This window comes from Nocardia sp. NPDC050406, from assembly GCF_044459025.1.
Lineage (GTDB): Bacteria > Actinomycetota > Actinomycetes > Mycobacteriales > Mycobacteriaceae > Nocardia.
On sequence record NZ_JBITIM010000002.1, the window covers coordinates 1599020 to 1713032 of the forward strand.

Consider the following 114013-nt stretch of genomic DNA (forward strand, 5'->3'; position numbering starts at 1 on the left):
GTACGCGCCTGAGGTTTTCGATTAGCTCCACCAACAGCCACACCAGACGCGGCGGCAGTCTCCGGGTGGGCCGACGGTATCCGAGGTCCTCGGCGACCTGGCCGAGGAACCGCCACACATTGGTCTGTCCGGCATCGGCGATGAAATACGCCTTGCCGCCGACATTCTCGGCGACAGCCGCCTTGACGCAGGCCTCGACGATATTCTCGACATGGCACAGCGAGGCGTACACCTCGCGGCCGCAGGACAGGTCCGGCAGCGAGCCCGCCGCCGCCCGGCTCAACAGCCGCACGATCGGCCCGGACCGATCGCCCGCACCCCAGATCGCCCGCGGCCGCAGCGCGCATGTGGTGAAATCCGCGGTGTCGGCGTTCACTACGAGCCGTTCGGCGGCGGCCTTGGTCTCGCAGTAGTGATTCAGATAGCGCGTCGGATACGGCGCCGATTCGTCGATATCCACCTGGTCGCCGCCATCGCGGTCCATGAGCGCGCTCGGACTGGAGACGAAGACGAACCGCCGCGCGCCCTGGGCCCGTGCCGCCGACAGCAGGCGCGCGGTGGCGGTGACGTTCTCCGCCCAGAACTGTTCGCGGCTACCGCGCTCGTCCACCCGTGCGGCACTGTGGAAGACGATATCCACGCCCGCGACCGCCCGCTCCAGCGACGCGGTATCGCCGAGATCGCCGGTGATCACCTCCACCCGGTCGAGGACCTCCGCGATATCGCGCAGCCGACTGGTGGGCCGCACCAGAATCGCCACCTCGTACTCACCGTCGCGCACCAGGCGACGGACCAGCGCACCACCCAGGAACCCGGAAGCCCCTGTCACCAACGCCTTCACCGGGACTCCTGTTCGTTGTGCCTGCGACTCGCGACCTCGTCCGCCGCCATGGCGACGGTGACCCGCGCGAGGGATGCCAGACCGACCACCATGGGCACGCGGGCGAATATCGTGATCGATTGCGCTACAGCGTTTCTCATCGTCCGCCTCCTACGCGTCGATGTGCTTTGCGGCCCAGACCGCCAACTTCTCCCGGCCGATCTTGGCGTTGTGGCGGATATCCACCGGGAAGCCCGGGTGGACGAGGAAATCGTCGATGGGCGAGGCGATCTCGAATTCGGAGGCGCGCTTGCGCAGCTGGATTTCGACCGCCTGTCCGTCGGCCCCGGCCTCGAGTTCGACGCACAGCACCGGCCGCTGCGCCCCGCGCTCGCCGACCCCGACCAACGCGGTGCGGGCCACACCGTCCACGATATTGAAGATCTGCTCCACCTGCACGGTGAACATGGGCCCGTCGGCGGTCTCCACACGCTGACTCTTGCGCCCGCAGAACCAGATTCGCCCGTCGCTGTCGATGCGCGCCAGATCGCCGGTGCGGTGCCAGATCCGGTCGCCGTCGGTGATCTTGCCGAGCGAATTGGCGGACTCGGGCCACAGATAGCGGGTGCTGACATTCGGCCCCGAGACCACGAGCTCGCCGATCCACCGCGTACCGGCGAGCTCCTCCGCGCGCTCGTCCACATCGAGCCAAGTGGGCAGCGGATCATCGGTGATGGCGATGACACGTGCCCGCACACCCAGCGCGGGTCGGCCCACGCACACACCCTCGCCGCGATGCGCCTGTTCGACGAGATCGCCCAGGAGTTCCCGCGATTCGATGGTGGCCATGGGCAGCGCCTCGGTGGCCCCGTAGCCCGAGTACACCCGCGCCTGGTCGGGCAGCGCCTCCCGCAGCGCCGCGATACACCAATCCGGTACGGGCGCACCGCCGGAGTAGATGCTCCGCAGTGACGGCAGCTCGACCTCGTGCTCCTGAATGTGGCGCAGCAGCGGAATCAGCACGGCCGGTGAGGCGAACATGGTCTCGACGCCGAAGCGCCGCACCGCGTCCACCACATGCGCCGGATCGGTCGCGCCCACCTTGGACGGGATCAAAGGCGGTAGTACACACCGAGATCCGAGCAGCAGTTCCAGAATTCCGGCCACCGGCGCGGTAATGAGCGAGGTGCCGGGTGCGACGTGTTCGCGGGCGTCGTCCACCTGGTCGATCATGGCGCTGAGATTGCCGTGCGTGAGCACCACCGCCTTGGCCGGTCCGGTGCTCCCGGTGGTGTAGCCGATGAGCAGGGGTTCGTCATCGGGCGCGGGCTCTCGATCCGGAAGTGGCGCGGTCGGTTGGCGCCCCCAGCTCTCCAGCGTCGGCCCGCGCCAGAAGCCGCGGCCGACCGTCACCGCCAGCCGGATCTTGCGGAAGTAGGCGCGGAAGACGATCCGCACCGCCTGCGCCTCCGGCACTGCGACGAAGGCCTCGGCATCCGCGGCCGAGAGGCAGCGCAGCATTTTGAACAAACCCATCCCGGGATCGATGACCACCGGCACCGCACCGATTTTGAACAGCCCGTACAGCACCGCGTAGAGCTCGGGCCCGGGCCGCACCAGCACGATGCAGCGCGTACCCGGCGTCAGCCCCGCCGCGAGGAAGTTCTCCGCGAGGGCATCGGACCAGTCGTCGAGTTCGCGATAGGTCAGCTGTCGGTACTCCGGCAGGCCCGTGGCGGCCCTGCCGTCGGCGTGTATCACCGCCTCCCGATCGGGATGGGCGGCGACGATATCGCGGAATCGGTCGAGCGCGCGCCAGTAGGTCGCGGCGGTCATGGCATCACCTCGTTGAATTTCGCGCGCACGACAAATGGACCACGAGCGGTATCGCGAGCGCGGAAACGGCGGATGGAAATGTCTACTGCCCCCTGAATTCGTCGCTGAATACGACGAGCAGTACGGCGAGGCTACCCCACCCATTGCGGGCTCGCCAGCGTCGAAGCGAAGCGCTATCCATTGCGGCACAATAGGTTTGGTGTGAATCGCGGTACCGCAACAAGTTCCTCCGGAACCCCTACTCCAACCCCTAGGGTCGGTTCCGCGCTCGGTTCGCAATACCGCTGCCCACCTTGCTTTTCCGTCGAAGCCATAGTGAAACATCGCTGTTGCCAGTGTGATCGGCGATGCGTATGAGGCAGGTGGCTACCGGTGGGTACTGGTACCGTTCGAATCGGCATCGGGGCTACTGGATAACGACGGCGGCTTCGGATAGTGATCCGAATGCGAATCGCCGCACCAGAATTCGACCGAACTCGCTACACCATTCCAGAGAGTAGGGGGCTATGCGTACCCGTTTCGAATCGCTCGGCGCGTACACACCCAGCACCGTCCGCTCCACCGAGGACGTGATCGCCAGTCTATCCGTGCCCAGGGCATTGGATCTGGAGCGTATTACCGGAATCAAGAACCGGCGTGTGCACAATGCCGATCCGGAGAATTACGAATCCTCGTTCGAGTTGGCGCTGCGGGCGATCGACGACTGCCTCGCGCACTCCGACTACACGGCCGCGGACCTCGATGTGATCATCAATGTCTCCATCACGCGCTTCCGCGGAACCGAATATTTCTGCTATGCACCGGCTTTCGCGCTCATGCTGCGCAATGCCATCGGCGCGGACCGGGCGCTGCACTTCGACCTGTCCAATGCCTGCGCGGGCATGGTCACCGGCGTGCTGCTGCTGGACCGCATGATCAAGGCCGGGGTGGTGCGCAATGGCCTGGTCGTCAGCGGCGAGCAGATCACGCCCATCGCGCAGACCGCGGCCCGGGAGATCAGTCAGCCCTACGATCCGCAGTTCGCGGCGCTCACCGTGGGCGACGCGGCGGTGGCGGTGGTGGTGGACGGGCGCGGCGACGACCACGACGAAATCCACTACATCGAGCTCATGACCACCTCGGCGGGGGCCGAACACTGCCTGGGCATGCCGAGTGAGAAGACCACCGGTATCGCCATGTACACCGACAATCGCGCACTCGCCAGCGAATCCCGCTTCCAGCAGGGCATCAGCCGGATGGACGATTTCCTGAAGGAGACCGGAAGAACCTGGGAGAGCGAGAAATACGACTACTGGATTCACCACCAGTTCAGCGGTCCGGCCATCGAGTACATGAGCCAGCTCACCGAACGGCACTTCGACACCCCGATGCCGCAGGCGCTCAATATCTACGACGAATTCGGCAATACCGCGTCGACCTCGCATTTCCTGGTACTGCACGAACACCTCGCGCGGCAGCGGATTCCCAAGGGTTCCAAGGTGCTGCTGGTGCCGGAGGCGTCCGGGGTGGTCTCCGGACAACTCGCCGCGACCATCACCCGATTGGAGGCGTGAACCCATGAGCACGGCGATTGTCGCGGCGGCGGTGTGCACCGACGCCGATACCGCGAGCTACTTCGAACTGGCCACCCGCGCCGGACGGTCCTGTCTGGAACAGGCGGGGGTCTCGCCCGACCGGATCGGCCTGGTGATCAATGCCGGGGTGTTCCGGGACTTCAATATCTCCGAACCCGCTGTGGCGGCGCTGATTCAGAAGCGGCTCGAGGTGGGGCTGGAGTACGCCACCGGGAGGGTGCCCGCGTTCTCTTTCGACCTCATGAACGGCGGCACGGGGGTGGTGCACGCGCTCATGGCGGCGCGGTGTTTCCTGGCCCCGGGCGAGGTGGAGTACGCGATCGTGGTGGCGGGGGATACGCATCCGTCGCTGGAGCGCGACCGCGAGGACTTTCCGTACGCCGCGACGGGCGCGGCCCTACTGCTGCGATCCGACGGTGCGGCAGGGGGATTCGGCCCGCCGCACACCGTCGAGCGCATGGATTCCGTCCCGCCGTCGGCCTGGGTGAATCTGGAGGCGGCCGGAACCGGTGGGCGCAACGCCATCTCGGTGAGCGGAGGGTTCGGGGATCCGCTCGGCGCGGCCGAACGGGTGGTGCGGGAGTGTCTCGCCGAGGAGGGGATCGACAGCGGCGACTTCGCCACCGGCGCGGCGGTATTGCTCGCGCCCGCACCGATTCCCGGCTTCCGGGAGCGTCTGGCGTACCGGCTCGGCGTGCCGTCGGCGGCCGTAGCCGGGGTCGATCCGGCGGTGGGTGACCCTTACAGCGCCGCGCCGATCCACGCGTACGTGAGCGCGCGATCCTCGGGTCTGCTCGACGAGGCCCGCACGGTCGTCTTCCTGGGGGTCGACGACAGCTCGGCCGCCTGCCTGGCCTACCGCCCCCAACCCCTCACCACCTCGGGTACCGCCGTCGAGATGCATGCCAATCACCTTGGCGGGTAACCTCATTCATGCACCCGGCTGAATTCGGCCGCCATTCGGCGGCCTCCGCTGCAACGATGCCGCTCCAGCACACAGCTCGCCGTGCCATCCCCGGTCGGGCGCATCCGATCGATGAAGGGACCGGAGTATGCAGCGGACGGCCAAGCGAGACCGGAAACATATGTCGGTAGTCGGCGAACCGCGCACGCGAGCGCGTCGACCGGACGACGATTACGACGCCGTGGCGGAACTGCTGGGAACCGACCCCGCGCGGGTGCGCATCGCCCGCGCGGTGGCGGTACTCGGCCCCGCCGCCACGGCGGACCGGGTGCGGGCCATCCTCGGTACCGCCGAGACGACCGGCGCCGACCCTGCCGCCACTGTGGGCCACGCGGGAGCGGTCGGCGGCACCACGAGCACCTCTACGCCACCGGTGTACGCCCAGGTCGGTACAGGGGCACCTGAGACGGCGGACAGCGGTCGCCAAGCGTGCACCCTCGCCGAAATAGCCAGTGCCATAGCGGAGTTCGAGTCCACGGGTCTGTTCGACGACTCTCTCCGCGCCGACCCCGCGGTCGCCGCGCGCCTCCTGGGCGACCTGCCGGATACCGAGCGGCGAGACCTGCACCGACGCGCGGCGCACACCTTGCACGGCGACGGTTTCCCACCCGCCGTCATCGCACCCCATCTCGTCGCGGCCGGAGACGCCAGCCCCTCCTGGGCGACGCGTACCCTCCTCACGGCCGCCGACGACGCGATCGCCGAGGACCAATTGGCTTGGGCGGGAAAATATTTCGAACTCGCCTACCGCGGCACCGCCCGAGCCCGCGACCGCGCGACGATCGCCACCCGCCTCGTCGCCGTCGACTGGCGCGCCAACCCCTCCAGCCGAACCAGAAACTTCGGCCGCTTGAAAGCAGCGGTCAATGCCGGTCTGGTCGCACCATCCGAACTCCCGGCGGCAGCGCTGTACCTGCTGTGGCACGGCTGCGCTCAACACGCGGACCGGGCCCTGAGCCGTCTGGACCGGGAGACGAAGACGGTGAGTCGCGCGGGCGGCCCGAACCCGGGTGTCGGCGGCGGCGCGAGTGCTTCGAACCGGCACGGAGTGAGCACCGCGACTCCGCTCGAAGCGCGCCGAGACGAGCCGAGTGCGCCCGCCGTGCCGCACGGGGCCGCCCACGCCGGTGCGGCCGGTTCGCATCCGCGTGATGTGGAAGAGGGGAGCTCCGCCGCGCGCAACGGTGGCGTGGCGGCCGCCCGCGGCACGCGCGAGAACGGTGCCGCGCCAGTCTCGGACCGGCGCGCAGTTCCGTTCTCTGAGCAATCGCACGAGGACAGGCCGGGTGCGTCTTCCGGCGCGCGTGAGAGCGTCCGCGGTGGTGCGACTGCTCCGCGCTCGCAGGGGAGCGAGATCGTGTTCCGGCCGCACCAGGCCGGGGTCTCGGCGGGCGGGCTGAATTCGCGGAGCGACGATGTCGACGGGCTGGTTGGGTTTCTGTGTGCCTGGTTGCGGTACACGCATCCGACCCACGTGGAGCGGCATCGGGGGCTGTTCACTCGACGGGTGGGGCTCGAAGGGGAGGGGGAGTCGCCGCATTGGCGGGCCGGTGGACTGCTCGGGGCGCTGTTGACGCAGCGGCCGTCGGAGGAGATCGGGGCGGCGGCGCAGCGGTTGTTGGCGGCGCATCGGCTGTCGTTGACGACCGTGGAGCCCCTGGTCGCGGCGGTGGACTGTTTGATTCACACGGACCGTCTGGATTCGGCGGAGGCGTGGTGCACATCGCTGTTGGCGGAGGCGCAGGCGCGGCACGCGCCGACGTGGCGGTCGATCTTCGCGGCCGCGCGGGCGGAGACGCTGTTGCGCAAAGGAAATCTGGGGGAGGCCGCCGAGAACGCCGTACTCGCCTTGAATTCGGTGCCCGCCGACCATCTCGGGGTGTGGGTGGGACGGCCGATCGCGGTACTGGTGCGCGCCCTGACCATGCAGGGCAAACACGCGGAAGCCGCCGCGCAGCTGCGACGGCCAGTGCCCCGCGCCCTGTTCGATTCCCGCTTCGCACTGGGCTATTCGACCGCCTACGGTGAACACTGCCTGGCCACCGGGCGGCCCGACGAGGCGCTGCGCTACTTCCGCCAGTGCGGAAACCTCATGCGACAGTGGGGAATGGACTACGCGTGGCTCGAGCCGTGGCGCAACCATGTGGCGACCGCGTACCTCTCCGGGGGCCGGGCGCGCGAGGCGCGCGCCTTCGCGAGTATGCATCTGGACCTCATCGGCGGCGCGGAAGGCCATCGCAGCGGCGGAGTTTCACTGCGGCTGCTCGCGGCCACCAGCGATCCGCACCGTCGCGTGAGTCTGCTGCGCCGATCGGTCGCGGCGGCCCGCGCCGGGGACAGCGACCTGGAATTGGCTGCCGCACAAGGCGATCTGGGTCGCGCCTACCGCGCCATCGGCGACGCCGATCGCGCCCGGCCACTGCTGCGCGACGCCATCCGCCTCGCCGAGCAGTGCGACGCGCAACTACTGCTGCGGCGACTACGCGGTGACCGCACCCCGCCGGAGACCCTGCCGATTCCCCGGGTTCGCCCGGCCCCCACCGCCTTCGAGACACTCAGCCCGGCCGAACGCCGCGTCGCCGAACTCGCCGCCCTCGGCCAGCGCAATCGCGATATCGCCGCCGCCCTCGCCATCACCACCAGCACGGTGGAACAACACCTCACCAAGGTGTATCGCAAGCTTTCGGTCGCCCGCCGCGGTGAACTGCGGTTCGTCCTGGCCGCATACGTGGAGTCCACTCGATCCGCCGTGAGTTGACAACCGTTCGAAAGGGGTCGGCATGAGCGTGCACACCGTCGGTGAACCGCGAGCGGTCACCGAGATCGAACCGAGCGAACCGCCACTGCCCGAGGACGATCCGTTCTACCGGGCGCCGCGCGGCCTGCGCCGCCGCGCACCGGGAACGCTACTGCGTTCGCGGCCGGTCGAAGTGGCGCTGCTGGGCGTCATACCGCAGCGAATCTCCGCCTGGCAGCTGCTGTTTCGCAGCAGCGATATGCACGGCCACGCGGAGGCGACCGTCACCACCCTCCTGCTGCCGTGGGACGCCGACCCCACCGAACCGCGACCGGTGGTGTCCTACCAATGCGCCATCGACGCCGTCGCCTCGTGCTGCCTGCCCTCCTACGCGTTCCGACGCGGCGCACGAGCCTGGGGCTCGATCCCGCAGTTCGAACTGATCCTCATAGCGCACGCGCTGACCCGAGGCTGGGCGATATCGGTCCCCGACCACGTCGGCACCGCCGGACGTTTCGGCACACCACGCGAACCCGGGTACCGCACCCTCGACGGCCTGCGCGCCACCCTGGACTTCCTCGGCCGCCCACCCGACACCCCGGTGGCGCTGTGGGGCTACTCCGGCGGCGGCCTGGCCACCATCTGGGCGGCCGAGACCGCCGCCGCCTACGCCCCCGAACTGCGCATCCTCGCCGCGGCCGCCGGGTCCCCGGTCGGCGATCTGGAGACCACCTTCTACCGGCTCAACGGCTCCAGCTTCGGCGGGCTGGCGGCGCTGTGCCTGGCCGGATTGCGCCGCGCGTATCCGGACCTGGACCGCAGCCTCGCCGAGCACCTCGATGCCGCGTCCCTGGCACTGTTGGATCGCGCCGGTACCAGCACCACCATTCCGATAGTGCTGCGCGGCAGCAGATCTCGGGTGGACGATCTGGAGGGCGGCGCACTCGCCGCCCTGCGGGAACACCCGGACGTGCGGGCGGTGCTCACCGATATCCAACCCGGCGCGCACCCGCCGAGCTTCCCGGTGCTCACCGTCCAAGCGGTCCACGACCTGATCATCCCGGTACGCAATGTCGATCGACTGGTCGCGCGCTACCGCGCCGCCGGAACCCACGTCCGCTACCTGCGCGACCGGCTCGGCGGCCACGTCACCCTCGGCCTGCTCGCCGCACCGCTGCTGGAGAACTGGCTCGCCGACCGCTTCGCCGATCGACCGCTACCGGCCGGGGAGACGAAAACCGTGCTATCCCTGGCCTTCTCGCCACACGCCGCGCGCGGGTATCTGGGCCTGGTACGAACCCTGCTCCACGCCGTCACGCGGAGCCCGATCACCTCGACATCCGAGCGATCGCGGGAAACCGAGTCCGTGACCGCCGTGCCCGTACTACCGACCAGCGCGGCCGACCGGCGCTGACCGCGGCCGGAAATCGGGAATTCACGGGGCCGCGCTGAGGGAAGCCGCTCTGCCCGAGCCGCAGTCACTATCCGAGGCTCTCGTGCACGAATGCCGTTGCCGCCGGGTACTGTTCGAGCATTTTCCGCGCGGCGGCGGCCTCGTCCTCACACAGGATCCGCCAGGCGGGGTCGTCGCTGTCCCCGGCACGCTCCCGTATCGCCGCCTCGGCCTCCACCGCATCGCGATGATCACCGAGCACCGACTGGAGGCTTTTGGCATGGCGCGACAGTGATTTCGCCGCATCGTGCAGGGTCGGCTCGGCGGCATCCGCGGCGTACCGCAGCCGTTTGGCGGCCTTGCGAATCTCGTGCAGATGCGCCACCCGCTGTGCATCGAGCATGGTCGGCTCGATCCGCACCAGACGACGCACACGGTGGAGGTCCTTGCGCAGCACCTTGTCACAGAGCTTGGCCGCGGGCTGCTCGGCACGGTCCGGGCGCAGCGACGGATCGTCGAGCAGGACGCGCAGTCGATCGACGAGGGCGCGATAGCGGGGGCTGTCGAGGGCTCGCAGAATCTGCGCGTGCGCCCGCGCGTAGGTCTCGCGCTCCGCCGTCACCAGCCGACCCCGCAGGTCGAGGCCCGGGGTGGCGGTGCCGGGAGATTCCCCGGACACCAGCTCGGGATGCTCGTCCAACAGCGCCTCGAACCGCGCGGCCCGGACCTCGGCATCGCGAGCGACCCCGAGTAGCCCTGCCAGCCAACGCAATTCGCCGCGCAGTACATCGATGGGCGGACGCTCGAAGAGACGGCGGTAGGAGCGCAGCACACTGCGCAAGCGCCGCGTCGCCACCCGCATCTGGTGCACGGAGTCCGGAAGGTCTTGGCGTACTTCGGGTTCGGCGGACAGCAGCCGATCCACATCGGCGGCGAAGGCGGCGATGAGGGCGGGACCGGCCGCTGTCGGCGTCATGACCGGAACTTGTCCGTGGCCTCCACCAAATGGTGGGTGATACCGGGCTCGGAGGCGGCATGACCGGCGTCGTGCACCATGTGCAGCTCCGAATTCGCCCATGCCTCATGCAGATCCCACGCGCTCACCGCCGGGCACACCACATCGTGACGCCCCTGCACGATGACGCCGGGGATATGCGCTATGCGGTCGATATCGCGCAACAGCCGTCCCTCGCCGAGGAATCCGCCGTTCATGAAGTAGTGGTTCTCGATCCGCGCGAAGGCCAGCGCGAACCGGGGATCGGCGGACTCCATGACCCGATCGGGCTGCGGCAGTAGCGAACTCGTCGCGCCCTCCCAGGTCGACCAGGCGATGGCCGCCGCCGAGGCGACCTGTTCGTCCTCGGAGTGCAACAGCCGGTGATACACCGCCACCAGATCACTGTCGCGCTCCTCGACGGGTACCGGTGCGAGGAACTTCGCCCATTCATCCGGATAGAGGTATCCGGCCGCGCCGTTGTAGTACCAGTCGATCTCCTTGCGCCGCAGCAGGAATACGCCGCGCAGCACGAGTTCCGTCACCCGCTCGGGGTGGGTCTGCGAATACGCCAGGGCGAGTGTGGAGCCCCACGATCCGCCGAACACCTGCCACCTGTCGATACCGAGATGCTCGCGCAGCGCCTCGATATCGGCGACCAGATGCCAGGTCGTATTCGTCTCCAGCGTCGCGCCATCGGCGATATGCGGGGTGGACCGCCCACACCCGCGCTGATCGAACAGCACGATGCGGTAGGCGAGGGGATCGAAGAACTGTCGGTGGAACGGCGCGGTACCGCCACCGGGTCCACCGTGCAGGAACACCACCGGCTTACCGGCGGGATTCCCGCTCTCCTCCCAGTAGATCCGCTGGCCGTCGCCGACGTCCAACATGCCGCTGCCGTGCGGTTCGATCGCCGGGTACAGGCCGCGCATCAGAAGGCCAATCCCGATGCCAGATCCTGGAGTTCGAGCGCCTGGATGGCCTGGGTGTGCACATCCGGGCACTGCGCGATCATGACGCGGTCCACTACGTTCTTGTCACCGAGCACCTGGACATTGATACCGCCATTGCGCAGCGCCCACTCGTGAACGGTGCCATTCAGTGAAATCTTGCCCAAGGTGGGACCCTGCACCCGCCAATCCGACAGCTGCGGCTGAATCAGTTCGCACAGCTGCTTGGCCGCCTCGTCGGTGACGGTGACCTGCGCGCCCGAGGTGGTCGGCGCGCCCGAGGCCGAGCCGGTGGTCTTGGGCGCGGAGGTGGAGGTCTGCGGTGCGGAGGATCCCGCGGGCTGCCCCGATCCGGTGGTCGTACCGCCGCCGCAGCCCGCGGTCAGCGCGAGGGCCGCCACCCCGGTCACCAGCAGCGCCGCGCGCCGGGTGTGAAGCTTGCTCGTCCAACGGCCTCGCGACATGTGTTCCCTTTGATCGATCCGATTCATCGAAATCGAGTCTGCCATCGTTTTTCGACTCGCGGCCAGGGAAGTCGCGGGCACCACGCTGGGCGATAGCCGTTCGCTATGCCGATGGGGGTGTGGGCGGTCGGAGATGCCGACCGCCCGGTGCGGTCAGAAGCTGTGTTCCGGACCCGGGAACACCCCGCGCCGCACCTCGTCGGCGTAAGTGGCTGCGGCGGTGCGCAGTTCGTCGCCGATACTGCCGAAGCGCTTCACGAACTTGGCGGTCTTGCCACTGGTGTAGCCCGCCATGTCCTGCCAGACCAGCACCTGTGCGTCGCAATCCGCACCGGCGCCGATGCCGACGGTCGGAATGGTCAGCTTGCGGGTGACCTGACCGGCCAGCTCCGCGGGCACCATCTCCATGACCACGGAGAACGCGCCCGCCTCCTGGACGGCGATGGCGTCGGCGATGAGCTGCTCGGCCCCGTCGCCGCGACCCTGCACCCGGAAACCGCCCAGGGTGTTGACGCTCTGCGGGGTGAAGCCGATATGCGCCATGACCGGGATCCCCGCGGCGGTGATCTTGGCGATGTGCTCGGCCACCCGCTCGCCGCCCTCCAGCTTCACCGCGTGCGCGCCGCCTTCCTTCATGAAGCGAACGGCGGTGGCGAGCGCCTGGTCGGGGGAGGACTCGTAGGTGCCGAACGGCAGATCCGCCACCACCAGGGCATGCGGTGCGCCGCGCACCACGCCGCGCACCAGCGGGATGAGCTCGTCGATGGTGATGGGCACGGTGGTGTCGTAGCCGTACACCACATTGGCGGCCGAGTCGCCGACCAACAGCACCGGGATTCCGGCCTCTTCGAACAGTCGAGCCGAGGAGTAGTCGTAGGCGGTGAGCATGGCCCAGCGCTCACCGGACTGCTTCATCTGCTGCAGGTGATGCACTCGCGTCTTCCGCTTGGCGGGAGTCTTCGGTGCTTCGGCAGAACCGTAGGCAGGGGTTTCCGCATCGGATACGGACATCATCGTCCCTCTTTCGTCGTCCTCGAGGCCCATACGGGTCCCCGGGTTGTCGTGACCAATTCAGTCTGCCACCCGAGAACGGCGGCTCGGGAATGTAATTCCTCACATCGGACGGTTGCCGAATCGACGCCGGGGGTGCGCGTTCTCCCCCTGGGGGTGGCAGACCGGGTGTTCGCGGGATGCGAGGATCTCGGGCATGGGGTTCAAGCGATCCGGTCGGGCATTGGTCCTGGCGGCGGCAATGGCATTGGTGGCGACAGCCTGCGGGACCGAACTGGTGGAAGGGAATCCGACGGAACCGTCACCGGCCGGGTTGGACAAGTACTACAGCCAGACCCTGAGTTGGGGCAGCTGCGACGATTTCACCGAGGACGAGATGCCCGCGGGCGCGGAGTGCGCCTACGTCAGCGTGCCCGTCGACTACGAGAAGCCGGACGGCGAGACCGCCAAGATCGCCATCTCGCGCGTGCAGGCCACCGGCGACAAGATCGGCTCGCTGCTGTTCAACCCCGGCGGCCCCGGCGTCTCCGGCCTGTCCATGAACTCCGTCGGCGACGAGACCGAACTCGCCCAGCGCTTCGATCGCATCGGCTTCGACCCGCGTGGCGTGGGCGGCTCCACGCCGAACATCACCTGCCTGACCCCGTCCGAGGCCGATGCCGAGCGCGCCGAACCGCCACTGGACAACGATCCCGCCGGTATCGCCGCGCAGGAGGCCGACAACAAGGACTACGCGGCCAAGTGCGTCGAGCGCACCGGCAAGGACTTCCTCGCCCATGTGGGCACCCGTGAGGTCGTCCAGGACATGGACGTCATTCGCGCCGCCCTCGGTGACCCGAAGCTGAGCTATGTCGGCTACTCCTACGGCACCCGCCTCGGCTACGCCTACGCCGAGAAGTTCCCGGACCGGGTGCGCGCGCTGGTGCTCGACGGCGCGCTGAACCCCTCGCAGGATCCGGTGAAGGAATCGGTGCTGCAGGCCGCCAGCTTCCAGAAGGCCTTCGATTCCTACGCCGCCGACTGCGCCACCAAGACCGACTGCCCGCTCGGCACCGATACCGCACAGTCGGTGCAGCGCTTCCGCGACCTGGTCGCCCCGCTGTGGACCACCCCGGCCAAGACCGAGGACCCGCGCGGCCTGCACTACGGCGACGCCATCACCGGTGTACAGCAGACGCTGTACTCCAACCGCTTCTGGCCCGCGCTGACCAAGGGCCTCAACGAACTGAAGGAGGGCCGCGGCGACACCCTGCTGGCCCTGGCCGATCTCTACGACGGCCGCCGCGAGGACGGCACCTACGACAACACCGCCGACGCCTTCAATGCCATTCGCTGCGTGGACGATCCGCGCGTCGACGACCGCGCCATCGCCGCCAAACAGGACACCGAATACCGCAAGGTCGCTCCCTTCCTCGACGACGGCCGCGGCACCGGAGCCGCGCCGCTGGAGCTGTGCGCCATCTGGCCGGTGCCCAATACCTCGGAGCCGCACGAGATCTCGATCCCGGGCCTGCCCAAGACCGTGGTCATCTCGACCACCGAGGATCCGGCCACGCCGTACCAGGCGGGCGTGGACCTGGCCAAGCAGCTGGGCGCCGCGCTCATCAGCTACAACGGCACCCGCCACACCGTGTCGCTGTCGGGCGTGTCGGAGTGCGTGGACGAGCCCGTCATCAAGTACCTGGTGGACCTGACCCCGCCCACCGACGGCCTCACCTGCTGAAGTCCCGCCCACGGCGTTGCTTTCGGCCGGAATCCGCTGCCAGGGTTCCGGCCGAAAATCTGTCGGTCCGAGTGAGAGGCACGCAACCCGCACCTCTCATGTAACACAGATTTAACTCCGACTGCCTACGCTCGCGAGCATGGATCGCCAGAAGGAATTCGTGCTGCGGACGCTCGAAGAGCGGGATATCCGCTTCGTACGGCTCTGGTTCACCGACGTCCTGGGCTATCTCAAGTCGGTGGCGATCGCTCCCGCCGAGCTCGAGGGCGCATTCGAGGAGGGCATCGGCTTCGACGGCTCGGCCATCGAAGGGTTTGCCCGCGTCTCCGAGGCCGATATGGTGGCCAAGCCCGACCCCTCGACCTTCCAGGTGCTGCCGTGGTCGACCTCCAAGGGCCACCAGCACTCCGCGCGCATGTTCTGCGATATCGCCATGCCCGACGGTTCGCCGTCCTGGGCCGATCCGCGCCACGTGCTGCGGCGGCAGCTGAACAAGGCCGGGGATATGGGCTTCAGCTGCTACGTGCACCCGGAGATCGAGTTCTTCCTGCTCAAGCCCGGCCCGCACGACGGCTCCATGCCGACCCCGGCCGACAATGGCGGCTTCTTCGATCAGGCCGTGCACGATGAGGCCCCGAACTTCCGCCGCCACGCCATCGACGCGCTGGAATCCATGGGCATCTCCGTGGAGTTCTCGCACCACGAGGGCGCGCCCGGCCAGCAGGAGATCGACCTGCGCTACGCCGACGCGCTGTCCATGGCCGACAACGTCATGACCTTCCGCTACCTGATCAAGGAAGTGGCCATCGACGAGGGCGTGCGGGCCACCTTCATGCCCAAGCCCTTCGCCGAGCACCCGGGTTCGGCCATGCACACCCACATGTCGCTGTTCGAGGGTGAGCAGAACGCCTTCGCCGACCCGGACGACCCGGACAACCTGTCGAGCACCGCGCGGGCGTTCATCGCGGGCATTCTCGAGCACGCGCACGAGATCTCGGCGATCACCAACCAGTGGGTGAACTCCTACAAGCGTCTGATCCACGGCGGCGAGGCCCCGACCGCCGCGTCGTGGGGCCGGTCCAATCGCTCGGCGCTGGTGCGCGTGCCGATGTACACCCCGAACAAGTCGGCCTCGCGCCGCGTCGAGATCCGCAGCCCCGACAGCGCCTCCAACCCGTACCTGACCTTCGCGGTGCTGCTGGCCGCCGGTCTGCGCGGTATCGAGAAGGGCTACACGCTGCCGCCCGAGGCCGAGGACGACGTGTGGTCGCTGACCTCGGCCGAGCGGCGCGCCATGGGCTTCCGCGAACTGCCCGCCAGCCTGGACGAGGCGCTCAAGAACATGGAGAAGTCGGAGTTGGTGGCCGAGGCGCTCGGCGAGCACGTGTTCGACTTCTTCCTGCGCAACAAGCGCCGCGAGTGGGCGGGGTACCGCGCGCAGGTGACGCCGTACGAGCTGAAGGAATACCTGGGGCTGTAGGGCCTGAACGATTTTCGCGCTGGCGGAAACCTCGAGGCAGTGACAGGTAAACGAGCGGGGTTCGTTACAACACATACCCCGCCTGACAGGTAATTTGGGAGCATGGTCCGGCCACCGACTGCCCGTTCCGCGGTCCCCAGCGTCGGACGGCTCGGTTTGCTCGAGCCGTCGGCCGCCGCCTCACTTCGAGAGCTGGCGTGGGACAACGTCGAGAGCGTTCCCCTGCTGTGGGCGCTGTCGCGTTCCCCCGATGCCGACCTGGCGCTGCTGACCCTCATCCGGCTGCGTGAGCAACTCGGAAACGACTGGGCCGCACTGGATTCCGCCCTGCGCACCGATACCTCGCTGCGCGGGCGGCTGTTCGCGTTGATCGGCTCGTCGAGCGCGTTCGCCGATCACCTGGTGGCCGATCCGGCGGCCTGGCGGCTGCTGCGCCGTCGCGAGCTGCCCGCCCGCGAGGAAATGCTGGCGGATCTGCTCGACGCCGTGGGGGCCGAGCCGGAGGACGGACCGCACGCCGGGCCCATGATGTTCCGCGCCAAGGTCTCCGGGCCGGAGGCGGTGGCGTTGCTGCGCAAGCGGTATCGCGATCAGCTCATGCTGTTGGCGGCGGTGGACCTGGCCGCCACCGTGGAGAATGAACCGGTACTGCCGTACCAGCAGGTGGGGTGGCATCTCACCGATCTGGCCGACGCCGCCCTGACCGCCGCGCTGTCGGTGGCGGTGGCGCGGGTCTGCGCCGAGCGCCCGGTGCCGGGTCGGCTCGCCGTGATCGCCATGGGCAAATGCGGTGCGCGCGAACTGAATTACGTCTCCGACGTGGACGTGGTGTTCGTCGCCGAACCGGCCGACACCACGGCCACGCGGCTGGCCGCCGAGACCATGAGCGTGGGCGGGGCGGCCTTCTTCGAGGTCGACGCGGCGCTGCGGCCGGAGGGCAAGGCGGGGGCGCTGGTACGCAGCCTGGAATCGCATATCGCCTACTACAAGCGCTGGGCGCGCACCTGGGAATTCCAGGCGCTGCTCAAAATGCGGCCCGCCACAGGCGATCTCGAACTCGGCGAGCAGTACCGCGAGGCGCTCATGCCCATGGTGTGGAGCGCCTCGGAGCGCACCGACTTCGTCGCCGACGTGCAGGCCATGCGGCGGCGCGTCGAGGACCTGGTCCCCGCCGACCTGCGCGAGCGGGAGCTCAAACTCGGGCACGGTTCGCTGCGCGATGTCGAATTCGCCGTCCAGCTCCTGCAATTGGTGCACGGCAAGGCCGACGAGTCGCTGCACACCCAGGGCACGGTGGAGTCGCTGACGGCGCTGGCCGCCGGTGGCTACGTCGGGCGCGACGACGCCGCCAACCTCACCGCCTCCTACGAATTCCTGCGCCTGCTCGAACACCGCCTGCAGTTGCAGCGGCTCAAGCGCACCCACACCCTGCCCGCCCCCGAGGACGAGGAGGGCATGCGCTGGCTGGCGCGCGCCGCGCATATGCGCCCCGACGGCCGCCAGGACGCGGTCGGTGTGCTGATCAGCGAGATCAAGCGCAATGCCATGCGGGTGCGGCGGCTGCACGCCAAACTGTTCTACCGGCCGCTGCTGGAATCGGTTGCGCGCCTTGATGCCGCGGCTCTGCGGCTGAGCCCGGAGGCGGCCGTCCGCCAGCTGGCGGCCCTGGGGTACGCGGCCCCGGAGAACGCGCTCGGCCATCTCAAGGCGCTCACCGGCGAGGTGGGGCGCAAGGGCCGCATTCAGGCGCTGCTGCTGCCGACGCTGCTCGAATGGCTCGGGGACACACCGAATCCCGACGCCGGGCTGCTCGCCTACCGGCGCGTCTCCGAGGGGCTCGACAACGAGATCTGGTTCCTGCGCGAACTGCGCGACGAGGGAGCCATCGCGCAGCGGCTCATGCTGGTGCTGGGGTCCTCGGCATACCTGCCGGATCTGCTCATCAATGCCCCCGAGACCATTCGCATGTACGCCGACGGGCCGGACGGGCCGCTGCTGCTGGCCACCAAGGCCACCGATGTGACGCGCGGAATCCTTTCCGGCGCGGCACGTTACGACGATCCCAAGCGCGCGGTGGCCACGGCGCGCTCACTGCGCCGTCACGAGCTCGCCCGCGTCGCCTCGGCCGATGTGCTCGGCATGCTCGATGTGCCGAAGGTGTGCAAGGCGCTGTCGTCGGTGTGGATCGCCACCCTCGAGGCGTCGCTGCAAGCGGTGATCCGCGCCAGCGAAGCCGAACTCGGCAAACCCGCGCCCGCCGATATCGCCGTGATCGGCATGGGTCGCCTCGGCGGCATGGAGCTGGGCTACGGTTCCGACGCCGATGTGCTGTTCGTCTGCGATCCGCGCCCCGGCGCCGACGAGACGGTCGCGGTGAAGTGGTCGATCAGCATCGCCGAACAGGTGCAGCGGCTGTTGGGCGCGCCCAGTACCGACCCGCCGCTGCAGGTCGATGCCGGGCTGCGACCCGAGGGCCGCAATGGCGCGCTGGTGCGCACGCTGGCCGCCTACGCCGCGTACTACGGGCAGTGGGCGCAGTCGTGGGAGGTGCAGGCGCTGCTGCGCGCGCGTTTCGTCGCGGGCGATCCGGAGCTGGGCAAGCGGTTCCTGCACACCGTCGACCCGATCCGCTACCTCGACGGCGGCATGTCCCCGGAGGGCGTGCGCGAGATCCGCCGCATCAAGGCCCGCGTCGACGCCGAACGCCTGCCCCGCGGCGCGAATCCGGCCACCCACACCAAGCTCGGCCGCGGCGGCCTCGCCGATATCGAGTGGACCGTGCAGCTGCTGCAACTCCAGCACGCCCACGAGGTCCCCGAGCTGCACAACACCTCCACCCTGCAAGCCCTCGACGCCATCGAACGCGCCGAACTCATCGACCCCGCCGACGCCGAACTGCTCCGCGACGCCTGGCTCACCGCCACCAAGGCCCGCAATGCCCTGGTCCTGGTGCGCGGCAAACCCGCCGACCAACTCCCCGGCCCCGGCCGCCTGCTCTCCGCGGTGGCCAAGGTGGCCGGGTGGCCCAACGACGACGGCAGCGAGTTCCTGGACCACTACATGCGCGTGACACGCCGGGCGAAGACGGTGGTCGAACGGGTCTTCGGCGGGGAGTGAACTCCAGCGCCTGGCCGGTGTCGGCTAGGCGGGCGGGTCTCGCGGCGTGACGGGATGACACGGCGTGGAGTGAGCAATATCGGTCAAGCGGCCGGTGGGGGCGGCTTGGCAGACTCTTCCTGTGCCCAAGAACGGACGGGATCGCCTGCGGGAATTGCTCGACGCGGTGCTGCGCGAGGAGAACACGACGCTCGGTGACATGGCGGCGGGGGCTTACGCGTCGCCTTTTCATTTCGCTCGGCAGTTCTCGCGCGGGACGGGAGAGTCGCCGGTCGCGTTGCGGCGGCGGGTGCTGCTGGAGCGCGCGGCGTGGGAGTTGTCGACCGGCGGGTCGGTGACCGATGTGGCGTTCGCGGCGGGGTACGACTCGGTGGAGGGTTTCAGCCGGGCGTTCAGCAAGGCGTTCGGGCATCCGCCGAGCGCCACCACCGGGGAGAAGCGGCGGCGCTGGCTGCCCGCGGCCAATGGGATCCACTTCCATCCGCCCATGTCGCTGTGGGTGCAGCACGAGCCGAAAGGACGCAACGATATGGATCCGACCACCCTGCTGCTGCACCACGATATCGACGACACGCGTGAATTGCTCACCGCCGCAGGAGAACTCACCGAGGAACAGTTCCATCGCCCGCGACTGCCGGGGCACCTGGTCGAGGAGTACCGGGGCCCGGAGGAATCGATCGCCACGATACTGGCCCACCTCGTCGAGTCCAAGGAGGTGTGGCTCGCCGCCATCGACGGCGAGGATATGCCCGACACGACTCGAAACGCCTTGCCGGACTTGGTGAAACGCCACGAGCAGGTAGCGGTGCGCTGGCTCGACACGGTGCGCGAGATCGACCTGCGCGGCGGTTGGGGCGACACGCTCATCGACGCGCTCTGTGACCCGCCGGAGAGTTTCGTCCTCGGCAGCGTGATCGCCCATGTCCTCGGCTACTCGGCACATCGCAGATACCTGGTGCGGCATTGGTTGCGCACCGAAATCTCCGCCACCGCAACCGTTCTCGGTTCTGGTGACCCCATCGAATGGCTACGAAGAAGAGGTTGAGATGACTTTCCGAACCGTGTACTACACCGCCACCAGCCTCGACGGCTTCATCGCCACCGCGGACCACTCCCTGGACTGGCTGCTGACCCGCGAGTCCGACGCCGACGGACCGATGGGCTACAACACGTTCTTCACGAATATCGGCGCGATCGCCATGGGCGCGAGCACCTACCAGTGGGTTCTGGAGCACGACGAGGGGTGGGCGTACCCCATGCCCGCCTGGGTCTTCACCCACCGCGAGTTCCCCGAGTTCCCGGACCGCGACGTCCGCGTGACCTCCGACCCCGCCGACGTGGTGCACAAGCACATGGTGGAAGCCGCTGGCGGCAAGGACATCTGGATAGTCGGCGGCGGCGACCTCGCCGGACAGTTCGCCGACCACGGCCTCCTCGACGAGGTCATCGTCTCCATCGCACCGGTAACCCTCGGCTCCGGCGCGCCTCTGCTCCCACGCCCCCTCGAACTCAAAACCGAAGAGGTAGCCCCCAACGGCGAATTCGCCTGCATCCGGTACACCGTGGTGCGCTGACCACGAGGGGGAACCGGTGGCGGCATCGCCCGAGTAGGCTCCGCCACCAGTTCCCCCTGAACAGGTGTCAGCTCGGTGTGGATGTATCCGGCTGGGCGGCGGGGATTTCCGCGCCGATGACAGGTTGGGTGTGTGGGGGCGGGGAGCCGAGGAGTTCGTGTTCGCGGTTCCAGACGAGCCATTCGGGGGAGGTGCGGTCGGCGTCGGGATCGCCGCCGCGCGCCGCCATGGGCGGGTACATGCCCGGGTAGAAGCTGCCGTTGCGGCGGCTCGTGGGCTCGGAAGTCCCTGGGGCGGTGGAGGTTTTGGTATCCGGTGCGCTGGGGATGCTGCGGCCCGGGTCACCCGGGTTGGGTGTGCCGCCGGGGGAGTGGGGCAGGCCCATCGGTGTTCCGGCTTTGGGTGACGCGGGAGTGGAGGGACCGTCGAGGGTGGCGGGCCTTGTCGATGGATTCGGCTCCGTGGTCGATGTGGAGTTCGGTGAAACATCGGCGGAGGTCGCGGGCACATCCGCTGCGGAGGCGGCAGCATCGTCGACGCCGCGTGAATAACCCTCGGCTACAGGCGATCTCGGCGATTGGGACTCGATCGCGGCAATCGAATCGGCTACTGGTTCGGTCGTGCTGACGGGACCGATCGCGCTCAGCCGCCGCACCGCGTCCATTCCCACGTCGCCGCCCGCACCGACAGGAACCGGGCCGTCGTTCGCCCCCGGAAGCTCGGCGGGCACAAAGGCGGGGACCCCACTCCCGGCGGGCGGATACGTGGGCACATAATTCGCCTCGAGCGCGGCGACGGCCAGCCGGTGCTGCTCCTCCTTGTAGACGTCGAAGCCGTCGTCGCCAGGCCCACCCGTCAGCGCGGACAAGAACGCCGTCGTCGTCGCGCCCATCGTCTCCACGTCCGAAACAGGCGGCGGCGGAACCGATCTCTTGACCGCCTCGGCCCCGTACGCGGCAGTCCTGATCCGATCGCCCGCCCCGCGCAGCACCTCTTCGATATCCGTGGCCCGCCGCACGAAGCGCCGCGCCGCCAGATCGGCCGCCGACCCCATCCGCCCCGACATTCCTTCACTCAAGGTGGCCTGCACCGTCATATGCAGCGCGCTCACCGCCCCGCCCACACTATTGGCGATGCGCACCCACTGATCGGAATACTCGTGCAGCGCGGCGGGATTCATCTCCCGCACGCGCTCGAAGATCTCCTCGTGCGGCAGCGTCGCGAAATCCTCCAGCCGCGAGATGTAATCCGGATCGACGCTGTCGTGCGATATCCGCCGCCGCTCCCGCTCCGCGATCCGCAGCCCGCGCCGCGTCGCCCTGCCGCTCTCCGGCTCCATGCGCCCTGCCTCCGGTCACTGGGTTCACTGAATTCGGACGCACGGCAGCGGAGCCAGGTTCCCATGCCGGTGTGGCGTTCGGTGATTCGCTCCGAGGCGCGGACTGGACCGGAGGTCGGCGTGCGCGAACCCCCGCCGCCCACCCGGGCGGCGTGGGGTTCCGCGAGGTCAGGAGGCTTCGGTCAGATCGACGACGGGGGCACTCGCCGCATTGGACTGCACCGAGGAGATGCCCTTCTTCGCGGCATCCTTACTGCCATATCCCTGACTCTGCGCCACGATCTCGCCATTGCCCGCCTTGAGCCGCCAGCGGAATTTATCGGCGGCATCGGAGTAGATCTCGAATTTCCCGGTCATGACTGCCTCGTTTCTGTTGCTCAGAAATGGCTGTGATATTCGGGAAATGCCCACTCGACGGAAAACAAACCGAGTGGCAGGGCGCCGATTCCGCGCCGTCAACGCTCACATCAGGGCTTGCGGGCCTGCAAGGTGTAGCTGAGCGGAAGACGTTCGCGGTGTTCGGTCAGTCGCCACTCGCCATCGTCGTCGCGCGCCATCCGACCCGGCAGGGCCTCCCAGGGCGCGCTGTCGTGCTCGGTCAAGCCGGTGATAGTCAGACCGGTTTCGATGAGCGCCTGGACGATCTCGCCCAAGCCGTGATTCCACTCCTGGGTGCTCGGGTGATCGATGGTGCCGTCGACGTCCACATAGGTGCCGCCGGTGAACTCCATCGGCTTCTCGGTCTCGAAATACGGGTAGCCGATGACCAGGCGATCGGTCTGCTCCTCGTCGACCGACCACAGCACCGGATGGCCCTCGCGCAGGAACAACTGCCCGCCCGGGCGGAGCAGATCGGCGACGGTCTGCGCCCAGCGCTGAATGCTCGGCAGCCAGCACAGCGCCCCGATACCGGTGAACACCAGATCGAACTGTTGCTTCCCGAGCACCGAAACCGCGTCGTAGACATCGGATTCCACGAAATCGACGGCGGTGCCGACCTGTTCGGCCAGCAGGCGAGCCTGCACCAGCGAGGCGGGCGAGAAGTCGAGGCCGGTCATGGTAGCCCCGAGCCGGGCCAGCGAAATGGTGTCGGTGCCGATATGGCATTGCAGGTGAACGCCGCGCAGGCCGCGAATATCGCCCAGGAGCGGCACATCGAAGCGCACCACATCGCTGATGTAGGACCTGTCCGATCGGAATCGCTCCATCGCGTAGTCGGTCGACGCCGCGTGCAACGGTGCCCGGTCATCCCAGTTCGCGCGATTCAGCTTTCGGTAGTCCACGTCCATCGACTCTGCCACACCGCGTACACCGTCCGCCGCAGGTTTTGTGCGACGGCCGGTGCGACCGGTCAGTCGACCGGGGTGCCGATGCGCAGCCGGTTCCCGTCCGGATCGCGCAATTCGATCTCCCGCGCCCACGGCGCGTCCTCCGGCGTGACACCGAATTCGGCCGCCACCGCGTCGACGTCGCGCACCGACAGGTACACCAGCGTGTCGGGCCGCGCGTCGCCGGTGTGCTCGGAGAGGAACAACCGCATATCCCCCCGCGCCACCTCGACGAAGGCCGGTAGCCCGGGCTCGAACCGGTGCTCCCACCGCTGTTCGAACCCGAGCCGCTCGTACCACCGAACGGCCGCCGCGGCATCGGCGACCCGCAGAATTGGAACGACCTCCTCGCGCATGCGCCCCATCCTCGCACCACCCACCGACAGCGTCCGGATCGCACACCGACGCCGAGGCGGGTGTTCGAGGCGGCCCGGTAGGGTGATCGCCGAGAGGGTGGAGGTAGAGCGTGTCTCGAATATCGACGCGGGGTCGGATGTTCGCCGGTTCAACATCGAGCGGTGGTCGGGGACCGGTGGCTCGGGAAGGACGAGTGTGACTGCGGCACAAGCGCCTTCGGACGAAACCACCGTCATCGAGCGACCGACCGTCGCCGACCCGCGGCCACCGAGCTCGCTGCGCCGCTGGACCCAGCGCACGCTGTGGAGCCTCGGCTGGTTGGCCCTGATCATCGGATGCACCGGTGTAGCACTGCATTACACCGCGTGGGAGCGCCGCGAGATCGTCCTGGCCGCCTCCTTCGCCCCGTACTTCATGGTCGGATCGGTCATCGCCCTGGTGCTGCTGCTCATCGTCCGAGGATGGCGCAGTGCGGTGGTGGCCTGCGGAGCCGTCATCGCCGCCGCGGCCACCCAGCTCACCCTCTTCGTCCCCGACGGATCCGCCACCTTCGACGTGGAGATCCCCGTCATGCAGTCGAACCTGTTGTTCGGCAAGGCGAATGCCGACACGGTGGTACAGGCGGTCCGCGACAATCGGATCGATCTGCTGACCCTCGAGGAGCTCACCCCGGAGGTCATGCGACGGCTCGAGGCGGCCGGGCTCGACGCGGAACTGCCCTACCGGGTCGTCGCACCGGCGGGTGGCGGCGCGGGCGGCGGCATCTACAGCCGCTACCCGCTCGCGGACGGCGTCACGCTCACCGGGTTCAGCATGAGCAATGTGCGCGCCACCATGATGCATCCACGGCGCGGCCCCATCACGGTCTTCCAATTCCACCCCATGCCACCGAATCTCGACTTCACCGCCTGGTCCCAGGAGCTGCGCCGCATTCGCGAGCTGCTCGAAGCCACCTCGGGCCCGGCCATTGTCGGCGCGGACTTCAACGCCACCTTCGACCACTACGCCTACCGGCAACTCCTGACCGGACGATTCAGCGACGCCGCCGAACTGTCCGGGGCGGGCCGCCTGGTGTCCTGGCCCCAGCGACCGGGCGTCCCGATCATCGGCATCGACCGCGTCCTCGTCGCCGACGGACAGGCCGAAGGTATTCGCTCCCTGATCATTCCGGACTCCGACCACCGCGCCGTCATCGCCCGACTGCGCCTGTGAGCGCGCGCTCGCGCCGTTCGTGATCGCGCCTTCGCGCAATATCACCGCGCAATATCACCGCGCGAGCGCCCCGGCCGAGGGATCATTGAATTCTCGCCGTCCCGTTCGGGATTGGCGACCCCGGAGCGTCGGGGAGGCGACATATGAGGACAGCGCGCGTACGGGCGGGCCTGGCCGCCGCCCTGCTCGTATTCGTCACGGCCGTCACCGGATGCGACGCCGTGCGCGATACCGCCGAAGGACTGATGCGCGGCACCGAGAATCCCTTCGATATCAATGGATCCACCTCCTCGACCGGCCCGAACGGACCGCGCCCCGGCGTACCGGACGCACCGCTCACCGCGGCCAACGGCGACGGCGGCCCCCTGGACACCCTGGCGCTCAACGCCATGTCCGATCTCGAGGAGTTCTGGAGTACCGAGTACGGCGCGAACTTCCCGGGCGACTTCGCCCCGGCGAACGGCTATCTCTCCTGGGACGCCTCCGCCCCGCGCGCCGCCTCCCCGGACTTCTGCGGCGAGAGCACCTTCGAGCTGGTCAACGCCGCCTACTGCGGCCGCGACCACTGGATCGGCTGGGACCGCGGTGTCCTGCTGCCGGAACTCGAGCAGAAGTTCGGGCCCATGGCCATCGTCATGGTGCTCGCCCACGAATACGGCCACGCGGTGCAGAGCCAAGCCCAGACCACGGGAGCGCTCACCTCGACGCTGGTCGAGGAACAACAGGCCGACTGCCTGGCGGGTGTGTTCCTTCGCCATGTGGCGGAAGGCAATTCACCACACTTCACGCTCAACACCACCGACGGTCTCAATGGCGTCCTGGGCGCGACCATCGCCGTGCGCGACCAACTGCCCGGTCTGACACCCTATGAGCACGGGTCGGCCTTCGAGCGCGTGACGGCCGTCCAGATCGGCTACACCGATGGCACGCCGGGCTGTAAGAAGATCTCCCGCAGTGAGATTCAGCAGCGGCGCGGCACCCTGCCCACCACCTTCGAATTCGGTGACCTGTTCGCGCAGCTGGCCGTCGACACCGATTCGCTGAACCTCATGACGCAGGTCCTCGCCCGAACGTTCCCGGTGAGTCGGCCGCCGACCTACGACTACGGCGGTGTCACCGTCGGCTGCCCCGAAGTGGCCACCACCCAACCGGTTTCGTACTGTCCGAGCTCCAACACCATCGGCAGCGATGTGCCCGCGCTGGCCGAGCGCGCCCGCGCCGAGGACGACGGGCTGCTCTCCTCGGTGGTGGCCGGTGACTACAACGCCTTCGTGGTCTTCGTCTCCCGCTACATGCTGGCCCTGCAACAGGATCGGCAGCTCTCGCTCACCGGTGCGGAGACCGCGGGCCTGCGCACCGCCTGCCTGTCGGGGGCGTTCACCACGAAGCTCAGCGAACCCGGTGCGACCGTGCGCCTGTCCGCCGACGATCTCGACGAAGCCGTATCCGGTTTGCTGTCGGACGGTATGGCGGCAAGTGACGTCGACGGCAAAACCGTCTCCAGCGGCTATCTGCGCCTGGAGGCCTTCCGTACCGGCGTTCTCGACGGCGAGGCGGCCTGCCTGCGCACCTACGAATGATCCGCCCGGGAATGATTACTGTTGCGGCAGATGCGCTTCCAGCCAGTTCATCATGTCCGTGAGCACCTTGTCCTGCTCGGGCTCGTTGAACACCTCGTGATAGAGCCCTTCGTAGCGATGCACCGTCAAATCCTTTGAGCCGACGCCCTTTTCGAGCACATCGGCGCTACTGGGCGCGACCAGTCCGTCACCGGTGCCCTGGAGCACCAGCAGCGGCGCGGTGAGGTTCTTCAAACGGCTCTTGACGATATGCGTCGCGTTCAGCATCTCCGTACCCGTGCGCGCCACGACCGGGCCGGTGTAGACCAGCGGATCGGTGTTGTAGGCGTCGACGACCTTCGGATCGCGGCTGATGAGCGTCGAATCCAGCTTGATCACACCGAGATTCGGCGCGTACTTGGAGATGAGCGGGGCCGCCAGGCGCTGGACGGCGTTTCCGGCCGCGATATCGATGGCCGCCGCCGACAGCACGATGCCGGTCACGTCGAGAGGCGCGCGGGTGGCGAGGTAGGCGGTGATGAGCCCGCCCATACTGTGCCCGATGAGGAAGTGCGGGAGCCCGGGATGCCGTTCGACGGCGATACCCAGCATGGACTCCACATTGTCGGCGGTGGTCTCCATCCGCTCGATATTGGCCTTGCCGCCCGCCGACTGCCCGTGCCCGATATGGTCCAGCGCGTACGCCGCGAAACCGGCCTCGGCCAGCCGCCGTCCGACATGGTCGTAGCGGCCGGAGTGCTCGGCGATGCCGTGCACGATCACCGCCACCGCGCGCGGTGTGTCCTCCGGCAGCCAAGCCCGCCAGAAGATCCGGCCGCCCTTACCGTCGAATCCGCCGGTCTCGGTCGTGGTCATCGCTCCTCCTCGGCCCGCGCATGGCGACAATACGGGCATTCCGGAGGTCATTCTCCCATCGCGATCGCGATTCCGGCGGAACCGATTCAGCGCTCGCGGGCGAGTCGGTCGAAAAGCCGCCGGTTGAACTCGATGAGCCGGGCGTAATTGGCGCGCGAGATCCGCTCGTCGGTGCCGTGAATGCGGTCCAGATCCGCGCTGTCGAGAATGATGGGCGCGAAGTTGCAGCGGGTGGCGGCCAGATCGTCGTAATGGCGAGAATCGGTCGCCCCCGGGACCAGGCCCGAGGTGACCCCGATACCCGGCGCCACCTCGCGCGCCAGCTCGGCGAGGGTCTCGAACCACGGTCCGGGCGTGCGCGGCGGCGAGGGCTCGGAGGTCATGCCCACCAGTTCGATGGAGACCTCGCGATCCTTGATCACCCGGCGGCAGTGCGCGAGCACGCCGTCGACCGAATCACCCGGCAGGATACGGAAATTGACGAGGGCCTCCGCGCGCTGCGGCAGCACATTCGCCTTCACGCCGCCGTGGAAGACCGTCGGCGCGGTGGTGGTGCGCACCATGGCCTCGGTCTGCGGCCGCAGGGCGAGCACCCGCAGAATCGCCGGGGCCGCCACCTTGGCGAAACCCAGTGCGGTGCGGCGCGGCTCCGACATGAAAACCCTGATGCGCGAGAGCATGTCGGCGGTCACCGGCGTCATGCGCAGCGGGAAGGGATGCTCCTGCACCCGCGACACCGCCCGCGCCAACCGCCCCACGGCGGTGCGCCCGCCCGGCATGGAGGAGTGCCCGCCCACGGCCGAGACCGACAGCCGGACCGTCGCATAGCCCTTCTCGCCCACCATGATCGTGGCCACCGGGATGTGCACGCCGTCGGCGACGCCCTGGGTGATCACGCCGCCCTCGTCGAGCAGCAGCTCCGCGCGCACCCCTCGCTCGCGCAGCCGCCGGGCCATGCGCACGGCCCCGTCGTCGCCGAACACCTCTTCGTCGTGCCCGAAGGCCAGATAGATCGTCCGGCGCGGACGCACCCCCGCGGCAAGGGCCGCCTCGGCCGCCTCCAGGATCGCCATCACCCGGCTCTTGTCGTCGATAGCGCCACGGCCCCAGACGAATTCGCTGTCCACGACCCCCGCGAACGGCGGATGCGTCCACCGTCGCTCGTCGTCGACCGGCACCACGTCCTGGTGGGCCAGCAGGATCGCCGCCACCCCGTCCTCCGCGCCCGCCCACCGGTACAACCGGCTGTGCCCGAACGTCTCCAGCTCCAGGTGCTCGTGCACCAGCGGGAAACACCGCTCGAGATGTGTTGCCAGGCGCAGGAATTGGGTCTCGTCGGTCTCGGCGGGATCCTCGCGGGAGATGGTCACGCAGCGCAGCGCCTCGGCCAACCGCTCGGCGGTGGCCTCGTCGACGGTCGGGTCGGTGGATGCGGTAGCGGTCATCCGGCGGTCCGGGGCGGAAGGGATACGGTCACCGTCGCATTGTTCACCAACTCGGTCGGCAGCGGGATGGTCTTCTCGGCGCGCCACTTGGGAATGCCCTCGGTGAGCCCACCCGGAATATCGGGCTGGCGCACGGTGTCGAGCAGTGGCAGGCGCACCTCACCGGCGGTGACGGTGACCGGGGTGAAGGTCGGGGAGTGCGCCCACACATCGTCGACCACGTCGGTGACCCGCACGCCGATGCGGTGGCCCGCCGGAATCGGCCAGTCCTGGGCCAGGAGTTTCACATTCGCGGTGGGGCTCACCGGCGCGATGCCGCGGGTGATGACGGTCCCATTGCCGTCCGGCGCGATGTCGTAGAGCTCCACGGTCACCGCGGCCTGCGGCGAACCCTCCAGATGCAGTGTGGCCGTGGCGAATCCGGAGAGGTGCTGATCCTGTTCCAAGGGTTGGGAGATGGTCCACACGTCGCGGTCGGTGCCGGGCACGAAGCCTCGGTTCATGTAGACACCCGGCCGCAGGGTCACGGGCACCTGACGGGTGTCCGCGGCCGGGAAGTCCGTCTCACCGCGCCAGCGACCGTCGAACTGTCCCACCGTGACGCGCGGCCCCGGCACGCTCACGTCGCGCTGCGCCACATGCTTGTCGAAGAACGCCAGCAGTTCGGTGTCGAAGAACGGTGTGCCGCACTTCTCGTGGCAGTTGCGATGCCCCCACTGCCCGAACCACGCCTTGTGGTCCCCGGGGCCGAGGCTGTTCCAGACGTCGAAGACCCGGTTCGCGCGGGTGTTGTAGTCGACGAAGCCCTGCCCCAGGAAGGTCGGGATCGTGCTGCCGCGCACCTGTTCCACCAGGTCGCGGTCCTTCCAGAAGTTCGTCGCGGGATCGTGATTGCGCACCTCGGCGGCGTACTGCTGGTAGCAGCCCTGGTCGATGGTGCTCGCATTCGCCCGGTACTCGGCCGAATCCGTGGGATGGCCCGGCGTGGACGCGATCAACAGGTGTTCGAATCCGGCGAAATCGCCTGGCCGCACCCCGGATTCGGTGACCGGCTTGCCGGAGAACTTCCAGGCGATGCCCTGCATGTACAGGTACGAGTACGGGTCCACCACCGGTGCGAACGCGGCCACCGCGGCCAGTCCGGCGGGTTTGGCGGCCAGGGCCATCATTCCGGTCCACGCCTCGTAGGAGATGCCCGTCATGCCCACGCGCCCGGTCGACCACGGCTGGGCCGCCGCCCACTCCACCGCCGTCTTCACATCGGCGCGCTCGTTCGGGCCGCCGAAATCCGGGCAGCCGTTCGAGCCGCCGAAACCTCGTAGGTCCACGATGACGTAGGTGTAACCGGCGGCGATGAACTGGTCGACGGGGAGGTCCTGGGTGGACACCCCACCCCCGAGCCGAGGTTGGCTCAAGTACGCCATGTGCGCGCGGTAGGGGCTCACCGTCATGATCACCGGCGTCTTGACGTCGTCGGCCACGCCGACGGGCCGCAGGATGTCCGCGTGCAGCCGGGTGCCGTCGGGCGCGGTGATGTACTCCTCGCGGTGCTGATACCCCGGCTCGGCCGCCGCCCGCAGGGGCGCGAGCACCCCGACCACGAGGCCGAGGGTGGCTATCGTCGCCCAGAAGATCAATCGCTGTCGCACCATAGGACTATCGAGTGTGCCTGGGCGTTCGTCCAGCCCCCGGAACCGGGGGCGTAACGATTGGCCTCAGCGGTCGGAGATCGACGGGGCGGGGTGAATATCGCCGTGCCGAGGCGATTCTCGACCGCTCAGGCCAACATCACATAGGCCGCAGATCCATCACCTTCCGCAAGCGCGCCCGATCCCGCTCCAACCGCCGCGCCTCGTACGCGATCGGGAAGTAACGCACCCGCTCCGGCAGCAACGGCACCGCCCGCCCCACAACCCAGCCCAGCGCCCGCAACCTGCGCTCATCTTTCTCGGTCCACTCGAGGTCCAGCTTGCGGCGCACCACCTCCGGGGTGGTGCCCACCGTGAAGAAGTACTGCATCTGTCCGACAGGCTTGGTCACCGCGCGCCACACCGGCCGCAGGGGAGTCGGGAGCTGCTTGGGCGGAGCGATCTTGCGAATCACCTTCAGGTAGTCGCGCGCCACCTGGGTGGGCACCAGATGGTTCTCGACCATATCCTCGAACCACGGCTCCCACTCCTGGTAGGAGGCGGGAATCTCCTTCGGCGCCACCATGAAGTTGCGCATCAACTGCACGGTCTCCTGGTAGTACGCCTCCTTGTCGGCCTCGGTGAGCGGGTTGCGCGCGAAGTACTTGTTGCCCTCGGTGAAGGCGAAGATCCCGGTGTGCAGCACCCACGCCCACGGACCGGAAGACAGTGCCGTGTAGCGGATTCCGTCCTTCTCGGTATTGAGCCCGGCATGCAGTTCGCGCAGGCGGTCGGCCTCGGCGATGGCCTCGTCGCCGCCGTAGACCCACATCATGACCGAGGCGATACTGCGCACGGCGCGGCCCATGGGATCGGTGCGGAAGGTGGAGTGCGCGTCCACCACCGCCGCGATGGTCGGTTCCATGGTCTGCAGCAGGAAGGCCGAACCGGCGGTGAAGGAGAAGGTGATCAGCCCGGTGTCTTCCCATAGCTGGGTGCCCGGGGCGAAGGGGCGTCGTTCTCTCTTGGTCGCGGTGTCGATCTGGGCTACGGCGGCGGACATGGTGATCTCCTTTGATCACGGTGCTGCCGGGCGTCGCCCACCCTGACAGCGTGAGAGAGTTGCTAGCGAATCATCTCACCGTCTCGCCGAGATGGCAATGCCCTACCCGGTCGAGACCTGCGCGCCTCGCCGTCTCGAACGCGAAAAGGATTGGCGGACGGCGGGTTCCGTACTGACAACGTTTCGTAAATCCCATGCCGCCGATATTGCCGGGACCGAGGCGGATGGCTGAGATGAATCCATGACCGAGATCCGATACGCCGATGTACAACAACCGCGGTGACCGGCGATTTGTTGGGTATCCGCTGAACACCCCCATCCGAGAGGAGGACCGATCATGACCACTCCGACGCTGTCGCTACTGCGTGACCGCGCCCGACACTGGGTCGACCGCCACCGGTTGACGCCCCAGGAGCGCGCGCACCGTTTGGCCGGATACACCCCGCCCGCCGTCATCAGCGCCTCCCTCGGATATCACCCGCCGCATCGGTGAGGTATCGCGCCCCTCTCGCATTTCCCTGTGGGAGGGGCGCTTCCGTGCATTTCTCGGCCCCTTTGCGACAGTGACCCAGACGATCTGACGGCGTATGATCGGCCACGATGGGCGCATGGGGGCAGAGTGAGCGAGTTGTGACAACAGAATGGGACGGATTCGTCCAAGCGTTGGCCCGATGTCTCGGTCAATTACCGTCCCGCGCAACGTTGATCATCGCCGCTCCCGGAAATCGGTATGTGCAATTCCAACAGTTCGACATCAAACTTTCCGCCGAACTGACGGGGAATTACTATCTGGCAGAGCCGATTTCGGAAGAATCCGCGCAACGGTTGACCGATCTGGGCTGGCATGCGCCCATGTTGGCGCGTGAGGTGGAGAACTGGCGGCGCAGCCTACTCTGGCCGATCCCGCACAGCGCGCTGGTCGATCTGGCCCGCTCGGTGGCGATCGGCCTGCACGATGCCCTCGGGGTCGGCTCCCCGAACGAATTGCGCGCCACCGGATGGACCGAAGCGTCGGGCGATCTGGACCTGAGCGTGCTCGGCCCCATCGCCCGACGCAGCGGCAACTAGCTCACCAGGTTCTTGCGCAGCTTCACGATGGTCATCGGATCGAGTCCGAGGCCGTTGGTGAGGAACTTCCCGAAGTCCCCGTACTTGTCCCGCATCGTCTGCAAGGCGATGTCGAGGTACTGGTCGCGCACCTCCTGCAAGGGGATCAGCAGATCCGGATTCTGCATCAGCCCAGCCTGTTTCAGCTGTTCACGCAGCGCGGCGTCGGCGGCGGCCCGGTATTGGTTGGAGAGCAGGTAGTCCTGCTTGGCGGTCGACTCCGGTACGCCCACGGCCCGCAGCACCACATACGACAGCCATCCGGTGCGGTCCTTGCCCGCCGTGCAGTGGAACAGCGTGGCGGTATCGGTATCGGCCAGATCGCGCACCGTCTGCCCGAACTTGCCCAGTGAGTCCGCGGTGAAGAAGCTGCGGTACACATCGCCCATGATCTGCTCGGCCTTGCCATTGCCGAGCAGCTCCTGCTGCTTCACCGGATCGCGAGACTGGATGGCCTCGAACATCTTCACGAACATGCCGGTGTCGTCGATCGGCCGCGCGACCAGGGGCACGCCGGTCGGCAATCGGTCCGCGCCCATGCCTTGCACCTCGGCCGGGGTGCGCAGATCGATCACCTGCCGCAACTGCAAAGTGCCCAATTTCGCGACATCGGCGTCGGTCAGTTTGCCGAGCGCGTCGGCGCGAATCATCTTGCCGGACTTGGTTCTCGCGCCGTCATAAGTCCGATATCCACCGAGATCTCGAACATTCACGGCGCCTTGTAGCTCGATTCGAGCGGCGGCGGTCAGTTCCGGTTCCGCCACGGCCGCCGGAACGGCGACCCCGATCATCGAGGAAACGGCGGCGGCGAAAACAACAAGTGAAACTTTAACTCGCACAAATGAATTGAATTTCATGGCCGCGACCGTAAGGACCGCGCGCGGCGAACTGTCTGATTCGCCCGTAGCTTCCCACCGACCGGGACAGCTGACCCGATGATCGGGACCCGCACTGGACCACACCGCGAAAACGCGCTTCCCGCAGAGGTTTTCGCCACCACCGACTCGGTATATGCGGACTAGTAATAGTGATACCAGAAATTCGCTACTGGAGACAATACGACAGCGGCGGCTGCCACCGATGATCCGGTGGCAGCCGCCGCTGCGTCGTCTACCTACTACGCGTCCGACTCAGACGTCGTAGTACAGCTCGAACTCGTACGGGTGCGGGCGCAGGTTGACGGGCTCGATCTCGTTCTTGCGCTTGAGGTCGATCCAGGTCTCGATGAGGTCGGTGGTGAACACGCCGCCCTCGGTGAGGTATTCGTGGTCCTGCTCGAGGCGGTCGATGACCGAGGCCAGCGAGGTGGGGGCCTGCGGGATGTTCTTGGCCTCCTCCGGCGGGAGCTCGTAGAGGTCCTTGTCGACCGGGGCGAGCGGCTCGATCTTCTTCTTGATGCCGTCCAGACCGGCCATCATCATGGCGGCGAAGGCCAGGTACGGGTTACCCGAGGAGTCGGGCGCGCGGAACTCGATGCGCTTGGCCTTCGGGTTGGAGCCCGTCACCGGGATACGCACGGCAGCCGAGCGGTTGCGCTGCGAGTACACCAGGTTGATGGGGGCCTCGTAGCCCGGCACCAGACGGTGGTAGGAGTTGATGGTCGGGTTGGTGAACGCCAGCAGCGACGGGGCGTGGTGCAGGATGCCGCCGATGTAGTGACGCGCCAGATCCGACAGGCCCGCGTAACCGGACTCGTCGTGGAACAGCGGCTTGCCGTCCTTCCACAGCGACTGGTGGGCGTGCATGCCCGAGCCGTTGTCACCGAAGAGAGGCTTCGGCATGAAGGTGACGGTCTTGCCCTCCTGCCACGCGGTGTTCTTGACGATGTACTTGAACAGCATCAAGTCGTCGGCCGCGCCGAGCAGGGTGTTGAACTTGTAGTTGATCTCGGCCTGACCGGCGGTGCCGACCTCGTGGTGGCCGCGCTCCAACTCGAAGCCCGCGTTCTGCAGGTTGGTCGAGATCTTGTCGCGCAGGTCGACGTAGTGGTCGTACGGCGCGACGGGGAAGTAGCCGCCCTTGTTGCGAACCTTGTAGCCGCGGTTCGGGGTGCCGTCCGGGTTGAACTCCGCGCCGGTGTTCCAGGAACCGGAGACCGACTCGATCTCGTAGAACGCGCCGTTCATGGCCGAGTCGTAGCGGATGGAGTCGAAGATGTAGAACTCGGCCTCGGCACCGAAGTAGCAGGTGTCGGCGATGCCGGTGCTCTTCAAGTACTCCTCGGCCTTGCGGGCGACATTGCGCGGGTCGCGCGAGTACGCCTCGAAGGTGAAGGGGTCGTGCACGAAGAAGTTCAGGTTCAGCGTCTTCGCGGCACGGAACGGGTCGATCCGAGCGGTGCTGAAGTCGGGGAGCAGGAGCATGTCCGACTCGTCGATCGACTGGAAGCCGCGGACGGACGAGCCGTCGAACGCGAGGCCTTCCTCGGCCAGATCGGCCGTGAAAGCCTTCGCCGGGATCGAGAAGTGCTGCTGCACACCGGGGAGGTCGGTGAACCGAACGTCGACGTACTCGACCTCCTCCTCCTTCATGTACTTGATGACCTCATCGGCCGTGCTGAACGCCACTTAGTACTCCTTACGGATCGGTTCCCAGCCAATTCACGATTGCATGGGTTCGTCGGGACCAGACGGTATGGACGCGGTGTTTCCCTGCCATCAAGGCTGTGTTTCGCCAGTGTTACACGTACAGCTGGCCGGGGGTTCGGCGGTGCCCCCGAGGGTCCGAAGCAGCCGCAGTGGGCGCTGAGCAGCGCACGACCAGCACCGACATACTGCCATCGAGCAGCGCGGATCGCCGAACATGACGCCAAAAAGATAGGGGGATTACCGCGCGCGGGCGGGCGCGCGTGAGAATCCTCACCGCCGCGTCGGGGCATTCAGCACCCGGTTGGTTACTCGGCGGTCTCGTCGGTGTTCCCGCGCGCGTTGCTCGCGACGTTCGGCCCCCGGGCCCGGGTGCCGTCCGGCGGCGGGGAAGCGGCACTTAAGCTGGGGCCATGGCACGCATTACCGGCTCCTGGCTGTCCGGACCGAACGCCGAACCCGGCAACCCCGGTCCCGACGACTACCCGGGCAAGGAGCTCGGCCTGCCGCGCGAGGGTGTCGGATCGCTCGTCTCCATGTTCCGGCGGATCGTCGCCCTCGCCGTGGACTGGTTCATCGCGCTCGGACTGGCGGCGGTCATCTTCCGCCCCAATCCCGACAAGCTCATCGCGAAGATGGATCTGCAGCCGGGGGAGCAGCGGCCGCCGAATCTCGTGGTCATCATCAGCTCGCTCTCCACGCCGACCCTGCTGGTGTGGTTCCTCATCGGCGTGGCGGCGGTGACGCTGTTCGGCTTCACGCCGGGGCAGTACTTCCTCAAGGAGCGCGTCGCCCGCATCGACGCCGCCGCACCGGTCGGTTTCGTGCGCGCCCTGGCCCGGCAGATCCTCATCGTCTTCGTGGTGCCCGCGCTGTTCACCGACGCCGACGGCCGCGGCATGCACGACCGCGCCACCGGCACCGCGCTCGTTCGCGCGCGCTGATTCGCGCGCTCGCCGGAACGCCTTGTCGCCGTTGGGCTCTGGGCCTGTCACTGAACCCGGTCCGCTGTGGGCGGCGGGACTGCCGCGGTGGGCGCTGATCTCCGCGGCTGTCCTCGTCCTCTATCAGGCGCTCGCCTACGACCGGATCGGTTGGCTGCACGGCACGCGGTGACTATCCGACATTGGCGCGCAGGAACTCTCGGATCAGTTCGGCGATCTCGGCCCCGTGCGTCTCCAGCGCGAAGTGCCCGGCGTCGAGCAGATGCAGTTCCGCGTCGGGCAGATCGCGCAGGTAGGCCCGCGCTCCGTCGGCTCCGAAGATCTCGTCATGCTCACCCCAGGTGATCAGCGTCGGCGGCCGGTGCTCGGCGAAGTACTTCTGGAAGGCGGGGTAGCCGTCGAGGTTGAACTGGTAGTCCCAGAACAGCTGGAGCTGGATCTCCTTGTTGCCCGGGCGATCCAGGTATGCCTGATCCAGGATCCAGGTGTCGGGGGCGACGAGGGCCTTGCGGTCTTCCGGAACACCGTGCAGGTACTGCCATTTCGTGGCGTCGAGTTCGAGCAGTGCGCGCACGGCGGCCTCGTTCGCGGCCCGGTCCTTGGCATGGGCGAAAAGCGCGTCCCAGAACGGGGTGAAGCCCTCTAGATAGGCGTTGCCGCTCTGGGAGATCAGCGCGGTGACGCGCTCCGGATGCTTGGCGGCGATGCGCAGGCCGATGGGCGCGCCGTAATCCTGGATGTAGAGCGCGAACCGGTCGATGCCGAGGGCGTCCAGGAGTTCCTCGGTGATCTCGGTGAGTTTGTCGAAGCTGTAGGGGAATTCGTTCACCTGGGGCATGGCGGACTGCCCGAACCCGATGTGGTCGGGCGCGATGAGGTGGTAGCTGTCGCCGAGATCGCGCATCAGGTCGCGGAACATCGCCGACGAGCTCGGGAAGCCGTGCAGCAGTACGAGTGTCGGCTTCGAGGGGTCCCCGGCCTCGCGGTAGAAGACCGAAAGTCCCTGGATTTCGACGGTGTTGTGGCGCACGGCGGTCATGGCTTCGTCCTGTCTGCGATTCGTGCCGGTCAGTGTTCTAACCGACTATCGAGTTATAGAAGGTTAGAAACGTGTGGATCATTCCCGGGCTCGGAAACTTTTTTCGCGAATTCCCGAGAGCGGCAGGCGAATACGCGTCTACCAGTGCCGATAGCGCAAACGCATGTGTTCCGAAACGCTGGTAGGTACGTTTGTGGGGCAGTTGGGCGGGACCGCAGGGAAGGAACGGACTCTTGTTCGCTTGGTGGGGAGAACTGGTCTGCCGCTTGCGGTTCGTCGTCATCGGACTGGTGGCGGCCGCGATGCTGGCACTGGGTGGCTACGGCCTCGGTCTCGGTGATCACCTGAGCGCGGGCGGCTTCTTCGATCCGGGCTCGGAATCCGCCGAGGCCGGACGGCTGGCCGATGCCGCGTTCGGGCGCAATCACGATGTCGACGTGGTGGTGCTGTACACCGCTCCCGCGGGCACCACCGTCGACGATCCGGTCTTCGGCGACTGGATCGTCGAGCACCTCGACCGGCTCACCGTCGACCATCCCGACCAGATCGCCGGAGTCCGGGCCGCGTACTGGCCCACCGAATCCGGGACCGCCCTGAGCGGGTTGGCGACCAAGGACAAGTCCCGCGCCCTCGCCGCCATCGCCCTGCGCGGGGAGAACGACACCGATATTCTGCGCAACTACCGAGAAGTCAAGGACGCCTTCACGATTCCGGGGGTGGACGTGCGGGTCGGCGGTCTGCAGCCGATCGCGGGCACCCTCAGCGACACCATCGCCGACGACCTGCACCGCATGGAGTTGCTCGCCATCCCGCTCGTGGGCCTGCTGCTGTTCCTCATCTTCGGTGGCGTGGTCGCGGCCGCGCTTCCGCTCATGACCGGTCTGCTCACCATCTTCGGCGCGTTCGGCATCGTACGGTTCATCGCCAACTACACCGAGGTGAACTCCTTCGTCTCCGCGGTGGTCTCGATGGTCGGTCTGGGTCTGGCCATCGACTACGGCCTGTTCATCGTCAGCCGGTTCCGCGAGGAGTTGGCCGCCGGGCACGACACCCGCGCGGCGGTGCGGCGCTCGGTGCTGACGGCGGGTCGCACGGTGGTGTTCTCCGCGACGATGATCGTCGCCAGTCTCGGTGGGCTGCTGCTGTTTCCGCAGGGCTTCCTGAAATCCATGGCGTACGGGGCGATCGCGACGGTGTCCATCGCCGCGCTGACGGCGCTCACGATTCTGCCCGCGGTGCTGGCGGTGCTCGGTCCGCGGGTGGATATGTTGGGGCTGAAGACTTTTCGCCGGACCACCTCGGCCCAGGCGGTGGAGAACGGTTTCTGGGGGCGCAGCACGGGGTGGGTCATGAAGCACCCGCGCAAGGTCGCCGTGCCGTTGCTGCTCGCACTGGTGCTGTTGATCATCCCCATGCACAATCTGGTCTTCGGCGGCTTCAGCGAGAAGTATCTGCCGCCGGACAATCCGACCAGACTGGCCCAGGAAGAGATCGACAAGCACTTCCCACTGCGCAAGACGGACCCTCTGGAACTGGTCTTCATCTCCGACAATTCCAGCGCCGTCGGGCCGGTGTGGAGTCAGGCCAACAAGGCGCCGGGGCTGACCGGACGGTTCGAGATCCCGTCTCGCTCACCCTCGAACCCGGATATCTACCGGGCCAAGGCTCCCGTCGCCGATATCAACAATGCCGGAGACACCATCGAATATCTCCGTGCGCTGGAGCTCCCCGAGGGTATGACGCTGCTCGTCGGCGGTGTCCCCGCGCTGCAAAAGGACACCATCGACGCACTGCTGACCCGTATCCCGTGGATGATCGCGCTCGTCCTGCTGGTCACCACCGTGCTCATGTTCCTGACCTTCGGCTCACTCGTCCTGCCGCTCAAGGCGGCACTCATGAGCGGCCTCGGGTTGGGCTCCACGTTGGGCATCCTGACCTGGATATTCGTCGACGGGCACGGCGCTGGACTGTTGAACTTCACACCGCAGCCCGGCCAAGCGGTCATGGTGGTGCTCATCATCGCCATCGTCTACGGCCTGTCCATCGACTACGAGGTGTTCCTGGTCTCGCGCATGGTCGAGGCCCGCGCGAAGGGTGCGTCGACCGAGGACGCCATTCGTATCGGCACCGCGCAAACCGGCGGCATCATCACCGCGGCGGCCTTGATCCTGCTGGTCGTCACCGGCGCGTTCGCCTTCTCCGACCTGGTGATGATGCAGTACATCGCCTACGGCATGATCGCCGCGCTGTTCATCGACGCCACCGTGCTGCGCATGCTGCTGGTCCCCGCGACCATGAAGCTGCTCGGCGACCGGGTGTGGTGGGCTCCCGCTCGACTGAAGCGGCTGCAGCAACGGATCGGCTTGGGGGAGACCGGGCTCGACGAGGCGGATCCGCGCCCGGGCGACCGCGTCGACCTGGTCAAAACCACACCCGGGTGATTCCGACGAGTTCACCGGGGCGTTGCTGGCACTTCACCGGTTCTCAGTTTGGACCGGTATCGTGCGGGCGGCCCGCCGTAATGAATTCGTGATCTGGCGGGGACAGTGGATGTGTTTGGCGGAGGATTCATGGATGAGGGCCACAAGGCCGCGGCGCGCCGATTCAGCCGCCGGTCGCTGTTCGCCGCCACGGGTCTGCTCGGATTGGCGGCCGTCGGGGCCGCCGGTGTGAATGCCGCGCCCGAAGGGGTGCGGCGGGTGCTGCACTCCGCGTCGTTCGAGGAGACCACGCCCAATCAGCTGGGCCCGGTCGTCCAGACCGAACGGATGTACTCGGCGGCGCGGGGGCGCGAGGTCGACGTGGTGACCATTCTGCCGCCGGGGGTGCCCATCGGCGGACTGCCCATGTCGCTCCTGCTGCACGGCCGCAACGGCAATGCCCACACCGCCGCCGTCGGCGGTCTGGCCGAGGTGCTCACCGTGGCCGTCATGTCGCGGCTGGTGCCGCCGTTCGGCTTCATCGCCGTCGACGGCGGCGACAACTACTGGCATCGACAGCCCTCCGGCGACGACCCGATGGCCATGCTCGTGGACGAGGTCCCGGGCTGGTTGGCCGCGCGACGCCTGGGCGGCCCCGGCGGAAAACCCTTCGCCTGCACCGGCGTATCCATGGGCGGCTTCGGGGCCATGCTCTACGCGCGGCGCACCACCGAACTCGGCCGACCGGTCGATGCGATCGCCACCGTCTCCGCCGGACTCATGACGTCCTGGGCGGATATGAGCAAGCGGCACGCCTTCGTCGACGTGGCCAGTTGGGCTGCCATCGACCCGTTGCGCACCATCGACAAACTGGGTCCCGCCCCCATGGGCGTGTGGTGCGGCGACCGGGATCGGTTCATCGAGGGAAACCGCCAGTTCATCGCCCAGGCCCGACCGGAGGTCGGGTTGATCACGCCGGGTGGGCATACCGAGGAGTACTGGCGGACGGTTACTCCGGACGTGGTGCGGTTCTTGGCGGGGCATGTGCGGTGAGATTGGCCTGAGCGGTCGAGAAACGCGGTCTCGTGCGGAATTCGCGGGGGTCCGGCTGAATTTCGACCGTTGAGGACAAGCCACCACACGAAAATGCCCGCGCCATCCAACAGCGCGGGCATCCCCAATTCCTCGACGAACCTCAGCGGCGACGAATGGTCCGCTGCACACCCCGCATCTTCGCCCCGCCCGGAATAGGGCCCTTCGGCAGCGCCGGGCCGCCGCGGGTGGCGAGGGCCGAGAGGCGGCCCTCGATGAGGTCCATGCGCTTGGTGTCGATATTGCGGGGGAGCTTGGTGAGGTAGCGCTGCAGGTCCTTGAGCGGGACCTGGCCGGGGTCGTTGCCGATCACCACGTCGTAGATGGGGGTGTCGCCGATGAGGCGGGCGACCTTCTTCTTCTCCTGCGCGAGCAGGGATTTCAGCCGCTGCGGGGAGCCCTCGGCGACCAGGATGACGCCGGGCAGGCCGATGACGCGGTGCACGGCATCGAGCTGGGTGGTGGCCGCGACGCCCGGGGTGAAGCGCCACTTGCCCTGCATGTTCTCCAGCACCCACGCGGCCGCGCCCGCCTGGCCCTCGGCCCGCGCGTACACGCTCTTCTGCACGCGGCGGCCGAAGATGATGAACGCGGCGAGCGCGCCCAGCAGGATGCCGATCGGCAGCAGGAACCACTGCAGGTCGAAGATCAGGCCGATGATCAGGAAGATCGCGGTGACACCGACCAGCGCCCCGATCATCAGCGGCAACAGGAGCTTGTCTTCCTTGCGCGTCATCTGGAACGCCTGCCAGAGCTGCTGGCGACGCTCCTTCGACGCCTGCTTGCGCGCCGCCTTAGCCGCGGCCTTCGCTTCCTTCGACGGCTTCCCGCCCTTACCTGCTGCCATGGCACACAGGATAGTGGCCGCGCTCGCCCCGATCCGCGCCGGGATCGCGAGGTTCGCCGCGGGTGTCGCGCCACAACGAGATTCGACGGACGATGCCGTTCGCCGACACGTGCGGCCGCATGCGCCTCGGGGACGGCGTGCACCGCCCCGCCGCGGGTTTCGGTCCGTTCGTCTATCGCGGGCCTTGCTGTTCCGAGGCATCCCCCGGGGACCTCGCAGCGGCACCGAATTCGCTCGTCGCCGACGGCCACCGGGCGCCTGCCTCGCCCAGATCGGCATCGAACACCCCGACTACCGCGCCCGCGCACTCGATATCGGCGAATGCCTGAAGGTCCTCGACAGCCGCGGCCACACCAGGGCTTGCGCACCGCCGCCGAGGGATTCGGGGGCCCGCCCTGCCGCATCGGACTTCGGTGGCCCGCCACACCGGCCCCCGCCCGCCGCACCGCGCGACGGTTGGGGCCGCATACGGTGAGCGGGTGGACTACCTGCGCGCGCGGATCAGGGCATTGCCTTCGGCGGTGCTGTATCTGGTGATCGGCGGCGCGACCTCGCTGCTGGCGCTGTTCGCCGTGGTGGGGTTGTTCGTGGCGTTCGCGCTGTGCCTGGTCGGGGTGGGGATTCCGGTGCTGCCCGATGCCGTGCGCGCGGTGCGGCCGCTGCTCGGGTTCGAACGTGCCAGGGCGAGTGCGGAGCTGGGGGAGACGATCGCCGAGGTGTATCGGCCGTTCACCGGATCCGTGCGACAGCGGGTGGCGACGGTGTTCGAGGATCCGGCGAACCGGCGCGACATCACGTGGCTGTGTCTGCACGCGGCGACCGGCCTGACCATCGCGGGGCTCGCCGTCGGGCTGCCATTGAGCGCGGTGAACCAAATGCTGATTCCGCTGTACTGGCAGGCGGTGCCGGAGGGTGCGGTGCAGACCTTCGGCTTCGTCGTGAACTCCTGGGGGACCGCGCTGGCGAGCCTCGCTATCGCGATTCCCGTTGCGGCACTGGCACTTCAGGTTCCCGCGGCGGCCCACTGGCAGGCCCGCGCCGCCCGCTGGCTGCTCGCACCCACCCCGGACGTGGCGCTCGCGCACCGCGTCGCCGAACTGACCGCCACCCGCGCCGCCGCCCTCGATGCGCACGGCGCGGAACTGCGCCGCATCGAACGCGACCTGCACGACGGCGCACAGGCCCGCATGGCCGCGGTGATCATGCAGCTGGGCCTGGCCGAACAACTCCACGACCGTGATCCCGCGGCCGCCCGCGATCTGATGCGCAAGGCACAGGACACCGCTACCGACGCCCTCGCCGAACTCCGCGACGTACTGCGCAGCGTCTACCCGCCCGTCCTGTCGGATCGCGGCCTGTCGAGCGCGGTCGCGGCCCTCGCGGCCCGCAGCCCCATCCCGTGCACGGTGGCGGCGCACACCATCGGCCGCTGGCCTGCCGCGGTGGAGGCGGCCGCGTATTTCGTTGTGGCGGAAGCACTCACCAATGCCACCAAACACTCCGGCGCGGCGAATCTGGCGGTCACCATCGACGGCACCGCGCACCTGTTGACCGTCGAGATCAGCGACGACGGCGTGGGCGGCGCGCACGAGACCGAGGGCGGCGGCCTCGCGGGCATTCGCCGCCGTGCCGAGGCCCTCGACGGCCGCATGTCCCTCACCAGCCCGCCCGGCGGACCGACGGTGCTGCGGGTCGAACTCCCCTCCGGGCTCTGAGCGGGGCCGAGCCCGGCTGCCGGAGGCCCCGTGAACCTCGAGCGCGCGGGCTCACCGCCTACCTCAGTAAGGTGTGCCGCGTGGAGTTTCCGTGCGCGTCATGATCGCCGAGGACGACGCCCTGCTACGCGAAGGGCTCGCCCTCCTGCTGAATACGGCCGGAATCGAGGTCGTCGCCGCGGTCGACAATGCCGACGATTTCCTGAAGGCCGTGGCGGCTGACCGACCCGATGCCGTGGTGGTCGATGTACGCCTGCCTCCGACCTTCACCGACGACGGATTGCGAGCGGCGGTGCGGGCCCGCGAGATTCATCCCGGACTGCCGGTCCTGGTGCTGTCGGCCTACGTCGAGGACAGCTACGCCGCCGAACTCCTCGGCGACGGCGCGGGCGGCGTCGGCTACCTGCTCAAGGAACGCGTCGGCAAGGTGGACCGCTTCCTGGATTCGCTGCGCCGCGTCGCCGAGGGCGGCACCGCCATGGACCCGGAGGTGATCTCGCAGCTGCTGGTGCGCCGCAAGGCCGACGACCCGCTCTCGGCGCTCACCGCCCGGGAGCGAGAAGTGTTGTCGCTCATGGCGGAAGGCCACAACAACACCACCATCGCCGAACGTCTGGTGGTGAGCGAAGGCGCGGTGCTCAAACACATTCGCAGTATTTTCGCCAAGCTCGGGCTGACGGCGGACGAGGTGGGGCACCGTCGCGTACTCGCGGTCTTGGCCTACCTGAACGCGTGAAGGCCCGAACCCCGTGGGGCTCGGGCCATTACGGCATCACTTCGTACAGGTGATATCCGTAGCGGGCAGCGTCCCGTCCCGGAAGTACGCGTTCACCGCGTCGTACACGCAGCTGTTCTGGTAGCGCCCGAAGATCCAGTGGATGGGCACATCCCGCAGCGTCACCATGCGCGACGCCGTCAGCGCGCGATGCAAACCCTCGCCATTGTTGTAGGTGGTCCGGGTGTCGCCGGTCGACTGCACGATGAGCGCCGGAACCGCGTTGCGCACCACCGTGGTCGGCTCGGCGGGCGGATTCCAGAACGCGCACGGCGTGAGATTGTTGGCGAAGGCCCCGAACACCGGCTGCGATGCTCGCGCGGCCTCGATATTGCGCCAGTACCATTCGGGATCGCGGGGCGCCTCGACGTCACCGCACATGATCGCCATTTGCGGCGAACTGTCCTCGGGCCGTGCGGAGATCATGAACTCCAGCGACTTGTTCAGTTCTTCCGAGATATCGACGGGCTTGTCGTCCGCGGCATCGCGCAGCTGCCGCCACTGCTCGGCCACCATGGTGTACTGGTCGGGGCTGTCGAGCCCGGTGAACAGCACCAGCGGCAGATCGTGTTCGTCGACCTCGAAAGCCCCTATGCGAATCGGCTTCTCGGCCGAGCGGCGCACCAGATCCTCTACCCCCGCCCGCACCTCCTCGCGCGTGCTGCCGAAGTGGTACTCGCCGTCGTGGGCCGCCGCCCAGTCCGCCCACAGGTCCAAGGCGGCCTCGTTGGCGGGCCCCATATCCCGCATCATGTGCACCGGCCCATAGCGTTCCGGATCGACCGCGCTGTCCAGCACGATCCGGTCGCTGCGCTCCGGGAACATCTGCGTGAACACCGCACCGAGGTAGGTGCCGTACGAGGTCCCGTAGTAGCTCACCTTCTCCGCGCCGAGCGCCGCGCGCACCACATCCATATCGCGCGCCGTATTGCGGGTCGTGATGTAGGGCAGCCGCTCACCTTCCGCCTCGGCGCACCGCGTCGCCAGATCCGATTGCGTCGCCACGGATTCGTCGAATCCGGCCCGGTCCAGTCCGGCGGAGAGCAGTCCGAATCCGCGCGGCCAGTGGCAGTTCACCGGCGTCGACCGCCCGACGCCACGCGGATCCATGCCGATGAGGTCGTAGCTGGCCTTCACATCCGGGGTCATGGCCGCGCCGACATCCACCATGAAGTCCAGACCCGGGCCGCCCGGCCCACCCGGATTCGACAGGATCACGCCCTGCTTGTGCGCCGGATCGGCGGCAATGCGAGAGATGGCGACGGTGATCGTCTTCCCTTGCGGCTGGCTGTAATCCAGCGGCACGGTCACATCGGTGCACTGCGCTCCGGCCTCGTCCAGCTTGGCCACGTCGCAGGATTTCCACTCCAGGGCCTGGCCGTAGAAGCGATCCAGCCCGGTGTCGGGGGAGTCGCCCGCGGCACAGCCGATTCCGAACGGCAATGCCAAGCCGACCACCGCGAGCCACTGTCCGATCCTCATGCCGCACACACCGTTTCGTCGAAGGCCCGCGCTTCCGCATCGGCCTGTTCCTGTGTTTCCGGTAGCTGATTGATGATCACCGTCACCGCGGTCCCGTCGGCCCGCACACCATTGCGGGTGCCGAACCCGGGGATGCTGCCGCCGTGCCCCCACACCTCCTTGCCACAGGACACCGACTGGTGAATGAGCCCCAGCCCGTAGCCGTCGCCCGGATCCCGGTCGAAGGGGACCGTGCGGCGCATCTCCCGCAGCTGGTCGGCGGGGAGCAGCTCACCGTTCAGCAGCGCCGTGAAGAACTTGTTGATATCGGCTCCGGTGGAGATCATGGCACCGGCCGATCCGGCCCAGGACGGGTCGTAGGTGGTGAGATCGACGGGCTTGCCGTCGATCAGCTGATAGCCCACCGGATGCGGGTCGCGCACCTCACCGTCGGTGGGGAAATAGGTATCGCGCAGCCCCAGGCGCTGCACGATCCGGCGATCGATCTCACTCTGATACGACTGCCCGGTCACGCGGTCGATGAGCATGCCCAGCAGGATGTAGTTGGTATTGGTGTAGACCGCCCGCGTCCCCGGTTCGAAGCGCGGCGGCATATCCATGGCGATGCCCACCAACTCCTCGGGCGTGAAATGCCGCCACCGCAGCGACTGGTCGGTCGGCATGAGTTGCGTGGGACCGTTCGTCACCGCCGGATCGGTCGTCCCCAGATAGTCGGGCAGCCCGCTGGTGTGCTGCAAGAGCTGGCGCACCGTCACCCGGTTGCCGTCGTTGCCCTTGCCCCCGACCACGCCCGGCAGATACCGCTCCACCGGTGCGTCCAACTCCACCTTGCCCTCGGCCACCAGTTGCAGCACCACCGTGGCCACGAAGGTCTTGGTGTTGCTGCCGATACGCACCCGCGAGTGGTCGGGAATGGCCGCGCCGCTGCCGAGATCGCCGACGCCCGCCGAGATCACCCGCTCCCCGTCCGGGCCGCTGATCACGGCCTGCGCACCCGGAAACCCCTTGCTCACCAGCTGCTCCAACGCTGCCCGCACGGTCGCGTCGGAATCGTTCGACGTGGCCTCCGAACCGCCGCACGCCGTCACCGCCAACACCGCCCCCGCGACGACTCCGGCCATCGCGGCTCGAGCCGTATGACGCCGAAATGCCCTCGTGTGCACAAGAATCCTCCTGCTTCGGATCGGGAAGTCCGTGCTCCCGATGACCCTGTCGATGCTAGGAATTCGCGGCGTCGCTGCCCATGGCGCGCACACCCGAATCGCGGGTGGTGCGCACGCCAGAGCGCGAGGTAGTGCCAGCACTACCTCGCGCCGTGATCGTGTATGTCAGAACGAATTCATCAGGCGAATTCAGTTGTGGTTCTTGGCCTTTTCCCGAATGCTCTCCGCCAACTGCGCGGGCATGGCCTCGTGTCGCACATAGCGGCGGGTGAAATCGGCCGCCCCGCGCGCCAGCGAACGCAGGTCGATAGCGTAGCGGCTGAGCTCCAGTTCGGGGACCTCGGCGCGGATGGCGGTGCGCCCGCCGCGCCCGAGCGGTTCGGTGCCGAGCACCCGCCCGCGTCGGCTGGACAGATCGCCCAGCACCGGCCCCACGTACTCGTCCGACACCACCACCAGCACTTCGGCGATCGGCTCGAGCACATTGATCCGCGCCGCGGCGGCGGCCTCGCGCAGGGCCAGCGCACCGGCGGTCTGGAAGGCGGCATCGGAGGAGTCGACCGAATGCGCCTTGCCCTCGAACAGCGTCACCCGCACATCCACGAGCGGATATCCGGCGATCACCCCGCGCGCCGCCTGTGCGCGCACCCCCTTCTCCACCGACGGAATGAACTGTCGCGGAACGACTCCGCCCACCACCTTGTCCACGAATTCGATACCCGAACCCTCCGGCAGCGGCTGCACCTCGATCTCGCAGATGGCGTACTGGCCGTGCCCGCCGGACTGTTTCACATGCCGTCCACGCCCGGTGGCGGCGGTCGCGAAGGTCTCGCGCAGCGCCACCTTGTGGTCGATCACATCGACCTGCACCCCGAACCGGGTGCGCAGGCGCTCCAGGGCCACCTCGCGATGCGCCTCGCCCAGGCACCACAGCACCAGCTGTTTGGTATCCGGATTCTGCTCCAGCCGCACCGTCGGATCCTCGGCCACCAATCGGCTCAAACCCTGGGAGAGCTTGTCCTCGTCGGCTTTGGAGTGCGCCTGCACCGCCACCGGCAGCAGCGGGTCGGGCATGGTCCACGGCTCGATGAGCAGCGGGGCGTCCTTGGCCGAGAGCGTATCGCCGGTCTCGGCGTGCGCGAGTTTGGTGACACAGGCGATATCACCGGCGATGGCCTGGCCGAGGGGGCGCTGCTGTTTGCCGAACGGCGCGGAGACGGCCCCGACCCGCTCGTCGGAGTCGTGGTTCGTCGTCTCCGACGGTCCGTGTCCGCAGACGTGCACGGTGTCGTCGGCGTGCAGGGTGCCGGAGAAGACGCGAACCAGGGACAGTCGGCCGACATACGGGTCCGAGGCGGTGCGGATGACCTCGGCGGCCAAGGGCCCCTTCGGATCACAGAGCAACGGTTCCGGTGTGCCGCCGGAGATGCCGCTCGCCGCGACCGGATGTTCCGCGGGCGTCGGGAAGCCGCGCGTGATCAGCTCCAGGATCTCCACCGTGCCCAAACCCTGCCGTGCCCCCTCCGGGGGAGGCGCGGCGATCAGCACCGGATGGAAACTGCCTCGGGCGACGGCCTTTTCGAGATCCTCCTCGAGGGTGGCCAGTTCGATCTCCTCACCGCCGATGTAGCGGTCCATGAGGCTCTCGTCCTCGCTCTCGGCGATGATGCCCTCGATGAGCCGATTGCGCGCCTCCTCCAACTGCGCCAATTGATCCTCGGAGGCCGGTGTTTCGATGCGCTCGCCGGTCACGTAGTCGTACACGTGCTGCGCCAGCAGGTCGATGAGCCCGATCACCGGCCGATGCCCGTCGGCGCTCTTCTCGCCGTATACCGGAAGATGAAGCGGCAGAATGGATTCCGATACCCCACCGCCGAGAATTTCCCGGCAGGTCTCGGTCATCTCCTCGAAATCCGCACGGGCGGTGTCCAAATGGGTGAGCACAATGGCGCGCGGCATCCCGACTTTCGCGCATTCCTCCCACAACGCCAGCGTCGGGCCGCTCACGCCCTCGACTCCGGCGGCCGCCGAGACAATGAAAAGGGCCGCGTCCGCTGCTCGCAGACCGGCCCGCAATTCCCCGACGAAATCCGCGTATCCGGGGGTATCCAATACATTGATCTTGTATCGCTCCCACCCCATCGGCACCACCGACAATTGCACCGAGCGATGTTGTCGCTGCTCGATATCGTCGTAATCGGAGACGGAGGTGCCGTCCTCCACCCTCCCACATCGGGGCACCACCCCCGTGGCCACCGCCAAGGCCTCCACCAGCGTGGTCTTTCCCGACCCGCTGTGGCCCACCAGCACCACATTGCGTATGTCCTCCGGCCGTTCGGCCGTCACTGCCCTGCCATTCGCGCCTGCCGACGCACTCGTCTTTTCGACCATCTGGCTCGCTCCCCTGGTCGCCACGTGCGGTACTTCGAGCTTCCCACCGCCGGGGCGATCACGTCCACGAAACCAGGAGAACGACGCGGAAGGGACATGACGCGAACATTCTCGGAACTCCCGGAAACGAATACCGACCCGGTCGAATACGCGTGTTGTCGCCAGACGAGAAACCGCCCCGCACATGTCGTGCGGGGCGGTTTGCGTCGAATTCGTCGCGGCTAGGAGCCGAAGCGCGCCAGCACGGAGGTGGCCTCCTGCGAGGCGGTGCCCTCCTCGGCGAGATGCGCCATCTCCGGCGCGATTTCGCGGCCGTGGAACTTCATCGCCTGGGCGTAGAGCCGACCCGCGCGGTAGGACGAGCGCACCAGCGGTCCGGCCATCACACCGGCGAAGCCGAGGTTCTCGGCGAAGCGGGAGTGCTCCACGAACTCCTCCGGCTTCACCCAGCGGTCCACCGGATGGTGGCGCGGCGAGGGCCGCAGGTACTGGGTGATGGTGAGGATGTCGCAGCCCGCCTCGTGCAGGTCGCGCATGGCCTGGGTGACCTCTTCCGGGGTCTCGCCCATGCCCAGGATGAGGTTCGACTTGGTGACCAGACCGGCCTCGCGGGCGGCGGTGAGCACCGCCAGGGAGCGCTCGTAGCGGAAGGCCGGGCGAATGCGCTTGAAGATGCGCGGCACCGTCTCCACATTGTGGGCGAGCACCTCGGGGCGGGAGGCGAAGACCTCGGCCAGCTGTTCGGGCACGGCATTGAAGTCGGGAATGAGCAGCTCCACGCCGGTGTGCGGGTTCAGCTGCTTGATGGCGCGCACGGTCTCGGCGTAGAGCCACGCGCCGCCGTCCTCGAGATCGTCGCGGGCCACACCGGTGATGGTGGAGTAGCGCAGCCCCATGGCCTGCACGCTCTCGGCCACGCGCCGCGGCTCGTCGCGGTCCAGCGCGGCGGGCTTGCCGGTGTCGATCTGGCAGAAGTCGCAGCGCCGCGTGCACTGCTCGCCGCCGATCAGGAAGGTGGCCTCACGGTCTTCCCAACACTCGAAGATGTTGGGACACCCCGCCTCCTCGCAGACCGTGTGCAGCCCTTCGCGTTTCACGAGGCCCTTGAGTTCGGAGTACTCCGGACCCATGGTGGCGCGGGTGCGAATCCACTTGGGTTTGCGCTCGATCGGGGTCTCGGCGTTGCGAGCCTCGATGCGAAGGAGCTTGCGGCCGTTGGGTGCGGCCGAATTGTTCGGTGTCGGGGTGTCGACGGAGGTCACTGAAACGACTCTACGCTCGTGATCGGATGGAGATCATTCGGCCTTGACGGGGGCCGTGGTCACGACCTTGGGCGGGGCCGTGGTCTCGGCTTTCGCGGTGCGAGCCAGGGTGTGGTCGGAGACCGGGAGATCACCGTCGAGCGCGCGGGCGATGGCCTCGGCCACCAGCGGCCGCACCTCCGCCACGGTCACCTCACGACCCAGTTCCCGGGTCAGCGTCGTGACACCGGCATCGCGAATCCCACACGGCACTATCGCCTGGAAACCGTCCAGTGCGGAATTGCAGTTGAACGAGACGCCGTGCAGCGTCACGCCCCGCTGCACCCGCACGCCGATCGCGGAGATCTTGCGCTCGGGCAGGAAATCGTTCGCGGGCACCCACACGCCCGAACGCCCTTCCACGCGACCGACATTCAGCCCGAGCTGCCCGCACACGTGAATGATCGCCTCCTCGATGCGCCGCACATAGGCGACCACATCGACCGGCTCGGCCAGCCGCACGATCGGATACCCGACCAGCTGCCCCGGCCCGTGCCAGGTGATCTTGCCGCCGCGATCCACCTGCACCACGGGGCTGCCGTCGATCGGCATGTCCTCCGGTTCGGTGCGGCGGCCCGCGGTGAAGACCGACGGATGTTCCAGCAGCAGCAGTCGATCCTGGCCGATGCCCTCGGCGCGTTCGGCGGCAATGGCGCGCTGCCGATCCCAGGCCAGGTGGTAGTCGATGAGACCCAGATCCTCGATCAGCAGCGGGGTCCGGTCGTATCGGGCCGAGGCGCGGGCCGGGATGGCGGCCGGGGTGCTCGGAACGCTGGTAGTGCTCTCGCTCACGACTGGGACGTTACGCCATCGTCGAAGAGCAGTTGCATGAGTGTCAGGTCCATCCAGCGATCGAATTTGCGGCCCACCTCCGGTAGCTGCCCGACCACGCGGAATCCGAATTTCTCGTGCAGCGCGATGGAGACGGTATTGGAGGATTCGATAGCCGCGATCATGGCGTGCACCCCGCCTTGGCGCGCGCGGACCAACAGTTCGGCCATGAGCGCGCGGGCCACGCCGCGGCGGTGGAAGCGCTCGGCCACATACACCGAATTCTCCACGGAGAAGCGGTAACCCGACTTCGGGCGGAACTGCCCATAGCTCGCGTATCCGGCGACCGCGCCGTCGATCTCGGCCACCAGGATCGGGCATCCGGCTCGGGTGCGGGCCTGGAACCACGCGGTGCGCTCGTCGAGATCGGCCAGCTCGGTATCCCAGATGGCGGTGGTCTCGGCGATGGCGTTGTTGTGGATCGCCAGGATCTCCGGCAGATCACTCGCACGGGCATCACGCACCAGCAGGTCGGCCGGTGCGAGCATGGCGGGGGAGGATGCGTCGCTCACCCGTCCACGGTAGCCAGCGCCGCCGTGTGACCCGGACCTCGCCTCAGCCGCCGAGGCAGTCGAGGAACTCGGAGGTCGACGACATATGCGGCACACAGGCAAAAGGGTTGTCGAAACTCGGAATCGAATACCCGGCGGTAAGGATGGCGAGTGCGGCGACCAATTCTGCGGCGAATGCTCTGAAGTAGATGGATTTGAACATGGCGGTCACGCCTGTCTCGCTCGGCGGCCCGCTTGCGCAACGGGTCTGACTTGGGCAATCCAGTCTAGCTACCGGTGGGTTACCCAGGGGTGCGTTGGCGAAACCGAGACCATGCTGGTGGTGGCCCTGGCCAGGGCGTGGTGGAGCGGGGCGAAAGTTCGCTCGACTGGGGCTCAGCGGCCGAGTGCGGCGGTGAGTGCGGCGCCGATGGTGGGGTGCTGGAAGGTGTAGCCCGCCTCTTCGAGCACCGCCGGAATGGCGCGCTGGCCGTGCAGGATCGCCTCGTCGGCGAATTCGCCGACCGCCGCGCGCAGGGCGAAGGCGGGCACCACGAACGGGGTGGGGCGATGCAGCGCCCGGCCCAGGGCCCGATTGAATTCGGCATTGGTGACCGGTGCGGGGCCGACCAGGTTGACCGGTCCGGAGATCGCGGCGGTGGTGAGCGCGAACAGGATCGCGCCGATCTCGTCGTCGAGGGAGATCCACGGCAGGTACTGGCGGCCATTGCCGAGCCGACCGCCCAGTCCGAGTGAGTAGAGCGGCCGGAGCATGCCCAGCATGCCGCCGTGCGGGGCCATGACCACCGCGCTGCGCAACAGCACGGTCCGGACGCCCGCGGTCGCGGCGGGCTCGGTCGCGGCCTCCCAGTCCTGGCACAGCGCGGCCAGGAAACCCGTTCCGGCAGGGGAACTTTCGGTCAGCACCCGGTCGCCGGTGTGGTCGCCGTAGTAGCCGACCGCGCTCGCGTTGACCAGGGTAGGCACACTCGATTCGGCGGCCGCCGAGGCGAGCACGTCGGTCGGGGTGATGCGGCTGTCGCGCAGTTCCTGTTTGAAACTGCCGGTCCAGCGCCGCCGCCCGACGCTCACACCGCAGAGGTTCACCACGGCGTCGGCGTCGCGCAGCGCGCGCTGGTCGAGGTCGGCGCGGGCCGGATCCCACGTGAACTCGTCACGCGCGGCCGCGGGACGGCGCACGAGGCGGGTGACCTCGTGCCCGTCGCGGCGCAGGGCCGCGACGAGTGCCGTCCCGATCAGACCGGAGGACCCGGCCACCACGACCTTCATCGCTACAGGCCGAGATCGCCTTCGAACGCCGCCTCTTCCAGCCGATGCCGGATGGTGCTGAGGAAGCGACCGGCGTCCGCGCCGTCGATGAGCCGGTGATCGTAGGTCAGCGGCAGGAACGCCATCGAGCGAATGCCGATGGCCTCGCTGCCGTTGTCGCTGATCACCATGGGGCGCTTGACGATCGCGCCGGTGCCCAGCATCGCGGCCTGCGGCGGCAGCAGGATCGGGGTGTCGAACAGCGCGCCCTGCGAGCCGATATTGGTGACCGTGAAGGTGCCGCCCGACAGCTCGTCCGGCTTGAGGCCGCCATTGCGGGCGCGGTTGGCGATATCGGCGATGGCCCGGGCCAATCCGGCCAGCGACAGGTCGTTGGCATTGTGGATGACCGGGGACAGCAGACCCTGCTCGGTGTCGACGGCAATGCCCAGGTTGACCACCGAGTGGTAGGTGATCTGCTTGGAATCCATGTCGTAGGAGGCGTTCACGTTCGGGTGCACGCCCAGGGCCTCGATGGCGGCCTTGGCGAAGAACGGCAGGAACGTGAGCTTGACGCCCTCGCGCGCCTGGAACGCGTCCTTGGCCTTGTTGCGCAGCGCCGCGATCTTGGTCATATCGACCTCGTGCACCTGGGTGAGCTGCGCGGTGGTCTGCAGCGACTCCAGGGTCTTGGTGGCCGTGATCTGCCGGATGCGGCTGGCCTTCTGGGTGGTGCCCGGAAGGTGGGCCAGCTGCGGGCGCGGCGCCGAGGTGGCGGCGGGCGACTGGGCGGCGGGGGCCTGCGCGGCGGCCGGAGCCGGGGCCTTCTTGGACTCGGCGGCGGCGAGCACATCCTGTTTGCGGATACGGCCGCCGACACCGGAACCGGTGACGGAGGACAAGTCCACGTCGTGCTCGGCGGCGAGCTTGCGCACCAGCGGGGTCACGTAGGGGCCGCCGTTGGCGGAGGGCTCCTCCGCGGGGGTGGCACCGGCCGGGACCGGGGCGGGCTTCTGCTCGGGCTTGGGGGCCTCGGCGGGCTTGGGCGCGGGGGCCTGGGCGGCGGGCTCGGGCTTGGGTTCCGGCTTGGGCTCGGGCTTCGGCTCCGGCTTGGGCTCGGGGGCCGGGGCGGGCTTGGAAGCCGGTGCGCCGCTGCCGATTACGCCGAGCTGGCCGCCGACGTTCACGACGTCGTCTTCCTGCGCGGTGATCTCCAGCAGGGTGCCCGCGACGGGCGAGGGGATCTCGGTGTCGACCTTGTCGGTGGAGACCTCGAGCAGTGGCTCGTCGACCTCGACCTGATCGCCGACCTGCTTGAGCCAGCGGGTGACGGTGCCCTCGGTGACCGATTCGCCGAGCTCCGGCATCTTGACCGGGGTGCCTTCGCCGGAACCGGAGGCGGCGGGGGCCTCCTCGGCCGGGGCGGGGGCGCTGGCGGCCGGGGCGGGCTCGGGGGCCGGAGCGGGCGCTTCCTCGGCGGGGGCGGCTTCGGGGGCGGGCGCGGAATCCTGGGCGGGAGCCTCACCGGCATCACCGATCACCGCGAGTTCGCCACCGACCTCGACGACGTCGTCCTCCTGGGCGCTGATCTTGACCAGCACACCGGCGGCGGGCGACGGGATCTCGGTGTCGACCTTGTCGGTGGAGACCTCGAGCAGCGGCTCGTCGACCTCGACCGTGTCTCCTTCCTGCTTCAGCCACCTGGTCACAGTGCCCTCGGTGACGCTCTCACCAAGAGCTGGCATCTGGACGGAGAAGGCCATGTCCGTTGACTCCTCTGACTGCTCGTCGGGTTAAACAGTTCGTCTCTCGTCGGCATCGGCCGCGGGTCGCGGCGGTCCCGTCAAGCCACCGATCATTCTGTGGCACCGGAGATCCGTAGGTTGTTGTTCCAGCTCCCCATCCTTGCACTACCGCGCGTGCGGCGTGTCACAGGGCGGCCGATCTTCCCACCTCTCCCGCCGACCACCCGCCCGGTGAGCCACACCCCGCCGCGCCGAGCTGCGTTGATAGCAATCCCGTCGTGTCAAAATTCACGACACCCCACCCCGTGTCGCCCCGCTCGCCCCACACGACCACACGTGCGCGCCCCCACGCGAGCGTTGTGGACATCGACCAATAGCGCTGCGGCAGACCGTCGCACGAGCCCTTCGTGAACTATGCGGGCGTCCCCGTTCGCGACGGCACCGGGGCGGGTGCGGCCGATATCAACTCAGGACGGCGATGGCACCGGAGCGGGTGCTGCCGATACGAACTCATACCCGCGACGACACCGGGGCGAATGCGGCCGATACGAACTCATTCCCGCGACGACACCTGGGCGGATGCGGCCACTACGAACTCATACCCGCGATGGCAGCGGCGGATGCGGCCGATATGAAATCAGACCCGCGACGGCACCGCGCGGCGCGGCCGGGGGTTGGTGCCAATGCCAGAACAGACCGGTGGCGATATAGGTGCGCGACGACGACCCCGGAGGCTAGCCGACGCCGCGTGTGGGGACTTTCCAAATCCGCTCGACGGTCGGTCGCGGCGCGGGGCAGTCTCGCGGTATGACCGACACACCGAAACTGCCCGAAGGCTACGAACTTTCCACCGATCCCGCGCGCATCGATGCCGAGCGCGTCCACCACTGGCTGTCGACCGACGCGTACTGGGCCATGGGGCGGCCACGAGAGAAGGTCGAACGGACAATCGCCGGGTCACTCAACTTCGGTGTGTACGAAACCGTTTCGGGGGACCAGGTGGCATACGCGCGGGTGATCACCGACAGCGAGACCTTCGCGTGGCTCTGCGACGTCTACGTCGCCCCGTCGGTACGCGGCAAGGGCATCGGCTCCGCCCTAGTAGTCGCCATCCGCGAAGAGCTACGCCCCCGCAGCCTCCGCCGCATCCTCCTCGCCACCGCGGACGCACACAGCGTCTACGCGAAGCTCGGGTTCGCCCCTCTGGCGAAACCGGGGGAGTGGATGGCTTTGGAATTCTGAGACTCGCTGTCGCCGCCGCAGCCATGGCCGCGGCGGCAAAAAGTCAGTGTCGGTGCTGTGGCCGTCACCGCCGCCGTCGTTGCGTCCACCGGCGCTACTGGCCGCAGCCGTCGTGGACGGGTCGGGCGGGTCGCCGTTGCGGGAGGTGGTTGGCCTCCTGGGGCGGATGCTGTGTTGCGGCTGTGTTTTCGCTGTGGAGTCGGGTGCGGGCTGCCGGATTGGGGTCGGCGCTGGCACTATCGAGGGAGGTAGTAGCGGTTTTCCGGCTCCGGAGAGGAGGTGGCCGGGTGGGTTTCTTGGATCGGCTGCGTGCTGGGGTGGTGCGTGAGCGGGCGGAGGATGCGGCGTATCTGCGGGAGTGGACGCGGGCACACCATGGCGTGGAGGCGTTCGTGGAGCCGCGGACGACGGTTACCGATGTGACCGTTGTGCTGGTGGCGTATGACGGCGAGTGGACTCGGCGTGTTGTGGGTGAGCGTGGTGCGCAACGGCTTTCGGGCGACCTCGGTATTCCGGTCTACGATGTGCGGCGCGTGGGGTACCCGCAGCGGATGCGGGATCATGATGCGAGGCGGCGGATTCAGCGGCGGCGGGCGATGCTGGCGGACGAGTGAGTGTTGGCCTCAGCGGTCGGAAATCGGGTTCGAGGGCCGATTTCGGGCTCGCGCGGGCGATTTGTGACCGCTCAGGCCTATCGCCCCCGCGACTCGATCAGCTGGTCCGCAACCCGGGCCAACCATACTGCGGCGGTCCTCCTGCTGGCCCAGCACGATGAGCCGGTGCCGACGGTGCAGCTTCGACGGGCGCCTGCCGTTGTGCCTGTTGCTGGAGCTGCTCGGCCGCCTGCCGCCGGAACTCGTCCATGTCCATCCACATGACCTGCTGCACAACGTCTTCCAGCTGCGCCGCGGTCAAGAACCCGGCGTGCTTGTACACCGGCAGGCCCTCGCGGAACGCCATGATGGTCGGGTACCCCGTGAGCTCCACGGCGGCGACCAGACCCGGTTCCTTGTCACCGTCGACGGTGGCGTGCACGATCTGCGGATGTGTCGCGGCCGAGGCCTGGTAGACCGGCGCGAAGCGCGTGCACCATCCGCACCATTCGGCCCAGAAGTCCACCAGCACTATGTGATTGCTCGCCACCGTCTGCTGGAAGTCGTGCTGGCTCAGCGCGCGTGTGGACATCCAGAACCCTCCCGAAACAGCTCGCCCCAACCGGCCGAGCCGCCGATCGACGACACCGGTCCAGGATTATGGCACGCCGGTCGGACACCGGCACGACACCTACCGCGCCCATTCGTCGTCGGGGCCAACATCGAACCAGCACGCCCACGGCTGAACCGAGTTGCGTATTTCCACGCTCGGATACCCCAATGCGCCGCCAACAGTGCTCCGGGCGGGACGGTCATCACAGCCAGCCGCTGGGCCGAACACATCGGTCGGTATGCGCGGCAACACCAAATGGCCGCGGACCACGGCGGGAGCGAGGCCATCGACCCGCGCTCCCGCCGGTTCAGCTACTCCGCCGCAATGTCCTCGATCGTGCTGATCAAGGTGCGGACCGGCACGCCCGTGCCACCCTTCGGCGTGTAACCCCACGGGCCGCCCGTGTTGTAGGACGGCCCCGCGATATCCACGTGCGCCCACTGGACGTTCTCGGGGACGAATTCCTTGAGGAACAGTCCGGCCGAGAGCATGCCGCCCCAGCGGTGCGGCGCGACATTCGCCAGGTCGGCGATCTTGGAGTTGATGTCGGCGCGCAATTCCTTGGGAAGTGGCATGGGCCAACCGTTTTCGCCGACGGACTGGGAGATGCGGGCGACGCGGTCGCGGAATTCGTCGGTGCCCATGACGCCCGGGGTGCGGGTGCCGAGGGCCACCATCTGCGCACCGGTGAGGGTGGCGACGTCGATGAGGTAGTCCGGCTCGTCCTCGCCCGCGCGGACGATGGCGTCGGCCAGGATGAGCCGCCCCTCGGCATCGGTGTTGAGCACCTCGACGGTGGTACCGCCGTACTGGGTGAGCACATCGCCGGGTCGCTGCGCGGTAGCCGACGGCATGTTCTCGGCCATGGGCACGGTCGCGGTCACGGTGACCGGCAGGCTCAGCCGAGCGGCGAGCAGCGTGGTGGCGATGACCGCCGCCGCACCCGCCATATCGGAGGTCATGTTCTCCATGTTCGCGGCGGGCTTGATGGAGATGCCGCCGGTGTCGAAGGTGATCCCCTTGCCCACGAGCGCGACCTTCTTGTCACCGCCCGCGTAGGTGATGCGAATCAGCCGCGGCGGCCGCGAGGACCCCTGCCCGACGCCGATGATGCCGCCGTACCCGCCGTCGGCGAGCGCCTTCTCGTCGAGAATCTCCACCTGAAGCCCCGCGGCCTTCGCCAATTCCGCCGCGCGATCGGCGAATTCGGCCGGGAACAGATCGTTCGGCGGCGTGTTCACGAAATCCCGTGCGGTGGCGACGGCTTCGGCGATCGCCTGCGCCCGGAACAGCTCCTCCTCGCCGAATCCCGGTTCCGGAACCAGGAATTCGACCCGCCGCACCGGCCCCTCATCGGCCTTCGGCGCGGACTTGCCCGACCGGTACGGCGTGAACGTGTACGCGCCGAGGTAGAACCCCTCCGCCGCCGCACCCAGGTCCAGCCCGGACAGCGTCGTCACCGCCGTGCCGGTCCCGCTCAGCGCGCGCCCCGCGACCCCCGCGGATTTGCGCACCTGTTCGGCGTCGACCTTGTCGGCCGCCCCGAGCCCCACGGCCAGCACACTGTCCACGCCGAGCCCGTCGGGCGCGGGAATCCGGGTCAGCTCCTCGGGCTTGCCCTTCGCCCCGACCGCCCGCAGTGCCGCCACCAACGCCGCGCGCGTCCGCGCGTCGAGCACATCGTCGAAGGCGTCCGCCGGGGCGATCACCGGCCCGTCGTCCGAGGTCGTGATTCCCACGACGAGGACATCGGCCTCGCCGATGCTCACGGTACGTACCAGTTCCGGCCCGAGCGAACGATCTGCAACAGCTGTCATGGCTGCCACGTTACTGGGCGTGTCGGGTCGGGTCCCGGTCGGCGCGGAGCACGGCGGTGGCGACGGAAAATCCCCTCGTACCAGACCACGGCATATGCGACCGTGGTCTGGTTATGAACGACAAGGACATGGTCAGGCTCTCCAAGCGCCTGTCGAATTGGCTCCGCCACCACCCGGAGGCCATCGGCCTGGACCTCGATACGGCCGGTTGGGTGCCCGTCGACGCGCTGCTGCGTCAGGCCGCCGCCCACGGCAAGGGCTTCACCCGCGCCCAACTAGACCTGGTGGTCGAGCGAAACAACAAGCGCCGCTTCGAATTCGACGATGCGGGGACCGCCATTCGAGCCCGGCAAGGCCACTCCATCCCCGTGCGGCTGGGCTATGCCGCCGCCGAACCCCCGGCCGTCCTCTACCACGGCACCACCACCCGAACACTGCCGCTCATCCTGGCCGAGGGCCTACGCCCCATGCGCCGTCACGCCGTCCATCTCTCCGCCGACACCGACACCGCCCAGGCCGTCGGCACCCGGCACGGCACACCGGTCATCCTCACCGTGGACGCCGCCGCCATGCACCGCGACGGCCACGAATTCGCGGTCACCGGCAACGGCGTCTGGCTCGTCTCCTCGGTAGAACCGCGCTATCTCCAGCCGCTGAACTCCAGCGGGTAGAGCACTCGGTCTCATTGCACCGCAGTGGGTTCGAAGTCCTCTGGAAAATACCGCGCCGCCACACCGTCGAAAAGCAGTGTGAGACAGGTGTCGAGCAGCTCGTCGAGGTCGAGAGCGATTCCGTCGGCATCGGGTTCGAAGAACTCCGCCAGCATGGGATGGCTCTCGGGGGAGACGAGCGCGATCGCCTCGGCGGTGCGCGGATCGGCGGGGTCGGGCCCGAGCGGGGTGCGCTCGGTGGCCAGGAGCAGTCCCAGGCCCTGCACCAGCCCGGAGACCGACAGGTAGATCGGCAGCATGGTCTGCTGCGTCATTCCTGGTCGATACAGCGCTGCGAAGAAGCGCTCGAGGTGGTCCAACAGGGCCGGACCCATCGGCGGACGGGTCTGCGCGAGCAGCGGCAGCATCCACAGATGACGCCGGTACATTCGCCACTCGCCGCGCGCCTCGTACCCGAGCCGAGCCCGCCACCCGGTGAGATCCGTTGGCGGAGGCGGTGTCTCGGCCAAGACGAGTTCCGCCATCTCCGCGAGCAAGCTGTCGCGATCGGGAAAGTGCCGGTACAACCCGGTGGTCGCCACCCCCAACTCGGTGGCGAGCCGCCGCATGGACAGCGCATCGAGGCCCTCCCGATCGGCCAACGCCACCGCCGCGCGAACGATGGCGACCGTTGTCAGCCGCCGCGGCCGGGCCGCACGTCGCGCGGGCGGCACCGCGCTGCGCCGCGCCCGATACGCCCTGGCCTGGCAGGACCGCGAACAGTACCGCCGTCGCCGACCCACTCCGGCCTGCTCGAGCTCCGTCCCACACACCGCGCACCCCGGCCGCTCGGATTTCATCACAACACCCAGTGTGACGAAATGGTCGTAAACCCGTCCACATCTCCATACCTTGGCTTGCGAGGACACCGTTCACTTCGGGAGGTTGCAGATGGATTCGCAGTTGGTGGCTCGTCGGGCGGGACTCGACGAGCTCGACAATGTCAGCCGGGTATTCGCCGAGGCGAGCGCGGACGAGGTGGTGTTCAGCTGGGTGATGGAGGGCCAGGGCGAGATCGCCGACCAGTTCCGCACGACGCACGCGCCGGAAATGATCGAGCGCACCATGCGCGAGGACGAGGTGTGGGTCGCCGGTGTCGGCGACGAGGTGTGGGCGGTATCGCTGTGGCACACCGTCACCAGCACGGAGCGCTACGCCCGCGAAGCCGCCGAGATGCGCGAGCTGTACGCCAATGCCCCGTTGCAGCCGTTCCGGCGTTTGACGGCATTGACGGGCCTGCTCGAAAAGACCCATCCGGCCGAATTCCCGCACCGCTACCTGCATGTCATCGTCACGTTGCCCGAACATCGCGGTAAGGGCGCGGGCGCGGCCATCATCACCGATCGGGTGAAGGCGGCCGCCGACGCGGGCGTGCCCGCCTATCTGGAGGCCAGCACCGAGCGTTCGGCTCGCCTGTACGAGCGCTGCGGCTTCGTCCATGAGGGCGAGCACATCGTGCTGCCGGAGAACGGGCCGACCTTGCGGCCCATGTGGTTCCGCGGCTGACAGCACGGCATCCGCCCCGGCACCGACGCCGGGGCGGATGCGCGTCTACCTGGAAACCAGGTGCGGCACCAGCGTTTCCGCCTCCGCGACGAAGTCGAGAATGGCTTCGGTGACCATCCGGTGTACCGGTTCGTGCAGCAGATCGTGTCCGGCATTGGGGAATTCGCGCATTCGCGTACCCGGCCGCATGGCGCACCAGCCGCGAATCGGCCCGATCGGCGCGCGCCGGTCGTCGCCGCCGTGCAGCACCAGCGTCGGCGCGCGCGGCGCCGGAACATCCAGTATCGCCGCCTTTTCCGGCGTTCCGCAGAGCACGACGGCGGAAACCGCGTCCACCACAGGCGATCCCGATTGCAGGGCGATGAGCGCCGTCCCGGCCCCGAGCGAATGCCCGATGACCGTCATGGGAAGTTCCGGGCGCGCGTCCCGCACCAATTCCATGAATAGCAGGGCATTTGCCGCCAGATCGTCGATCGGCGCGATCGAATCGGTCTCGCCCTCACTGAGTCCGTGACCGATGTGGTCGATTCCCCACACCTCGATCCCGTGCCGGTTCAGCGCCCGGGCGAACCGGTGATAATCAGCGCTCTGCTGGCCGAGACCGTGCAGCAGCACCACAACAGCTGTGGGAGATTCGATCGGCCATCTTCGGTAATGCACCAGGCCGCTCACACCCTCGAAGTAACGCACCCGGGGATTGTGTCAGAGATAGCCTGTCCTCACTTGTGTGATGGATCACGATACCGCGCATTATGTTCCAGACCCGCCGGTGTCGCACCCCGCCGATCCCGGTTCGGGTTACTAGGCTGGGCGAACCGCTCGGGCGGTGGGATGAAGGGTTGCGTACTGGTGGAGTTGCGTGGCGAGGTGTTGCCCGGATTTGCCTGGGAGTGGCCGCAGAAGGCGGAGCGGGTGCTGCGTTTCGAACGGCCGCAACGCATCTGGGAGCGGGAGCGGGTTCCCGGTCGCAGTCGCCCCTATGTGGTCGCGACCTTCAATCTGAAGGGCGGCGTGGGGAAAACGACCACCACCGCGGCGCTGGCCGAGATCCTCTCCGTCGAATTCGGTAAGAAAGTCCTGCTCATCGACCTGGATCCGCAGCGCAATCTCACCACCATGATGGTCGGGGAAAGGCATGCGACGGAACTGGATTCCGGTGACCACACCCTGGCCTCGGTCTTCGGCGACGTCCTCGAGGGTTTCCGCCCCCGCGACGCCGCGGCCCTGGTACGCCACAATGTCTCGGCCATGCACGCGGTCGACTCGGTGGACCTGCTGCCCTCCTCGCTGAAACTCATTGCGCTCCAGGACGATCTGACCCACGTCGACGTCGTGGACCCCACCGCCATTCTCGCCGACGCCCTGAGCGGCGTGCTGTTCGCCTACGACTACGTCCTCATCGACTGCCCGCCGAGCCTCGGCCTGATCACCCAGAACGGTCTGCGCATAGCCGACGGATACGTCATCCCGACCATTCCCGACTTCATGTCGACCTACGGAATTCCGGCGGTACAGGCCAGAATTCGGCAACTGTCCACCCGGTGGGGTTCGCCCATCGAGGAGCTCGGCGTCGTGGTCACCAAATACCGCCGCTCCTCGGCGGTGCACCAGCGCATCCTGGAGGATCTGCGCGGCAACCGCAGCCTGCCGCGCCTGTTCCCGACCCGCATCCCGGAGTCGAACCAGATCGCGGCGGCGGCCGAGTACGTCGACTTCGGCAGCCTGCGGCAGAAGTACGGGACGGGCGGGCAGTTCCTCGCCCTGCGCGAGCTGACCGACGATTTCCTGAGCACCACCCGCATCAAGCTGGCGTGGGGGCGCTGAGCTCAGCTGGCCTTCGCCGGGGTGATCACCGGTAGCACCCGCTCCGGCGTCCCCGCGTCCACCAATTCGCCGTCGCGCAGCATCAGGCAGTGGTCGGCCGCGAGGGCCTCGGCCCGATCGTGGGTGGCGTGCACGACGGTGACGCCCGCTGCCGCCGCGTCGCGAATCGTGCGCGAAATCTCCTGCTGCGCATCGATATCCAGCCCGCTGGTGGCCTCGTCCAACAGCAGCAGATCCGATTCCTGCGCCAGTGCCCGCGCGAGCAGCGCGCGCTGTCGCTGACCCCCGGACAGTTCGGTGAGCCGCCGCGCCGCGAGGTCCGCGATACCGAGCCGCTCGAGGCATTCGCGCACCACCGCGTGATCGTGGCGGGTGAGCCGCCGCCACGCACCGCGATGCGCCCACCGCCCCATGGCGACGGTCTCCCGAACGGTGATGGGCAGGGTCGCCGGTACCGCGCTCTGCTGCACCACCAGTGCCGGACCCCGCGGGCTGCGCTCGACGCGTCCCGCCGTCGGCGCGATCACCCCGGCGATCACGCCGAGCAGGGTGGATTTCCCCGAGCCGTTGTGTCCGACGATCGCCGTCACCCGCCCACTCGGGATAGTCGCGGTGACCTCGCGCAATACCGACCGCCCCCGATATCCCGCCGTCACCGCCTCGAGCCGCACCGCCGGGGATTGCTGATTGTTCACTGGATCACCTTACTTGTTCTGAAAATCGTTTTCATATTACTGTGCCCATCCATGGAGTGGCTGATCGCCCCGTTCGAGGTGACATTCGTGCAGAGAGCGCTGTGGGGTGGTCTGCTGGTCTCCGGCGTGTGCGCCCTGGCCGGAACGTGGGTTGTGGTGCGCGGCATGGCTTTTCTGGGGGAGGCGATGGCGCACGGGCTGCTGCCCGGAGTGGCGGTGGCCTCGCTGTTGGGCGGAAACCTGGTGTTGGGCGCGGCTTTCAGCGCCGGTGCCATGGCGGCGGGTGTGTCGGCCCTGGACCGTGATTCGCGCTTCGCCGCGGATACCGGCATCGGATTGCTCTTCGCCGGAATGCTGTCGGTGGGCGTGATCATCGTGTCGCGGTCGCAGTCCTTCGCGGTGGATGTGACCGGGTTCCTGTTCGGCGACGTGCTCGCCATTCGCACCCAGGACCTCTGGTATCTGGTTGTGGCCCTGGGCCTCTCGCTGGTGATCGCGGTGCTGGGTCATCGCGCGTTCGTGGCGCTCGCCTTCGATCCGCGCACGGCGCAGACGCTCGGCCTGCGTCCGCGCTGGGCGCAGGGGGCGCTGCTCGGCCTGCTCACCCTGGCGATCGTGGCGTCGTTCCACATCGCGGGCACACTGTTGGTCTTCGGCTTGCTCATCGCCCCGCCTGCGGCCGCCACCTACTGGTCGCATCGCATTCCGGTGATCATGGCCTTGGCGGCGGTGTTCGGCGGAGTGGCCACCTTCACCGGGCTTGTGGTGTCCTGGCACGCGGGAACGGCGGCGGGCGCGACCATCACGGCGATCGCGGTCGGCCTGTTCTTCGTCTCGGCGGTGCTGTCGCGGCTGCGGGCGCGGTGGACGGGTGGCGGCGCGAATGCCTTCGTGCTGCTGGTGGTTCTGGGTTCGGTGCTGCCACTGGTCGGATGTGGAGCACCCGAGGAGGAAGTACCGGCGGAGGAGAAGCCGCACGGCTACGTCGAGGGCGCGGAGGAGACCGACTCGCCGCAGTCGCGCCTGGTCCTGGTGGATTCCGAGGGTGCGGTGCGGGTGCTCGACCTGATCTCCGAGGAGGTCACCGACAGCGGCCGCGCGCCTGGTGCGACGCGCCTGGTCGGCGACGACCGCTTCGCCTACCCGGTGACGGCGCAGGGCACCCGCGTCGTCGACGGCGGTGCGTGGACGGTCGATCACGGCGACCACGTGCACTACTACCGCGCGGCGATCCGCGAGGTCGGCGACCTTCCGCACGCCGGAGTGACGGCGGCGCACAGCGATCCCGCGCTCACGGCCTTGGTCCTGGACTTGTCCAAGACCGTCCTACTGGACCGGCAAGCCCTGGACGCGGGCACCGTCACCGAGCGAAATATCGTGGATGGCATCGCGATTCCCTACGCGGAGCGCCTCGTCGTCGTATCCCCCTCCGGCCGAGCCGAAGTCCGGGACCGCGCAGCCTCCGGTGCGACCCCGCTGGCCGAATCCTGCCCGGACCCGCGGGGCACCGCCGTAACCCGCCGTGGCGTCGTATTCGGTTGTGCCGATGGCGCTCTCACGGTCTCGGCCAACGAAGGCGAGTTCTCGGCGACCAAGATCCCGTATCCGCACCCGGTGGCCGCCGCCGACCGGGCCAGCGAGTTCACCCACCGCGCGGGCAGCACCACGCTCACCGCCCGCGCCGGTGACCGCGGCGTTTGGGTCCTCGACACCAGCGCGCGCACCTGGCGTCTGGTCGACACCGGACCTGTCGTGGCCGCCAATACCGCGGGTGAGGGCAGCGCCCTGTTGACCCTGACCCGCGATGGCGTCCTGCATGCCGTCGATGTCGCCTCCGGCGCGGAACGCGCACGGACGCAACTGTTCCCGGAGCCCATGACCGGCGGCACCCCTCCGGTGATCGAGATCGACACGAACCGCGCCTACGTCAACGACGCCCGCGCCCGGTCCGTTTACGAGATCGACTACCGCGACAACCTGCGCCGCGCCCGGACCTTCCCACTCGATTTCGCCCCCGCACTCATGGTGGAGACCGGACGATGAGAACCCTCCTGCGCGCCGCGCTACCCGCGCTGCTGGCCCTGTTCCTGCTACCCGCCTGTTCGTCCAGCGACGCCGACCGCATCGAAATCGTGGTCACCACAAATATTCTCGGTGACCTCACCCAAGAGATCGTCGGTGACGCCGCCAAGGTCACCGTCCTCATGCCGCCGGGCGCGGACCCGCACCAATTCGCCATCTCGGCCCAACAGGCCGCCCGCATCGACCGGGCCGCACTGGTCATCCACAACGGCCTCGGTCTCGAGGAGGGCGTGCAGCGGCATGTCTTCGCCGCCGAGAGCTCCGGTATTCCCACGCTGTCGATTGCCGATCAGCTCGATCCGATCAGCTACAAGGGCAGCGACCGGCCGGATCCGCACTTCTGGACCGACCCGGCGCGCGCCCGCCGCGCCGCGGAGCTCATCGGAAATCGAGTACTGGCTCTTGACGGCATAGACGCGGAAGCGGTGCGCGCCAACACCACCCGCTACCTGTCCGAACTGAACGATCTCGACACCTGGATGACCTCGCGCTTCGCCACGCTCGCCCCCGAACAGCGCCGCCTGGTCACCAACCACCACGTATTCGGTTACCTGGCACAGCGTTTCGGACTCGAGGTGATCGGCACCATCATCCCCAGCGGCACCGCCCTGGCCTCGCCGAGCGCCTCCGACCTGGCCGGTCTGGCCACCACCGTCCGCGACGCCGGTGTGCGCACCATCTTCGCCGATTCATCCCAACCCGATCGCCTGGCTCGGGTGCTGGCCGAACAGGCGGGTGTGGCGGTGCGGGTCGTGGCCCTGCACACCGAATCCCTCACGGCCGCAGGCGGGGGAGCGGCCACCTACCTGGAAATGATGCGCGCCAATACCGACGCCATCGTCACCGGACTCGCCCCGAGCTGAGCCCCCACGCGTTCGAGCACCACCCGAGATGAGGAGCACCACCCATGTCCGTCCGTACCAGAGCCGCGGCCCCCGCGGCCCTCACCGCCGTGTTGGCGTCGGTCGTAGCCCTGAGCGGCTGCGGTAGCGACGACAAGGCCGACCGGCCCGCCATCGCCAACCCCCTCGCGGTCACCTACGATGGCGGCATCTACCTGTTGGACGGCCAAACTCTGTCCGTCGCAAGCGATATCGAGCTGGACGGCTTCAACCGCCTGAACCCCTCCGGCAACGACACCCACCTCATGGTCTCCACCAAGGACGGCTTCCGCGTCCTCGATGCCACGCGCGGCGAGTTCACCGATATCGAATTCCCGGCCGCCAAGCCCGGTCACGTGGTGCGCCACGCCGACCAGACCGTCCTCTTCGCCGACGGCACCGGCGAGGTCACCATTTTCGACCCGCACGACCTCGAACACGGCAAGCCGAAGACCGACACCTACAAGGCCGCCGCACCGCACCACGGCGTCGCCGTCGAACTGTCCAACGGCCAGCTCGTCGTCACTCTCGGCACCGAGGAAAAGCGCACCGGCATAGTCGTTCTCGACCAGGACCGCAAGGAGATCGCCCGCAACGAGGACTGCCCCGGCGTGCACGGCGAATCGACCGTCGCGGGTGAGGCCGTGGTCATCGGCTGCCAGACCGGCGCGCTCATCTACCGGGACGGCAAGATCACCAAGGTCACCAGCCCCACGCCCTACGGTCGCATCGGCAACCAGGCGGGCAGCGACGCCTCCCCGATCGCCCTCGGCGACTACAAGCAGGACAAGAACGCCGAACTGGAGCGCCCGCAGCAGATTTCGCTCATCGACACCCGCGACGCGAGTCTGCGTCTGGTCCCGCTCGGCACCAGCTACACCTTCCGCTCGCTGGCCCGTGGCCCGCAGGGCGAGGCGCTGGTTCTCGGCACCGACGGCCGTATCCACGTCATCGATGTGGTGGCGGGCAAGGAAACCCGCAGCTTCGAGGTGATCAAGCCGTGGGAGGAGCCCCTCGAATGGCAGCAGCCCCGCCCCGCGATCTTCGTGCGCGGCGCCGATGTCTACGTGAGCGATCCGGCCACCAAGCAGATCCACCGCATCGACCTGGCCGCGGGCACCGTGGTCAACTCGGTCACCCTCGACGGCACCCCGAACGAACTCAGCGGAGTCGTCGGCGAGGCGCACTGAGCCACGAGGCTCAGCTCGGGCACGCCGGTAGGGGCGCTCCGGGTTGAGCCTCCACCGTGGGCACCTGGGCCGGTTGGCCCGGGGTGAGCGCGGTCGGACACAATCGCACCACCTCGGGTCCGGGGTCGGTGCGATTTCCGCTGTTGTCGAACACGATCGGTCCGCCCGCGCCGGGCACCGACTGCTCCATCGATGTGAATCCGCTGATCGTGGTGTTCACCTGGCTGCGCTGGACCCGCTGGTTGGCGGGCAGGATGCGCAGCGCGGTATCGATGGTCGTGATGGCGTCGTAAGCATTGACGGCCCAACCGTTTCCGATGTGGCTGGTGTCGAAACCCGCGTCCGCGAACTCCTTCTCGAAGGTGTCCCAGTTCGGATTGCCCGGCTCCGGCCCGTCCGCGCCCGCCACCAGGGTGAACAGCAGTCGAACCCGACCCTCGCCGAAGCTGCGCGAACTCAGCGCCTTGGCGCGCAGATCTTCCAGCGCCGCATCGGATTCGACGGTGCGCAAACGGTTTCCGTCGGAGGTGCTCACCACCGTGATGGAGGTCGCGGCGCATTGGCCGTTGGCGTAGGACTCGTCGAGGGTGTAGAGCAGGCGGCTGAGGTCGCGGCCACGCGCGAGGTAGGCGATGGTGACATCCTTGGCCATGGTGCAGATGCGTTTGGCGGTCTGCGAGACCGTCGTCGGCTCCGTCGCGTCGAATTTCACCTCCAGCAGCTCGCCGCCGTACTGGCGGTGCAGCAGCGGCAGCGTGGTGCAGGTGTAGGGGTCGGAGCCGCCGATCGGCACCATGATGAAGTCCGGGCGTGTGGGCACGACCTTCCCGATCGCGCCGACCTGCACGGCGACTCGATAGCCGATGCGGTACAGATAGTCCTTGCCGACACCCTCGTTGTAGCTGATATCGGGGTCGCAGCCGCTGAAATCCGGATTGTCGACGCGCGAACCGTCCTGATCGAAGCCCTCGGCGGTGACGACATCGGAGACCATCGGAATCTTCGCGGCGGCAAGCACATTCGCCACCTCGGCGGTGACCTGAAGGCTCAGTCCGATACCGGCGACCGCGACGATGTCGTCGCGTCCGGCCAGTTCTCGCGCCACCGCGACCGGATCACCGTCGCTGTCGTAGTCGCCGAGCTGTCCGACGAGCAGGCGTATCGGGTGGACGCAGCCGGTGCCATTGGCGCGCCGCTGTCCCACCGCCATACCTTCCAGCTCGTGTACGGCGCGATTGCCCGCGAGCTCATCGGTCATGGTCAACAGCACCCCGACGGACACCGGGGTGCCCGGGCACTGGGTTCGCGCCTTGTTCTGTTCCGCGATGACGCCCATGACGTGGTCGAAGGCCGGGAGATCGAAAGCGTAAGGGCCGTCGGACAATCCGATACAGCGGTCCCCGGCGGACCAGGCGTCCGTGCTGGGCCAGCCGTCATTGCAGGTGAACAGCCGTTGGATCGGTTCGCGCTCGATCCACGCGGCACCGGCGGCGACCACGACCGTCACCACGAGGATGAACCGCCACCAGTTGGTCCAGTGCCGAGGCGGCGGACGGTCCGGACGCGGGACGATACCCAGCCAGAATCGCGAGCGAGCGGAGCTGGGATGCGCGGCGATCATTGTTCCCTCCACGCGCGACGGCGGTATTCGGTGGCGCGTACCGCGAAAGGCGCACGGTCGTCGGCGAAGTCGGCGAGCCGGTCGTAGCTGTGCGCGATGCGGGAGAACAGCGCGACCCGTGCTTCCGCGGTGACGAAGGAGATGCCCGACGACAGTTCCGGTAGCGCCGCGAGCAGAACCTCGAGGTGCTCGGCGAGATTGTGCGCGCGGTCGGGGCTGTCGAGAATCCCCCTGTCCGGACGACGCGGATCCATCACCGACACGACCTCGTCGAAGACCGCCAGCCACCGAGCGGTTGTCGACCGCGACAACAGATTCGCGAGTTCCTCGACGATCGCCGCGCGCCCGTGCCGCAATCGCGTGTACAACAGCCTGCCCGCGTTGTCGGCGGGATCGACTCGCTCGAGCAGTGCGTCGAAGACCTTGTCCCAGCCGGTGTTCGGGTCGTCGCGGGTGCGCAGTTCGCGCAGCCCGAGCTGGCGCACCAGCGGAGGTAGAACATCGTTCTCGCCCTCGCGCACCCACAGGGTCCTGGAGGTGAACAGTGTCGAGTCGGTGCTCAATCCGGCGGGCAGCAGGTCCATCAGCGCGGTCGCTTCCCCTTTGGTGCGCGCCGCCGAGATCGTGATCAGTGCCTCGAGTACACCGTCGTTCAGCTGTTTGCGCACGCTCAGCCCTTTGGCGAAGACACGCAAAAGATACTGTTGGACAGTGGTTCTCGGCTCCGGGCCGGGTGCGCGCAGGAGCGCGTCGATATCGGTCGCGAAGTCGGGGTTCTCCTTGATCCGGGCCAGCAGCAGAGCGGAGGCGCCCGCGTGACCGCCGGTGAGCCGGTGCACCCGCGCGCCGATCTCCTTGCCCTGGATGGCGCCGACGCTCATGGCGAGGGTCTCGACCTGGGTCGATCGCAGGTGGGGCAGCGGTAGCAGCGCCCACCGCGCCCACGGGCCCGGCGCCAGCGGATCCGTCCACACCGCGGGGGCGGGCACCTGTCCGGCCAGTTCGGATGCGAGCATGCCGGAGCTGACGGTGACAACGGTCAGCGGGTCCGGTCCCGCGAAGCCGACCGCGGTCAGGGCCTCACGTGCCCGCAGGAGTGAGCCGATGAACGATGCGACCGGCTCCGAATCGCCGTCGTCGATCAGCATGGTGAAGTTGGTGGCTCGGCCGTTGACCTTGGCCGCGCTGTATCGCAGATCCGCCAGCAGCGCGCTGACGAGCAGGTCGTCGACGCCGCGCCGAATGGCGGGATCGTCGCTGTGCGCCTGGAGGCCGAGTTCGATCAGGGTCGCCTCGGCGTCCAGAACGAGTCCGAGATCTTGGTGACCGAACCAGGAGATGGCCGAACCCCACGTGATGCGCGCCAGCATCCGCCCATGTTGCAGTCGTCGCACGACGAGACCGCTGAGATTGTTCGCCAGGATCGGGACGATCACCGCCGCGCCGGGGATGGTGGAGGCCGCGATGTCGCCCACCGCGCCCGCGACCGCATCGACGAAGGTGAGCAGCGCGTCGCGATCTCGGTACCGATTCAACACCGTCTGCAAGTGCGCGCGCTGGTCCGGCGGCGCGATCGTGCTGAAATCCGTGTCGATGGCCAGCAATGCGACCAGTACGCGCGGGAAATATCCCTTGTATCCGCGAATGCCGGTACTCAGTCCGAGCATGGCCGCGGCATTCACCGGTCGCAGCGCGTTGTCCGGGGCGTAGGGATGTGCCAACGGCCGCACCAATGCCACCGGCGTGCGATCGGTCCACCGTCGCATTACCTGGTCGAGCAGGGCTGTGCGCCCCGAGCCGCCGCTGCCTTCCAGCACCAGAACGGGTTTGGCGTTCTCCGGTGGAATGGTGATGAGCCCGTCGATCAGCCCCAATAGTCTGGTGCGCCCCACGAACACCGAGATCGCCTCCCCTCGGGAATGGGCGCGAGTCTAACAATCTTGTTCGCTGTCTCGGTGCGAGACAAGAATTTTCGACGGCGGCGCGTTGTGCGATTCAGCGTGTGAGAAGCGCTTTCACATGGTCGATGGCTTGTTCGGTGCGGGTTTCCCAGTCGCCGTGCAGTTCGATGGCGGTGCGGCCAGCGTTGGCGAGCGCCTCCTGGCAGCGGGTGTGGAAGGCCGCGCCCTCGTCGGGGATGTAGCGGACGGGGTCGTGCACCCACGGGACGTCGGGTGCGGTGAGGAAGGTCAGGTTGTAGTCGCGTCCGCTGGCCGCGGCGGCGACCTCGGGCGGGCAGGAGCCGAGCAGGGTGTCGGCCCACACCGTGGTGAGCAGGGGTTCGGTGTCGCAGAACAGGATTCGGTTGGCATTGCGGGCGAGGGCCTGTTCGGAGGCGATCTGACCGTGTACGAGTTCGGTCCAGTCCAGGCCCTCGAGGGCGCCGCCGCGGCGCTCCAGGACGGTGCGCGCCCATTCGGGCACCCACACCGTGTCGAAGGTTTCGGCGAGAGTGCGGGCCAGCGTCGTCTTTCCGGTCGATTCGGGGCCGATAACGCTGACGCGCCGTACGAAATGCGGACGGACACAACGGGGAATGTGCTCCCAATACCGCATGGGATCCTCGCGGACAGCCGTGCCGCTGACGGGAACGGCCGCGCGCGGCACGTCGACCGCGATGAATGTCGCGCCCAGAATCTCGGCGAGTTTCTCACCGTAGGGTTCGGAGGCGAAGACGATATCGGGGCGGTAGGGCAGCACGCGTTCCAGGCTGGCCTGCCAGATATTCCAGAAGTCGGGATGTTCGCTGGGGTCCTGAGGGTTCTCGTCGGTGAGGTGGACGACGGTGTCGAACGGAAACAGTTCGCGCATCCACCGATAGCGGTCCGCGCCGGGAATCGGTTCGGCGGCGAGGGTGCCGACGACAATGGTGAGTTCGTCCACCCAATGACGGGCGAATTCGCAGAGATAGACGTGTCCGGCGTGCGGCGGCATGAATTTGCCGAGCACCATTCCTCGGGTCATAGGGATTCCTGGATGGTTTGGGCGACGTTGCTGGCCCGCAACGCGAATTCGACGTAGCGGGTGAGGAGTTCGGGATCGGCGGGCGGTATCGCGGTGCCGGTGGCGGCGCGCAGGACGGTGGTGGGGAAGCGGCGTCCGGTGTGCAGGAACAGGTCCGCGTCGCGATGTTCGTCGGCGCCGGTGAGCCGGTAGGAGGCGGCGATGAGCGCCAGGGCGTCGCGGGTGGTGAGTCGTTCGCGGGCGCGCCGGAGGAATTCGGCGGAGGTCACCGGTTCGATCCGGACGAATTCACCGAGCGCGGAGCGTAATTCGCGCAGCGTGGCACCGTGCTCGCCCGCGACATGGACCATGGGCACCGGCGCGCGGGAGATCAGGTCGGCGATGACGGTGGCGGCGTGGTCGACCGGGGTGATGTTGACGCGGAGCCGGTCTTCGTTGTCGGTTGGCAGACAACCGATCTCGGCTACGGTACGGAGAAAGGCGGTGAGCGGGCACGTGGGCCCGCTCATGCCGGTGAGTGAATGACCGGTCAGCAGCCCGGGTCGGATGACAGATAGGTGCGGAACGCTGTGCCGCAGTAGCTTTTCGGCGATCCATTTGGATTGCGGATAGCCGCCGACCACGTGGGTGGTATCGGTGAACCGAGTGTGTTCGTCCAGCGTTTCGATGTTCGAGTCCGTGGCGGCGAGTACGGCGAGGGTGGAGATGTGGTGCATCCGCGCCCCCGATCGCCGTGCGAAGCGGGCGATTTCGACCGCGCCGCGCACATTGATGGCGGCGAGCTCGGAATAGGGGAGTCCGAGGCTGAGCGTCGCGGCGGCGTGCACGATCTTCCCTACGCGATTGGCCAGGGACAGCCACGTTGTGTCGGACAGACCAAGCTGTGGCGCTGCGATATTCGCGGAGTACACCCGGATGCGGGGATGTGCGGCCAGCGCTTCGAGCCTGGCGCGGGCATGGCCGTCGTTGTCGGCGCGGACCAGGCAGTGGATTGTCGCGTCGGTGCGGGCGAGGAGTTCTGGCAGCAGGTGACCACCGAGGTACCCGGTCGCGCCAGTGAGCAGCCAGTCCGTGCCGGTACCCGAACCGATGGGGGTGGTCGTTGTTTCGGCGGCGTGCCGGGCCGCCGCGGCGTCGAGTTCGGCCACGGTGCGATGTCCCGTGCGTGGTGCGCGGGCTATGGCGTGCGGGGTGCGGGCGGTCAGGAGGGCCGTCGGCTCGATACGCATGCCGTGCAGGGCGGCCTCGGCGACAATGCGAATGGCGGCGAGGGAATCGCCGCCGAGCAGCTGGAAGTCGTCGTGCGGGCGCGCATGGACACCCAGAACTTTCGTGAAAGCCGCTGTGATGACTTGGATTCGGCGCGCATCCGAGGTGCGCGACGACCGTGTATCCAGCTCGGATTCGACGCGGCGCAAGTCGATCTTGCCGACGTGATTGCGTGGCAGATCGGCCACGAGCACTACGCGGGGGAGCATCCAGGAAGGAAGCGTGGTCGCGAGCCGGTCTCGAATCGTGCTGGCCCGCACCGTGGCATCGGAGGGGCGCACCTGGGCGGTGAGTACGCCGTCGATCGCGACGACCGCGGATTCGGCGACGCCGTCGATATCCCGCAGGCGCGCCTCGATCTCCTCCGGGCAGATCAATCGGCCTCGAAACTTGAGCTGGCGGTCGGCGCGACCGAGGAATTCCCAAGTGCCATCGGAGTGTTGGCGAACCAGATCGCCGGTGCGGTACCAGTGCCGCCCGCCGCGGAGGACGAATCGGCGCTGCTCGAGTGCGGGCCGGTCGATATAGCCGAGGGCGACGGCGGGGCCGCCGATGAGCAGTTCGCCGTCGACGAGCGCGTAGTCGACGTGGGGGAGCGGAGTGCCGAGCAGCGGCCGGTCCCAGGTCGTATCGCACAGTCCCATGCTGGTGCAGATGGTGGCCTCGGTGGGCCCGTACACATTGATCAGCCGCACGACCGACGCCCACGCGCGAACGGTGGCGGGCGGGCAGATCTCGCCGCCGATCACGACGGTTTCCAGTGTGGCGGGCAGGGTTTCGGGATCGGTGAAGGTCAAGAGCGAGGGTGGCAGGTCGGCGTGGGTGATGCGGTGCGTGCGCAGCAACTCGGTCAGGGTCGATGCGGTGGCGGGGTCGCGGGGGATCACGAGGGTGGCAGCCGAGAGCAGTGCGGTGCCGATATCGGAGAGGGAGGCGTCGAAGGCCGTCGACAGGGTGCACAGCGCGCGCTTGCCGAGACCCAGGCCGAACAGGTCGATCTGGGCGGTGAGCATCGGCACCAGTCCAGCGTGTCCGACTCGCACGCCTTTGGGCTCACCGGTCGAGCCGGAGGTGTAGATGATGTACGCGGTGGAGTTCGGCGGCTGGGATGTGCTGGCCGTCACCGTGTTCGCCACGTCGGTCGAGACGATCTCGAGGCCCGACGCGCCGCCGACCAACACCGCTCGGCACCGCGCCTCCCGGATGATCAGCTGAATCCTGCGCTCCGGCGCATCGGGATCGAAGGGCACGAAGGCGGCCCGCGACCGCCACACCGCGAGCAAGGCGGCCACATGCCACGCACTGCGCCCGGTGCGCAGTCCGACGACATCTCCCGGACGAATCCCGTTGCCGCACAGCCTCTCGGCCAACCTCTCGACCTGTTCGGCGAGCATGGCGAACGTCCACACGGCGTCGTGCGCGTCCACCGCGACCGCGTCCGGATGCCGTCGGACCACCTCGTCGAACCGGTCCATGAACCATGCCCACTGCTCAGCCATCGGTCATGGCATCCACGTCGTGGGGCTGTATGTAATCCGGCACCGCGCTACCCCGGGACCGGTTGTCGACATCGGGGGCGGACAGCCCCGCCGCGTGATCGCCGAGGTGCACCACCCGCGCGTCCAGACTGAACCGCGACAACCCGCTCCACTGCGGCAGAGTGCGATGAAAGTGACTGCCGGAGAACAACAGCACCTCACCCGCGCGGCAGGAGAACCCGACCTCGGGACCGTACTCCTCCTCGGCGGTCACCTGCGGGTAGCGGGCCCGCAGCGAGGCGTCGCGATCCTGCCAGCCGATCTTGAGGCTCCAGCCGCGCGACACCCAGTCGTCGTAGTCGAAGATCTCGGAGTCGTTGGCCACCGGGCGGTCGAACCGTCCCGGATAGAAGACGAAGGTCTCCTCGGCGGTGAGATCGTCCAAGGCGATCCAGACCGTCACCACCGAACCGGGGTGCCCGTACCACGTGTCGCGGTGCGGGTAGTACACCGGCGCCGCGCGCGGATTATCCGCTGCCCCATGGATGATGGCGCGGACCCTGGCCGGATCGAAGGCGGTCTCCGCGGCCGGGAAACCGACGTCTGCGACGGTATCGCGGAACAGCCGCTGCCCTTCGGGCTCGGTGTAGACGCGGCGGCGCACCCGCCCCACACGCTCGAAAAGCTCGGCGTCGTCGTAGTGTTCGTGCGCGCGCCGAGGAGTATCGCCGAGTTCGGCCGTCAGGCAGGCGCGCGCGTAGTCGACAAGGCGCAGCGACGACGTCGTCGGCGGCAGCAGGAAAACCTTGCCGTCGTAGAGGTTTCGGCGCAGTTCGGTGTCGTCGTCGGGTCGAATGCGGAGCGGGAATGTCATGACGGTCTCCTCGCCAGCAGAATGCACCGTGGACTGTCCAGGTGCAGCGGGCCTCCGGAAAGGTCCCCGTACAGGTCGATGTCGTGGAATCCGGCCGCCCGCAGCATGGCCACGATCGTGTCGGGGAGGTACAGGCGCACCGAACTGTGGTGGCGGGTGGCGAATTTGCCGTCCACGAAATACGTCCAGTCCTTGAGCATTCGGCCCTCGGCCAGATCGACGGAGGTTTCGCGGACCAGCAGCACCTCGCCGAGGGGCGTGGTCCGTCGCGTCACGGTGTCCCGCCGGAAGCCACGCAGGACGCCGGGGAGATTCATGGTGTCGAGCGCGAACCGGCCGCCCGGGCGTAGGGCGTCGAAGGCGCGATCCAGCATGCGCTGGTTCTCCGCATCCGATCCGTAGCCGAAGCTGGTCCACCAGTTGAAGACCGCGTCCACCGGCTTCGCCGGTGCGTAGTCGCAGGCGTCGGCGGCGACGAATTCCGCTGCCACACCGGCGGTCCGCGCATCGGCGCGAGCGCGCTCGATATAGGAGGCCGCCTGATCCACGCCGACGAGGTCGAAACCCCTGGCGGCCAAAGGAACCGCCAGACTGCCGATGCCGCAGCACTGATCGAACACTCGGCTGCCGGGGGCGATATCCAGCCGCTCGACGAGGAAATCGAGCGTCGGCTCGACCTCACCCTCCGCGCGGACCAAGAGATGTTCGGCGAGCAGCTCGTCGTACAGTTCGGCCCACCAGGTCATGCGCTCATCTCCCAGCTCGTGTGCAGAATCCCCACCGAGGTCGCGAACAGCAGCACCGGATCGAAGGCTTTGCGCCGCACCGGATCCCAGTCGTCGTACTCGCGCAGGAGGGCGGCGAGGCGCGCGGTATCGAATACGCCCATGTGCCGTATCGACGTGTCCGAGAGCACCTCTCGCACCAAGGCCAGCATGTGCGTACCGATCGGTGGTCCGAGGAACGGATGCTTCTCGCGCTGTAGAACCGCCGCGGGCAAGACATCGCGCATGGCACGACGCAGCAGCCACTTCTCGACGCCTTCGCGAATCTTGAGCTCGGTCGGCAGTGCCACCACATGCTCGACGAGCGCGCCGTCCAGGAACGGCAGCCTGCCCTCCACGCCGTTCGCCATCTCCAGGCCATCGCCGAGGGCGCGCAGAATGTAGCCTTCCAGCGCGAATTTGGTCCACAAGTACGCCGACTGCTCGACCCGCCCACGCCCGGTGAGCCTGCGGTCGACATCGATCTCGGCGAGCAGCGCGCGCCCGGCGTCCCGGTCGCCGAATCCCTCGAGCCACGCGGGGCGCAGCAGCCGCCGAACACGTTGTCCGAAGGCAGCTTTGGCGGCCAGCCAGGTCGGGACGAAGCCGAGCGTCTCCCGGACCGCCGCCAGGCCGATCCCCTCCCCGTCGGGCAGCATCAACCCGGCCGAGGCGCCGTTCGTATCGCGCAGCGCCGCCAGCGAACCGCGCTGATCCACGCGCAAATGCGGGTAGCCGAACAGGATTTCGTCCGCGCCCTCGCCGGTGAGCGCGACCTTGAACCCGGCCTCGCGCACCGCCGCGTGCAGTCGGAGTTTCGCGGCGGCATGGGTATTGATGCATGCCGCCTCCGCGAACCGCACCGCATCCGGAAAGGCCTGTGCGAGATCACGGTCGGTGACGGCGACCGTGTGCAGGCGTGCGCCCAGGTGCGCGGCGGTCGCGGCGGCCAAGGGCTGCTCGTCGTAGACGCCGCCGTCGGTGAACGACAGGGCGAACGCCTCGAGGCCGTCACGCTGCCGGGTCGCGGCGGCCAGGACCGCACTGGAATCCAGGCCGCCGGAGAGTTGAAACGCCACGGGGACATCGGCTTCGAGGCGTTGGGCGACGGCGGCGTCGAAGCGGGCCCGGAACTCGGTCACCGCCTGTTCGGGCTCGCGGGCCGTCGGTTCGGCGGGGTAGTCGAGATCCCAGTACTCGCGAATCCGTATTCGACCGTCGCGCACCAACATCCAATGCCCTGCCGGAAGGGCGCTCGCTCCGGCGAACACGGTGGCATCGGGTGCGCCGTACTGCAATCCCGCGCACTGCCACAGCGTGCCGTGATCCCAGGCGGCGGGCAGACCCAGGGCGAACAAGCCGCGTACCCGCGAGGCCACCAGGATCCGGTCGTCGTGTCGTGCCCAGACGAGCGGTTTGACGCCGAAGCGGTCACGCGCGGCGAAGAGCACCTGATCGCGATCGTCCCAGAGGACGAACGCGAATTCGCCGTGCAGCCGCGCGGTCATGGCCGGGCCCCACTCGGCCCACGCGTGCGCGACGACCTCGCTATCGCCGCGGGAGACGAAATGGTGTCCGCGACGGGTCAATTCGGCGCGCAGGGCGGCGGTGCCGTAGAGCTCACCGTTCACCACCGCCACGACGCGGCCCCGCGCCGCGAACACCGGCTGAGCACCGCCCTCGAGGTCGCGGACGGCGAGCCGCGTATGGCCGAGCCCGACGCGACGGTTCTCGGATATCCAGTGCCCCTGCCCATCCGGTCCCCGATGCGTGAGCGCTTTGATCGCGGCGGCGAGGGCGTTCTCGTCGACGCGGCCCGCGATACCCAGTGCCGCCACGATGCCGCACATACTCAGCTCGCCTCGTTCGGGTCGAGAAACAGCTTGGGGCCCATCGGAACCCGGTGATACTCCGCGAGCGCGTCGGCGAATCGAGACAGCGGATACACCTGTCCGAGCAGGTCGTCGATATCCAGTTCACCCGCCCACCGGACCGCCTCGTCGAACGATCCGTACGACACCGCGGCCAGGGTCACGTCATTGCGCACCGCCCGTGCGATATCGAGCGGAACCGGGCCCGCCGGGCGACTCTTGAGTACGACGACGCCACCGGGGCGAACCAATTGGACGGCGCGTCCGAGACCCTCGGCGGTGCCGGAGGTCTCGACCACGAAGTCGGCGGGGCCGTCCGGTGCCAGTCCGAGAAATCCGTGCGCGCGCAGGACTCGCAGCGTGAGATCGGCGATCCGCCCGGACCCCACCACGACCCCACGCTGCTCCGGGCGGATCGGAGCCCGTAAGACCGCCGTGGTGGCCGCGATCGGCTCGATGTAGGCGGCACGGCGCAGCGGCAGCTCGTCCGGGACTGCCCGCACGCTGGCGACCGGAACGACGACCTGTTCGGCGAAACCGCCATCCACATCGACCCCGAGCATGAGCGCGTGCGCACAGCGGACGCCCGCCGCGCACTCCTGGCAATCACCGCAGTCGATCAGCGGGGACACCACCGCCACGCGCGTGCCCACCGCGTACGTTCCGGCGTCGTCGGCCTCGATCACCTCGCCGACCAGCTCATGCCCCAATATCCGCCGAAAACCCAAGGGCAGCAGCCCCGTCGCCGCCTGCACATCGGTACGGCAGATTCCCGCCAGCAGCACCCGCAAGCGCACCCACCCCACAGGGCGCTGTGGGACTGGCACGCGCTCCACGCGGGCAGCGCCCGCCGCGCCGACCACCGCCTGCATCAACCCCGTACCCCGGAACACTCATACCCCCGTCGAACAGGCATCGAGAGTAACAGGTACGGATTCCGCGCTCACCGGACTATTCGGGGGCCGTTGGTGCGCCGCCCCCAGGCATGTCCAGGGTGTCGAATACTCCGACGCGTCCCATGGTTACCTTCCTCTATGACCAGCGAATCCGCATCGCGCCGCCGCGAACAACTGCGCGACTTCTTGCGCTCCCGGCGCGCGCGTCTCTCCCCGGCCGCCGTGGGTATCGAAACGACCGGGCGACGGCGCACTCCCGGGCTGCGGCGCGAGGAGGTCGCGGTCCTCGCCGGGGTCGGGGTGTCCTGGTACACCTGGCTCGAACAGGGCCGCGATATCACGGTCTCGGCGGAGGTGCTCGATGCGATCGCCGGGGCGCTGCGGCTGAACGGGCCCGAGCGCGTGCACCTGTACCTGCTGGCGGGGCTCAATCCGCCGGTCGTGCCGGGCAATCCGCGCGCGGAGGTCACCGCCGAGATGCGGCGGTTGCTCGACGCGTGGGGCCATCGCCCGGCGGTGCTGCGGGACCGGTATTGGAATGTGCTGGCCTACAACGACATCGCGCGCCTGCTGTTCGGCTTCGATGGTTCGCCCGCCAACTGCCTGGTCACCTACTTCACCAATCCGAGGTACCGCGCGATGCACGACATCTGGTCCTCGGCCGCCCCCGCCGTCGCGGCCGCGTACCGCGCCGACGCCGCGCACTTTCCCGAAGACCCCGAATTCCACCGCGTCGCGGACAATCTCAGCGCGTTGAGCCCCGAGTTCGCCGACCTGTGGTCTCGCCACGAGGTGGGAGTGCCGACCCAGTCGACCAATGCCCTGCGCCATCCGGAGGTCGGCGAACTCCATTTCGAGGCCACCACGCTCGTCTTCGCCGACCACCCGGATCGAAACCTGGTGCTCTACAACCCGCGACCGGATACCGACACCGAAGCCCGCCTGGACCGGCTCTACCAGCTCCGACTGGCCGCCCCCGCCTGATCCTGGTGGTGCCACGCCTACGATAACTCCGCACTGTATGTCCGCGTCGCGGCGCGGCACGCTGAGTCCATGACACACAACGGTTCTCGATTCGACGGCAAGATCGCGCTCATCACCGGCGGTACCAGCGGAATGGGGTTGGCCACCGCGCAGCGTCTGGTATCGGAGGGCGCGCGGGTCGTGATCACCGGCCGCGACAAGAGTCGCTTGGACGCCGCGGTCGAGCAGTTGGGCGACCGCGTTCTCGGAATCGCGGGCGATACAACGAGTCTCGCCGACCTGGATGCCTTGGCGGCCGCCATCGACCAGCGGTACGGGCGTCTGGACGTGGTCTTCGCCAATGCGGGTATCGGCGCGTTCGCCCCCGTCGACACGGTCACCGAAGCCGAGTTCTACCGGGTCGTGGACATCAACCTCAAAGGCACGTTCTTCACCATCCAGAAGACGCTGCCCCTGCTGCGGTCGGGTTCCTCGATCGTCATCAACGCCTCCTTCGCCCTCACCCGCGGCGTCCCCTCCGCCGCGCTCTACTCCGCCACCAAAGCCGCCATCCACAATCTCGCCCGCACCCTCGCGGCGGAGCTGTCTCCCAACGGGATTCGCGTGAACTCCATCAGCCCCGGTTACATCGACACCCCCGCGTTCCGCAGTGAAGCCTCCCCGGAAGCCCAGGCGTCGGTGGCCTCCGCCATCCCCGCGGGCCGTATCGGCGAATCCTCCGAAGTGGCTGCCGCCGTGGCTTTTCTGGCCTCCGACGAAGCCTCCTACATCAACGGCCAGGACCTGCTGGTGGACGGCGGCCTGATCAATGCCGTTCCCGCCCAGATGATCTAGACCGGCCAGTCGTCGTCCTCCCTGGGCCGTCGGCTCCTGAGCGTGGGCAGGGCCTCGCGCAGCCGCTCCGCGAGCTTGGCCATCGTGGCCTCCTTGGTGCCCATCTCCCGGGCGAGCACCTGCGGCGGCAACTCCAGATCGTGCGCCATCAACCCGTGCCGATCCGCCACCACCCACGCGCAGGCCCGCGCCCAATCGATCGGATCCCCCTCCAGCAGCAAATCCCCTGCGGCATAACCCAGCCGCTCCGCCACCAGAGCGGACTCGTAGGAGTAATTCGTCCCCAACGATTTCCCCGCGAACCGCCACGCGTGCGCGGCCACTATCTGTACGACCTTCGCGATCTTCTCGTCGACCCCATCGACACACGGCCGCGGCGGCAACCCGACCTCCGGCAGACTGAAGTACTCCACCGCCACCGGATCGTCGAGATCCCCATCCCACCCCTCAGGCACGGTCATGCGGCCAGATTACGCCTGCTCACCCGCCCGCCATGGGGCGAATTCACCCGAAAGTCCGCCCATCAGGTCAGCGCGTGACGCCCGATTCGTATAGGTTGACACCCGTGGGGATGATGAAGGGTGCCAACGTCCCGGTGCCAGCCAATGCCGTCCGTATCGAACTTGGATGGCAAGCGGGCCAGGGAGTTCCAGACGCGGACGCGTCCGCGCTACTGCTCGTCGGCGGGAAAGTCCGCTCCGACAACGACTTCGTGTTCTACAACCAACCCGCCCACCCCTCCGGCGCGGTCCGCCACGAAGGCAAACAGCACGGCCACACCATCCTGGACACTCTGTTCGTCAACCTGGCCCAGGTGGAACCCCAGGTCGAGACCATCGTGATCGCCGCCTCCACCTCCGGCGGCACCTTCCGTCAGTTCCGGGGCCTGTACGTCCGAGTGCTCGACGCGGCGAACAACACCGAACTGGCCCGCTTCGACAGCGCAGACGCCACCACCGAAACCGCCTACGTCCTCGGCGAGTTGTACCGCCGCCAAGGGGCCTGGAAATTCCGCGCGGTCGGCCAGGGCTACGACTCCGGACTGGCCGGTCTGGCAACCGATTTCGGCATCTCGGTGGACGACGCCCCCGCGCAACAGCAGTACACGCCACCTGCGCAGCAGCAGTACGCTCCGCCCGCCCAGCCGCAGTACGCGCCGCCACCGCCCGCACAGCAGTACACCCCGCCGCAGCAGCAGTACACGGCCCCACCGCAGCCGCAGTACGCGCCGCCCCCCGTGCAGCAGCAATACACGCCGCCCCCGGCCCAGCCGCAGTACGCACCCCCGCCGCCACCCCCCGCCCCGGCGACCCCACCCCCCGCTCCGGTCAGCCTGACGAAAATCTCCCTGACCAAGGAAGCCCCCACGGTCTCCCTGACCAAGTCCGGCGCCACCGGCGGCACCATGCGAGTAAACCTCAACTGGACCACCACCAAAGGCTCCGGCCTCTTCGGCCGCAAACGCGACCTCGACCTGGACCTCTGCTGCTTCTACGAACTCATCAACGGCGCCCTCGGCTCCGTCCGAGCCATGGACCGCCGCTTCGGCGACCTCCACAACCCACCCTTCATCCGCCTCGACCAGGACGACCGCACCGGCGCCAGCGCCACCGGCGAAAACCTCGACATCAACCTCGACTACACCAAGTTCTTCCGCCGAATCCTCGTCTTCACCTCGTTGTACGAAGGCGCAAGAGACTTCCGAGGCGTCCAAGCAACCGTCACCCTCCACCCGGTCAACAGCGCCCCCATCGAAATGACCTTGGACGGCTGCACCAACGACTCCCGAGACGCAGTTCTAGCCGTAATCGAAAACATCAACGGCGAGCTGGTAGTCCGCCGAGAATGCACCTTCATCCGCCCACCTGCCGGACAACCAGGCGCCGGTGTCGCGGAGATCATCCGCCTCTACAACTGGAACTTCAACATCAAGGCAGGCCGCGGCAAGGACTGACCTTGCGAACTCTCCCGCCGCTGAAACGCCTGATACCGCTACTGGTTCTTCTGGCATCGAGTGCGGGCTGCTCGATCCTCGACCCGTCCGGCACCAAAGACATTCCCTACCCGACCGTTTCGCCACCCCCGGGTATGAAACCGTCGACCATGAGCTATTTCGGTTGGGCCGTCCCGTCGGAGTGGCGACAAGAATCCGACAACGGCGCCTACACCTACTACTCCGCGACCACAATCGCCGCCTCAGCGACCGTCTCCACCCTGACGGCCTGCCGAGACCCCGCCACCGCCCCAACCCTGGACGACTGGACAACCCGCCTAGGCACCCCCACCCAAACCTCCCCCCTCTCCATCCCCGGCGCCGCAGGCGGCTGGCGCTACAACATGTCCGGCGGCACCCAAGCCCCCGCGACCGTGCTACTCACCTGGCTCCCCAACTGCGAACACGAACTGTGGATCACCGTGTACACAGACGACGCCGCGGACCGAATCATCCCCACCATCGTCGCCCAGCAGGAGAAGTAGCTCCTCGTCGAGGTTCGCGCCCTTCGCACCGAGTGCGAAAAGTGGTGCGTGAAGTGCGAATTGAGGTCATCTGTCGGGGTAGTGGTCTACCGTGGCCGATGCAGACCGTTCGCGAACCGATAACGGAGCGTCATGAGCACCCCAGTTCAGGCTGTGTTCTCCCGCGTTGTTGTGCTTCACACGGTGGGGGAGCGTGTTGTTGGACGTGTGAATGTCGGACCCGCCGTGGGTGTTTCGCGGCTATCGGGCGCTTGGCTGAAGTGGCCTCGTCTCGGCGCGTGGGGTAAGGCCAACTCGCGGCCGGTGCCGCTCGTGGTGCGGTGATGTTGGGGGGATTGTCGTTTGCCGCTATTGATGTCGAAACCGCCAACTCCGCGCGTGGGAGTGTTTGCGCGATCGGGGTCAGTGTTGTTCGGGAGGGGAGGCGGGTTGGGGATTGTTCTTGGTTGTGTCGGCCTCCACGGGCCTTGGAGTTCTTTTCGGGGTACAACGTTCGTGTGCACGGGATTTCGGCTTCTATGGTGGTGGGGGAGCCTGGGTTTGGGGAGCTTTGGCCGGAGGTAGTGGGGGTGGTGGGGGAGTTGCCTGTGGTGGCGCATAATGCTGGGTTCGATGCGGGGGCTATTCGGGAAGCGTGTGGGCATAGCGGGATAGCGGCTCCTGAGTGGGAGTTCAGTTGCAGTTTGGGGTTGGCGCGGCGGCAGTTGGATTTGGGGAGTTATCGGTTGCCGGTGGTGGCGGAGGCTTTGGGGGTGGAGTTGCGGGCGCATCATGATGCGGGGGCTGATGCTGCCGCGGCGGCGGATATTGTGTTGGCTTTGGCGGCTCGGGCGGGGGTGGGGTCGTTGCGGGAGCTCGAGGCTTGTCCGGAAGTGGTACGGACGCAGTATGTTTCGCGGCTGGGTTCGCGGGAGCCGGGGGCGCGGAGGGGTGGTCCGCGGCGGGAGCGGCGGAATTACTTCGGCCGTGAGGAATTGGTGATGCCGGAGGTTACCGGTACGGACCCGGGGCATCCGTTCTATGGGCAGACGGTGGTGTTCACTGGGGACTTGGCCAATTTCACTCGGCAGCAGGCGTGGGATGCGGTGGCTGCGTGTGGGGGTACTCCGGCCAAGAATGTCACGCGGCGGACGACGTGTTTGGTTATCGGGGATGGGTTCTCGGGGTGTGATGCTGCGGCGTTCACGACGACCAAGGCTCGCCGGGTTGTGGAATTGCGGGGCAAGGGGCACCACATAGAGGTCTTGGATGAGGCGCGGTTTGTCGCGTATGTGGGATCGCCGGTGTCACCTGGCGGTATCGGTAAATCGTTGGATCCCGTGGGGGCGCCGCGCTACCAATGGATGCCATGACCTATTCCGATGACGAATTCCGGGAGTACATCGCCGACCAGCTTGCGGCACTGCCAGGAGTGGAAGCGGTGGCGTTGGGTGGGTCTCGGGCGCAGGGGACGCATCGGGCGGAGAGTGACTGGGATTTCGGGATCTACTATCGGGATGGGTTCGATCCGGCTGATGTGCGGGCGATCGGTTGGGAGGGAGAGGTTTTCGGCATTGGCGCGTGGGGGTCTGGGGTCTTCAATGGTGGAGCTTGGCTGACCGTCGACGGGCGGCATGTCGATGTGCTGTACCGCGATCTCGCGGTGGTGGAGCACGAGGTCGCCGAGGCGGAGGCGGGGCGGTTCCATTGGGAGCCTTTGATGTTCCATCTGGCGGGGATTCCGAGCTACCTGGTGGTGGCGGAGCTGGCGGTGAATCGGGTACTGCGCGGGAACTTGCCGCGACCCGAATTCCCGCGGCTGCTACGGGAATCCGCTCCGAAACAATGGCGCGAGCGGGCGAACCTGACCTTGCACTACGCCAAGAACGCGTATGCGCCGCGCGGGCAGGCCACGGAAGTGGCGGGCGCACTCGCCACCGCAGCGATGAATACCGCCCACGCGGTACTCGCGGCCCGAGGCGAGTGGGTGCTCAACGAGAAGCGAATGCTGACGAACGCCGGGTTGCGGGATATCGACCGGATCGTCTCCTCGTTGCGGCCCGATCCGGAGTCACTGGCGCACGCGATCGCTGAAGCCGAGCAACTCCTTGCCCGGCAATGAGGTCGGTGCGTCACAGCGCACGGTCTAGATCGACCGCGACGGCTTCGGCCCGAATGGAGGTAGCAGGTCGCCGACGCGACAGGAGCAGGCGGCGGAACCCACTTGCGCGGCAGGCGTGCTTCGACAAGCGGTGCGCCAGCTCCAAATCGACTTCGGCGCGATCCCTATCGACCTGAGCCGTGATCCCGAATCCGCGAAGTCCTCACCCTGGCATTTCGGGTGATAGCGAGGCAACATCGTCACTGCCGCCGGTAGGTCGGTTTCACTTGCTGCTGGACCGCCGCGCGGCGATCAGCCGATAAGCTCCTACGGGTGACCGACGAGAAGCTGCTGCAAGGACCTATCCACGCCGTTCATGTCGAGCTGGGCGCTACCTTCGCGCCGTTCGGGGGGTGGGAGATGCCGGTTTCGTACGCGGGAACCGTGGGGGAGCACACCGCCGTGCGGACCGCTGTGGGCGTGTTCGATGTCAGCCACCTCGGCAAGGCCACCGTGAAGGGCGAGGGGGCGGCGGCCTTCGTGAACTCGGCGCTCACCAATGATCTTGGGCGGATTCGCCCCGGTAAGGCGCAGTACACGCTGTGCTGCACGCCCGAGGGCGGCGTGATCGACGACCTCATCGCGTACTACGTGTCCGATGACGAGATCTTCCTCGTTCCCAATGCCGCCAATACCGCGGCTGTCGTCGCCGAGCTCCAGAAGGTCGCGCCGGAGGGGATCACCATTACGGACGAGCATCGCGCGTACGCTGTGTTCGCGGTGCAGGGGCCGAAGTCGGCGGAGGTGCTCGAGGCGCTCGGGCTGCCGACCGATATGGAGTACATGGCCTACACCGACGCCGAGTGGGAAGGCCGACCGGTCCGCGTCTGCCGCACCGGGTACACCGGTGAACACGGCTATGAACTGCTGCCGAAGTGGGATGACGCCGAGGCTGTGTTCCGGGCCCTCGTGGCCCAGGTCGAGGCCGCCGGTGGGCAGGCCGCGGGGCTCGGTGCGCGCGACACGCTCCGCACCGAGATGGGTTACCCGCTGCACGGCCACGAGCTGTCCCTCGACATCTCCCCGCTCCAGGCCCGCACCGGCTGGGCGGTCGGGTGGAAGAAGCCCGAGTTCTGGGGCAAGGCGGCGCTCGACAAGGAGAAGGCCGAGGGTCCTCGGCGGATCCTGTTGGGGCTGAAGGCGATCGACCGGGGTGTGCTGCGCCAAGGTCAGACCGTCCTGCGCGGTGACGAGCAGGTCGGGGAGACCACTTCGGGGACGTTCTCGCCCACCCTCAAGGTCGGTATCGCGCTCGCGCTGCTCGATACCGCCGCCGGAATCAAGGAAGGCGATGAGGTCGAGGTCGATGTGCGGGGGCGTCGGCTGCGGTGTGAGGTGGTGCGGCCGCCGTTCGTCGAGGCGAAGACTGCTTGAGGGTTAGGTCTGAGCGGTCGGAAATCGGTGGATGGGGTCGAAATCCGTGCCCTTCGATCGATTTCTGACCGCTCAGGCTTAATCACCTCACCGCGACGCCCACGCACCAGGAGGCCGAGCTGCGCTCGAGCCCCACCGGGCTATTCCGACCCCATTCACCATCGACCGCATTCCAGGGGTGGCCTAGTTCCAGCCCGTAGACCCGCACACTAAACTCCCGGTCATGACAGTTGCCGCGCAATTCACCCGCATCCCGCACCCTGCGCCCGCCTCGGCGGAACGGCGACAGGAGATTATCGCGGTACCGGGGTTTGGGCGGTTCTTCACCGATCACATGGTGTCGATCGACTACGCCGACGGCAGCTGGACCAATGCCCGGGTCGAGCCGTACGCGCCGCTGTCGATGGACCCCTCGACCATGGTGTTCCACTACGGCCAGGCGATCTTCGAGGGGCTGAAGGCGTACCGGCAGAGCGATGGCAGCATCGCCACCTTCCGCGTCGACGCCAATGCCAAGCGCTTCCAACGGTCGGCCCACCGGATGGCGATGGCCGAACTGCCGGAGGAACTGTTCATCGAGTCCATCAAGCAGCTCCTGGAAGTGGATTCTGCGTGGGTGCCGCCCGCCGGTGGCGAGGAGTCGCTCTACCTGCGGCCATTCATGTTCGCCACCGAGGTCGGGCTGGGCGTCAAGCCCGCCAGCGGTTACAAGTACCTGCTGCTGGGTTCGCCTGCGGGAGCGTACTTCCCGCGCGGCCTGACCCCCGTGCGCGTGTGGCTCTCCACGGAATTCGTGCGCGCCGCCCCCGGCGGCACCGGCGAGGCGAAGGTGGCCGGAAACTACGCCGCCTCGCTCCTGGCGCAGCAGGAAGCCGCCGCCAAGGGCTGCGACCAGGTGGTGTGGCTGGATGCCTGCGAACGCAAATACGTCGAGGAGATGGGCACCAACAACCTGTTCTTCGTATTCGGGAGCGGCTCCGACGCGCGACTCGTGACGCCGGAGCTCTCCGGTTCGCTGCTGCCGGGCATCACCCGCGATTCGCTCATCACGCTGGCCGCGGACGCCGGATACAAGGTGGAGGAGCGCAAGGTCTCGGTCGAGGAATGGCGCACCGGCGTCGAATCCGGGGAAATCACCGAGGTTTTCGGCTGCGGCACCGCGGCGGTGGTCATTCCGGTCGGCACGGTGAAGTCGGCCGAGGGCGAATTCACCATCGGCGACGGCGAACCCGGCGAGGTCACCATGGCGCTGCGGGATACCCTCACCGGAATTCAGCGGGGCACTTTCGCCGACAGCCACGGCTGGATGCGCAAGCTCGCCTGAGCCCATATCGATTGCGGCGCAGCCGAAATCGAATACGCCGGAATTGGTGACGCCTCGACGTCGCCAATTCCGGCAGTCACCCTGCAGCGGACCGCGCTACGTTGGAGTGGGTGAGTTACGAATACGTGGTGCTGCTGGCGGGGGCCGTCGCGGCGCCGGGGGATGTGCCCGCGTATGTGCGGGCACAGCAAGGCAATCCGATCTCCGAGGACATGCGCTTCGTCGTCCACGCGCTCCAACTGTGGAACGACGAACTGCCGGTGATTCACCGGCATGCCATGCTGCGCGTCGAAGCGGCGGGCAATGCGGTGCGCGTGACACCCGCCGACAAATTCGACCGCCGCCGATCCCGTGGCTCCGCGGTGGACAGCGCGGCCGATGTCATTCGCCGCCTGCTCGAAACCGCGACGACCGGCCTCGGCTACCAGATCTACGACGCACAGCGCCACACGCTGTGGTCGCCCTGATCAGCCGGGCATGAACATATGCCACTGCTCCAACGTCTGCGGGCGCATCACGTAATTGCTGTCGCGCACCGACGAGAGCGTGGCGCTGGGCTCCTGCGAATACCAGTGCCCCGGGTACACCACCGGATCACCTTTCAGCCCAGCCAGATACCGCAGGCTGTGGAACATGGCATCGGAATCCCCACCCGGGAAATCGGTGCGCCCGCAGCCGTCGATGAACAGCGTGTCGCCCGCGATGAGGCGATCCTCGAACAGGAAGCACTGACTGCCCGGCGTATGCCCCGGCGTGTGCAGCAACTCGATCTCGAACCCGCCGACCGCGACCATGTCCCCGTGCGCGTGCCCGGTCAGCTCGCTCGGCGCGATATCGGTGACCTGCGCGACCCACGGCAGCTCCTCATTGTGGACGTGCACCGACACATCCACAGTCTCGAGCAGCTCCTTCACCCCCCGCAGCGTGAACCCGAGCATGGTGCCGCCGACATGATCCGGATGATGGTGCGTGGCCAACACCCCGCTCACCCGCATGTCATCCGCCCCCGCGATCTCCACCAACTCGGTAGCCGCATAAGCCGGATCGACAACCACACACTCCCCGGATTCACGATCACCGATCAGGTAAGCGAAATTGCGCATCTGGGTCGCGATGGGATCGCCCACGGCCCAGTCCCGCCCAGCGAGCAGTTGGCGGAAATACAAACGATCGGAAGCCATACGCCACAGCCTAGGGCGAAAGCCGACCCCCGCATCGACCAGGTACTGGTGGTGGGACGCTCTCGCACGTTACCGCCACCAGTACCTGCTGATCACCGGTCCAGGATTTCGCGGAGGGTGGCGGCGAAGGCTTCGGGTTCGCCGGGCATGCCGTATTCGTCGCCGAGGAAGCCGCCGTGGCCGCTGGGGAAGAGGGCTACGTCGGTGTGGAGGCGGGCGGCGAGGGCCTCGGCGCCGCGGCGCGGCATCTCGGCCGCGGATTCGATGCCCGCGGCGGGGACGATACGGGTGGACGCCGCGCGCAGGGCGTCGAAGTCGGGCTCGTATTGGGTTGTCGTGCGCAGGTTTTGGGCCAGCAGAACGTCGTCGCGCGAGCCGTCGTCTTCGGTCGGGAGGCCGAATTCGGCGGGGTCGGGCAGTGGGCCGTCGGCCCAATCGGCGGGCACCTCGCCCTGGACGCTGGCCAGGGCGATGAACTTCGCCATCCCCGGCCCGGCGCCAGCGCGCTGATAGGTGGCGCGAATATCCTCGACGGCCGCGCGCAGCTGCTCGTGGTCGGGCAGGATCGTGGTCAGCGGCGGCTCGTGCGCGACCAGGGTGCGCACCTGCTCGGGATGCGCGGTCACCAGGGCGAGCGCGTTGACGGCTCCGCCGCTGGTGGCGAAGATGTCCACCGGCCCACCGAGTTCGGTGATCAGCCGGTGCAGGTCGTCGGCGTGCAGCTCGGGTGTCGACTCGGTGGTGGTGTCGGTCCGGGTGCTGCGGTCCGCGCCGCGCGGGTCCAAGGTCACCACCGTGCGGTCGGTGAGGTATCCGGCCAGGGTGCCGAAAGCCGCGGCCTCCATGGGCGATCCGAACACCAGCAGGGTCGGGGCCGCGCTGTGCTCGGCCTCCCGCACGTCGTAGGTGAGGGTCGCGCCGGGCACTTCGAGGGTGTGGGTCTTGGGGTCGGTCATGATCGCTCCTTCCGCGAAAGTTTCTACTGGGTAGACGGGCGGAAGGAGCGAAACTCATCGAGCGATGTCGGCGACTTCCTCGGCGCGGGTGTCGACGGACGCGGCAATGGCGCGGATCCAATTGGCGAAGAACGTCGCCGCATGAGCCGACCAGTCGGTCGTGACCTCGGTCCGATCCACCGGCAGCGGGAAATCCTCGAGCAGCGCCGGATCGAAGCTGGCGCGCAGGCGCGCGGCCTGATCCAACAGCGACTCCTCGACCTCCCGCGCGAAATACCGCTGCGGGATATCGGGAAACGGCCGCCGCACATCGCCGAGCCACCGCCGCAGATCGCGACGGTATTCACGAGCCATGGTGTCGCACAGGTACTCCGGATGCCCCTGCACGAACACGTGCCGCAGCCCGTCGGCGGCCAAGTGCCATTCGGCTTCGTCGGAATCCAGCAGGATATTCACGCCAGCGGCCCGCAGATCGGCGGAAGTCATTGCGTTCCACCGGGAATGCGGCACCCGCACCGGCGTGCTGAGCCCCGCGAGCAAGGCCATGGCGGCGGTCTCGGGCGCGGCGCCCCACTCGTTGCGCACCCAATGGTCGAACACCCCGTGCTGTCGCCGCGCCAGCCGCTGCCGCCGCACCCCGTACAGCAAATACAGTGCGGCATGGGCGGATTGGCACGAGAACAGCAGTGCGGACTCCGAGCACTCCCGCAGAATCCGGTCGACCACGGCCAGGCACGGTTCGTCGGCGATATCCTCCGTCGTGGGCTCGCTCCCGCTGACGATGAGCGCATCCATCTCCGCCAGCGCCCGCCAGTCCACGCCATCCACCGGCCGCAACGGGTCGATGCCGAAAGCTTCTGTCTCCACCAGGATTTCGGACGCGCCGAGCTCTTCGGCCCCGCGCGCCACCGCCTCGGCGAACACCCGCCGCGTCGTACTCTCCGGCCGCAGCGAAATCAGATCCACGATTCCGATCCGCAGGGTGGCGCCGCGAGACCGCGGCGCGCCCGTCGACGCAAACACCTTCATCATCCTTAGAGCACGGGCGCGGCCTGGACCGCGAGAACAGATATGGTCCGCGTAATCACGTACGCGACGAAAGGTCCCGCACCTCGATCACGGGGATCAGTGTGCGGGACCTAGGAGTCCGCCAGGGGGCGAGCAGGTTTCAGCGAAGAATACGCTCGATTTCGGCGGCCGCCTCCGGCCCGTAGGCCGCGCGTAGCCGCTTGAGCGCCACATCGTGGTCCAGGGCCCATTCCTGGGTGCCGATGGTCTCCAGAATGTGCACGGCGATGAGCGAACCCAGCTGCGCCGAACGCTCCAGGCTCAGGCCCGCGGTGTGGCCGGTGAGGAAGCCTGCGCGGAAGCCGTCGCCGACGCCGGTGGGATCGACCTTCGAATTGTCCGGCACCACATCGACATGCAGTTCGGTGCCGTCGCGATCGACGATGAGCGCGCCCTTCGAACCCAGCGTGGTGACGCGGATGCCGACCCGCTCGGCCACCTGCGCGGCGCTCAGGCCGGTCTTCTGCAGCAGCAGGCCCCACTCGTACTCATTGGTGAAAAGGTATGCGGCGCCGTCGATCAGGCGCAGCGCCTGCTCCCCGTCGAGGCGGGCCAACTGCTGGGAGGGGTCGGCGGCGAAGGGGATTCCGGCCTGCCGAGCCTGCGCGGTGTGCAGCAGCATGGCATCGGGGTCGTTCGCTCCGACCAGCACCAGGTCGATCTCGCGAGTGCGCGCCAGCTCCACGATGGAGATGTCGCGCGCCTCGCTCATCGCTCCGGGATAGAAGGAGGCGATCTGCGCCATGGTCTCGTCGGTGGTGCACACGAAGCGCGCGGTATGCGCGGTATCGGAGACCTTCACCGCCGAGCAGTCCACGCCGTGGGTCTCGAGCCACTGCCGGTACTCCGCGAAATCCGCGCCGACCGCGCCGACCAATAGTGGCGTGCTGCCCAACAGGCCCATCGCATAGGCGATATTGCCCGCGACACCGCCACGGCGAATGACCAGATCGTCGACGAGGAAACTCAACGACACATGCTGCAGCTGATCGGCGAGCAGCGCGTCGGAGAACTTGCCCGGGAAGCGCATGAGATGGTCGGTCGCGATGGAGGCGGACACGGCGATGGTCACGTGCGGAATCCTTCGGTGTCGTTGCGCTGTGGTTCATTGCACGATGGGTTCATCGCCAGGCGAGGACACACCTGCATGCGGGACGACAGACGCGGGGGCGGTGGGCGGCGGGAGGACGGCCGAAAACCGACCGCACCCTAAAACTACACTGTCCGAGACGGGGCGCTCCAGACCCCGAGCGCACTTGGCGTGCTGCGGATTCCGGACGCGGGGGCGGACATGCGTCAGCGCGGAACCCCACTCGGAGGTTCCGCGCTGACGGAATGGCTCAGTTGAAGCTGTCGCCGCAGGCGCAGGAGCCGGTGGCGTTCGGGTTGTCGATGGTGAAACCCTGCTTCTCGATGGTGTCGACGAAATCGATCGACGCACCCTGGATGTACGGGGCGCTCATGCGATCGACCGCGAGCTTCACGCCGCCGAACTCGGCGACGAGGTCGCCATCGAGCGAGCGGTCGTCGAAGAAGAGCTGGTAGCGCAGACCGGCACAGCCACCGGGCTGCACGGCGATGCGCAGGGCCAGATCGTCGCGGCCCTCCTGATCCAGCAGCGCCTTGGCCTTGGCGGCCGCGGCGTCGGTCAGAGTCGCACCGTGAGTAGTGGTGGTCTCGTTCGCAGTCATGAACTCTCCTATGGGACCTGTGTTCAATCCGTGAACAGCGCACGGCTCGACAGCTGTCAACGCCGCTTCCCGGGCGGCTTATTCCTCATCCTACGCGGGCGGTTGCGGGTGGACGCCGTCTACCCGCGAGGGGTTGCCGCAGGATGCCGCCGAGCATGGCGGAAGGCCGCAGGTCGTCGGAGGATCCGGACCCGGGTGATCACCGTCGCTCCCCGGTCGCGCCGGGATTCTATGGCGGAAGACACATCGAAACGGACCACATTGTCCGCGCGGACGAGGTATCGAATAGCCTGGTCGGCGTGAAGTTCCTGCGCCGCGGCGAGACCAGCAGCACCGACGACAGCTCCAGCGCTCAGTCGAACGGCGGTTCGGCGACGGTCGCCGAGACCCCGACCCCCGGTAAGGGCCGTCCCACGCCCAAGCGGCGGGATGCCGAAGCCCGGCGTCGCGGGCCGGTCGCACCCGCCCCGATGACCGCGAAGGAGGCCCGCGCCCGCCGCAAGGCCACGCGCGGCACCAAGGCGGAGCGCAAGGCTGCGGCCGAGCAGCGGCGCGCCGACAATGCCGATCGCCGGGCGCGCATGCTCGCCGGTGAGGAGCAGTTCCTGCTGCCGCGCGACCGCGGACCCGTCAAGGCGTATGTCCGCGATGTGGTGGACGCGCGACGCAATCTGCTCGGGCTGTTCATGCCGCTCGCGCTGGTGCTGATCCTGACCATGTTCCTGACGCCCACGCTGCAGGCGTACGTCACGCTGGCGATGCTGGTCATGATGGTGTTCATGATCGCCGAGGGCTTCGTGCTCGGCCGGATCGTGAACAACCGTGTGCGGGAACGCTTCCCGGACTCGCTCGACAAGCCCATGTCGCTGGGCTGGTACGCCTTCGTGCGCGCCTCGCAGCTGCGCCGCATGCGCGCGCCGAAGCCGCGGGTCTCGCCGGGCGACAGCGTGTAGGTCACCCGCGAACCCACATCGGCCCCGCCGCTGAGTCGTGAACTCAGCCGCGGGGCCGACGTGTATCTCCACCATCCGTGGTTTCAATCCATGAGGGGGAATTGGTGGCGGCATTGTTCGAGAGCGTTCCGCCACCAGTTCCCCCTGACCACTCGGTCTGCCGGGGCGGCGACGCGGTGGTCCTAGCCGTGTTCGCGCATGCTGGTGATGGCGCGGATCTCGGCGTTGGCGCGCTGGATGTCGCGGTCGATCACATTGCTGGAACCGGCGAGGCCCCAGGAGGATTCGCGGTGGAAGGGCACCGCGCGACCGGCGGCGCTGAACAGGGCGAAGATGCGGGCGAACATGGCGTGTGTCCGAGGCTCTGTGCGGGGTTCGGTGGTGCTGAGTTCGGTGGGGTGCGCGGCGATGGCGCTGGCGAGCGTGGTCATGGCTACGCCTCCTCTTCGATGTCGGTGTAGGTGCCGCCCGCCATCGCGCCGTAGGTGAGCATTCCCAGGGCCGCCATGACGGTTCCGGCTTCGACGATTGCGGTGAGAGCGTGCATGGCAGTAAGTTTGCTCTCATGGCGTTACTGCCAACAGTGGCAGTTCTGTCATTGTCCGCAAAGATTCCGCCAGTTAGGCTGTGGCCATGTTGTCGAAGGTCGCCGTGGTGCTCAACGAGCGCCTCGCCATGTTCGAATTCGGGGTTGTCTGCGAGGTTTTCGGGCTGGACCGGACCATGGACGGCCTGCCCGGATTCGACTTCCGGGTGTGCGGCCTGGAGCCCGGGAAGCCGCTGCGCAGCAGTACACCCGGTATCACGCTGACTCCGGAGTACGGGCTCGACGAGCTGCGGCACGCGGATCTCGTTGCCATTCCGGCGTTTCCGTTCGCGGCGTCGCGGCCCATCGACCCCCAGGTGGTGGCGGCCGTGCGCGATGCGGCCGAACACGGGGCCACGGTGTTGACGGTGTGCTCCGGGGCGTTCCTCGCGGGCGAGGCGGGGCTGCTGGACGACCGCAAATGCACCACGCACTGGAAGTACGTCGGAGAACTGGCCGAGCGGTATCCGCGCGCGACCGTCGACCCGGATGTGCTCTTCGTGGACGAGGGCAATCTGATCACCAGCGCCGGGACGGCGGCCGGAATCGACGCCTGCCTGCACCTGGTGCGGCGCGAATTGGGCAGTGCTGCGGCCAATGGCATCGCGCGGCGCATGGTCGTGCCGCCGCAGCGTGACGGCGGACAGCGGCAGTTCATCGAACGGCCGGTGCCCGAATGCACCTCCGACAGTCTCAGCGAAACGCTGCTGTGGATGAGCGAGCACCTCGAACTTCCGCACACCATCGAGGCTTTGGCGGCGCGGGCGGCCATGTCCACCCGCACCTTCGCGCGCCGGTTCACCGCCGAGACCGGCACCACGCCCGTGAAATGGCTGACCGGACAACGGATTCTGCTCGCCAAACACCTGCTCGAGGACACCGAACTCGATCTGGAATCCATTGCCCACCGCTGCGGCTTCGGCTCGGGGGCGTTGCTGCGCCACCACTTTCAGCGGCTCGTCGGTATCGCGCCGACGGAGTATCGAAGGCGGTTCGGGGCGCGCGTGGAGGAAGGGGCGCTCTAACTCCCGGAATTGAGGGGTGCCGCCGCGCGTTCGAGGCGGTTACGCTGCGGGAAATGAGCATCGAATTTCTGCTGACGACGCTGGTGATCGTCGCGACGCCCGGGACCGGGGTGCTGTTCACGCTCGCGGCGGGCCTGTCGCGGGGGACGCGGGCGAGTGTGGTGGCCGCGTTCGGGTGCACATTGGGGATCGTGCCGCATATGGTCGCGGCGGTCACCGGTGTGGCGGCGGTGTTGAACACCAGTGCCGTGGCGTTTCAGACGTTGAAGTATCTCGGCGTGGCGTATCTGCTGTACATGGCGTGGAATACCTTGCGGGACAAGGGCGCTCTGGCCTTGCCGGAGGAGTCGGGAGAGACGCCGTCCGCGGGGCGGGTGATCGTCTCGGCGGTTCTGGTCAACGTGTTGAATCCGAAGTTGACGATCTTCTTCTTCGCGTTTCTGCCGCAGTTCGTACCCGCCTCGGAACCCCATGCCGTGCTCCGCATGTTCGAACTGAGCGCGCTGTTCATGCTGGCGACGTTCGTGGTGTTCGCGGTGTACGGGGCCGCCGCGGCGGCGGTGCGCAACCACATCATTTCCCGGCCCGCCGTGGTGACGTGGATGCGGCGCGTGTTCGGGGCGTCGTTCGTGGCGCTGGCCGGACGGTTGGCGGTCCAGAACCAGTAGGGCTCGCGGCCGGATGGTCGGCCCGGTTCGCCGGGGCGCGGTCGAACCGCACGGATGGTCGTGGTTCGCCGGGCGTGGGCGGCGCTCGTCCGCGTGGCGGTTGATACCGTGCTGACGTGTCGCACACTGCTCAAACAAGGCCGCTTCGGACGCTGGTGCTAGGCGGGGCCCGGTCCGGGAAATCCGCCTTCGCGGAACGACTGGTCGCTTCGGGGCCGGTGCGGTACATCGCCACGGCCGCACCCGATCCGGCCGACACCGACTTCGCCGAGCGAATCGCGGCGCACCGCGCCCGCCGCCCCTCGAACTGGACAGTCGTCGAAGGCGACCCCGTCGCGGGCCTCGCCCAACCGACCCCCGCCACCCTGATCGACGACCTCGGCACCTGGCTCACCGCCCGCATCGACCTGCGCGCGGCATGGGAACAGCCGCGCGGCACCGTCGGCCCGGATCTGGACACCTTGGTCGCCGCCGTGGCCGCATACCCGGAACGCCTGGTGATCGTGAGCCCCGAGGTCGGGCTAGGCGTCATCCCCGTGACCCGCTCCGGCCGCCTGTTCCGCGACGAGCTCGGCACCTTGAACCAGCGCCTCGCGGAGGTGTGCGACGAGGTGTACCTCGTGGTCGCGGGGCAGCCGGTGCGGGTGAAGCCGGAAAACCTCGCTAGCAAGACGAGCGGACATGCGGCCGACGCCTTGGCTGCCGGAGCGACCGCTTGGGCAGTGGATTCGGGTGCGACGCCGACGAGCGCCACTGCGGTGGGTGTTGGTGACTCGAATGCGGGTGGTGGTGCCGCTGTCGCGTCGGGGACTCGCGCGGAAGCGTTGCCGGAGGCTGGATCCAGTGCGGACGGGGCGAGCGGGGGCGATATCGGCCGGACGGCGACCGAGCCGGGTGGGAGTTCGGGCGGACTGACTGGTGTCGGCGCGAATGCGGTAACCCCAACCGAGGCGGCCGTGGCAGCGGTAGCCGCGCCGGGGATTTCTCCGCAGTCGGCAAGCGGTGGAGTGGATGCGCCTGGTGGGCAAGACGATTCCGCAGTCGCCAGTGACATCGCGGGGGACTCCGCTGGCCACAGTGCGCCGTCGTTGGCGAAACCGGTTGGTGCGCAGAGTGTTTCAGGTGACGGGCTGACCGGCAGTGAGGACGTAGTGCACAAGTCTGGCGGAGCGGTGCCCGGGAGTGGAGACGCAGCGTCAGAGGGTGGTACTGCGCTGTCCGGAAGTGAAGACGTAGTGCCGGGAAGTGGGGGCTTGTCGTCCGGCGGTGGAGACGCTGTGTCCGGTGGCGGGGGCATGGTGTCCGGTAGTGGAGACGCTGCCCCTGACGGTTCGATGAGTGGTGCGATGACGGAGAAGGCGGCCGGGGGTGCGGGGCGGACCGTGGGGCTTTCGAAAGGTGCTGGTGTGACGGGTGAATTCGGGCCGGTGGTCGCGCCGGATACGGCGGTGCGGGTTGCGGCGGAGGAGCGGCAGGGGGAGTTGACCAAACCTGTTGGGGCGCTGGGGCGGTTGGAGGAGCTGGGGAATTGGGTGGCGGCTTGTCAGGGGGTGTGTCCGCCGAAGCAGTTCGAGCGGGCGCGAGTGGTGGTGTTCGCGGGGGATCACGGGGTGGCGCGGCACGGGGTGTCGGCGTACCCGAGTGAAGTGACCGCGCAGATGGTCGCCAACTTCCAGCACGGGGGCGCGGCGGTGAACGCGCTGGCGCGGTTGGCGGATGCCACTGTGCGCGTGGTGGATATGGCCGTCGACGGGGATACCGCCGCCGAGATCTCCACCTTCAAGGTGCGGCGGTCGAGCGGCTCCATCGACCGCGAGGACGCGCTCACCGAGGACGAGACCCGCACCGCCCTCTCCGCCGGAGCCGCCCTCGCCGACGAGGAAATCGATTCCGGCGCAGACCTTCTCATCGCCGGTGACATGGGCATCGGCAACACCACCCCCGCGACGGTTCTCATCGCCGCCATCACCGACACCGAACCGGTGGTCGTCGTCGGCCGCGGCACCGGCATCGACGACGCCGGGTGGATGCGCAAGACCGCCGCCGTCCGCGACGCCCTGTGGCGGGCCCGCCCGGTGGTCAAGGACCCCTACGCCCTGCTGCGCGTCGCGGGCGGAGCGGATTTCGCCGCCGTCGCGGGCTTCCTCGCCCGCGCCGCCGCCCGCCGCACCCCCGTCATCCTCGACGGCGTGGTCGTCACCGCCGCCGCCCTCGTCGCCGAACAACTCGCCCCCGGCGCGAGCGCCTGGTGGATAGCGGGCCACCGCTCCAGCGAACCGGCCCACAAAATAGCCCTCGACCGCCTCCGTCTCGACCCCCTCCTCGACATGAACATGCGCCTCGGCGAAGGCTCCGGCGCCCTCACCGCCCTCCCCATCCTCCGCGCCGCCGTAGCCGCCCTCGCCGACATGGCCACCTTCGCCGAAGCCGGTGTCAGCACCTCCCACGACGCCAGTGCATAACCACGAGGGGGACCTGGTGGCGCGAGCCTCTCGCCCAACGCCGCCACCACTTCCCCCTGATCGCGCGTCCACCTCGGCGCTCGGCGTCGACCAGGTACTGGTGGCGGAGGCTTCCCGGGCGATGCCGCCATGGATACCTGGTGATCGGGCGTCCAGGGCCAGGGGCGTCGCGTGAATGGCGTGCGACTGGCGATGTCCTGGTTGACGGTCTTGCCGGTCCGGGGACCGGAGGCGGTGGATCGCGCCGCGGGCGCTCGCGCCATCGGGTGGGCACCGCTCGTGGGCGCCCTGATCGGCGTGGGCGCGGCGTGTTTGATGTGGCTACTCGGCTTCTTGGGTGCCAGCTCGCTGCTTGCCGGGTTTGTCGGGGTCGCCGCGCTGGCGCTGGTGACGCGCGGAATGCATGTGGACGGGCTCGCGGACACCATGGACGGGCTCGGTAGTTACGGGCCGCCGGAGCGAGCTCGGGAAATCATGAAGAGCGGCGGAGTGGGGCCGTTCGGCGTCGCGGCGCTGGTGTTCGCCCTTGGGATCCAAGCTGTTTCGTTCGCGGCACTGGTAGAGAACGAGCGGTGGTTGGGGGTCGTGGTCGCCGTGCTCGTGGGTCGCGTGGCCGTGGTGTTCGCCTGTCGGCGGGGGATCGACGCCGCGCCCGGAGCGGGATTCGGAGCGTTGGTGGCGGGAACGCAACGACCGGCCGTGAGGGCACTCTGGGCTGGAATCGCGGCCGTGGCAGCCGGTTTCGCCACCGACCAATGGTGGCTGGGACCGATCGCGGTGCTCATGGCGCTGGGGAGCGCCACAGTGCTGGTCCAACATTGCGTACGGCGTTTCGGTGGCTTGAACGGCGACGTTCTCGGCGCCGCGCTGGAATTGGCCGTCACCATCGCGGCGGCAGTGCTGACGCTGCGACCTTGAACTTGCTCCGGCCGCGCGTCGTACGGCTAGCCTCTGGCCCTGAGCTTGCTCCGCCGCGCATAGCGCGAAGCCTGCGAGCTCGAGCTTGATCTGGCCCTACTTTGCTACCTCGTAGGGCCCTTGATCAGGCGCACGGCGGACTGTTCGACGAACTCGATCAATCGCCCGGGTGGGTAGTTCTCGGGGTCGGTGAGAGCCAAGCGGACGAGTTGTTCGCCGACTGCGAGTAGCGCGACGGCGAGGATCTCCGGATCCAGCGGTCCCGGCCCGTCGGAGTGATCTTGTGCCCAGGCGATCAAGGCGCGGAGGTTCGCCAGGGCGAATTCGCGGGTGCGCGTGGAGTATTCGCGTACCTCGGCGGGGGTGTCGTCGGCTGGGAGGATGAGTAGCCGCGCGGAATCGGCGTGCGATGCGACGGCGCGCAGCAGGTTGGTGGCGGCGGCGACCAGGGTCGCGGTGAAATCGGTGCGATCCGCGGCCGCGGGCATGGCGACGGCCAGTTGCTCGGCCACTCGCGCCTGCTCCCTTTCCAGCAAGGCCACCAACAATGGCCCCCGCCCTGGATACGCCGCGTACACACGCGGTTTCGCCAACTCCGCCTCCCGCGCGACACCCTCCATCGTCGCGGCCGAATACCCCTCACGCAGCACCAACCGCAACGCGGCATCGAGCACCTGCTCACGCCGGACTTCGAGGTCCATACGGGGCTGACGAGGGCGGGACTGTGGCACGGAGATCACGCTACGTCAGTGCGATCCCGGCACAGCGAACACCGCCCTCTTGCGAGCCGCATGCTGCACCACCCTCAGGCCGACCGAGGGTCTGGTCCGATCCACCAGCGCCTGAGTCGCGGTCGAGATCGAGCGGCGGCATGCGACGCAGGAGTACGCGGGTGGTCTCGGCTCCGTCAGGTGGCTGGCGGGAAGGTCTTTGTGGCATGTCCTGTGGACTGTGCCTGACCGCCATGGTGACGTCCCGTAATTCGGTTGCGGGGTGTGGGAGGTCATTTCTACAGTGGCCCGCATGACATGTTCCTGCTTCTTCTCCGTGCGGATCCGCGGCACTCGGGCTCAGGCCCGCTAGCGGACGCGGAGTAATATTTCGGCGTTCGCGGGCGTGCCCTGGGCCCTTCGAGATTCATTCGACTCGAAGACCCGGAAGGGCAAGTGCTGTGGCGCAAGATTATGCGTACGGGAACTATTCGCATACCCAGAAGAAGGTCAAAGGTGGTGGGCGGACGCCGCGGGATCGGGCCAGGCGGACGCTGTCGCAGAATTTCCTGGTGAACGACGCCGCTGTGGAATCGATTGTGGCGGTGGCGGATCCGAGTGGGATCGTGCTCGAACCCGGAGCGGGGGAGGGTGCGCTCACGCGGGCTTTGGCTCGGCGTGGGGCGAAGGTCACCGCGTACGAGATCGACCCGTTGGTGGCGGCGAAACTCGCCGCGCGAACGCGGGATGTGAGCGGAATACGCGTTGTCCGAGGCGATTTCATGAGAGCGAAGGCGCCGCGTGAACCGTTCTCGGTGGTCGGCAATATTCCGTACTCGGCGACATCGAAGATCGTCGACTGGTGTCTGGCGGCACCCGCGCTCACCTCGGCGACGCTGCTCACGCAGCTGGAGTACGCGCGTAAACGCACCGGGGACTACGGGCGATGGAGCCTGGTCACGGTGGCGAGTTGGCCGTGGTTCGGCTGGGAGTTGCGCGGCCGTATCGGCCGCGAGAGCTTCCGACCGATCCCCTCGGTGGATTCCGCCATCCTGCGCATCCAACGCCGCCCGGAACCGCTTGTGCGCGACCGCGATTCCTACACCGACCTGGTCCGGACCGGCTTCTCCGGCGTGGGCGGCTCGGTCCGAGCCTCGCTGCGCCTCCGATACCGGGGCGTGGACGACGCACTGGCCGCCGCGGGCATAGCCCACGACACCGTCGTCGGCTATGTCCACCCGGACCAGTGGATCACGGTGCACGAGAAGCTGTTCGCGTAACCGACGGAGTGCCGCCCCGCCAGCGCGGGGCGGCACGAAAAACCCTGGGATGAAGGATGTTTCGGGTGGCGAGCTCCCTCGCTAATACAAGTCGAGGGAGCCCACGCGAGGCGGTGTCAGCTGGATCGGCCCGTTGGCCAGCCAGGCTCCCGCGGGCCAGAAAGCCGGGGCGATGCGCGCGGCGAGGGCGCGGGTGGTGCGGATGGCGGGTGTCGGTGCGCGCATGACGTGCAGAGCTCGCGAAGAGACGTCGCGGTTGTGGACTCCCCACCGGCGACGGGTGGTCGCGCAGCGGGCGATGGCGCGGACAGCCTCCGCGCGCGTGCGCGATTCGAGAGCCGTGGCAATGGCGCTGGCCGCGTCGGTGGCGTCGAAGACCCCGGAGTTGAGGCCGCGCCCGCCCCAAGGCGCGAAGAGATGGGCCGCCTCTCCGGCGAGCAGGACGCGGTGATGGCGGTCGGTGAAGGTATCGGCCACCTCCTGATGGAAGCGGTAGGTGGAGACCCAGGTGACGTGGTTGCCATACCAGGGATCGACCACGCGAGATGTCCACTCGCGGATGCCCTTCGGGCTGGCGAGGTAGTCCACATCGTCTCCCGGCTGGCATTGCAGATCTATGCGCATACCGCCCCGGAACGGCATGTGCATGACATTGCGGCCGTCCACACGCGGCTCCCGATAGTAGAAATGGCCAGGTGTGGTCGGCGTCGACCCGTCCGGATGCGCCTCGACATCGACAATGATGAACGGAGTGTCGTCGGGAGCACCCCGCATGGTCGCGCCAATGGACTTGCGCACGACCGACCGCGCCCCATCCGCCCCGATCACGTAGGCGGCACCGAGCCTTTCCCCGGACGCCAACACCACCTCGACCCCATCACGCCGCGTAACCACCTCGGAAACCGGTGACTCCCATCGGAATTCGACCCCCTCCCGCAAACATGCCTCGTACAAATGCGTTTCGGTGACCCGCTGCGGCAAGCTGGTCACCAGCCGATCCGACCGCGCGACCCGCCCCAACACCCCCTCACCCGCCCGATACCGAAAAACCCTGCGCCCCGCGTAATACGCGTCGTACCCACTCAACCCGATCCCCTCCGCGGCAACCGCCCGCCCCAACCCGGGCAGCACGGCATCGAACCGCCGCAGCGTCGGATACGCCAACACAATCGCCCGACTCCCCGGTCGAACCCGTTGCCGCCCTTCACCTTCCACCACCAACACCGACACCCCGCGCCGAGCTGCCGCGAGGGCCGCCACGAGCCCGACCGGCCCCGCCCCCACCACCACACAACGCTCGAACCCACGCAACGGCTGATTCATGATGCCCTCCCCGGGGCCACAGTGACATCGACCATCCGTACGCTACCGTAACTACGCTCTCGTAACTAGTCCTCTCGTCAATTCGAACCCCCTGTCCCACACCAACTGTCACCACCCCGCAACCCCCGAAAAACAAACCAAGTCCTGCGCGTTTGGGTATTTCGAACCTTCATCCGCTAAGGTTTCCCAGCGACACCGAGTCCGGGTGGCGGAATGGCAGACGCGCTAGCTTGAGGTGCTAGTGCCCGTATTAGGGCGTGGGGGTTCAAGTCCCCCTCCGGACACAGACAGTAAGCCCACGGGCGATTCGACGAACGTAATTGGCCCCGACCCAGGTCGGGAACCGGGCGCGGCGGCTGTGAATGCCGACGAAGGATCAGTGGCGGAGCAGGGTAATGCTGGAAACGACGATCCAGGTGGCCCAACCGAGCCAGCCGACGAAGCCGATGGCGGCGGCTCTGTTGGCGCCGGTGGCGTTGTAGGGGCTGATCGACGCCGAGGCGAAAAGCAATGCGGCGCTGGTATACCCGAGCGCCGCGTGCCAGCCGGGAATGAAACCGGCGCTCGACCCGGCGGCGGTGAAGCCGAGCAAGGCCAGGGCGAGGAAAACCTGGTTGAACCCGAACAGCACATTGCTCGAACCCCATAGGCCCGCGAGGGCGTCCCGGTTGCGGGTGGCGGCCTCCGCCATACCGAATCGCAGGGCCTCCACCATGGTGAACGTGGCGTTCTGCATGAGCACCCCCGCGAATCCCACCAAGGCCCACGCCTGCGTACCGGAGCCCCCGTCCCACAGCACCGACAGCATTCCGGCGGCGAAGACCGTGGTGCACACCCATCCGGCCGGAGCCGCGACCGACGGCCGCTTCAGCGCCTCGCCCACGGTGGCGAAGGATTCGGCGACGGCATCGAAACCGTTGGCAGACACCGGAAGCGGCAGTCGGCCCCGGATGTACATCGCATTGATGCCGAGCGCCAGCAGTACGAATCCGAGTCCGGCCAGGCCCGCCCACGCAGTGAAGTCCATGAACCGCACCTCCGCAATTGACTTTACATGAGTTATATTGAATATATGACCTGGTAGGCTTTCCGGCAATGGTGGACTCAGAGAGCGGACGGCGTCGCTACGACTCCCTGCACCGAATGGCGCAGGCCAAGCAGACCCATGCCGAGATCGCCGCGGCGGCTCGGCGGTTGTTCCTCGCCCGGGGCTGGGCGGCGACCACGGTGCGCGAGGTGGCGCGCGAGGCGGGGGTCTCCGCGCCCACGGTGTACGCGGCGTACGCGAACAAATCGGGGTTGGTGCGGGCGCTGGTGGACTCGGCGGATCTGTCCGCGGACCCCGTCCGCATGGTGGCCGAACTGGAATCGACACCCGATCCTCGACGGCAGCTCGCCGCGATGGTCGGCTACGACCGCCGACTGTTCGAACGCGCCGGGGATCTCATCGCCCTGCTACGCGAGGCGGGTCGCGTCGAGCCCGACTTGGCCGCGGCGTACGAGGAGGGCAGACGGCTCGCGGATCGGACCCGGCGCGAGGTGTTCTCCGCGTGGCCCGCGAACACCCTCCGGCCTGACCTGGATCTGGCCACGGCCGTCGACATCTATGCCGCCCTGTGCAATATCGACGTCTACACCACGCTGATCGCCGAACGCGGCTGGCCGCCGCAGCGGATCGAGGAGTGGTGGGCCGCGGCACTCGACCGGGAGCTACTCGACCAAAAGCGAAAAGCCAACGCGCGCAAGCGATAGCGAGTGTTGCTCCACGGCGCCTTCCGAGTCGCAGTCCGATACCGGCGGAAATCCATTGGAGTGTTCGCTCGGCGTCGTATACCAACGGTGCATGACTGATTCGATCGGTGGACCGGATGTAGAGCTGCGCAGGATTACGGCGGACACCGTGTGGGAGGTGTGCAAGCTCAGCTATACCTTGTCGCCGGAGCAGCGGGAGATGGTGGCGGACAACGGCATCTCCATCGCCGAAGCGCACTTCTCCGACGCGGCCTGGTTTCGCGGTATCTACCACGGTGATCAACCGGTCGGCTTCGTCATGCTCGACCTCGGCATGGACCCCGATGAACCCGGCGTATCGCTGTGGCGATTCATGATCGCCGGGCCACACCAGGGCAAGGGATTCGGCCGCCGCACGATCGACTCGGTTGTCGCCCTGCTGAAGGCCCGCGGCACCACCGCGCTCTACACGAGCTACGGCCAAGGCCCCGGCAGCCCGGAAGGTTTCTACCGGTCGCTCGGCTTTCGGCCCACCGGCGGTGTGGTCGACCATGAGATAGAGGCCGTCCTGCGCTGGTGAGGTCGCGGCGCGAAAATGCGTGGCGGCGAACGCGGGACGATTGTTAGAGTCCACGGCGACTTGTCGACGACTATCGGGCCCTGCGCCCTGGAAAGAGGTTTTATGACCCGGCCAGCGCCGAGTGCGCCTCGCCGCGCCGCGTAGACGCGTCTGGTGCCGTCGGCTGACGGTATGTCGTACGGGTCCGTTTCGGCGCGCCCTTCACCCATGCGCTCGGTCGCGTGGGCTTTCATCGAGGTCGACTCGGCCTGCTCCTGCTGTTCATCTGTTTTCGGCAATAGGAGTCACCGGGTGTCTACCACCAATGTTTCGCACAAGCTCGACAAGTTCACCTGTGGTTGGTGCGGTCTGGACGTGTCCAGGTTCGCTGGCGACGGGGTGCCGCGTAATCACTGTCCCTCGTGCCTGCATTCGCGGCACGTCATCGACCAGGTCGAAGGCGGGGTCAGTGAGTGTGGGGCGCGTATGGTCCCCATTTCCATCGCGGTCTTGCGCACCGGCGACTGGATGCTGATCCACCGGTGTGTGCGGTGCGACGAGTTGACGGCCAATCCGCTGTGCGGGGACGACAATCAGCTCGTGCTCATGCGGATCGCGGTGCGGCCACTGGCGCAGCCGCCGTTTCCGCTCGAGAGGTTCGGCTCGCTCTGAGTCCGTGGAGGAGGATCCATGCCACGGCGAGTGAACCGAATGACCGAGCGGCCGCAGCGGCGCAAAGCCTTGCCGCACGACCGCGACCGGCATCGTGATTTCCGTTGTGTCGGTTGCCGACTCGCGGTGCCCGCCGACGCACCGGGCACCGCGCATCGCAATCACTGTCCGAACTGCCTGACCTCGCTGCACGTGGACCGCCGGATTCCGGGCGACCGGGCCGCGCGGTGCCACGGCCGCATGGAGGCGTTCGGGGTGACCGCGCGCTCGGACGGGGAGTGGATGATCATTCACCACTGCCTGGCCTGCGGTGAGCTGAGCGTCAATCGCACGGCTGGCGACGACAATGCCCTGGCGCTGCTGCGGTTGGTGCTGCGGCCGATCCGGGACAACGGTCTCGCACACCGCGTCTTGCGCACGCTGTAATGCGGCTGCGGTGGAGGACGGCTTCCTCCACCGCAGTCCGCTACCGCGTGGCAATTTAGGAACGATTGTTCTTGACCGATTGTTCCTAAACTGTCAGACTGGGGTCATGGGGAGACCGAGAGGGTTCGACGAGGCCGAGGTGGTGGCCGCCGCGGCGAAGCTGTTCGCCGAGCGCGCCTATGACGGTGTGTCCGTGGATGATCTGGTGGCACATCTGGGGGTGCACCGCAACAGCCTGTACAAGGTGTTCGGCAGCAAACGGGGTCTGTATCTGACCGCACTGCGCTGGTACATCGAACAGCGGGTGCGTCCGTTGGTGGACGAGATCGCGGCAAACCCGGAGGCCGTACTCGAATCCGAGTCGCCCACAAGCGATCTCGACTTCCTGCTGCTGGCCGCCGTCGAGCGCGCACCGGTCGACCCGGAGGTGGCTCGGGAGGTCGCCGCGGTCTTCGCGGCACTCGACGCCGCTGTCGGCGAACCCTCGGACGGGTTCGCGACTCCCGCACGATCCGATATGGCGGCGACGATCCTCGGCCGCCGCCTGCGCGCGCGGGCCACCGACATTCCCCGATAGCACTTCACAATTCCGAGAGAAAGGCCCCGCGTTGGCGAAAGTGGCTGTCCAAGACCAGAAGTTGATCATCCGAATGGAGGGCCTGAACAAGCTGTGGGCGCTGAAGAGTCGCCTCGAGATCCCACTCGCCAATGTCCGCGGGGTCACCGCCGACCCCGGCGTCATCAAGGAGCCGAAGGGTATCCGCGCCCCCGGTGCACACCTGCCGGGGGTGATCACCGCGGGCACCTTCTACTCCGAGGGCGAACGCATCTTCTGGGATGTCCGCGATGCCAGCAAAGCCGTGGTGATCGAATTGCGCGATGACCGCTACGCCCGCTTGGTCATTCAGGTCGACGACCCGCGCGCGACCATCGACCTGATCGAAGCCGCCCTCCCACCCGACACCGACCGCTAGCGCTCGGTCTGTCGGTGCCCTGTGGCAAAGTCTCTCCCCGAGAACACGAAAAACAGTGGGGGAGTGCGGAATGACAATGGCCTGGGATGCGGCGCGCGTGGTCGAGGTCGCGCGGCGGCTGCGAAACGCGGAGACCGGAGCCTGGAGCGAGGCGGCGCTGCGCGGGGTGGCGCAGGGCCTCGGCTGGGAGTGGCGCGACACTGCCGATGGCCCGCGATTGATCACCGACGCGGAGCCGAATACCTTGGCGCGGTGGGCGCCTCGGCTGCGTCCGGTGGGGCGATTCGAGAAGGACTACGTGCACGGCGGCGAGGAGTACGTCGGGTTGTCCGTGCCGGTCGCGGTGACGGAAGGCGGTGCCGCGGCTAAGGTCGCCGCGTTTCGGGACGCCGCCGCGGCGTTGACGAACGAGTTCGGTACCGCACCGATCATGGGCGCGTACGGCGAACCCGGGCCCTTCTACGATTTCGGACCGTCGTGGGGTACCCCGTTTCTGCGCTGGCGTCAGCGCGAGAATTCGCTCGAGCTCCGCGCCGGGGAGTACGGCCCGGAGCTGCTGCTCCAGCCCACCGACCCGGTGGAGAACTGGTTCTGGCGGCAGGGGCACGGCGAGAACTACGCCCTCGGCGGGTTCTTCGGCAGCAACAACGACCCCGCCAATGCGGGCTTGGGCTCGCCGGGGCGGTGGCGCACCACGGACTGGGAGGTCTTCGCCTCGACCCTCGGCGACTTCCTCCGCGCCCTTCCGGCCGAAACCCACGCGCTCGGAATCGAATTGGATCTCGGTATCCACGCCTTGGTGCCCGGCACCGGCGGCCCGGTGGTGTTCCATATCGCCTGCGGCGAGCGGCTGGAGATCGTCTTCGACACCGAGGATCTCGAGGTGGATATCGCCGACCCGACAGCCCTCGGCTGGATCCCGCACACCGTCCAACCCGCTGTGCTCGAGCATTGGATCGAATCTCCCTACCACTCCGGAGTTTTCGACATCGGTGCGGTGGACGGCCGCAAGCTCGCCCGGATGATGGTCGACACCTTGCGTGGCTTGGGCGTCGCGTCGCCGCACGACCTGAGCCTGAGCGACCACGCACAGCGGGTCCGGGGATATTACGTCGAGTACTACGGCCTCACCCTCCGGGAGAACCCGTAGCGCGAACAGCTACCGATGAATCGCCCCTTCCAGCCCGGCCAGCGGGGAGGCGGTGCCGCCTCGCACCTGCGCGATGATCTCCGCGGCGATCGACACCGCCGTCTCCGCCGTCGTGCGCCCACCCAGGTCGAGTCCGATGGGTGAGTGCAGGCGGGACAGTTCGCGGTCGGTGAGTCCCGCCTCGCGGAGGCGGCGCACGCGGTCGGTGTGGGTGCGGCGCGAGCCCATCGCGCCCACGTAGCCGACCGGCAGGCGCAGCGCTAGCTCCAGCAGTGGCAGGTCGAATTTGGCGTCGTGGCTCAGCACGCACACCACGGTCCTGGTATCGACCGTGACCGACCGCAGATAGCGGTCGGGCCAGTCCACGACGACCTCGTGTGCTTCGGGGAAGCGCTCCGCCGTCGTGAACACCGGTCGCGCGTCGCAGACGGTGACTCGGTACCCGAGCAACCTGCCCAGGGCGGCGAGCGCGGCGGCGTAGTCGATCGCGCCGAAGATCAACATTCGCGGGGGCGAGGTGTAGGTCTCCACGAATTCCGCACCGCGCACGCCGGTTTCGCGTTGTGGCTCTCCGAGTACGACGGTGGTGCGGGCGGCGGCGTCGAGCGACCGCACCACCGTCACCGGCTCCGCGCGGGTCAACGCGTCCAGGGCCGGGGCCAGCGCCTTGCCGGGGGACGGGTGTACGAACACCTCGACCTCCCCGCCACAGGTCAGCCCGACCGCGAAAGCGTCGTCATCGCTGTAACCGAACCGCTCCCGCACCGCGCGACCGGAGGCCAGCGCATCCAGGCACAGCTGGTGCACGGCCGCCTCGACACAGCCGCCCGAGACGCTGCCCACCACCTGCCCCTCCGCCGACACCGCCATGGCCGCCCCGGGCTGCCGGGGTGCGCTGCCGCTGACGGCGATCACCGTCGCCAGCGCGTAATCGACTCCGGCCCAGTGCCATTCCCACAGCTGATGCGCGATCTCACGCACGATCGAGCCCGCGCCGCGCGGCCAACCGGACCGCGTCGAGAATCTTCTCGTACCCGGTGCAGCGGCACAGGTTCCCGGCCAACGCCTCCCGAATCTCCACATCGGAAGGCTCCGGATTGCGCTCGATCAGATCGGTGGCCTGGACGATGAGTCCCGGTGTGCAGAAACCACACTGGACCGCACCGGCCTCCACGAACGCGCGCTGCATGGGCGCGAGCTCGGCGTCGGCGGCGAGCCCTTCGACGGTGCGCACCGAGCGACCCTCGACCTGTCCGGCCGCCACCAGGCACGAACAGGCCGTCGCGCCATCCAGATAGACAGTGCAGGAACCGCATTCGCCTTGCTCGCAGGCGTTCTTGGAGCCGGGTAAACCCATGCGCTCGCGCAGCATGTAGAGCAGGCTCTCACCCGCCCATACCTCGTCGACGGTGGCGGGTTCGCCATTGACGGTGAAGGTGACACGCATCAGGCCGCCATCCTTTCTCTCCCATAGTCTTTCCACGCCCAGGTGAGGGTGCGCCGGGCCAGTACCGCCAGCGCGTGGCGGCGGTACCGCGCCGTGCCGCGCACATCGTCGATGGGTGTGGCCGCCTCCGCGACCAACTGCCCGAAACGATCGACCACGGCGGGATCGAGCCGGGCGCGCGATTCCCACCGCCCGGTGGCGTTGAGCTCGTCGCTCAGGAACCGCTCGGCCGCCTCCGCGCGCCGCGGAGTCGGTGCCGCCGAACCGAATCCGGTACCGACCGCACCGCGCTCGGGGTGTAGCGACAGCGCGAACGCGGTCACCGAGATGACCATGGCGTTCCTGGTGCCGATCTTGGAGAACTGTTGCGGTCCGCTCGCCGCCGGTACCACGAACGCGGCGATGAGCTCATCGGGCGCGAGCGCATTGCGTTTGACGCCGGTATAGAACTCGGTGATCGGGATATGCCGGATACCGCGCACCGAATGCGCCTCCACCACAGCGTCATTGGCGAGCAGCGGCGGATGCGCGTCGCCCGCGGGCGAAGCCGCGCCGAGATTGCCGCCGACGGTCCCGCGATTGCGGATCTGCGGTGAGCCGACGGTCCGCGCGGCCATCGCCAATCCCGGTAGCAGCGCGCCGAGTTCCGTGATCAGCCTGGTGTAGCTGACCCCCGCGCCGACGCGCAGCGTGTCACCGACCGCCCCCCACTCCGTGAGCTCGCCGATACCGGTCAGATCGAGCAGTGCCGACGGCCGTGTGACGTCGAAATTGAGCTCGACCATCACATCGGTGCCGCCCGCGATCGGCAGCGCCTCCGGGTACGCGGCCTTCGCCGCCAACGCCTCGGCCCAGCTGCCGGGTCGTAGGAATTCCATAGCAGAGCACTCCTTTTCGCTACGCGCGCTCACCCGACGAGGCAGGACCGCAGTCCACTGGTCAGCGCCTCGCGGTCGAGGTCGCGTCCGATGAACACGACCTTGCCGACGGGTTCCTCCTGCCACGGCGCGGACGGTCGAATCTCGAACATGGTGTGAATGCCCTGGAGTACGAATCGGCGGCTGTCGTCGGCGACGGCGAACAACCCCTTCATGCGATAGACGTCACCGCCGCGTTCGGCCAGATGCGCGGTGAGCCAGGACTCCAGGGCCCGCTGATCGAACCGTCCGTCGAGTTCGATGCCCACCGAGGTCAGGTGCGGATCGTGCTCGTGGCTGTCTTCGTCGAGCCAATGCGGATCGCCCGCCATGGTCCGCGCCATGTCGAAGGCTCCGATACCCAATACGTCGGCGAGATCGATGGCGGCGTACTGCGAGGTGAGGATGTCCGCGGTCGCGTTGATCGCGCGCACCGACGTCTCCACCGCGCGCACCGTGTCCGCATCGACGAGGTCGACCTTGTTGATGACGATCCGGTCCGCGAACGCGATCTGGTCAACCACATGCGAACCCACGCCGTCGTGCCCGTCCTCGTCGAGATGAGCCCGAATGTGCTTGGCGTCCACCAGCGTCACAATGGCGTCGAGCGCGAAATGCTCGGCGATCTCGTCGTCCACGAAGAAGGTCTGTGCCACCGGATTGGGGTCGGCGAGCCCACTGGTCTCGATGAGAATGCGGTCGAACCGGTCGCTGCGCGCCAAGAGCGACCGCAGGATCTCGATGAGATCGGTGCGCGCGGTGCAGCACAGGCAGCACCCATTGCTCATCTCGATGATCTTCTCGTCCGCGTTCAGGACGAGATCGTTGTCGATGGGTATCTCACCGAATTCGTTCTCGATGACCGCGATGCGGTGCCCGTGATTCGCGGTGAGAATGTGATTGACCAGGGTCGTCTTCCCCGAACCGAGGAATCCGGTCAGAACGGTTACCGGGATCTTGCCGTGCTCAGACATGTGTTTCTCCTTGTGGCGTCGTGGATTCGAGAATGCGGCGCGCCCGGGCCAGTGCGTCCGGGGCGATTTCGATGCGACGGCCCTCGAAGTCCGGGCCGCGCGTCGCGTCGAGCCCCATCCGGGAGGTGGTTCCGTCGCTGGTCGACGAGGGATCCAGTGGTGACCCGGGGAGCCCGTCGACGGTGAGAATGTCGCGGTGCGGCTGGAAATGGGTGGCCAGCGCCCACAGCACCGCGGAGTCGTCGGTGATATCGATATCGCTGTCGACGGCGACGACCGTCTTGACATATGGATCCCAGCCGAGCAGCCCCAGCATGACCTGGCGGGCCTGTCCGGGACGTCGCTGCCGCAGCGCCACATAGCAGTGGAAATGCGTGCCCGACGTCGGATAGTGCACGGCCGTCACATCCGGAAAACGCGATTTGAGTTTCTCCGCCATCTCCGATTCCCGGGGAATACGAGCGAGATTGAGGTGTTCGGCGGTATTGCCGCCCTCGACATCGAAGAGCATCGGTTCCCGGCGTCGCATGATCGAGGTCACGCGCAGCACATTGTTGGTGGAGCGATTCGAGGAGTAGCCGGAGAATTCGCCGAAGGGCCCCTCCTCGGCGTGCGCGGTCGGGTCGATGGTGCCCTCCAGCACGAAATCCGACCAGGCCGGAACCCCGATGCCGTGGCGCGGTGTGGGCACGAGATCGAGCGGCTCGCCCAACAGCCCGCCCGCGATGGCCCGCTCGTCGACCTCGTAGCCGACGCGCGCGGAGGCCGCGAGCATGAACAGCGGATGCCCGCCGATCACCATGGCCACGGGCATCGGCTCACCCCGTTCGGCGTACTTGGCGAGCATGCGCCACAGGTCGCCCCGCGAATGCAGGCTCGTCGCCAAGGCGTTGGGGGAGTGGACCATCGAGCGGTGGTAGCTCATATTCCCCACCCCGGTGTCGGGATCCTCCGCGACGATGATGCCGCTGGTGATGTAGGGCGCGCGGTCGGAGGCGAAGTGGCGCAGCATCGGCACCGTCGCCAGGTCGACGTCGGTCTCGACGCTGTCGAGAATCGGCCCGGACTCGACACACCTGGGGGCCAAGGGATTCGCGGCCCGGCTGGCGAACGCCTCGTGCAGTTCGTGCGGCTCGACCCCGAGCATGCGGGCGATCCGTCGACGCGAGGCGAACATATTGCTCACCACCGGGACCGTGACGCCATCGACCTTGCGGCACACCAACATTTCGTCGCGGCCGCGTGCCGCGAGCTCGTAGATGAGCCCGGTCACCCCTTGGTCGGCGTCGATCGGATCGTCCAGCGCCAGCACATCGTCGGGGTAGGCGGCGAGGTAGTCCGCGAGGAAGGCGTGCGGATCCTGCCGCCGGGACAGTTCGTGCGCGGTCATCGGGCCACACCTCCGACCAGTCGATGCGCCGCCCCCTGCCACCGCAGCGACAGGTCGTGCTCGATTCCGAACTGGTCGAGAATCTTCCCGCTCAGATGGGCGAGCAGATCCTCGATGGAGTTCGGCTGCTGGTAGAACGCCGGAACCGGCGGCAGCACAATGGCTCCCGCTTCGGTCACCGCCGTCATATTGCGCAGATGCACGAGACTCAACGGGGTTTCGCGGGTGACCAGCACCAGCCGCCGTCGCTCCTTGAGACAGACGTCGGCGGCCCGGGTGAGAAG

105 protein-coding genes, 1 tRNA gene and 1 pseudogene (2 of these 107 cut by a window edge) are annotated in these 114013 nt (G+C 67.9%); 50 read left to right on the top strand and 57 right to left on the bottom strand.

The window, feature by feature from the left end; genetic code table 11:
• The 3 genes in view from ACIBH2_RS20615 to ACIBH2_RS20625 are tightly spaced (at most 10 nt apart) and all read right to left on the bottom strand, a layout consistent with a single transcriptional unit that may run on beyond the window.
• Positions 1-841: the 5' portion of an NAD-dependent epimerase/dehydratase family protein gene (locus ACIBH2_RS20615; RefSeq protein ID WP_397119629.1), read on the bottom strand. 194 nt of this gene lie to the left of the window's left edge; only the first 841 of its 1035 coding nucleotides appear in the window; the start codon lies at positions 839-841; the stop codon falls past the left edge of the window.
• Positions 838-981 (bottom strand): hypothetical protein, encoded by a 144-nt coding sequence (locus ACIBH2_RS20620; protein WP_397119631.1) that lies wholly within the window; start codon positions 979-981, stop codon positions 838-840. Before ACIBH2_RS20620 ends, ACIBH2_RS20615 begins: the two co-directional genes overlap by 4 nt.
• A 10-nt stretch (positions 982-991) precedes the next feature.
• Positions 992-2656 (bottom strand): fatty acid CoA ligase family protein, encoded by a 1665-nt coding sequence (locus tag ACIBH2_RS20625; RefSeq protein ID WP_397119634.1) that lies wholly within the window; start codon positions 2654-2656, stop codon positions 992-994.
• Positions 2657-3162: 506 nt separating this feature from the next.
• Between ACIBH2_RS20625 and ACIBH2_RS20630 the strand changes: the two genes are divergently transcribed.
• From ACIBH2_RS20630 to ACIBH2_RS20645, 4 genes are all read left to right on the top strand, one after another.
• Positions 3163-4209, top strand: coding sequence for a 3-oxoacyl-ACP synthase III family protein (locus ACIBH2_RS20630; protein ID WP_397119636.1), 1047 nt, complete (start codon positions 3163-3165; stop codon positions 4207-4209).
• Positions 4210-4213: 4 nt separating this feature from the next.
• Positions 4214-5155, top strand: a complete 942-nt coding sequence (locus ACIBH2_RS20635; RefSeq protein WP_397119638.1) for a hypothetical protein — start codon at positions 4214-4216, stop codon at positions 5153-5155.
• A 160-nt stretch (positions 5156-5315) separates the two neighbouring features.
• Positions 5316-7952 carry a LuxR C-terminal-related transcriptional regulator gene (locus tag ACIBH2_RS20640; protein ID WP_397119640.1) on the top strand — a complete coding sequence of 879 codons (2637 nt, stop codon included), beginning with the start codon at positions 5316-5318 and terminating at the stop codon, positions 7950-7952.
• A 22-nt stretch (positions 7953-7974) separates the two neighbouring features.
• A complete protein-coding gene (locus ACIBH2_RS20645; RefSeq protein ID WP_397119643.1) occupies positions 7975-9345 on the top strand; it encodes a lipase family protein in 1371 nt (456 codons plus the stop codon).
• 67 nt (positions 9346-9412) lie between these two features.
• Here the strand turns inward: ACIBH2_RS20645 and ACIBH2_RS20650 are convergent, their stop codons facing one another.
• The 4 genes from ACIBH2_RS20650 to panB form a co-directional block, all read right to left on the bottom strand.
• Complete coding sequence (locus tag ACIBH2_RS20650; protein WP_397119646.1) at positions 9413-10300, bottom strand: CHAD domain-containing protein; 888 nt, start codon at positions 10298-10300, stop codon at positions 9413-9415.
• The gene (gene pip, locus ACIBH2_RS20655) at positions 10297-11253 is read right to left on the bottom strand and encodes a prolyl aminopeptidase (RefSeq protein ID WP_397119649.1); all 957 of its coding nucleotides are present in this window, start codon (positions 11251-11253) and stop codon (positions 10297-10299) included. The genes ACIBH2_RS20650 and pip overlap by 4 nt, the downstream gene beginning before the upstream one ends.
• Positions 11253-11735: a hypothetical protein gene (locus ACIBH2_RS20660; RefSeq protein WP_397119651.1), complete on the bottom strand. Its 483-nt coding sequence runs from the start codon at positions 11733-11735 to the stop codon at positions 11253-11255. The genes pip and ACIBH2_RS20660 overlap by 1 nt, the downstream gene beginning before the upstream one ends.
• A gap of 153 nt (positions 11736-11888) precedes the next feature.
• Entirely contained in the window at positions 11889-12746 is an 858-nt protein-coding gene (panB, locus tag ACIBH2_RS20665; protein WP_397120931.1) for a 3-methyl-2-oxobutanoate hydroxymethyltransferase, read from the bottom strand.
• Positions 12747-12942: 196 nt separating this feature from the next.
• Here panB and ACIBH2_RS20670 point away from each other — a divergent pair, with 196 nt between their 5' ends.
• From ACIBH2_RS20670 to ACIBH2_RS20690, 5 genes are all read left to right on the top strand, one after another.
• On the top strand, positions 12943-14469 hold the full coding sequence (locus ACIBH2_RS20670; RefSeq protein ID WP_397119653.1) for an alpha/beta hydrolase: 1527 nt from the start codon (positions 12943-12945) through the stop codon (positions 14467-14469).
• A gap of 139 nt (positions 14470-14608) precedes the next feature.
• On the top strand, positions 14609-15949 hold the full coding sequence (gene glnA / locus ACIBH2_RS20675) for a type I glutamate--ammonia ligase (protein ID WP_397119656.1): 1341 nt from the start codon (positions 14609-14611) through the stop codon (positions 15947-15949).
• Between the two features lie 102 nt (positions 15950-16051).
• On the top strand, positions 16052-19066 hold the full coding sequence (locus ACIBH2_RS20680; RefSeq protein WP_397119658.1) for a bifunctional [glutamine synthetase] adenylyltransferase/[glutamine synthetase]-adenylyl-L-tyrosine phosphorylase: 3015 nt from the start codon (positions 16052-16054) through the stop codon (positions 19064-19066).
• A gap of 121 nt (positions 19067-19187) precedes the next feature.
• The gene (locus tag ACIBH2_RS20685) at positions 19188-20111 is read left to right on the top strand and encodes a helix-turn-helix domain-containing protein (RefSeq protein ID WP_397119660.1); all 924 of its coding nucleotides are present in this window, start codon (positions 19188-19190) and stop codon (positions 20109-20111) included.
• 1 nt (position 20112) lies between these two features.
• On the top strand, positions 20113-20640 hold the full coding sequence (locus ACIBH2_RS20690; RefSeq protein WP_397119662.1) for a dihydrofolate reductase family protein: 528 nt from the start codon (positions 20113-20115) through the stop codon (positions 20638-20640).
• A 67-nt stretch (positions 20641-20707) separates the two neighbouring features.
• On the opposite strand, the gene ACIBH2_RS20695 is transcribed toward ACIBH2_RS20690, so the two are convergent.
• The 4 genes from ACIBH2_RS20695 to ACIBH2_RS20710 all read right to left on the bottom strand — a co-directional run bounded on the left by ACIBH2_RS20695 (position 20708) and on the right by ACIBH2_RS20710 (position 23663).
• Positions 20708-21979: a hypothetical protein gene (locus tag ACIBH2_RS20695; RefSeq protein ID WP_397119664.1), complete on the bottom strand. Its 1272-nt coding sequence runs from the start codon at positions 21977-21979 to the stop codon at positions 20708-20710.
• Positions 21980-22147: 168 nt separating this feature from the next.
• A complete protein-coding gene (locus ACIBH2_RS20700; protein ID WP_397119666.1) occupies positions 22148-22336 on the bottom strand; it encodes a YegP family protein in 189 nt (62 codons plus the stop codon).
• A gap of 110 nt (positions 22337-22446) precedes the next feature.
• Positions 22447-23268, bottom strand: coding sequence for a class I SAM-dependent methyltransferase (locus ACIBH2_RS20705; protein ID WP_397120933.1), 822 nt, complete (start codon positions 23266-23268; stop codon positions 22447-22449).
• A 62-nt stretch (positions 23269-23330) separates the two neighbouring features.
• A complete protein-coding gene (locus ACIBH2_RS20710; protein WP_397119668.1) occupies positions 23331-23663 on the bottom strand; it encodes a glyoxalase superfamily protein in 333 nt (110 codons plus the stop codon).
• Between the two features lie 196 nt (positions 23664-23859).
• Between ACIBH2_RS20710 and ACIBH2_RS20715 the strand changes: the two genes are divergently transcribed.
• The gene (locus ACIBH2_RS20715) at positions 23860-24876 is read left to right on the top strand and encodes an endonuclease/exonuclease/phosphatase family protein (RefSeq protein WP_397119670.1); all 1017 of its coding nucleotides are present in this window, start codon (positions 23860-23862) and stop codon (positions 24874-24876) included.
• Positions 24877-25019: 143 nt separating this feature from the next.
• Positions 25020-26456 (top strand): metallopeptidase, encoded by a 1437-nt coding sequence (locus ACIBH2_RS20720; RefSeq protein WP_397119672.1) that lies wholly within the window; start codon positions 25020-25022, stop codon positions 26454-26456.
• 15 nt (positions 26457-26471) lie between these two features.
• Here the strand turns inward: ACIBH2_RS20720 and ACIBH2_RS20725 are convergent, their stop codons facing one another.
• The 4 genes from ACIBH2_RS20725 to ACIBH2_RS20740 form a co-directional block, all read right to left on the bottom strand.
• On the bottom strand, positions 26472-27311 hold the full coding sequence (locus ACIBH2_RS20725) for a lysophospholipase (RefSeq protein ID WP_397119674.1): 840 nt from the start codon (positions 27309-27311) through the stop codon (positions 26472-26474).
• A gap of 86 nt (positions 27312-27397) precedes the next feature.
• Entirely contained in the window at positions 27398-28756 is a 1359-nt protein-coding gene (locus ACIBH2_RS20730; RefSeq protein ID WP_397119676.1) for a M20/M25/M40 family metallo-hydrolase, read from the bottom strand.
• Entirely contained in the window at positions 28753-30408 is a 1656-nt protein-coding gene (locus ACIBH2_RS20735) for a CocE/NonD family hydrolase (RefSeq protein WP_397119678.1), read from the bottom strand. The genes ACIBH2_RS20730 and ACIBH2_RS20735 overlap by 4 nt, the downstream gene beginning before the upstream one ends.
• A gap of 136 nt (positions 30409-30544) precedes the next feature.
• Positions 30545-31447, bottom strand: a complete 903-nt coding sequence (locus ACIBH2_RS20740; protein ID WP_397119680.1) for an oxygenase MpaB family protein — start codon at positions 31445-31447, stop codon at positions 30545-30547.
• Between the two features lie 337 nt (positions 31448-31784).
• Here ACIBH2_RS20740 and ACIBH2_RS20745 point away from each other — a divergent pair, with 337 nt between their 5' ends.
• Entirely contained in the window at positions 31785-31940 is a 156-nt protein-coding gene (locus ACIBH2_RS20745) for a hypothetical protein (RefSeq protein ID WP_397119682.1), read from the top strand.
• 107 nt (positions 31941-32047) lie between these two features.
• On the top strand, positions 32048-32515 hold the full coding sequence (locus ACIBH2_RS20750; RefSeq protein WP_397119684.1) for a TY-Chap domain-containing protein: 468 nt from the start codon (positions 32048-32050) through the stop codon (positions 32513-32515).
• Here the strand turns inward: ACIBH2_RS20750 and ACIBH2_RS20755 are convergent.
• Both ACIBH2_RS20755 and glnA (ACIBH2_RS20760) read right to left on the bottom strand, forming a co-directional pair.
• On the bottom strand, positions 32512-33345 hold the full coding sequence (locus ACIBH2_RS20755) for a tyrosine-protein phosphatase (protein WP_397119686.1): 834 nt from the start codon (positions 33343-33345) through the stop codon (positions 32512-32514). The genes ACIBH2_RS20750 and ACIBH2_RS20755 overlap by 4 nt on opposite strands.
• Before the next feature lie 339 nt (positions 33346-33684).
• Positions 33685-35121: a type I glutamate--ammonia ligase gene (glnA, locus tag ACIBH2_RS20760; RefSeq protein ID WP_397119688.1), complete on the bottom strand. Its 1437-nt coding sequence runs from the start codon at positions 35119-35121 to the stop codon at positions 33685-33687.
• Between the two features lie 431 nt (positions 35122-35552).
• On the opposite strand from glnA (ACIBH2_RS20760), the gene ACIBH2_RS20765 reads away from it, so the two are divergent.
• Positions 35553-36083: an RDD family protein gene (locus tag ACIBH2_RS20765; RefSeq protein ID WP_397119690.1), complete on the top strand. Its 531-nt coding sequence runs from the start codon at positions 35553-35555 to the stop codon at positions 36081-36083.
• 172 nt (positions 36084-36255) lie between these two features.
• Here ACIBH2_RS20765 and ACIBH2_RS20770 read toward each other — a convergent pair whose 3' ends face one another.
• Positions 36256-37122: an alpha/beta fold hydrolase gene (locus ACIBH2_RS20770; RefSeq protein WP_397119692.1), complete on the bottom strand. Its 867-nt coding sequence runs from the start codon at positions 37120-37122 to the stop codon at positions 36256-36258.
• A gap of 233 nt (positions 37123-37355) precedes the next feature.
• On the opposite strand from ACIBH2_RS20770, the gene ACIBH2_RS20775 reads away from it, so the two are divergent.
• Both ACIBH2_RS20775 and ACIBH2_RS20780 read left to right on the top strand, forming a co-directional pair.
• Positions 37356-39563 carry an MMPL family transporter gene (locus ACIBH2_RS20775; protein ID WP_397119694.1) on the top strand — a complete coding sequence of 736 codons (2208 nt, stop codon included), beginning with the start codon at positions 37356-37358 and terminating at the stop codon, positions 39561-39563.
• Between the two features lie 129 nt (positions 39564-39692).
• On the top strand, positions 39693-40595 hold the full coding sequence (locus ACIBH2_RS20780; RefSeq protein WP_397119696.1) for an alpha/beta hydrolase: 903 nt from the start codon (positions 39693-39695) through the stop codon (positions 40593-40595).
• A 142-nt stretch (positions 40596-40737) separates the two neighbouring features.
• On the opposite strand, the gene ACIBH2_RS20785 is transcribed toward ACIBH2_RS20780, so the two are convergent.
• Complete coding sequence (locus tag ACIBH2_RS20785) at positions 40738-41481, bottom strand: DUF4191 domain-containing protein (protein ID WP_397119698.1); 744 nt, start codon at positions 41479-41481, stop codon at positions 40738-40740.
• Between the two features lie 479 nt (positions 41482-41960).
• Here ACIBH2_RS20785 and ACIBH2_RS20790 point away from each other — a divergent pair, with 479 nt between their 5' ends.
• Positions 41961-43196 carry a sensor histidine kinase gene (locus ACIBH2_RS20790; protein WP_397119700.1) on the top strand — a complete coding sequence of 412 codons (1236 nt, stop codon included), beginning with the start codon at positions 41961-41963 and terminating at the stop codon, positions 43194-43196.
• Between the two features lie 91 nt (positions 43197-43287).
• Positions 43288-43932 carry a response regulator gene (locus ACIBH2_RS20795; RefSeq protein ID WP_397119702.1) on the top strand — a complete coding sequence of 215 codons (645 nt, stop codon included), beginning with the start codon at positions 43288-43290 and terminating at the stop codon, positions 43930-43932.
• 36 nt (positions 43933-43968) lie between these two features.
• Here the strand turns inward: ACIBH2_RS20795 and ACIBH2_RS20800 are convergent, their stop codons facing one another.
• From ACIBH2_RS20800 to sucB, 9 genes are all read right to left on the bottom strand, one after another.
• Positions 43969-45453 (bottom strand): alpha/beta fold hydrolase, encoded by a 1485-nt coding sequence (locus tag ACIBH2_RS20800; protein ID WP_397119704.1) that lies wholly within the window; start codon positions 45451-45453, stop codon positions 43969-43971.
• Positions 45450-46574 carry a serine hydrolase domain-containing protein gene (locus ACIBH2_RS20805; RefSeq protein WP_397119706.1) on the bottom strand — a complete coding sequence of 375 codons (1125 nt, stop codon included), beginning with the start codon at positions 46572-46574 and terminating at the stop codon, positions 45450-45452. Before ACIBH2_RS20805 ends, ACIBH2_RS20800 begins: the two co-directional genes overlap by 4 nt.
• Positions 46575-46805: 231 nt before the next feature.
• Positions 46806-49007 carry an elongation factor G-like protein EF-G2 gene (locus ACIBH2_RS20810; protein ID WP_397119708.1) on the bottom strand — a complete coding sequence of 734 codons (2202 nt, stop codon included), beginning with the start codon at positions 49005-49007 and terminating at the stop codon, positions 46806-46808.
• A 221-nt stretch (positions 49008-49228) separates the two neighbouring features.
• On the bottom strand, positions 49229-50269 hold the full coding sequence (gene lipA / locus ACIBH2_RS20815) for a lipoyl synthase (protein ID WP_397119710.1): 1041 nt from the start codon (positions 50267-50269) through the stop codon (positions 49229-49231).
• Between the two features lie 33 nt (positions 50270-50302).
• Positions 50303-51058, bottom strand: coding sequence for a lipoyl(octanoyl) transferase LipB (lipB, locus tag ACIBH2_RS20820; RefSeq protein WP_397120935.1), 756 nt, complete (start codon positions 51056-51058; stop codon positions 50303-50305).
• A 38-nt stretch (positions 51059-51096) separates the two neighbouring features.
• Complete coding sequence (locus tag ACIBH2_RS20825; protein WP_397120937.1) at positions 51097-51627, bottom strand: GNAT family N-acetyltransferase; 531 nt, start codon at positions 51625-51627, stop codon at positions 51097-51099.
• Between the two features lie 67 nt (positions 51628-51694).
• Positions 51695-51862 carry a hypothetical protein gene (locus ACIBH2_RS20830; protein ID WP_397119712.1) on the bottom strand — a complete coding sequence of 56 codons (168 nt, stop codon included), beginning with the start codon at positions 51860-51862 and terminating at the stop codon, positions 51695-51697.
• A gap of 164 nt (positions 51863-52026) precedes the next feature.
• Positions 52027-52920, bottom strand: coding sequence for a TIGR01777 family oxidoreductase (locus ACIBH2_RS20835; protein ID WP_397119714.1), 894 nt, complete (start codon positions 52918-52920; stop codon positions 52027-52029).
• 2 nt (positions 52921-52922) lie between these two features.
• Entirely contained in the window at positions 52923-54662 is a 1740-nt protein-coding gene (gene sucB / locus ACIBH2_RS20840) for a 2-oxoglutarate dehydrogenase, E2 component, dihydrolipoamide succinyltransferase (protein ID WP_397119716.1), read from the bottom strand.
• A gap of 789 nt (positions 54663-55451) precedes the next feature.
• Between sucB and ACIBH2_RS20845 the strand changes: the two genes are divergently transcribed.
• Both ACIBH2_RS20845 and ACIBH2_RS20850 read left to right on the top strand, forming a co-directional pair.
• On the top strand, positions 55452-55886 hold the full coding sequence (locus tag ACIBH2_RS20845) for a GNAT family N-acetyltransferase (RefSeq protein ID WP_397119719.1): 435 nt from the start codon (positions 55452-55454) through the stop codon (positions 55884-55886).
• 287 nt (positions 55887-56173) lie between these two features.
• A complete protein-coding gene (locus ACIBH2_RS20850; RefSeq protein WP_397119721.1) occupies positions 56174-56500 on the top strand; it encodes an oxidoreductase in 327 nt (108 codons plus the stop codon).
• Positions 56501-56597: 97 nt separating this feature from the next.
• Here the strand turns inward: ACIBH2_RS20850 and ACIBH2_RS20855 are convergent, their stop codons facing one another.
• Positions 56598-57071, bottom strand: a complete 474-nt coding sequence (locus ACIBH2_RS20855; RefSeq protein ID WP_397119723.1) for a thioredoxin family protein — start codon at positions 57069-57071, stop codon at positions 56598-56600.
• Positions 57072-57403: 332 nt separating this feature from the next.
• Positions 57404-58909: a leucyl aminopeptidase gene (locus ACIBH2_RS20860; protein ID WP_397119725.1), complete on the bottom strand. Its 1506-nt coding sequence runs from the start codon at positions 58907-58909 to the stop codon at positions 57404-57406.
• Positions 58910-59022: 113 nt separating this feature from the next.
• Here ACIBH2_RS20860 and ACIBH2_RS20865 point away from each other — a divergent pair, with 113 nt between their 5' ends.
• Positions 59023-59580: an RNA 2'-phosphotransferase gene (locus ACIBH2_RS20865; protein WP_397119727.1), complete on the top strand. Its 558-nt coding sequence runs from the start codon at positions 59023-59025 to the stop codon at positions 59578-59580.
• 11 nt (positions 59581-59591) lie between these two features.
• Here the strand turns inward: ACIBH2_RS20865 and ACIBH2_RS20870 are convergent, their stop codons facing one another.
• Positions 59592-60419 carry a TetR/AcrR family transcriptional regulator gene (locus ACIBH2_RS20870; protein WP_397120939.1) on the bottom strand — a complete coding sequence of 276 codons (828 nt, stop codon included), beginning with the start codon at positions 60417-60419 and terminating at the stop codon, positions 59592-59594.
• Between the two features lie 91 nt (positions 60420-60510).
• On the opposite strand from ACIBH2_RS20870, the gene ACIBH2_RS20875 reads away from it, so the two are divergent.
• Positions 60511-61125 (top strand): GNAT family N-acetyltransferase, encoded by a 615-nt coding sequence (locus ACIBH2_RS20875; RefSeq protein WP_397119729.1) that lies wholly within the window; start codon positions 60511-60513, stop codon positions 61123-61125.
• A 45-nt stretch (positions 61126-61170) separates the two neighbouring features.
• Here ACIBH2_RS20875 and ACIBH2_RS20880 read toward each other — a convergent pair whose 3' ends face one another.
• A complete protein-coding gene (locus ACIBH2_RS20880) occupies positions 61171-61815 on the bottom strand; it encodes an alpha/beta hydrolase (RefSeq protein WP_397119731.1) in 645 nt (214 codons plus the stop codon).
• Between the two features lie 159 nt (positions 61816-61974).
• Here ACIBH2_RS20880 and ACIBH2_RS20885 point away from each other — a divergent pair, with 159 nt between their 5' ends.
• Positions 61975-62949, top strand: a complete 975-nt coding sequence (locus tag ACIBH2_RS20885) for an AAA family ATPase (RefSeq protein ID WP_397119733.1) — start codon at positions 61975-61977, stop codon at positions 62947-62949.
• Between the two features lie 2 nt (positions 62950-62951).
• On the opposite strand, the gene aztA is transcribed toward ACIBH2_RS20885, so the two are convergent.
• Complete coding sequence (aztA, locus tag ACIBH2_RS20890) at positions 62952-63644, bottom strand: zinc ABC transporter ATP-binding protein AztA (RefSeq protein WP_397119735.1); 693 nt, start codon at positions 63642-63644, stop codon at positions 62952-62954.
• Between the two features lie 51 nt (positions 63645-63695).
• Between aztA and aztB the strand changes: the two genes are divergently transcribed.
• The 3 genes from aztB to aztD are packed head-to-tail and all read left to right on the top strand — an operon-like array spanning position 63696 to position 67797.
• Complete coding sequence (gene aztB / locus ACIBH2_RS20895) at positions 63696-65687, top strand: zinc ABC transporter permease AztB (RefSeq protein WP_397119737.1); 1992 nt, start codon at positions 63696-63698, stop codon at positions 65685-65687.
• Positions 65684-66589: a zinc ABC transporter substrate-binding protein AztC gene (gene aztC / locus ACIBH2_RS20900; protein ID WP_397119739.1), complete on the top strand. Its 906-nt coding sequence runs from the start codon at positions 65684-65686 to the stop codon at positions 66587-66589. The genes aztB and aztC overlap by 4 nt, the downstream gene beginning before the upstream one ends.
• A 44-nt stretch (positions 66590-66633) precedes the next feature.
• Positions 66634-67797 (top strand): zinc metallochaperone AztD, encoded by a 1164-nt coding sequence (aztD, locus tag ACIBH2_RS20905; RefSeq protein WP_397119741.1) that lies wholly within the window; start codon positions 66634-66636, stop codon positions 67795-67797.
• Between the two features lie 10 nt (positions 67798-67807).
• Here the strand turns inward: aztD and ACIBH2_RS20910 are convergent, their stop codons facing one another.
• The 8 genes from ACIBH2_RS20910 to ACIBH2_RS20945 all read right to left on the bottom strand — a co-directional run bounded on the left by ACIBH2_RS20910 (position 67808) and on the right by ACIBH2_RS20945 (position 79531).
• Positions 67808-69418, bottom strand: a complete 1611-nt coding sequence (locus tag ACIBH2_RS20910; protein WP_397119742.1) for an ABC transporter substrate-binding protein — start codon at positions 69416-69418, stop codon at positions 67808-67810.
• Complete coding sequence (locus ACIBH2_RS20915; RefSeq protein ID WP_397119744.1) at positions 69415-71310, bottom strand: hypothetical protein; 1896 nt, start codon at positions 71308-71310, stop codon at positions 69415-69417. The genes ACIBH2_RS20910 and ACIBH2_RS20915 overlap by 4 nt, the downstream gene beginning before the upstream one ends.
• Before the next feature lie 103 nt (positions 71311-71413).
• Positions 71414-72382: an AAA family ATPase gene (locus ACIBH2_RS20920; protein WP_397119746.1), complete on the bottom strand. Its 969-nt coding sequence runs from the start codon at positions 72380-72382 to the stop codon at positions 71414-71416.
• Positions 72379-75150 (bottom strand): AMP-binding protein, encoded by a 2772-nt coding sequence (locus ACIBH2_RS20925; RefSeq protein WP_397119748.1) that lies wholly within the window; start codon positions 75148-75150, stop codon positions 72379-72381. Before ACIBH2_RS20925 ends, ACIBH2_RS20920 begins: the two co-directional genes overlap by 4 nt.
• Positions 75143-76003 (bottom strand): phytanoyl-CoA dioxygenase family protein, encoded by an 861-nt coding sequence (locus tag ACIBH2_RS20930; protein WP_397119750.1) that lies wholly within the window; start codon positions 76001-76003, stop codon positions 75143-75145. Before ACIBH2_RS20930 ends, ACIBH2_RS20925 begins: the two co-directional genes overlap by 8 nt.
• Entirely contained in the window at positions 76000-76749 is a 750-nt protein-coding gene (locus ACIBH2_RS20935; RefSeq protein WP_397119752.1) for a class I SAM-dependent methyltransferase, read from the bottom strand. The genes ACIBH2_RS20930 and ACIBH2_RS20935 overlap by 4 nt, the downstream gene beginning before the upstream one ends.
• Positions 76746-78617 carry an asparagine synthase (glutamine-hydrolyzing) gene (gene asnB / locus ACIBH2_RS20940; protein WP_397119754.1) on the bottom strand — a complete coding sequence of 624 codons (1872 nt, stop codon included), beginning with the start codon at positions 78615-78617 and terminating at the stop codon, positions 76746-76748. Before asnB ends, ACIBH2_RS20935 begins: the two co-directional genes overlap by 4 nt.
• 2 nt (positions 78618-78619) lie before the next feature.
• The gene (locus ACIBH2_RS20945; protein ID WP_397119756.1) at positions 78620-79531 is read right to left on the bottom strand and encodes an alcohol dehydrogenase catalytic domain-containing protein; all 912 of its coding nucleotides are present in this window, start codon (positions 79529-79531) and stop codon (positions 78620-78622) included.
• 141 nt (positions 79532-79672) lie between these two features.
• On the opposite strand from ACIBH2_RS20945, the gene ACIBH2_RS20950 reads away from it, so the two are divergent.
• Entirely contained in the window at positions 79673-80518 is an 846-nt protein-coding gene (locus tag ACIBH2_RS20950; protein WP_397119758.1) for a helix-turn-helix transcriptional regulator, read from the top strand.
• A gap of 69 nt (positions 80519-80587) precedes the next feature.
• The gene (locus ACIBH2_RS20955; RefSeq protein ID WP_397119760.1) at positions 80588-81352 is read left to right on the top strand and encodes a glucose 1-dehydrogenase; all 765 of its coding nucleotides are present in this window, start codon (positions 80588-80590) and stop codon (positions 81350-81352) included.
• On the opposite strand, the gene ACIBH2_RS20960 is transcribed toward ACIBH2_RS20955, so the two are convergent.
• The gene (locus ACIBH2_RS20960) at positions 81349-81813 is read right to left on the bottom strand and encodes a hypothetical protein (RefSeq protein ID WP_397119762.1); all 465 of its coding nucleotides are present in this window, start codon (positions 81811-81813) and stop codon (positions 81349-81351) included. The two genes, ACIBH2_RS20955 and ACIBH2_RS20960, sit on opposite strands and share 4 nt — an antisense overlap.
• 110 nt (positions 81814-81923) lie before the next feature.
• On the opposite strand from ACIBH2_RS20960, the gene ACIBH2_RS20965 reads away from it, so the two are divergent.
• The 7 genes from ACIBH2_RS20965 to ACIBH2_RS20995 all read left to right on the top strand — a co-directional run bounded on the left by ACIBH2_RS20965 (position 81924) and on the right by ACIBH2_RS20995 (position 89135).
• Positions 81924-83306, top strand: coding sequence for a TerD family protein (locus ACIBH2_RS20965; protein ID WP_397120941.1), 1383 nt, complete (start codon positions 81924-81926; stop codon positions 83304-83306).
• A gap of 149 nt (positions 83307-83455) precedes the next feature.
• Positions 83456-83830, top strand: coding sequence for a hypothetical protein (locus ACIBH2_RS20970; RefSeq protein WP_397119764.1), 375 nt, complete (start codon positions 83456-83458; stop codon positions 83828-83830).
• 323 nt (positions 83831-84153) lie between these two features.
• Complete coding sequence (locus tag ACIBH2_RS20975; protein ID WP_397119766.1) at positions 84154-85182, top strand: exonuclease domain-containing protein; 1029 nt, start codon at positions 84154-84156, stop codon at positions 85180-85182.
• Positions 85179-85931, top strand: a complete 753-nt coding sequence (locus ACIBH2_RS20980; protein WP_397119768.1) for a nucleotidyltransferase domain-containing protein — start codon at positions 85179-85181, stop codon at positions 85929-85931. The genes ACIBH2_RS20975 and ACIBH2_RS20980 overlap by 4 nt, the downstream gene beginning before the upstream one ends.
• A gap of 312 nt (positions 85932-86243) precedes the next feature.
• Entirely contained in the window at positions 86244-87344 is a 1101-nt protein-coding gene (gene gcvT / locus ACIBH2_RS20985; protein WP_397119770.1) for a glycine cleavage system aminomethyltransferase GcvT, read from the top strand.
• A gap of 223 nt (positions 87345-87567) precedes the next feature.
• Positions 87568-88668: a branched-chain amino acid aminotransferase gene (locus ACIBH2_RS20990; protein WP_397119772.1), complete on the top strand. Its 1101-nt coding sequence runs from the start codon at positions 87568-87570 to the stop codon at positions 88666-88668.
• Positions 88669-88778: 110 nt separating this feature from the next.
• Positions 88779-89135 (top strand): hypothetical protein, encoded by a 357-nt coding sequence (locus tag ACIBH2_RS20995; RefSeq protein WP_397119774.1) that lies wholly within the window; start codon positions 88779-88781, stop codon positions 89133-89135.
• On the opposite strand, the gene ACIBH2_RS21000 is transcribed toward ACIBH2_RS20995, so the two are convergent.
• The 5 genes from ACIBH2_RS21000 to ACIBH2_RS21020 all read right to left on the bottom strand — a co-directional run bounded on the left by ACIBH2_RS21000 (position 89136) and on the right by ACIBH2_RS21020 (position 93564).
• Entirely contained in the window at positions 89136-89849 is a 714-nt protein-coding gene (locus tag ACIBH2_RS21000) for an MBL fold metallo-hydrolase (protein ID WP_397119776.1), read from the bottom strand.
• Positions 89850-89941: 92 nt separating this feature from the next.
• Complete coding sequence (locus ACIBH2_RS21005) at positions 89942-90805, bottom strand: alpha/beta fold hydrolase (protein ID WP_397119778.1); 864 nt, start codon at positions 90803-90805, stop codon at positions 89942-89944.
• A 54-nt stretch (positions 90806-90859) separates the two neighbouring features.
• Positions 90860-91828 (bottom strand): homoserine O-succinyltransferase, encoded by a 969-nt coding sequence (locus ACIBH2_RS21010; RefSeq protein WP_397119780.1) that lies wholly within the window; start codon positions 91826-91828, stop codon positions 90860-90862.
• 145 nt (positions 91829-91973) lie between these two features.
• Entirely contained in the window at positions 91974-92945 is a 972-nt protein-coding gene (locus ACIBH2_RS21015) for a carbohydrate kinase family protein (protein ID WP_397119782.1), read from the bottom strand.
• Positions 92946-93213: 268 nt separating this feature from the next.
• Entirely contained in the window at positions 93214-93564 is a 351-nt protein-coding gene (locus ACIBH2_RS21020) for a HesB/IscA family protein (RefSeq protein WP_397119784.1), read from the bottom strand.
• Positions 93565-93863: 299 nt separating this feature from the next.
• Here ACIBH2_RS21020 and ACIBH2_RS21025 point away from each other — a divergent pair, with 299 nt between their 5' ends.
• The gene (locus ACIBH2_RS21025; RefSeq protein ID WP_397119786.1) at positions 93864-94517 is read left to right on the top strand and encodes a DUF3043 domain-containing protein; all 654 of its coding nucleotides are present in this window, start codon (positions 93864-93866) and stop codon (positions 94515-94517) included.
• 182 nt (positions 94518-94699) lie between these two features.
• On the opposite strand, the gene ACIBH2_RS21030 is transcribed toward ACIBH2_RS21025, so the two are convergent.
• The gene (locus tag ACIBH2_RS21030; protein WP_397119788.1) at positions 94700-94948 is read right to left on the bottom strand and encodes a hypothetical protein; all 249 of its coding nucleotides are present in this window, start codon (positions 94946-94948) and stop codon (positions 94700-94702) included.
• A gap of 202 nt (positions 94949-95150) precedes the next feature.
• On the opposite strand from ACIBH2_RS21030, the gene ACIBH2_RS21035 reads away from it, so the two are divergent.
• The 5 genes and pseudogenes from ACIBH2_RS21035 to ACIBH2_RS21055 all read left to right on the top strand — a co-directional run bounded on the left by ACIBH2_RS21035 (position 95151) and on the right by ACIBH2_RS21055 (position 100176).
• Entirely contained in the window at positions 95151-96128 is a 978-nt protein-coding gene (locus ACIBH2_RS21035) for a GlxA family transcriptional regulator (protein ID WP_397119790.1), read from the top strand.
• Between the two features lie 53 nt (positions 96129-96181).
• Entirely contained in the window at positions 96182-96796 is a 615-nt protein-coding gene (locus ACIBH2_RS21040; protein WP_397119792.1) for a LysE family translocator, read from the top strand.
• A 155-nt stretch (positions 96797-96951) separates the two neighbouring features.
• A pseudogene (locus ACIBH2_RS21045) lies at positions 96952-97428 on the top strand (bifunctional adenosylcobinamide kinase/adenosylcobinamide-phosphate guanylyltransferase); the annotation flags it as partial.
• A 774-nt stretch (positions 97429-98202) separates the two neighbouring features.
• A complete protein-coding gene (gene cobT, locus ACIBH2_RS21050; RefSeq protein WP_397120943.1) occupies positions 98203-99258 on the top strand; it encodes a nicotinate-nucleotide--dimethylbenzimidazole phosphoribosyltransferase in 1056 nt (351 codons plus the stop codon).
• Positions 99259-99429: 171 nt separating this feature from the next.
• Positions 99430-100176, top strand: coding sequence for an adenosylcobinamide-GDP ribazoletransferase (locus ACIBH2_RS21055; RefSeq protein ID WP_397119794.1), 747 nt, complete (start codon positions 99430-99432; stop codon positions 100174-100176).
• A 104-nt stretch (positions 100177-100280) separates the two neighbouring features.
• Here the strand turns inward: ACIBH2_RS21055 and ACIBH2_RS21060 are convergent, their stop codons facing one another.
• Positions 100281-100907: a TetR/AcrR family transcriptional regulator gene (locus tag ACIBH2_RS21060; RefSeq protein WP_397119796.1), complete on the bottom strand. Its 627-nt coding sequence runs from the start codon at positions 100905-100907 to the stop codon at positions 100281-100283.
• A gap of 440 nt (positions 100908-101347) precedes the next feature.
• On the opposite strand from ACIBH2_RS21060, the gene erm reads away from it, so the two are divergent.
• On the top strand, positions 101348-102166 hold the full coding sequence (gene erm, locus ACIBH2_RS21065) for an ErmE/ErmH/ErmO/ErmR family 23S rRNA (adenine(2058)-N(6))-methyltransferase (RefSeq protein ID WP_397119798.1): 819 nt from the start codon (positions 101348-101350) through the stop codon (positions 102164-102166).
• A gap of 81 nt (positions 102167-102247) precedes the next feature.
• Here erm and ACIBH2_RS21070 read toward each other — a convergent pair whose 3' ends face one another.
• A complete protein-coding gene (locus ACIBH2_RS21070; protein ID WP_397119800.1) occupies positions 102248-103489 on the bottom strand; it encodes an FAD-dependent oxidoreductase in 1242 nt (413 codons plus the stop codon).
• A gap of 199 nt (positions 103490-103688) precedes the next feature.
• Between ACIBH2_RS21070 and ACIBH2_RS21075 the strand changes: the two genes are divergently transcribed.
• Positions 103689-103773 (top strand) — tRNA-Leu (locus ACIBH2_RS21075).
• 92 nt (positions 103774-103865) lie between these two features.
• On the opposite strand, the gene ACIBH2_RS21080 is transcribed toward ACIBH2_RS21075, so the two are convergent.
• Entirely contained in the window at positions 103866-104516 is a 651-nt protein-coding gene (locus tag ACIBH2_RS21080) for a 2-oxoglutarate/malate transporter (RefSeq protein ID WP_397119802.1), read from the bottom strand.
• 68 nt (positions 104517-104584) lie between these two features.
• On the opposite strand from ACIBH2_RS21080, the gene ACIBH2_RS21085 reads away from it, so the two are divergent.
• The 7 genes from ACIBH2_RS21085 (at position 104585) to ACIBH2_RS21115 (ending at position 109001) form a co-directional block, all read left to right on the top strand.
• Positions 104585-105241 (top strand): TetR/AcrR family transcriptional regulator, encoded by a 657-nt coding sequence (locus ACIBH2_RS21085; protein ID WP_397119804.1) that lies wholly within the window; start codon positions 104585-104587, stop codon positions 105239-105241.
• 91 nt (positions 105242-105332) lie between these two features.
• A complete protein-coding gene (locus tag ACIBH2_RS21090; protein ID WP_397119806.1) occupies positions 105333-105800 on the top strand; it encodes a GNAT family N-acetyltransferase in 468 nt (155 codons plus the stop codon).
• 291 nt (positions 105801-106091) lie between these two features.
• Positions 106092-106451, top strand: coding sequence for an RNHCP domain-containing protein (locus ACIBH2_RS21095; RefSeq protein WP_397119808.1), 360 nt, complete (start codon positions 106092-106094; stop codon positions 106449-106451).
• Positions 106452-106469: 18 nt separating this feature from the next.
• A complete protein-coding gene (locus ACIBH2_RS21100) occupies positions 106470-106877 on the top strand; it encodes an RNHCP domain-containing protein (RefSeq protein ID WP_397119810.1) in 408 nt (135 codons plus the stop codon).
• Between the two features lie 106 nt (positions 106878-106983).
• Positions 106984-107454, top strand: coding sequence for a TetR/AcrR family transcriptional regulator (locus ACIBH2_RS21105; RefSeq protein ID WP_397119812.1), 471 nt, complete (start codon positions 106984-106986; stop codon positions 107452-107454).
• Between the two features lie 40 nt (positions 107455-107494).
• Positions 107495-107851: a hypothetical protein gene (locus ACIBH2_RS21110; RefSeq protein ID WP_397120945.1), complete on the top strand. Its 357-nt coding sequence runs from the start codon at positions 107495-107497 to the stop codon at positions 107849-107851.
• Positions 107852-107921: 70 nt separating this feature from the next.
• The gene (locus tag ACIBH2_RS21115) at positions 107922-109001 is read left to right on the top strand and encodes a hypothetical protein (RefSeq protein WP_397119814.1); all 1080 of its coding nucleotides are present in this window, start codon (positions 107922-107924) and stop codon (positions 108999-109001) included.
• 9 nt (positions 109002-109010) lie between these two features.
• Here ACIBH2_RS21115 and ACIBH2_RS21120 read toward each other — a convergent pair whose 3' ends face one another.
• The 6 genes in view from ACIBH2_RS21120 to ACIBH2_RS21145 are tightly spaced (at most 29 nt apart) and all read right to left on the bottom strand, a layout consistent with a single transcriptional unit that may run on beyond the window.
• Entirely contained in the window at positions 109011-109982 is a 972-nt protein-coding gene (locus ACIBH2_RS21120) for an XdhC family protein (RefSeq protein WP_397119816.1), read from the bottom strand.
• On the bottom strand, positions 109975-110448 hold the full coding sequence (locus ACIBH2_RS21125; RefSeq protein WP_397119818.1) for a (2Fe-2S)-binding protein: 474 nt from the start codon (positions 110446-110448) through the stop codon (positions 109975-109977). The genes ACIBH2_RS21120 and ACIBH2_RS21125 overlap by 8 nt, the downstream gene beginning before the upstream one ends.
• Complete coding sequence (locus ACIBH2_RS21130; protein WP_397119820.1) at positions 110448-111326, bottom strand: FAD binding domain-containing protein; 879 nt, start codon at positions 111324-111326, stop codon at positions 110448-110450. The genes ACIBH2_RS21125 and ACIBH2_RS21130 overlap by 1 nt, the downstream gene beginning before the upstream one ends.
• A 29-nt stretch (positions 111327-111355) precedes the next feature.
• Positions 111356-112339 carry a CobW family GTP-binding protein gene (locus tag ACIBH2_RS21135; RefSeq protein WP_397119822.1) on the bottom strand — a complete coding sequence of 328 codons (984 nt, stop codon included), beginning with the start codon at positions 112337-112339 and terminating at the stop codon, positions 111356-111358.
• The gene (locus ACIBH2_RS21140; RefSeq protein WP_397119824.1) at positions 112332-113729 is read right to left on the bottom strand and encodes a UbiD family decarboxylase; all 1398 of its coding nucleotides are present in this window, start codon (positions 113727-113729) and stop codon (positions 112332-112334) included. Before ACIBH2_RS21140 ends, ACIBH2_RS21135 begins: the two co-directional genes overlap by 8 nt.
• Positions 113726-114013: the 3' end of a UbiX family flavin prenyltransferase gene (locus ACIBH2_RS21145; protein ID WP_397119826.1), read on the bottom strand. It continues 345 nt past the right edge of the window; only the last 288 of its 633 coding nucleotides appear in the window; its start codon lies beyond the right edge, outside the window — the gene reads right to left on this strand; its stop codon occupies positions 113726-113728. The genes ACIBH2_RS21140 and ACIBH2_RS21145 overlap by 4 nt, the downstream gene beginning before the upstream one ends.

Excerpts from the sequence above, each read along its gene's own strand:
- ACIBH2_RS20680 (WP_397119658.1), top strand. The coding sequence starts at position 16,052 with ATGGTCCGGCCACCGACTGCCCGTTCCGCGGTCCCCAGCGTCGGACGG.
- ACIBH2_RS20725 (WP_397119674.1), bottom strand. The coding sequence starts at position 27,311 with ATGACCACGACCGAGACCGGCGGATTCGACGGTAAGGGCGGCCGGATC.
- ACIBH2_RS21085 (WP_397119804.1), top strand. The coding sequence starts at position 104,585 with ATGGTGGACTCAGAGAGCGGACGGCGTCGCTACGACTCCCTGCACCGA.
- ACIBH2_RS20785 (WP_397119698.1), bottom strand. The coding sequence starts at position 41,481 with ATGGCAGCAGGTAAGGGCGGGAAGCCGTCGAAGGAAGCGAAGGCCGCG.
- ACIBH2_RS20770 (WP_397119692.1), bottom strand. The coding sequence starts at position 37,122 with ATGACCGCCGTGCGCCACAACACCGTCGAAATCCAGGGACTTTCGGTC.
- ACIBH2_RS20855 (WP_397119723.1), bottom strand. The coding sequence starts at position 57,071 with ATGTCCACACGCGCGCTGAGCCAGCACGACTTCCAGCAGACGGTGGCG.
- ACIBH2_RS20865 (WP_397119727.1), top strand. The coding sequence starts at position 59,023 with ATGAACGACAAGGACATGGTCAGGCTCTCCAAGCGCCTGTCGAATTGG.
- ACIBH2_RS21105 (WP_397119812.1), top strand. The coding sequence starts at position 106,984 with ATGGGGAGACCGAGAGGGTTCGACGAGGCCGAGGTGGTGGCCGCCGCG.
- ACIBH2_RS20740 (WP_397119680.1), bottom strand. The coding sequence starts at position 31,447 with ATGTCCGCCGCCGTAGCCCAGATCGACACCGCGACCAAGAGAGAACGA.
- ACIBH2_RS20955 (WP_397119760.1), top strand. The coding sequence starts at position 80,588 with ATGACACACAACGGTTCTCGATTCGACGGCAAGATCGCGCTCATCACC.
- ACIBH2_RS20970 (WP_397119764.1), top strand. The coding sequence starts at position 83,456 with ATGAGCTATTTCGGTTGGGCCGTCCCGTCGGAGTGGCGACAAGAATCC.
- ACIBH2_RS21040 (WP_397119792.1), top strand. The coding sequence starts at position 96,182 with ATGAGCATCGAATTTCTGCTGACGACGCTGGTGATCGTCGCGACGCCC.
- panB (WP_397120931.1), bottom strand. The coding sequence starts at position 12,746 with ATGTCCGTATCCGATGCGGAAACCCCTGCCTACGGTTCTGCCGAAGCA.
- ACIBH2_RS21030 (WP_397119788.1), bottom strand. The coding sequence starts at position 94,948 with ATGACCACGCTCGCCAGCGCCATCGCCGCGCACCCCACCGAACTCAGC.
- ACIBH2_RS20780 (WP_397119696.1), top strand. The coding sequence starts at position 39,693 with ATGGATGAGGGCCACAAGGCCGCGGCGCGCCGATTCAGCCGCCGGTCG.
- ACIBH2_RS20620 (WP_397119631.1), bottom strand. The coding sequence starts at position 981 with ATGAGAAACGCTGTAGCGCAATCGATCACGATATTCGCCCGCGTGCCC.
- ACIBH2_RS20920 (WP_397119746.1), bottom strand. The coding sequence starts at position 72,382 with ATGACCCGAGGAATGGTGCTCGGCAAATTCATGCCGCCGCACGCCGGA.
- ACIBH2_RS21115 (WP_397119814.1), top strand. The coding sequence starts at position 107,922 with ATGACAATGGCCTGGGATGCGGCGCGCGTGGTCGAGGTCGCGCGGCGG.
- ACIBH2_RS20950 (WP_397119758.1), top strand. The coding sequence starts at position 79,673 with ATGACCAGCGAATCCGCATCGCGCCGCCGCGAACAACTGCGCGACTTC.
- ACIBH2_RS20845 (WP_397119719.1), top strand. The coding sequence starts at position 55,452 with ATGACCGACACACCGAAACTGCCCGAAGGCTACGAACTTTCCACCGAT.
- ACIBH2_RS21035 (WP_397119790.1), top strand. The coding sequence starts at position 95,151 with ATGTTGTCGAAGGTCGCCGTGGTGCTCAACGAGCGCCTCGCCATGTTC.
- ACIBH2_RS20635 (WP_397119638.1), top strand. The coding sequence starts at position 4,214 with ATGAGCACGGCGATTGTCGCGGCGGCGGTGTGCACCGACGCCGATACC.
- ACIBH2_RS20650 (WP_397119646.1), bottom strand. The coding sequence starts at position 10,300 with ATGACGCCGACAGCGGCCGGTCCCGCCCTCATCGCCGCCTTCGCCGCC.
- pip (WP_397119649.1), bottom strand. The coding sequence starts at position 11,253 with ATGCGCGGCCTGTACCCGGCGATCGAACCGCACGGCAGCGGCATGTTG.
- ACIBH2_RS20925 (WP_397119748.1), bottom strand. The coding sequence starts at position 75,150 with ATGGCTGAGCAGTGGGCATGGTTCATGGACCGGTTCGACGAGGTGGTC.
- ACIBH2_RS20990 (WP_397119772.1), top strand. The coding sequence starts at position 87,568 with ATGACAGTTGCCGCGCAATTCACCCGCATCCCGCACCCTGCGCCCGCC.
- ACIBH2_RS20750 (WP_397119684.1), top strand. The coding sequence starts at position 32,048 with ATGGGCGCATGGGGGCAGAGTGAGCGAGTTGTGACAACAGAATGGGAC.
- ACIBH2_RS20835 (WP_397119714.1), bottom strand. The coding sequence starts at position 52,920 with ATGAAGGTCGTGGTGGCCGGGTCCTCCGGTCTGATCGGGACGGCACTC.
- ACIBH2_RS20720 (WP_397119672.1), top strand. The coding sequence starts at position 25,020 with ATGAGGACAGCGCGCGTACGGGCGGGCCTGGCCGCCGCCCTGCTCGTA.
- aztC (WP_397119739.1), top strand. The coding sequence starts at position 65,684 with ATGAGAACCCTCCTGCGCGCCGCGCTACCCGCGCTGCTGGCCCTGTTC.
- ACIBH2_RS20735 (WP_397119678.1), bottom strand. The coding sequence starts at position 30,408 with ATGGTGCGACAGCGATTGATCTTCTGGGCGACGATAGCCACCCTCGGC.
- ACIBH2_RS20670 (WP_397119653.1), top strand. The coding sequence starts at position 12,943 with ATGGGGTTCAAGCGATCCGGTCGGGCATTGGTCCTGGCGGCGGCAATG.
- ACIBH2_RS20730 (WP_397119676.1), bottom strand. The coding sequence starts at position 28,756 with ATGACCGCTACCGCATCCACCGACCCGACCGTCGACGAGGCCACCGCC.
- ACIBH2_RS20660 (WP_397119651.1), bottom strand. The coding sequence starts at position 11,735 with ATGTCGCGAGGCCGTTGGACGAGCAAGCTTCACACCCGGCGCGCGGCG.
- asnB (WP_397119754.1), bottom strand. The coding sequence starts at position 78,617 with ATGTGCGGCATCGTGGCGGCACTGGGTATCGCGGGCCGCGTCGACGAG.
- ACIBH2_RS20755 (WP_397119686.1), bottom strand. The coding sequence starts at position 33,345 with ATGATCGGGGTCGCCGTTCCGGCGGCCGTGGCGGAACCGGAACTGACC.
- ACIBH2_RS20860 (WP_397119725.1), bottom strand. The coding sequence starts at position 58,909 with ATGACAGCTGTTGCAGATCGTTCGCTCGGGCCGGAACTGGTACGTACC.
- ACIBH2_RS20980 (WP_397119768.1), top strand. The coding sequence starts at position 85,179 with ATGACCTATTCCGATGACGAATTCCGGGAGTACATCGCCGACCAGCTT.
- ACIBH2_RS20935 (WP_397119752.1), bottom strand. The coding sequence starts at position 76,749 with ATGACCTGGTGGGCCGAACTGTACGACGAGCTGCTCGCCGAACATCTC.
- ACIBH2_RS21000 (WP_397119776.1), bottom strand. The coding sequence starts at position 89,849 with ATGGCTTCCGATCGTTTGTATTTCCGCCAACTGCTCGCTGGGCGGGAC.
- ACIBH2_RS20625 (WP_397119634.1), bottom strand. The coding sequence starts at position 2,656 with ATGACCGCCGCGACCTACTGGCGCGCGCTCGACCGATTCCGCGATATC.
- ACIBH2_RS20800 (WP_397119704.1), bottom strand. The coding sequence starts at position 45,453 with ATGAGGATCGGACAGTGGCTCGCGGTGGTCGGCTTGGCATTGCCGTTC.
- ACIBH2_RS21135 (WP_397119822.1), bottom strand. The coding sequence starts at position 112,339 with ATGTCTGAGCACGGCAAGATCCCGGTAACCGTTCTGACCGGATTCCTC.
- ACIBH2_RS20870 (WP_397120939.1), bottom strand. The coding sequence starts at position 60,419 with ATGAAATCCGAGCGGCCGGGGTGCGCGGTGTGTGGGACGGAGCTCGAG.
- ACIBH2_RS20640 (WP_397119640.1), top strand. The coding sequence starts at position 5,316 with ATGTCGGTAGTCGGCGAACCGCGCACGCGAGCGCGTCGACCGGACGAC.
- ACIBH2_RS21005 (WP_397119778.1), bottom strand. The coding sequence starts at position 90,805 with ATGACCGACCCCAAGACCCACACCCTCGAAGTGCCCGGCGCGACCCTC.
- aztB (WP_397119737.1), top strand. The coding sequence starts at position 63,696 with ATGGAGTGGCTGATCGCCCCGTTCGAGGTGACATTCGTGCAGAGAGCG.
- ACIBH2_RS20960 (WP_397119762.1), bottom strand. The coding sequence starts at position 81,813 with ATGACCGTGCCTGAGGGGTGGGATGGGGATCTCGACGATCCGGTGGCG.
- ACIBH2_RS21130 (WP_397119820.1), bottom strand. The coding sequence starts at position 111,326 with ATGGAATTCCTACGACCCGGCAGCTGGGCCGAGGCGTTGGCGGCGAAG.
- ACIBH2_RS20910 (WP_397119742.1), bottom strand. The coding sequence starts at position 69,418 with ATGATCGCCGCGCATCCCAGCTCCGCTCGCTCGCGATTCTGGCTGGGT.
- ACIBH2_RS20710 (WP_397119668.1), bottom strand. The coding sequence starts at position 23,663 with ATGCGCGAGGAGGTCGTTCCAATTCTGCGGGTCGCCGATGCCGCGGCG.
- ACIBH2_RS20930 (WP_397119750.1), bottom strand. The coding sequence starts at position 76,003 with ATGACATTCCCGCTCCGCATTCGACCCGACGACGACACCGAACTGCGC.
- ACIBH2_RS21020 (WP_397119784.1), bottom strand. The coding sequence starts at position 93,564 with ATGACTGCGAACGAGACCACCACTACTCACGGTGCGACTCTGACCGAC.
- ACIBH2_RS20825 (WP_397120937.1), bottom strand. The coding sequence starts at position 51,627 with ATGCTCGCACCGGCCGACCTGCTGGTGCGTGATGCCCGTGCGAGTGAT.
- ACIBH2_RS21090 (WP_397119806.1), top strand. The coding sequence starts at position 105,333 with ATGACTGATTCGATCGGTGGACCGGATGTAGAGCTGCGCAGGATTACG.
- ACIBH2_RS20965 (WP_397120941.1), top strand. The coding sequence starts at position 81,924 with ATGATGAAGGGTGCCAACGTCCCGGTGCCAGCCAATGCCGTCCGTATC.
- ACIBH2_RS20875 (WP_397119729.1), top strand. The coding sequence starts at position 60,511 with ATGGATTCGCAGTTGGTGGCTCGTCGGGCGGGACTCGACGAGCTCGAC.
- ACIBH2_RS21140 (WP_397119824.1), bottom strand. The coding sequence starts at position 113,729 with ATGACCGCGCACGAACTGTCCCGGCGGCAGGATCCGCACGCCTTCCTC.
- ACIBH2_RS21100 (WP_397119810.1), top strand. The coding sequence starts at position 106,470 with ATGCCACGGCGAGTGAACCGAATGACCGAGCGGCCGCAGCGGCGCAAA.
- ACIBH2_RS20645 (WP_397119643.1), top strand. The coding sequence starts at position 7,975 with ATGAGCGTGCACACCGTCGGTGAACCGCGAGCGGTCACCGAGATCGAA.
- ACIBH2_RS20805 (WP_397119706.1), bottom strand. The coding sequence starts at position 46,574 with ATGGCCGGAGTCGTCGCGGGGGCGGTGTTGGCGGTGACGGCGTGCGGC.
- ACIBH2_RS21070 (WP_397119800.1), bottom strand. The coding sequence starts at position 103,489 with ATGAATCAGCCGTTGCGTGGGTTCGAGCGTTGTGTGGTGGTGGGGGCG.
- aztD (WP_397119741.1), top strand. The coding sequence starts at position 66,634 with ATGTCCGTCCGTACCAGAGCCGCGGCCCCCGCGGCCCTCACCGCCGTG.
- ACIBH2_RS20705 (WP_397120933.1), bottom strand. The coding sequence starts at position 23,268 with ATGGACGTGGACTACCGAAAGCTGAATCGCGCGAACTGGGATGACCGG.
- ACIBH2_RS20810 (WP_397119708.1), bottom strand. The coding sequence starts at position 49,007 with ATGGTCGAAAAGACGAGTGCGTCGGCAGGCGCGAATGGCAGGGCAGTG.
- ACIBH2_RS20975 (WP_397119766.1), top strand. The coding sequence starts at position 84,154 with ATGTTGGGGGGATTGTCGTTTGCCGCTATTGATGTCGAAACCGCCAAC.
- ACIBH2_RS20630 (WP_397119636.1), top strand. The coding sequence starts at position 3,163 with ATGCGTACCCGTTTCGAATCGCTCGGCGCGTACACACCCAGCACCGTC.
- ACIBH2_RS20765 (WP_397119690.1), top strand. The coding sequence starts at position 35,553 with ATGGCACGCATTACCGGCTCCTGGCTGTCCGGACCGAACGCCGAACCC.
- ACIBH2_RS20700 (WP_397119666.1), bottom strand. The coding sequence starts at position 22,336 with ATGACCGGGAAATTCGAGATCTACTCCGATGCCGCCGATAAATTCCGC.
- ACIBH2_RS20690 (WP_397119662.1), top strand. The coding sequence starts at position 20,113 with ATGACTTTCCGAACCGTGTACTACACCGCCACCAGCCTCGACGGCTTC.
- ACIBH2_RS20745 (WP_397119682.1), top strand. The coding sequence starts at position 31,785 with ATGACCACTCCGACGCTGTCGCTACTGCGTGACCGCGCCCGACACTGG.
- ACIBH2_RS21080 (WP_397119802.1), bottom strand. The coding sequence starts at position 104,516 with ATGGACTTCACTGCGTGGGCGGGCCTGGCCGGACTCGGATTCGTACTG.
- ACIBH2_RS21125 (WP_397119818.1), bottom strand. The coding sequence starts at position 110,448 with ATGCGTGTCACCTTCACCGTCAATGGCGAACCCGCCACCGTCGACGAG.
- ACIBH2_RS20695 (WP_397119664.1), bottom strand. The coding sequence starts at position 21,979 with ATGGAGCCGGAGAGCGGCAGGGCGACGCGGCGCGGGCTGCGGATCGCG.
- glnA (WP_397119656.1), top strand. The coding sequence starts at position 14,609 with ATGGATCGCCAGAAGGAATTCGTGCTGCGGACGCTCGAAGAGCGGGAT.
- sucB (WP_397119716.1), bottom strand. The coding sequence starts at position 54,662 with ATGGCCTTCTCCGTCCAGATGCCAGCTCTTGGTGAGAGCGTCACCGAG.